Source organism: Allobosea sp. OAE752 (genome assembly GCF_050433265.1).
In the GTDB taxonomy this organism is placed as follows: domain Bacteria; phylum Pseudomonadota; class Alphaproteobacteria; order Rhizobiales; family Beijerinckiaceae; genus Allobosea; species Allobosea spartocytisi.
The window spans coordinates 566,844-678,323 of the sequence record NZ_JBNPXO010000001.1; the positions used below are offsets into that span (position 1 = coordinate 566,844).

Consider the following 111,480-nt stretch of genomic DNA (forward strand, 5'->3'; position numbering starts at 1 on the left):
GCAACGACAGGGCTCGCAGCGCTTCCGTGCCGACCATGAGCCGGCGCCGCGAGGCACGGTCCACCATCAGGCCCGCCGGAATGGACAAAAGGAGGAAAGGCAGGGTCTGCGCCGTCTGCAGCCAGCCGGTCTCGGCCGGCCCGGCCGAGAGCAGCAGCACCGCGGCCAAGGGCGCGGCAGCCAGCGCAATCTGCTCCGAGAACTGGGCGGAGAGATTGGACCAGCCGATGCGGCGGAATGCCATCGGCAGCGGTGCGGTATCGGTCGTTTCCATCGCCCGGTGTCCTCGAAAGCGGTCTTGAGGGCACTAAACGGCGTTGCTGGCGCGGGAGCCACCCGTTTCGTGGGATGAGTCGGCGCTTGCCATGCGCGGGCCGCCCCCCACCTCTGGTTTGCCAGCGCGCCGCGCAACCTCTATTTCAGGTGATCTCACCGAAGGATCACATTGCCTCGTGCCCCGTCCTGTCACGCCGCTCCTCGACACGATCCAAGCCCCGGCCGATTTGCGCAGGCTCGACGACACGCAACTGCGCCAGCTCGCCGATGAGCTCCGGCTGGAAACGATCGACGCCGTCTCCGTCACCGGCGGCCATCTCGGCGCCGGGCTCGGCGTGGTCGAGCTGACGGTGGCGCTGCACCATGTCTTCGACACGCCGCGCGACAGGCTGATCTGGGATGTCGGCCACCAGGCCTATCCGCACAAGATTCTGACCGGGCGGCGCGACCGCATCCGCACGCTGCGCCAGGGCGGCGGCCTCTCGGGCTTCACCAAGCGCGCCGAGAGCGAGTACGACCCCTTCGGCGCCGCGCATTCCTCGACCTCGATCTCGGCTGGCCTCGGCATGGCCGTCGGGCGCGATCTCGCCGGCCGCAAGAACAACGTCATCGCCGTGATCGGCGACGGCGCGATGTCGGCCGGCATGGCCTATGAAGCCATGAACAATGCCGGCGCGCTCGATTCGCGGCTCATCGTCATCCTCAACGACAACGACATGTCGATCGCCCCGCCGGTCGGCGCGATGTCGGCCTATCTGGCGCGGCTGGTTTCAGGCCGGACCTATCGCTCGCTGCGCGAGGTCGCCAAGCAGCTTGCGGAGCGGCTGCCGCGCTTCTTCCACGACAAGGCGAGGCGCACCGAGGAATATGCCCGCGGCTTCTGGACCGGCGGGACGATGTTCGAGGAGCTCGGCTTCTACTATGTCGGTCCGATCGACGGGCATAATCTCGACCATCTGCTGCCGGTGCTGCGCAATGTCCGCGACGCCGGCAACGGGCCGATCCTCGTCCATGTCGTGACCCAGAAGGGCAAGGGCTACGCCCCGGCCGAGGCCACCCCCGACAAATACCACGCCGTCGTCAAGTTCGACCCCGTGACGGGCCTGCAGGCCAAGGCGCCGGCCAATGCGCCGAGCTACACGAACGTCTTCGCCCAGGCCCTGATCAAGCAGGCGCGGGAGGACGAGAAGGTCGTCGCCGTCACCGCCGCCATGCCGTCGGGCACCGGGCTCGACGCCTTCGGCAAGGAATTTCCGGGCCGCACCTTCGATGTCGGCATCGCCGAGCAGCATGCGGTGACCTTCGCGGCCGGCCTGGCAACCGAGGGCTACAAGCCGTTCGTCGCGATCTACTCGACCTTCATGCAGCGCGCCTATGACCAGATCGTGCATGACGTGGCGATCCAGAAGCTGCCGGTGCGCTTCGCGCTCGACCGGGCCGGGCTCGTCGGCGCCGATGGCGCGACCCATGCCGGCTCCTTCGACATCGCCTATCTCGCCTGCCTGCCGGACATGGTGGTGATGGCGGCCGCCGACGAGGCGGAGCTCACCCATATGGTCGCGACCGCCGCCGCCTATGACGAGGGGCCGATCGCCTTCCGCTATCCGCGCGGCGAAGGCGTCGGCGTCGAGATCCCCGATGTCGGCTTGCCCCTCGAAATCGGCAAGGGCCGCATCGTGCGCGAGGGCACGCGGATCGCGCTGCTTTCGCTCGGCACGCGCCTCGGCGAATGTCTCAAGGCCGCCGAACTGCTGGCACAGCGCGGCCTGTCGACCACGGTCGCCGATGCCCGCTTCGCGAAGCCGCTCGACGAGGCGCTGATCCTCAAGCTCGCCCGCGAGCACGAGGTGCTCGTCACGGTCGAGGAAGGCTCGGTCGGCGGCTTCGGCAGCCATGTTCTGCATCTGCTGGCGCAGAACGGCGCGCTCGATGCCGGCCTGAAGATCCGGAGCCTGACTCTGCCGGACGTGTTCCAGGACCATGACAAGCCGGACGCCATGTATGCCGCCGCCGGGCTCGATGCCGCCGGTATCGTCAAGGCCGTCGAGGCTGCTCTGGGCACGCCGAGCGCGGTGAAGCTGGCCTGACGTCCCTGCCATGAAGAGCCGGGCCGACCAGTTGCTCGTCGAGCGCGGCTTCTTCGAGAGCCGGGCCCGTGCGCAGGCCGCGATCGCGGCCGGGCTGGTCACCGCCAATGGCACCCCCGTGCGCAAGGCCTCCGAGATGGTGGCCGCTGATGCGGTGCTGACCGCGCAGGCGCCGCATCCTTACGTCTCGCGCGGCGGGCTGAAACTGGCGGGCGCGCTCGATGCCTTCGGCTTCGATCCACAGGGTCTGGTCTGCCTCGATGTCGGCTCGTCCACCGGCGGCTTCACCGACCTGCTGCTGAAACGCGGTGCACGCCATGTCGTCGCCGTCGATGTCGGGCGTGACCAGCTCCATGCTTCGCTGCGGTCAGACCCGCGCGTCACCAGCTTCGAGGGACAGGATATCCGCACGCTGGCTGTCGAAGCGCTGCCCGAGCGGCCGAGCCTCGCGGCGATCGATGTCAGCTTCATCTCGCTCAAGCTCGTGCTGCCGGCGGTCGCGGCGCTGCTTGCGCCTTCGGCTGGAATCGCGGCGCTGATCAAGCCGCAATTCGAGGCGGGGCGGGCGGCGCTGAAGAAGGGCATCGTCCGGGACGAGGCGATTCAGCTTCAGGTCTGCGACGAGATCGTCGGATTGCTGGGCGAGCTGGGCTTCACCGTTTCTGGGCCGATCCTCTCTCCGATCGAGGGTGGCGACGGCAATCGCGAATTCCTCGTCGGCGCGCAGCGCTGGCATCGGACCGAAAAGTGGAATCCACTTTTCGGAGAGATCTGATGCTGAGACAAAGCGCCTGATCAGCGCGCCAGCAGCGCGTCGATCTCGCCTTGCAGGCTGGCATCGTCGAAGGTCGCGATGTCGATCGTGCCGTTGGCGTTGATGAACTGGGTCGAGCGCGTGATGAGCCTGCGCAAGGCCTCGCTCGCCACCTCGATGATCGTCGGCAATTCGGCAGGGCGCGGCTTCTCGACGAGGAGCGCGGTCACCGTCGCAACGAGGCGAGCCATGGAACGGCAGACCTCCTCGAAGCTCTTGCGCCGCGCCGGGTCAAGCCGGTCATAGGCGACCAGCGCCTCGCCAGCGCAGCGCAGAGCCGATATCTCGAAATGCCCGCGATAGCAGAGGTTTCGCCAGGATTGCAGGTCTTCGATGACGCTGTCGTCGCTCTCCGCCATCTCGATCAGCATCAACGCTTCGCTGTAGCGGTTGAGGAAATCGGTCGAGAGACGGGGGGCGCGGAGCCCGTCCGTCCGATCAGCCGCCTCGCCGGCCTGCAATTGCGTCGCGGAGACGGTCATCCTGAGCCCCAACTCGCCGCGACTATGGTGGGCCAAACCCCAACAAAGTGTTGCTTTGCTCTGCCGCTATCGCGCTAAACAGGCGCCATGTGCGGACGCTATGCGATCACCCTGCCCCCCGAGGCGATGCGCGCGAGCTTCGGCTATCGCGAGCAGCCGAATTTTCCGCCGCGCTACAACATCGCGCCCACGCAGCCCGTGCCGATCGTCAGGCTGCATGACGGGGCGCGGCAGTTCCTGCTGATGCGCTGGGGCTTCATTCCCGGCTGGGTCAAGGACCCCAAGGATTTCCCCCTCGTCATCAATATCCGCATGGAGAGCGCGGCCGAGAAGCCCTCCTTCCGCCACGCACTGACGCGGCGGCGCTGCCTGCTGCCGGCGGACGGCTTCTACGAATGGCGCCGCTCCGGGACGGGGCGGCAGGCGCGCGCCGACGCCTTCCTGTTCCGCCGGCCGGATCGCGGCTTCTTCGCCTTCGCGGCGCTCTGGGAAACCTGGCATTCGCCTGATGGTTCGGAGATCGACACCGTCGCGATGATGACCGGCCCGGCCAACGGCACCATGGCCGCGATCCACCACCGTTGCCCGGTCATCCTCGACCCGGCCGATTACGATGCCTGGCTCGATCCGGGCGCCGCGCCGCAGCAGATCGATCGCCTGCTCAAGCCGCCACCGGACGCTCTGCTGGAGCCGGTCGCGATCGGACCCGCCGTCAACAAGGTGGCGCATGACGGGCCGGAAGTGCAGGCGCCAATGGCGGAGACGGTGCCGGAGCCTCCCGCGGCCGAGCCGGCGAGCCATGCGCGCAAAGCGACCCGGCGTCCCGTCGATGATGGGCAAGGCAGCCTGTTCTAGCGGCGGAATCATGCTCTGATCGTGCAAAAGCACGATGAGGAGAACGCGCAGATGCACGGCCGCCGCCCCACCATGACCTCCCGCCACGGCATGGTCGCCGCCGCACATCCGCTCGCAGCCCAGGCCGGGGCCCGGCTGCTGGCCCAGGGCGGCAACGCCTTCGACGCCGCCGCAGCCACAGCCGCGGCGCTCAATGTCGTCGAACCCTTCATGTCCTGCCTCGCCGGCATGGGCTTCGCAACGTTATGGGTCGCAGCCGAGCAGCGGGTGCGGGTGCTCGATTTCGTGCCGCCGATCCCGGCGAGCTTCCCGGTCGAGCGCTTCAGCAAGCGCTCCGATCTCGAACGCGGCGCCCTCTCGGTCGCCGCGCCCGGCAACCTCGCCGGCTGGTGCGAGCTGGTGAAGACCTATGGCCGCAAATCGCTGCCGGAGATCTTCGCGCCGGCGATCGCGCTCGCCCGGGACGGTTTCGCTCTCGCCGAATTCGGCGCGGCGGAGTTCGAGGAGAACGACCCGCTTCTGAAGACATACCCGGCGCTTTATCCGGCCTGGTCGAAGAACTACCAGCCCGATGGCGCCCTGCATCTCGGCTCGCTGCTGGTCCAATCCGATCTCGCCCGGACGCTGAGCGAGATCGCGGAAAAGGGACCGGATCACTTCTATCGCGGCGCGCTCGGCGAGACGATCGTGGCCCATCTCCAGGCGCTCGGCGGCTCGATGACGATGGCCGACCTCGCGGCAGTGAAGACGGTGTGGCGCGAGCCGCTGGCCGCGAGCTTCAAAGGGCTTTCGGTGCATGTGCCGCCGCCGCCCTGCGAAGGCTTCCAGTTCCTGCTGACGCTGCGCCTGCTCGAAGGTCTCGATCTCGCCTCGCTTCCCAGGGACGGCGCGGACCATCTCGACCTCGTCTATCGCGCGATCCGCCTCGCGGCGGGCGAGCGCATCGCCCACAACAATCCAAGCCCGGAGACGCTCGCCGAGATTCTGTCCGAGGCTTCCGTCGCGCGTTTGCGCCAGCGCCTCACCGACGGCAAGCCGGTGACGGGACCGACCGAGCAATGGACGCCACAGGAGAAGGAGGATCCGGCGCATACCACCTCCTTCTCGATCGCGGATAGCGAGGGCAACCTGATCTGCATCACGCAGAGCCTCGGCAGCCCCTTCGGCAGCGGCGTCGTAGTGCCCGGCACGGGGCTTTGCCTCAACAACTTCCTGTACTGGGCGGATGTGCAGACCGGCAGCCCGAACCGGGCCAAGCCCGGCGATGCGCTGGCCATGTGCATGTCGCCCTCGATCTCGACGCGCGACAGCAAGCCGGTGCTCGCGCTCGGCACGCCCGGCAGCTACGGCATCATGCAGACGCAGGCGCAGGCCATGGTGCAGCATCTCGTCTTCGGGCTGCCGCTGCAGGAGGCGATCGAGGCGCCGCGCGCCCGGCTCTGGGATGGGCGCCTCGTCGAGATCGAGGACCGGATCGCGCCGGAGACCATCGCCGAACTCGTCCGGCGCGGCCATGATGCGAAGGCGTTCGATGTCGGCTGGACGATGCGCTGCGGCGGCATGCAGGCGGTCGCAGTCGATCCGGCGACCGGCGTGTTCACCGGCGCCGCCGATCCACGCCGCGACGGCTACGTCGCGACGCCCTGAATCAGCTCACGATCTCGGCGCGAAACGCCCAGCGGGTCATCCGCCGCTCGACCAGGGCACAGAGCGCGTAGAGCGCCATGCCCATGATGGCGATGGAGAACAGGCCGGCGAAGGTGGTCGGCGCGTCATTGCGCGCGCCGGCGGACAACATCAGGAAGCCGATGCCGCGATTGCCGCCCACCGTCTCCGACAGCACCGAGCCGACGAAGGCGAGCGTCACCGCCACCTTGAGGCTGGCGAAGAGATAGGGCATCGCGCGGGGCACGCCGACCTTGGTCAGGATCTCCCATTGGCTCGCGCCGAGCGAGCGCATCACGTCGCGCATCTCGGGCTCGATGGTGGCAAGCCCCGTGGCGACGTTCACGACGATGGGGAAGAAGGAGATGACGAAGGCGGTGATCACCGCCGGCAAGGCGCCGACGCCGACCCAGATCATCAGGATCGGCACGATCGCGACCTTCGGGATCGCGTTGAAGGCGATCAGTAGCGGGTAGAGCCCGGCATAGATGAAGGGCGATGCGCCAATGGCGAGGCCGAGCAGCAGGCCGAAGCCGATCGCCAGCGCGAAGCCGATGATCGTGGTCCAGAGCGTCTCCAGGCAGAAGCGCAGCAGGATGTCCCAGCGCTGGACCATCGTCTCGAAGATGCGGCTCGGACGCGGGGCCAGGATTTCCGGTACGTCGAAGACGATGCAGGCCAGTTCCCAGAGCAGCAGCAGCCCCGCCATGGCGAGCCAGGGCATGGCGACAAGCAAAAGACGCTTCTGTCTCTCCGTCATGATCTTTGTCCAACCGGAGGCCGCATCACGCATGCTCCATGTGGATGCGCTCGCGCAGTTCGTGGACGATGTCGACGAATTCGATCTCGAAGGTCGTCTCCAGCGTGCGCGGACGCGGCAATTCGATCTTGCGGATCTTGACGATTTTACCGGGGCGCCGGCTCATCACATAGACGGTGTCGGCGAGATAGACCGCCTCGCGCAGATCGTGCGTGACGAGCACCGCGGTGAAGCGGCGCTCCATCCAGAGCTTCTGCATCACGCTCCAGAGCTCTTCGCGGGTGAAGGCGTCGAGCGCGCCGAAAGGCTCGTCGAGCATCAGGATATCCGGCTCGTGGACGAGCGCGCGGCAGAGACTCGAGCGCTGCTGCATGCCGCCGGACAACTGCCAGGGATATTTCTGGCCGAAGCCACCCAGGCCTACCGACGCCAGCAGCGCCTCGACGCGCGCGACGTATTCGGCCTTGTTGGCGCGGAAGCGGCGCTTGTGCGGCTCAACCACCTCCAGCGGCAGCAGGATGTTGTCGAGCGTGGTGCGCCAAGGCATCAGCGTCGGCGCCTGGAAGGCCATGCCGACGCCGCGGATCGGCCCCTTCACCACCTGCCCGTGCACGCGAACCTCGCCGCCGCTCGGCGGCAGCAGGCCGGTGACGAGCTTCATCAGGGTCGACTTGCCGCAGCCGGAAGGGCCGACCACGGCAATGAACTCGCCCTTGGCGATGGACAACGTCGCATCCTCCAGCGCCAGCATGCGCGCGGGGCCGCTGCCATAGGCAAGGCTGACCTGTCGCAGTTCGACGAGGGGCGGTTCCGAACTGTCAAGCATAGGCAGCGTCATCACCGGCAGGCGTGGGGAACCCCTCTCCCGGATGGGAGAGGGGCAGGGGTGAGGGACTGCGGGTCATCGTCGATACGACAAGGAGCGGCTGCGCCTTCTGCGGGAAAGGCAGGCCCTCATCCCTGCCCTTCTCCCACACGGGAGAAGGGTTCCCCGCATTCGTCATTCCGCTCATCGCTCTCTTCGGCACCCTTCATGAATCAAGGCGCAACCATCCGCTCGGCCTTCGGCGGCAGGAACTTGCCCGTGAAGACCTTGTCCGGCTCGGGCGCCGCGGGCAGGCCGAAGGCCTCGGCCACGTCCTTGACCGAGCGGGCGAAGCGCGCCGGGTCGACATCGCCCATGCCGTTCTCCTTCACGTAAGGGGTCAACACGTTCATCTTGAGCGACATGTCGAGGCGCTCGGCCTCAAGCTTCTCGTCGATCAGCGGGTCGCGCTTCTTGGCGGCGGCGATGCCGAGCGCCGGATTGGCGGCAACTTCCTTCCAGGCCTTGGCGGTGGCGCGCAGGAAGCCGGTCACGACCTCCGGCTTCGCGGCCAGCGCCGGCGAGACGATGATGCCGTTGCCGTACACGTCCATCTTGTAGTCGGAGTAGTTGAACGAGACGACATCCTCGGCCTTCACGCCGCGCGCCTTGAGGTCGAGAATCGACGAGAAATAATGACCGGAGATGAAGTCGACCGTGCCCTGCACCAGCGACTGCTCGCGCAGCTGCGGCGTCAGATTGACGTGCTGGACGCTTGCCGCGTCGATGCCGACCTTCTTGGCGAAGGCCGGAAACAAACGGAAGGAGGCGTCGAAGACCGGGGCGCCGAGCTTCTTGCCGGCGAGATCGGCGGGCTTCGTGATCCCGCTCTTCTTCAGCGCGTGCACGCCGAAAGGCGGAAAGTCATAGGCCATGAAGACGCAGAGGATTTCCTTGCCGGCGTTCTTGGCGTTGTATTCGATCAGCGAGTTCACATCGGCGAAGCCGATATCGTAGGCGCCGGTCGCGACGCGCTGGACGGCGCCGGCCGAGCCCTGGCCCGGATCCATGGTCACGTCGAGCCCCTCGGCCTTGTAGTAGCCCTTGTCGAGCGCGACGAGGAAGGGCGAGGTCGGCCCCTGAAAGACCCAGTCGAGCGTGAACTTGACCGGCGTCTGGGCGGTGGCGGGCGCTGCCGAGGCGAGCGCCAGGGCACAGCCGGCAGCGGCTGCGGCCAGCGCGCGGCGGGTCATCCCCCTGCCCTTCGCCGCCGCATTCTTCGAAACCCCACGCACCACGCCGATCATCTGAGCCGACCCCCGATTTTTGATTGTGCTTCAAAGGCTAAAGAGGGGCCCGAAAGCGGTCAATCAGGTGGAAAGGCCGTCCTGCCAGTTTTTTAGGCAGCCGTGCAGGCAGGTGCGTCACTCTCGACCGCAGCTTACTTCGCGGCCAGCATCGCGCCCGGATTGAGCACGCCCCTGGGATCGAGCGTCTGCTTGATCGCGCGCATCAGGTCGAGCTCGACCGGGTCCTTCACTCCCGGCAGCAGGTCGCGCTTCAGCCGGCCGATGCCGTGCTCGGCCGAGATCGAACCGTGCAGCTCCGTGACGATGGCGTGGACCGCCTCGTTCATCTCGCTCCAGCCGGCGAGATAGGCCGCCTTGTCGGCGCCGACCGGCTGGCTGACGTTGAAATGGATGTTGCCGTCGCCGAGATGGCCGAAGGGCACCGGCCGGCAGCCCGGGACCATCGCCTCGACCACCGCGATGGCGCGCTTCAGGAACTCCGGCTGGGCATGGACCGGCACGGAAACGTCGTGCTTGATCGAGCCGCCCTCATAGGTCTGCACCTCCGACATCATCTCGCGCAGCTTCCAGAAATCGGCGCGCTGGGTCAGCGAACCCGCGAGCGCGGCATCGGTGACGATGCCCTTCTCCAGAGCATCGCCGAGGAAGGCCTCGACATGCTCGTCGAGCCCGGCGGCTGACTGGGCCGAGACCTCCATCAGCACATACCAGGGCGACGGCTCCGAGAGCGGATCGCGCGTGCCCGATGCGTGGCGCAGGACGAAATCGAGGCCGATGCGCGGCATCAATTCGAAGGTGGTGAGCGTGCCGCCGGCGCCGGCCTTGGCGGCGTTGAGCAGTTCCAGCGCCGCTTCCGGGTCCGGCACGGCGAGGAAGGCGGTGGCCCGCGCCGCCGGCAGCGGGAAGAGCTTGAGCACGGCCGCCGTGATGATGCCGAGCGTGCCCTCGGCGCCGATGAAGAGGTCCTTCAAATCGTAGCCGGTGTTGTCCTTGCGGAGCTGGCGCAGACCGTTCCAGATGCGACCGTCCGGCAGCACGACTTCCAGGCCCAGGCAGAGCTCGCGGGCATTGCCATAGGCCAGCACGGCGGTGCCGCCGGCATTGGTCGAGAGGTTGCCGCCGATGGTGCAGGAGCCTTCCGAGGCCAGCGAGAGCGGGAAGAGCCGTCCGGCCGCTTCCGCCGCATCCTGCGCCCGCTTCAGCGTGACGCCGGCTTCGACGATCATGGTGTCGCCATCGGTATCGACCGCGCGGACCTTGTCGAGACGCTGCAGCGAGAGGATGATCTCCCTGCCCTCGGCGATCGGGATCTGGCCGCCGACGAGACCCGTATTGCCACCCTGCGGCACCAGCGTCGTGCCGGTCTCGGCTGCGAGCTTCACCAGCTCGGCAACTTCGGTCGTCGAGCCGGGGCGGACGATGCCTTGCGCCTTGCCGCGGAAGAGATCGCGCCATTCCTTGAGATAGGGCACCATGGCGTCGGCATCGGTGACGATGTTCTTCGCGCCGACGATGCCGGCCATGCGATCGAGAATTGCGCTCATCCTGAAGTCCTAGCCCTTCCTGCCGCGCCGGAACACGCCGACGAGCTCGACATGGGCGGAATAGCGGAACTGATCGACCGGCGTCACGCCTTCCAGCGCATATCCGCCCGCAACCAGCGTCGCAGCGTCTCGCGCGAAACTGCCGGCATCGCAGGAGACGTAGATCACGTCCCTGACCTTCGAGGCCGCCAGCCGCTTCGCCTGGGCCTCGGCGCCGGCACGCGGCGGGTCGAGCACGACGACGTCGAAACCGTTGAGCTCATGCTCCAGCAGCGGGCGGCGGAAGAGGTCGCGCGTCTCGGTCGCGATGGCTTTGAGCCCCGGCGTCGCGCCAAAACCTTTCGCCAGCGCCAGCATCGCGGCCTTGTCGCTCTCGACGGCGAGAACCTGCATGCGCTCGGCGATGCGGAAGCTGAAGGGGCCGCAGCCGGCGAAGAGATCGGCGGCGCGCTTGCCCTTGGGCAGAGCCGCCGTGACGAGATTCGCCAGCGTCTCCTCCCCCAGCACCGTCGCCTGCAGGAAGCCGCCGGGCGGCGGGGCGACGAGCGCCTTGCCCATATGCTGCAAGGGCGGACGGCGCTCGACGACGATCTCGCCATGGTTGGAGAGCCGGGCGAGGTCGAGCCGCTCGGCCAGTTGGGTCAAGGCGAGCCTGAGCTTGTCGCCGAGCGGTCCGTGGCCGCGCATATCGACGTCGAGCCCCGCTTCGGAGGCGGTGATCTGGATGTCGAGCGGCTTGTTCGCCCCGCCCATCCGGTTCGCCAACATCTGCGCGGCGGCTGGTGCCCGGTCGAGGCCCGGCGCCAGCACCGGGCAGGCCTCGACGGGAACCAGATCGTGGCTGCGCGCCGCCATGAAGCCGACGACCATCGCCTCGCCCTCGCGGCGGGCGTGGAAGGTGACGCGGCGCCGCCCGGCACCATGGGCGTCGACGAGATCGGCCACGGGCGCCTCGATGCCGGCGCGGCTCAGCGTGGTCACGACCTGCTGGCGCTTCCATTCGCGATAGAGACCGGGTGCCATGTGCTGCGCAGCACAGCCGCCGCAACGGGTAAAGAGCGGGCAGATCGCCGCGATGCGGGATTCGGAGGGCGCGATGATCTCGACGAGCTGGCCGCGATCGCCATCGACCACGGCGCGCACGGTCTCGCCCGGCAGCGCATAGGGAACGAAGATGCTGCCGGCGGGCGCCTGCACGATGCCATCGCCCTTCTGGCCGAGGCGATCGATGGTCAGGACTTCGTTCATCGCAAGGCGAGGCGAAGCATCCGGAGGCGGATTCGATCGGGCGGCGGGCATCGTGACAATCTCCGGCGCAGAGCCGGCCTGCTGATGACGGGAACGAGGCTTTCGCCTATCAGGTCAGGGACGAATTGGGAAATCCTGCCATGACTATCCGCGACGGCGTCATCGAAGCCATCGGCAATACCCCGCTCATCAAGCTCGAGCGCGCCTCGGCGGAAACCGGCTGCGCCATCCTCGGCAAGGCCGAGTTCATGAATCCCGGCCAATCGGTGAAGGACCGCGCCGCGCTCGCGATCATCCGCGACGCCGAGGCGAAGGGGCAGCTGAAGCCGGGCGGCGTCATCGTCGAGGGCACGGCGGGCAATACCGGCATCGGCATCGCGCTGGTCGGCAACGCGCTGGGCTATCGCTCGGTCATCGTCATCCCGGAGACGCAGAGCCAGGAAAAGAAGGACATGCTGCGGCTCGCCGGCGCGACGCTGGTCGAGGTGCCGGCCGCGCCCTACGCCAACCCGAACAATTACGTGAAGGTCTCCGGCCGCCTCGCCGAGGAACTGGCGAAGACCGAGCCCAACGGCGCGATCTGGGCCAACCAGTTCGACAATGTCGCGAACCGGCAGGGCCATCTCGACACCACCGGCCCGGAGATCTGGGAGCAGACGGCAGGCAAGGTCGACGGCTTCATCTGCGCGGTCGGCTCGGGCGGCACGCTCGCCGGCGTCGGCATGGCGCTGAAGGCTCGCAATCCGAAGGTGACGATCGGACTGGCCGATCCGATGGGCGCGGCGCTCTATTCCTATTACACCAGCGGCGTCCTCAAGTCGGAGGGCTCCTCGATCACCGAAGGCATCGGCCAGGGCCGGATCACCGCCAATCTGGTCGATGCACCCGTCGATGCCGCCTTCCAGATCCCCGATGCGGAAGCGGTGCAGATCGTCTTCGACCTGCTGGAGCATGAGGGGCTGTGCCTGGGCGGTTCATCGGGCATCAACGTCGCCGGTGCGATCCGGCTGGCGCAGCAGATGGGGCCGGGCCACACCATCGTGACGGTGCTCTGCGACTACGGCACGCGCTACCAGTCGAAGCTGTTCAACCCGGAGTTCCTGCGTTCGAAGAACCTGCCGGTGCCCGGCTGGCTGGAGCGCGACGGCTCGGCGCTGAAGCAGGTCGTCGCGAAGGTGATGGCCTGAGGCGGCAGCCGCCTCAGGCCCTTCAGCTTCACGCCGCCCGCGGCGTCGCGTCGATCGCGTCGATATCGCCGGCGCGGTCGTATTGCGCCTGGTCGAGCATGCCTTGGCGCTTGGCCACGAGGGTCGGCACCAGCGCCTGGCCGGCGACGTTCACCGCCGTGCGGCCCATGTCGAGGATCGGGTCGATGGCGAGCAGCAGGCCGACACCGGCCAGCGGCAGGCCGAGCGTCGAAAGCGTCAGCGTCAGCATCACCGTCGCGCCGGTGAGGCCGGCGGTCGCGGCCGAGCCGATCACCGAGACGAAGGCGATCAGGACGTATTCCTGGATGCCGAGCGGCACGCCGTAGAACTGCGCGACGAAGATCGCGGAAATCGCAGGGTAGATCGCGGCGCAGCCGTCCATCTTGGTGGTCGCGCCGAGCGGCACGGCAAAGGCGGCGTATTCGCGAGGGACGCCCAGGCTCTTCTCGGTCACGGCCTCGGTCACCGGCAAGGTGCCGATCGAGGAACGCGAGACGAAGCCGAGCTGGATCGCCGGCCAGGCACCCGCGAAAAAGCGCACAGGCGAAAGCCCGTGCAGGACGAGCAAGGTCGGGTAGACGACGAGCAGGACGATGGCGAGGCCGAGGTAGATCGCGAAGGCGTACCAGGAGAGCTGCTCCAGCGTCTGCCAGCCATATTGAGCCACGGCATTGCCGAGCAGGCCGACGGTGCCGATCGGCGTCAGCCGGATCACCCACCACAGGATCTTGCGGACGATCGCCAGGAACGACTCGTTCAGCGCGAGGAAGCTGTTGGCGCGCTCGCCGACCTTCAGCGCAGCGACGCCGACGACGATCGAGATCACCAGCAGTTGCAGCACGTTGAAGCCGAGGCGGGTGGTCGCCCCGCCACCGTCGACCCGCGTCGTCGCCTGCAAGCCGAGCATGTTGGCAGGCACGAGCCCCTTCAGGAAGTCGAGCCAGGAGCCGACCGTGCCCGGCGCCTTGGCGCTGGCGGCGACCACGCCGGCATTGATGCCGGGCTGGATCAGAAGGCCGAGCGCGATGCCGATCAACACCGCGATGAAAGCGGTGACGGCGAACCAGAGCAGAGTCTGCCAGACCAGCGCGGCTGCGTTGGAGAGCTGGCGCAGATTGCTGATCGAGGCGACGATCGCCGTGAAGATCAGCGGCGGCACCAGCGCCTGCAGCAATTGCACGAAGATCGAGCCCGTGGTCGCGAGCGTGGTCGTGAGCCAGTTGGGCTGTCCGGCCGCATCCGGGCCGATGTTGCGCGCGACCCAGCCGAGCGCGAGCCCGACCACCATCGCGGTCAAAACCTGGAAGCCGAAGTTGGAATAGAACGGCTTAGCGCCGGCAGCGGACGAACCGCTCCGGGATGTCGATGTTGTCATGGCAAGAGCTCGTCAATCGCCGCAAATGGCTGAAGATACGCGCCATATATACGATCTGGCGCGATTTTCGCAAAAGCGGAGGCTTCCGTCTTTGGCCGGACCAGCAGCAAAAATACTCTCCGGATTGCCGCAAAAAGAGAAAATGGATCCATTCGCGGCAAGAGCGTCGGCGACGAGCCCCTCCGCCGCGAAGGCCGAAAATTCTTTTGCCGCAAAAATGATTTCCCCGAAGGTCGAAGCGTTCTAGCCTGCCCTAAGGTGATCCCGCGAAAGACGAGGTGATCGCATGACGGCTTCACATGTCAGGTTCGCCGCCAGGACCGCGCCCGAACCCTCACCCTCCGTTGCCCCGGCCGAGCCGGGCCATCCCCATGCGGCCGGCGTCGTCGCCTCCAGTGTCTATGCCCATGGCGTGCGCGTCGCCGATGTCCCCGTCGAGGAGGCCGGCGAGTGGTCGCGCAAGGACGACCACGTCGTCTGGATCGGATTGCTGGAGCCCGACGCCGCCCTGCTCCACTGCGTCCAGCGGCAATTCAATCTGCATCCGCTCGCCGTCGAGGACGCGACCAACGCCCATCAGCGCCCAAAGCTCGAGCAATATGGCGACGCCCTCTTCGTGGTGGCGCGCACCGCGCAGCTGATCGAGGGGCGCATCGCCTTCGGGGAGACGCATATCTTCCTCGGTCGCGGCTACATCGTCAGCGTCCGGCACGGCGCCTCGACCTCGTACACCTCGGTCCGGCAGCACTGGGAAACCTGCCCGACCTCGCTGGCAAAGGGCGAGGACTTCATCCTCTACGCCATCCTCGATTTCATCGTCGACAACTACATGCCGGTGCTCGAGGCCATCCATGACGAGGTCGAGGAGATCGAGGACAAGGTCCTGGCCAAGCCGATGGCGCGCTCGGACATCGAGCGGCTCTACATGCTCAGGCGCGACCTGCTGCGCCTGCGCAATGCGGTGGCGCCGCTGGTCGATGTCTGCCAGCGCCTGATGAACGGCACCGTGCCGCAGGTCCGGCCGACGCTCGCCCCGATGTTCCGCGACGTGACCGACCATGTCCGCACCGTGCAGGAGAAGATCGACAGCCTGCGCGAGGTTTTGGCCTTCGCCTTCGAGGCGAGCCTGCTGGTCGGCCAGAGCCAGGAGAACGCGATCACCAAGCGGCTCGCCTCCTGGGCGGCGATCCTGGCCGTGCCGACCGCGGTCGCCGGCATCTACGGCATGAACTTCAAGAACATGCCGGAGCTGGAATTGCCCTATGGCTATTACGGCGTGCTGGTGGTGATCCTTGCCTCCTGCGCCGTGCTGTACTGGCGCTTCAAGCGCAATGGCTGGCTGTAGCCGGGCAGTCGCTCAGAGCCACTTCTTCCAGCGGAAGAACAGATAGGGCAGCACCGCGAAGAGCACCATCGAGACCAGCGCCAGCGGATAGCCCCACTGCCAGTCGAGTTCCGGCATGGCCTTGAAGTTCATGCCGTAGATCGAAGCGATCAGCGTCGGCGGCATCAGCGCCACCGAGACGACCGAGAACAGCTTGATGATCTTGTTCTGCTCGATCGAGACGAGGCCGAGCGTCGCGTCGAGCATGAACTGGAGCTTGTTCGACAGGAAGGTCGCATGTTCCTCGATGGCCTGCACGTCGCGCACCGCCGAGCGCCATTCGGCGGAGAAGCCGGTCTGGGCCTTCTTCGGGCGCTTGTAGTTGGCCGAGAGGAAGAGCAGGACGCGCTCGACCGACATCATGCTCTCGCGGACATTCGAGATGATGTGCTCGTGCTGGCCGATCCGCTGGATCACCACCTGATAGACGCCCCCCTGCTCGACGTCCTGCGCCCGCCCGGCGAAAATCCGGCGCGAGGCCATGTCGATCTTGTCGCCGACGCCGCGCAGCACCTCGGCCGCGCGGTCGACGATCGCCTCGATCAGTCCGTCGAGCACCGCCTCCGGCTGCTCGCCGCAGCCACCGGGCTTGGTCGCGCGGTTGAGGAAGATGTTGAAGGCGCCGGGCTCGTCATAGCGCACCGTCACCAGCGCCTTCTCGGTGAGGATGAAGGTGACGTCGGCCAGCTTGGGGACGATGGTTTCCGACTGGCAGATCACGCGCGCCGTCATGTAATGCGCGCCGTTCTCGGTATAGATGATCTCGGAGGGCTCGAGATCGTGCATCTCCTCCCGTGTCGGGATCGAGATGCCGAGATGCTCCTCGACGCGCTTGTCCTCCTCGGGCGTCGGGTTGAGCAGGTCGATCCAGACCGTATCGGCTGAGAAGATTTCTGCCGGCCCGAGCGTCGCCGAGCGCAGCTTGTCGCGCGAGTCGGGGCAGATGCCGTGGATCATCAGCATGGGCGCGAATCTCGATGCACGGTCAGAGGGGAAACCGGCAGGAACTCCGATCCGAGGCGGATGTCAAACCGATGACGGTCGGCGGAGCCTTCGGGCCCGCGCCCGAAAACCGGAAACTTAAAAGAGCGTCATTCTCGGGCGAAGCGAAGCGCCGACCCGAGAATCTCTTTTCAGGAAAGGCTCAGGAGCCTCCTTGTCATGAGATGCTCGGGTCAAGCCCGAGCAGGACGGCATGTGACGTTCCTCAGACGCCGCCCTTCACGCCCTGCGGTGGCTTGCTATCGGCCGGGACGAAGAAGTCCGGCATCAGCGGCACTGACGGGTCGACGCGGTAGGGCGTGAAGTCGGTCACCCCCTCGCCGGCCATGAAGCTGTCGTCGATCAGGAAGTTGCCGGAAAACTCGCGCGAGGGCTTCGAGAAGATCATATGCGCGGCGTCGGCCAGGATCTCCGGCGTGCGGCTGGCCTGCACCATCTTGTCGCCGCCGAGCAGATTCTGGACGGCGGCGGTGGCGATCGTCGTGCGCGGCCAGAGCGCGTTGACGGCGATGCCCTGGCGGGCCAGCTCGCCGGCCAGACCCAGCACACACAGGCTCATGCCGTATTTCGCGATCGAATAGGCCAGATGCGGCGCGAACCACTGCGTCTTCATGTCGAGCGGCGGCGAGAGCATCAGGATATGCGGGTTCTCCGCCTTCTCCAGATGGGGAATGGCGTATTTCGAGACCATGAAGGTACCGCGCGTGTTGATCTGATGCATCAGATCGAAGCGCTTCATGTCGGTCATCTGCGTGTTGGTGAGCTGGATCGCGCTGGCATTGTTCACGACGATGTCGATGCCGCCGAAGGTCTCGGCCGTCTTGGCGACCGCCTCGGCGACGCTTTGCTCGTCGCGGACGTCGACCATCAGCGGCAGGCATTTGCCGCCGGCCGCTTCGATCTCGGCGGCCGAGGTGTAGATCGTGCCCGGCAGCTTGGGATGCGGCTCGGCCGTCTTGGCGGCAATGGTGACATTGGCGCCGTCCCGCGCTGCCCTAAGCGCGATGGCGAGCCCGATGCCGCGCGAGCCGCCGGTGATGAAGAGCGTCTTACCCTTGAGCGACATCGCCGCCTCCCTCCTGGTTCGTGATGATGAAGCGGCCGGGCTGCGAGCCGTCCCGGTCCGTAAAGCCATAGGCGCGCGCCAGATCGGCAACGTGCAGCACCTGCCCGGCATGAAGCGCGGCATCGGGGTCGGCGGCCAGCGCCGCGACGGCGCGGCCGGCATAGAGCGGCGTCTCGGTGGTTTGCGCCGCCAGCCCCGCATCGCGAACGCGCTCGGTCAGGACATGGCCGGGCGAGAGGCCGAGCGCGGTGACGCCGAAGGGCTTCAGTTCCTGCGCCATCGCGAAGGTCAGGCGATTCATCGCGGCCTTGGCCAGATCGTAGAAGACATCGCCGAGATAGCCGGCGCCCGTGTCGAAGCTCACCGTGACGATGAGGCCCGAGCGCATCTGCACCATCGCCGGAGCGACCGCCCGCGCCAGCAGGAGCTGGGCATAGACGCCGCTCTCGAAGCTCTCGCCAAGCCTCGCGACCGGCCGGCGCCAGAACGGCGTGCCGTAGCCGGAGCCATCGGGATAGCGCTCGCCGTCATAGCCCTCGTTCCCGCCCCAGACCGCATCGACGACGCAGTCGAGCCGGCCGAAGCGGCGCAGGGCCCAGGACACGAGGCCGTCGACCTCGCGCTCATTGGTGTGGTCGCAGCGATAGGGATGGCCCTTGCCGCCGGCGGCCTCGACCTCGCGGGCCGCGTCCTCGAAGGTCTCGGGGCGCTGGTCGGTATGCGGCCCGGCCTCGCTGGAGCGACCGGTGACGATCACAGTCGCGCCGGCCTCGCCGAGCGCCCTGGCGACGCCACGCCCGAGCCCGCGTGAGGCACCGGCGACGAGGCAGATGCGGCCGGACAGGAATGACTGCGTGACGCTCATGGCTGCCCCGGCCGAATCGGCGCTGGCCATAGCGGGTTCGTCGCTCTATAGCCCCGCTCCCCTCGCAACGGAGCAGAACCATGGACAGCGCGGATGTCGCGGCCTGCTGGGAGGCCAATGCCGAAACCTGGACCCGGCACGCGCGCGCCGGCTACGACCTCTATCGCGACGCATTGAACACGCCGGCCTTCCTGGCGAACCTGCCCGATATTGCCGGCCTGGACGGCCTCGACATCGGCTGCGGCGAAGGCTCGAACACACGCAAGCTGGCCGAGGCCGGCGCGCGCATGACTGCGGTCGACATCGCGCCGACCTTCATTCGCCACGCGCAAGCGGCCGAGATGCAGGCGCCGCTCGGCATCGCCTATCGGGAGGGCGACGGCACCGCCCTGCCCTTCGCCGATGCGAGCTTCGACTTCGCCACGGCGTTCATGTCGATGATGGACATGCCGCGGCAGGACAAGGCGCTGGCGGAAGCCGCGCGCGTGCTGAGACCCGGAGGGTTCCTGCAGTTCTCGATCCTGCATCCGTGCTTTGCCCCGCCCTATCGCAAGGTGCTGCGGGACGAGGCCGGGACCATCCGTGGAATCGAGGTCGGTCGTTATTTCGACGGCGTCGACGGCGAGATCGAAACCTGGCGCTTCGGCGCCGCGCCGGCCGAGGTCAAGGCCAGCGTCGAACCGTTCCGCGTGCCGCGCTTCCACCGCACGCTGAGCGAATGGGTCGCGATGATCGTCTCGGCCGGGCTGACGATCGAGCATATGGCCGAGCCGCGCGTCGATGCCGAGACGGCGCAGGCCCAGCCCTACCTCGCCGATACGCATATCGCACCGCTGTTCCTGCATATCCGCGTCCGCAAGAGCGCGGTTGCCTGAGCAGGGCGCGGCCGCCGTCACGCCGCGAAGACCGCGGCCGCGTCGGCGATGGCGCCGGCGCCCTCCGTCACGGTGAGTTCCAGCGCCGGGGCCTCCGTCGCGATGTATTCGGCATAGAACCGGGCGGTGGCGAGGTCGCCGGTGCCTTCGGCTTCCGAGCGGGTGGCGAGTGCCTTCTTGGCCAGCCCCGTGCCGCCCTGCGCCAGCGCGAAGAGCTTGAGATAGGGCGTGGCGCCCGCAAGTGCGTCGGCCTGGTTCGTGCCGAGCGTCGCCAGCATCCACTGCGTCGCACGTTCGAGCGCATCGACGGCGGCGCCGAGGCGGGCAGCGGCATGGCCGAAGCCCGGATTGTTGGCGCGCTCGACCTCTCCGACGATGCCGCGCATCTCGGCGATCAGCGCCTTGACCGCCTCGCCGCCGGACAGCGGCAATTTACGGGTGACGAGGTCGATGGCCTGGATGCCGTTGGTGCCCTCATAGATCGCGGCGATGCGCGCATCGCGCAGATGTTGGGCCGCGCCGGTCTCCTCGACGAAGCCCATGCCGCCATGGACCTGCACGCCGGTCGAGGCGACGTCGATGCCGATATCGGTGGCATAGGCCTTGGCGATGGGGGTGAGGATGGCGGCGCGCTCGGCCGCGGCCTTGCGCTTGCCCTCGTCGGTCTCGCGATGCGAACGGTCGAGCGCTTCCGCAACCTGATAGGAGATGGCGCGCGCTCCTTGCGTCTTGGCGCGCATGTCCATCAGCATGCGCCGGACGTCCGGGTGGACGATGATCGGGCTCATCGGGGCGCCCTTCGGCGCATCGAGCGCCGCGCCCTGCTTGCGCTCATGGGCGAAGGCGAGCGCCTGCTGATAGGCGCGCTCGGCGATGGCGACGCCCTGCAAGGCGACGTTGAGGCGGGCGTTGTTCATCATCGTGAACATGCAGGCGAGGCCGCGATTCTCCTCACCGATCAGCCAGCCGATCGCGCCGCCCTTGTCGCCGAAGGCCATGGAGCAGGTGGGTGAGGCATGGATGCCGAGCTTGTGCTCGATGCCGGAGCAGCGCAGGTCGTTATGCGCGCCGAGAGAGCCATCGGCATTGACCAGATATTTCGGCACGAGGAAGAGCGATATGCCACGCGTGCCGGGAGGGGCATCGGGCAGGCGCGCCAGCACGAGATGGACGATGTTCTCCGTCAGGTCGTGCTCGCCATAGGTGATGAAGATCTTCTGGCCGGTGATGCGATAGGTGCCGTCCGGCTGGCGCTCGGCCTTGCTGCGCAGCGCATTGAGGTCGGAGCCCGCCTGCGGCTCGGTCAAGTTCATCGTGCCCATCCACTCGCCCGCGACGAGCTTGGCGAGATAGGTCTCCTTGAGATGGTCGGAGCCATGGGCGTAGAGCGCCTCGATCGCGCCGACGGTCAGCAGCGGGCCGAGCGCGAAGGCGAAGGCGGCCGAGTTCCACATCTCAATGCAGGCCGATTGCAGCAGCGTCGGCAGGCCCTGCCCGCCATAGGCTTCCGGCGCCGGCAGCGAATTCCAGCCGGCCTCGGCCCAGGCCTTGTAGGCCTCCTTCCAGCCCGGCGGCGTGGTGACGGCGCCGTCCTTCAGCTTCGAGCCATTGAGATCGCCGACCCGGTTCAGCGGCGCGATGACGTCGGTTGCGAATTTGGCGGCCTCGTCGAGCACGGCTTCCGCGACGCCGCCTTCGAGCTCCGGCGCCAGCCCGTCCGCAATCAGCCGGTCGAGGCCGGCAACATGGCGCATGGTCGCCAGCATGTCCGAAACCGGGGCGCGATAAGTCATGATCGTCTCCCTTCGGCCGCGTTTCCGCCCGCTGGGGCAGCCGGGCCTGAATTTGCCGTTGCCGCGATGGTAGCGAGGAACTATCGCCTATGCCACGCGCAGACGAGCGCGACCTTCGTCCCGTGCCGCGCCCGGTAATTAGTTTATATATAAACCATCTTCGGTCAATCGCCTCGTGGATCAATCTCCTTCCCTCTCCCGTATGACGAAGCGTCTCGCGGCCGATGCCGCCGGCATCGCCGAGGCGGCTGCGATCCTGCGCGCAGGCGGCCTCGTCGCGTTGCCGACGGAGACGGTCTACGGGCTGGCGGCCGACGCGACCGCGGGCACGGCCGTCGCCGGCATCTATGCGGCCAAGGAGCGGCCGAGCTTCAACCCGCTGATCTCGCATCTGCCCGATCTCGCCGGCGCGCGGCGGCAGGGCCTGTTCGACGCGAATGCGCTGGCGCTGGCGCAAGCCTTCTGGCCGGGGCCGCTGACGCTGGTGGTGCCGGCGTCGCCGGGCTGCACGGTCAGCGATCTGGCGCGGGCCGGGCTTGCCACCGTGGCGCTGCGCGTGCCGGCCCACCCCGTCGCACATGCCGTGCTCGAAGCCGCAGGGCGGCCGATCGCGGCGCCTTCGGCCAACCGTTCCGGCCGGATCAGCGCGACCAGCACCGCCCATGTGCTGGCCGATCTCGACGGGCGGATCGACGCCGTGCTCGATGCCGGCCCGACCGAGGTCGGAGTCGAATCGACCATCGTCGCCTGTCTTGACGGGGCGCCGCGCCTGCTCCGTCCTGGCGGTGTTCCCCGCGCCGCGCTTGAAGGCGTGATCGGCCGCCCGCTCGTGCAGGCGGGTGAGGCCGGGCAGGCGCCGATCGCGCCGGGCATGCTTACCTCGCATTACGCGCCGGCCGCACGGGTCCGGCTCGATGCCGATGCGCCGCGAGAGGGCGAGGCCTGGCTCGGCTTCGGCCCGGAGACGCACAGCCATCCGCATGCGCTCAATCTGAGCCCGACCGGCGATCTGCGCGAGGCGGCGAGCCACCTGTTCGGTTATCTGCGCCGGCTCGACGAGATGGGCCGGAAGACGATCGCCGTCGCCCGCATCCCCGAGCAAGGCCTGGGCGAGGCGATCAACGACAGGCTGCGGCGAGCGGCCGCGCCGCGCTGAGAACGCATCTGCAATTCACAGCCCTCATCCTGAGGAGCCGCGTCAGCGGCGTCTCGAAGGATGTTCCAGTGGTTTCTGCGCCCGTGAAGCATCCTTCGAGACGCCGCTCCTACGGAACGGCTCCTCAGGATGAGGGCTCGACCGTTTCGCACATCGCCATTCGTTCGGATTTGGACGGCATAACCTTGCATCCATGCAAGATTTCGGCTTGCGTGTCGGCGGGAGGAAAAGTCGCCGATGTCTTCCAAGCTCGCCTGGGACGATTTCCGCCTGGTCAAGGCCATCACCGACCATGGCGGGCTGACGGGTGCGGCGGGAGCGCTCGCGGTCAACCATTCCACCGTGTTCCGCCGCCTCGGGCAGATCGAGGAGATGGTCGGCATGCCGCTCTTCGAGCGGCGCAAGACCGGCTATGTCGCCACCGTCGCCGGCGCGGAGATGGCGGCGCTGGCCGGGCGGATGGAAGAGGACGTGACGGCTTTTTCCCGGCGACTCGCCGGCCGCGACGTGGCGCCCTCCGGCGAGATCAGGATCACCACCACCGATACGCTGCATCTCAACCTGCTGCTGCCGATCTTCGCCGGTTTCCGGCGGGCGCATCCGGCGATCCGGCTCGATGTCGTCATCGGCAACCAGGCTCTCAACCTGTCCAAGCGCGACGCCGACGTCGCCATCCGCGCCAGCGACACGCCGGGCGAGACGCTGGTCGGCCGGCGCATCGCCACCCTCGCCTGGGCGATCTATGGCCGCAGCGAGGACGGCATCACGGCGCAGGAGAAGGCCGACCCGGCCCGGCTCTACCTGCGCGACTGGGTCGCTCTCGGGGACCAGCTTTCGCATGTGAAGGCGGCGCGCTTCGTGCGCGAGCACGTCGCGCCGGAGCGGATCGCGCTGAAGAGCTCGGCCGTGCTCGGCATCACCGAGGCCGTCGAGCAGGGGCTCGGCATCGGCCCCCTGCCCTGCTTCATCGCGGACCGGCGGCCGGGGCTCACGCGGCTGCTGCCGCCCAATCCCGATTTCGCGACGGGCCTGTGGGTGCTGACCCATCCCGACATCCGCCACGTCCCGCGCGTGCGCGCCTTCATGGATTACTGCAGCAATGAGCTCATGCGGCATCGGATGCTGATCGAGGGGGCGGAGTAAAGACTGCGTTGCCCGCTCGGGTGTGGCGCTCTACATTCGCAGCGTTCGCGCGACTGGCGCTACGAGATGGATCACCATCGGGAAACGCGAACGCATGAGCCGCGCGCCTGGGCCTCACCTTCCCGACGGAGCCGAGCCCATGCAGATTGTGATGCTTCTCTACCCGCGCCTGACGCAGCTCGACCTGACCGGGCCTTTCGAAGTCCTGTCCCGCTTCCGCGAGTGCAAGATCGACCTGGTCTGGAAGACGACGGAACCGGTCCGGGACGCCAGCGGGCTGACGATCCTGCCAAGCTGCGATTTCCGGAACTGTCCGCAGGCCGATATCCTCTTCGTTCCCGGAGGGCCAGGCCAAAGCGCGCTGATGGAGGACGAGGAGGTGCTCTCCTTCCTGCAGGAGCAGGCCGGCAGCGCGCGCTACATCACCTCCGTCTGTACCGGCTCGCTGGTGCTCGGCGCGGCGGGGCTTCTCAAGGGGTATCGCGCCACCTGCCACTGGCTCTCCCTGTCGCAGTTGAGCCTGCTCGGAGCCGAGCCCGTCGCCGAACGGGTCGTCCATGACCGCAACCGCATCACCGGCGCGGGCGTCACCTCGGGAATCGACTTCGCATTGTCCCTCGCCGCTCACCTCTTCGGCGAGGAGCGGGCGCGGAAAGTGCAGCTGCAGATGGAATACGACCCGCAGCCTCCCTTCAGCGGCGGCTCCCCCGCCTCGGCGCCAGCCGATCTGATCGCGGCCGTCCGTGCCGACACGGCCGCGTTCCAGGAAGCGCGCGAAGCCCTGGCGCGCCGCGCCGGAGCGAAGCTCGGCTGAATCTCAGCCGACCTCCACGACGACGCGCCCCTTGACCTTGCCCTCGACGATCGCCTTGCCGGTCTCGATGACGGCGTCGAGCGGGATCGTCGTCGTCATGACGGCGAGTTTTTCGCGGTCGAGATCGGTCGCGAGGCGCTGCCAGGCCTCGAGGCGACGCGGCTTCGGGCACATCACCGAATCGACGCCCAACAGCGCGACGCCGCGCAGGATGAAAGGCGCGACCGTCATCGGCAGGTCCATGCCCTGCGCAAGGCCGCAGGCGGCAACCGCGCCGCCATATTTCGTCATGGCGAGCAGGTTCGCCAGCGTATGCGAGCCGACCGCATCGACGCCCGCCGCCCAACGCTCCTTGCCGAGCGGGCGACCGGGCTGGGAGAGTTCGTTGCGGTCGATGATCTCGGCGGCGCCAAGGCCCTTGAGATAATCGGCCTCCTCGGCGCGGCCGGTCGAGGCGATGACGTGCCAGCCGACCTTGGCGAGCAGCGCGATCGCGACCGAACCGACGCCGCCTGCGGCGCCGGTGACGACGAGGGGACCGTCCGCGGGTTTCAGCCCATGCTTCTCCAGCGCCAGCACGCAAAGCATCGCGGTGTAGCCGGCGGTGCCGATGGCCATGGCCTCGGCCGGGGTCAGCCCCGCCGGCAGCGGCACCAGCCAGTCGCCCTTCACACGGCTCTTCTGGGCGTAAGCGCCAAGGTGGGTCTCACCGGTGCCCCAGCCGTTCAGGACGACGAGATCGCCGGGCTTGAAGCCGGGATGATCGGAGGCCTCGACGCGGCCGGCGAAATCGATCCCCGGGATCATCGGCCAGCGGCGCACCACCGGTGCCTTGCCGGTGATGGCGAGGCCGTCCTTGTAGTTCACGGTCGAATGCGTGACGCGGACGGTGACGTCGCCCTCCATCAGATCGCTTTCGGCTAAATCCGTGAAGGCGAGGTTGGGCGCGGTTTCCCCCTTGGTCGCCACCAGGGCCTTGAACGTCGTCATCCCCATCTCCCGAACGCTGACATGCGAAAGCCGACAAGGTTGCAGCGGCGGTCCGCCATCGCAACCCCGTCGGCCGTGCGCGGGATCGTCTTCCGGATCAGGCGGGCTGCGCCTGCGGTCGCTCGACCGGTCGTTCGACGATCGGCAGGTTGATCAGCGCCGAGGCGACGCCGAGCGCGACCGAGAGCCACCAGACGAACTGATAGTTGCCCATCGCTTCATAAAGCACGCCGCCGAGCCAGACCCCGAGAAACCCGCCGACCTGATGCGAGAAGAAGGCGAAGCCGTAGAGCATCGCCATGTATTTCGTGCCGAACATCAGCATGACCAGCGAGGAGGTCGGCGGCACGGTCGAGAGCCAGAACAGGCCGATGACGACGCCGAAGGTCAGCGCCGTCAGCGGGCTCGGCGGGATCAGGATGAAGGCGGCGATCGCCACCGCCCGGCCCAGATAGATCCAGGCGAGGAGATGGCGCTTCGGCATCCGCGTCGAGAGCCAGCCGGAGGAGAGCGAGCCAACCGCATTGGCGAGGCCGATGACCGCGAGCGTCCAGCCGCCGACCCAGGCCGGCAGGCCGGTATCCCGGAGATAGGCGGGCATGTGGACGGTGATGAAGGCGAGCTGGAAGCCGCAGGTGAAGAAGCCGAGCACGAGCAGGACGTAGCTGCGGTGCCTGAACGCCTCGGTCAGCGCCTGGACCACCGTCTGATTCGGCAGGTTGGCGGTGGTGCTGCCGGAGCCGCCGAGCTTGCGCGTGGCCAGGATGATCGAGATCGGCAGCACCGGCAGCAGGGTCACGGCGAAGACCATCAGCGCCTGCTGCCAGCCCAGCGTATCGATGAGGATGTTGCCGATCGGCGGGAACAGGAACTGGCCGAAGGAGCCCGCCGCCGTGCCGGCGCCGAAGGCCATCGGCCGCCACTGCTCCGGCAGGAGCTTGCCGAAGGCGGCGAGGACAAGGTTGAAGGAGCAAGCCGACAGGCCGAAGCCGATCAGCACGCCGGCGCCGAGATGGAGCTGCAGCGGCGTCGTCGCATGGGCCATGACGACGAGGCCGGCGGCATAGAGCACCGCGCCGACGCAGAGCACGCGCACCGTGCCGTAGCGGTCGGCGATGGCGCCCGCGAAGGGAGCGCCGAGGCCCCAGAGCAGGTTCTGGATCGCCAGGGCCAGGCCGAAGATGTCGCGGCCCCAATGGAACTGCAGCGTCATCGGGATCTGGAACAGGCCGGCACTGGCGCGCGGCCCGAAGGTGATCAGCGCGATCAGGCAGCCGGCCGCGACGATGACCTCCGGAGCGTAGCTGCGTGCCGGTTTGGAGCTTGCCGGAGTGGAGCTCATGAATGTCCCCGAAGCCTCGAATGTGTGACTACACGATAGCGGCTCGCCCCGGGGGCAACCAGCGCGTTTTCGTGAAACGAGGCATCACGGACCGATATGGCCGGCGGCCGCGCCGGAGCAGCTTTCGATCAGAAAGGACCGCCGGAGTCGTCATTGCGAATTGCTTTGCGGAGCCTGTACCGGGGGGCGCCGAAGGCAAGCCCCGGGTGCTCGCACGGCAATGACGCTCCAGCCCGGCCAAAAAACACCCTCCGGCGTTAACTGCCGCTCAACCTTACCGAGGCGATAACGGATTCCAACGAAGACGCGGCTCCGGCCGGCGGTCTTTCGTTCCGTATCGTCGGGACGGGTGCGTCGTTTTGAGTCATTTGCGTCTTCACAGGCGGAAGCGAGGCGGGCGGGCGCCGGGGCTCAGATGGGCCGCGGTGACGGCTGCGCCCTGGGCGCTGTCGGTCGGACTGCTGGTCTCCTTCACCGCCTCGGCCGGACAGAATTTCGGACCGACCGGCCTGCCCTCCAGCGCGATCCCACGCATCGATCCCGGCCCCGCCTCCGCATTGGCGGAAGGCCCCTCGATGCTGGTGGCGGAAAGCGCCTTCCGGCTGCCGGGACTTGCCCTGTCCTCGGCCATCGTGCAGGCCAGCCTCTCCTTCGAGGATCCGGAGCGGCGCATCGTCGTCGATCCGCGCCAGCCGCGCGAGGACATGAAGCGCACGGCAGCGAGCTTCCCGGAGGTCGACCGCACGGCCAAGGGCGACATGCTGCCGAGCCTGCGGCCCGGCCTGTCCCAGCACCCCTCCGTCGAGCTCGAGCGCGTCGTCTTCGGCGACACCCAGCCCAGGCTGATCTCGGGCGGCTTCTCGCTCGATGCGATGCGCGCAGCGGGAGAGGTCGAGGGTCCACCGAGCGGTTTCGAGCCCTACGCGATCGACGAAGGCCTGACCGACCCGGCCCTGTCCGATTCCTCGCCGGTCTCGCTGAAGCCCAAGATCACTTCGGCGCGCCAGGCCGAGCTCTATCTCGAAAGCATCGACGGCTCCTCGCCTGCGGTGCCCTCGCCCAGCCAGCGCAGCTCGTCGACGCCCCGCTCGGCGATCGCCATGGCGGAGCTGACGCCCCCTGCCCTGCCCGCGCATGGCGCGCAGCAGCCGGAGGCGCGGATTGCGCTCGCCTCCGCGCCGGCGACCCGAGACCTGCGCCTCGCGACGCCGGGCGAGCGGCAGAGCTATGCCGGGCTGATCGTGCCGGAGAACATGGCGCGCGAGCAGCGCTGCCTGGCCGAGGCGGTCTATTTCGAGGCTCGTTCGGAATCGCCGGAGGGGCAGGCCGCGGTCGCGCAGGTCGTGCTCAACCGGGTGAAGAGCGGGCTCTATCCGAACAGCGTCTGCGGCACCGTCTACCAGAACAGCAACCGCTACCTCTCCTGCCAGTTCACCTTCACCTGCGAAGGCAAGTCGCTGCGCATCACCGAGCCGGGCCCGTGGCGCGATGCGGTGCGGATCGCGCGCGAGGTCTATGAGGGCACGACCTATCTCGCCGAGGTCGGCGCCTCGACGCATTACCATGCGCGCTATGTCAGCCCCTACTGGGCGAAGCGGCTGAAGAAGATGGACACCATCGGCCAGCACGTCTTCTACCAGCTCCGGCCGGGCCAGACCTGAGCGCTGGTAAGCAAGCGATTCCATCGACCTGAACAGCGGTGGGAGGAAGGTCGCCAACGCCCGCGACGTGGTTAATTTTACCTTGTTTTAGCGTTTACCTTGCGTTCATCACGCCAAATTGGCTTCCTGATCCCAACGAACGGCGCTCAGACGCCGGAACCGACAGGTCAGGTCCATCATGGCGCGCTCGCTCTCATCCCGGTTGCTCCTCGCCACCTCGGCAGTCACGACCGTTCTTCTCCTCGGTGCAGGCGCGGCGCAGGCCGGCGGGTGCCACGGCTCCGCCTGCTACAACCTCGTCAGCACGCCGCCGGTCTACGGCACCGTCGACGAAACCTATCAGGTCCAGCCGCCACAGGTGCAGCGCCACGTCGTCCCGGCCGAATACGAGACCGTCACCGACACGGTGATGATCGCGCCGGCCCGCCAGATTCCGCGTCACCGCGCCGCGGTCTACGACACCGTCACCGAGAAGGTGCTGATCTCGCCCGCCACGCGCCGCTGGGAAGTGACCCGCGACGCCTGGGGCAGGACCGTCGGCTGCTGGGTCGATGTGCCCGCGCAATACGGCTACCAGAGCCGCCGCGTCGAGGTTTCTCCGGCGACCGTCGAATACGAGACGGTTCCCGCCGTCTACACGCAGCGTCAGCGCAGGGTGATGGTGCGTCCCACTCAGGTCGTGCGGGAGGAGATCCCCGCCGTCTACGAGACGCGGCAGCGCCAGGTCCTGGTCAGCCCCGGCTCGCAGTACTGGTCCCGCGCCCGTTACTGAGCGCGGTATCGCAGCATCTGCTTGTCCGAAAACCGGATTCCAGTTTTCGGGCCGATGCATCAGAGAGTTTCACGCAGACCCTTTATCCACGGAAACGACCACTTCAACCCCGGCCTCGGCCGGGGTTTTTTCTTGGGTGGATTACGCCCCCGATCCAACGTCATTCCGGACAAGCCGCGCCAGCGGCGCCGATCCGGAATCCATCACAAAGCACAATGCCCGATGATGGATTCCGGGTCTGCGCTTCGCTTGCCCGGAATGACAATGATGGGATGGTGCGGAGCCGCAGCCGCTCAGACGTAGCGGTCGCCGAGCAGGAAGACGCAGACGCCGACGACGAAGGCGAGGAAGCGGGCGGGCATGCCGACCAGCGTGCCAGGCGAGCGGCCCGCAGCATAGCCGAACACCAGTTCGACGAAGCCGAGGCCGAGCAGCACGATGGCGAAGGGTGGGAGGGCCCCGTCCCGCGCGACGAGGCCGGCCTTCACGGCATAGGCGACAATGGCGCCGAGAAGGGCGCCCAGCGCGACGAAGAGAAGCTCGTTTCGCGAAAGGCGCATCGCTTCGCTCAGCGGCGGCGGAAATTCTGGCGCGGCGGGCCGCCCGGCCCGGGACCAGCCGTCTTCTGGCGGAAGTTGATGCGGCCACGATCGAGATCGTAGGGCGACATCTCGACGATGACGCGGTCGCCCGCGATGGTGCGGATGCGGTTCTTCTTCATCTTGCCGGCCGCATAGGCCAGGATCACATGGTCGTTGTCGAGCTTGACCCGGTAGTTGCCGTCGGGAAGCACCTCGACCACGGTGCCATCGAATTCAAGCAGTTCTTCTTTCGCCATCTGTCGTCCTTCGTGAGCCCTGTGGCGCAAAGGCGGGCCATCGTCCCGTTAGGATAACGAATGAGCCCGCCCTGTTCTGGCCGATCGCGCGTCAGCGCGCGCGCCGCCGGGCGCCGTCGGTGCGTGGTTGCTGTGTTCTTTGCTGCAAGAACGCGACGCCGCCAAGCCCTTCTTTCGCGGAAGTCGCTTCTTTTCGTTGCTGCATCTGCTCAGGACGCTGCTGCCGCTCGCCCGTGCGCGGACGATGCTCCTGCCGCTGCTCCGGACGATCCTGGCGCTCCTGCCGCGGCGCGCCGCCGGCATGGTTGCGATGACCGCCCTGGTCGGAGCGCTTGCCGTCCGCCCGCTTGGCCTGTCCCTGCGGCCTGCCCTGGCCTTGCGGGCGGGCCTGCTGCTGGCTGCGGCCGCCGCGATTCTGCGCCGGCTTCTTAGGCGTGCGACCGTCCCAATACGGCACCTCGCCGATCGGCGTCGGCTTGACGCCGGTCAGCTTCTCGATGGCCGCGAAATCGCCGCGCTCTTCCGGTGTACAGAAGGCAATCGCAACGCCGGAAGCGCCAGCGCGTGCCGTGCGGCCGATACGGTGGACATAGCTCTCAGGCACGTTCGGCAGGTCGTAGTTCACGACATGGCTGACGCCGTCGACATCGATGCCGCGTGCGGCGATGTCGGTGGCGACGAGGATGCGCAAGCTACCGTTGCGGAAGGCGCCGAGGGCGCGCTCGCGCTGGCCCTGGCTCTTGTTGCCGTGGATCGCCGCCGCCTCGATACCCGACTGCTCGAGCTGGCGCACAACCTTGTCGGCGCCATGCTTGGTGCGGGTGAAGACGATGGCGCGCTCCATCTCCGGCACGGACAGCGTCTTCGCCAGCAGCGCAGGCTTGTCGCCGGGCTCGGTGAAGATGACGCGCTGGTCGATCTTCTCGGCGGTCGTCGCGACCGGCGTCACCGCGACCTCGACCGGGTCGGTGAGGTAGGCGGAGGCGATGTCGCGGATCGGCTTCGGCATGGTCGCCGAGAAGAGCAGCGTCTGGCGCTCCTTCGGGATCAGCGTCGCGATGCGGCGCAGGGCATGGATGAAGCCGAGGTCGAGCATCTGGTCGGCCTCGTCGAGGACGAGGAACTCGATCTCGCGCAGCGAGACGGCGCGCTGGTCGACGAGGTCGAGCAGACGGCCGGGCGTGGCGACGAGGATGTCGATCTTGTCACCGAGCGCGCGGATCTGCTTGCCGACCGGAACGCCGCCGAAGATCACGGTCGAACGCAGCGTGGTGAACTGCGCATAGGTGCGGATCGAGGCTTCGATCTGGGCGGCAAGCTCACGCGTCGGCGAGAGGATCAGCACGCGCACCGCACGCTGCGGCATCTGGCGCGGCTTGCCGAGCAGCCGGTGCAGCATCGGAAGCGAGAAGGCAGCGGTCTTTCCGGTGCCGGTCTGGGCGGCGCCGAGCAGGTCGCGGCCCTTCAAAATGTGGGGGATCGCCTGCGCCTGGATCGGCGTGGGCGTTTCATAGCTCTCGGCCGCGAGCGCCTTGAGAAGCGGCTCGGCGAGGCCGAGATCAGCGAATTTAGTCAAGAAAAAGCTTTCTGGACGCCGTGATGACGGGGGGCGCATGTGGTTTCGGCTGCGCCGTCGGCCCGTATCCGGCCTGGATATCAGAGAATCGGTCCCACCGGCGAACCGCTAGCCACAGCGCCGGCAGGTTTATTGTGGACCGGGCGGGCGAACGCCCACCCGGTCGATTCGGTTATTACTCGGCGACGAGGTTGCCGGCCGAGGTCTTGCCCGTCTTGCGATCGGCGACCATCTCGAAGGAGACGACCTGGCCTTCGCGCAGCTCGCGCAGGCCGGCACGCTCGACGGCGGAGATGTGGACGAAAACGTCCTGGCCGCCGTTCTCAGGGGTGATGAAGCCGTAGCCCTTGGTGGCGTTGAACCACTTCACGGTGCCCTTGTTCATAGTGTTAGTCCTTACGTTCAGATCCGCGTCTATCGGTATGACACGACGGACGCGCGGACGCCTCGCCATGGCCTTGTAGCGATGTGTGGTGGATCTGATTCGTAACCGCCACCGGACAAGCCGCCAAGCGGAGGAGTGGCCAGAACCCGGCCGCATCTCGTCTTACATCGGTGGCGATAGCACGAAATGCAAGGCAGGTCCAGCAAGGCGCCCGCGGGCATCGCGGAACACGCGGCGAAAGCCGGTGTTGGACAGGCAAAGGGAGGCTAGGTCATGCCGATCACGCTGAAGGGCTCATGCCGCTGCGGGGCGGTTCACTACTCGGTCGAGAGCCATGCGCCCGTCCCGTATCAACTCTGCTACTGCTCGATTTGCCGCAAGACGGCAGGCGGAGGCGGCTTCGCCATCAACCTGTCGGCCGAGGCCGCGACGCTGAAGGTCGAGGGCCAAGACAGCGTCGGCAGCTTCAGCGCCGAAATTCGCGACGACGACGGCACCTGCGAACGATCGCAAGCGCGGCGCCACTTCTGCAAGTCCTGCGGGACGGCGCTGTGGCTGTTCGATCCACGCTGGCCGGATCTGCTGCATCCCTTCGCCTCGGCGATCGACAGCCATCTGCCACGCGCTCCCGAGAAGACCCATATCATGCTGCGCTTCAAGGCCGGCTGGGTCGACCCGGATATCGCGGAGAACGACCTGAGCTTCGAAGGCTATCCGGAGGAATCGATCGAGGAGTGGCACCGCAGGCATGGCCTTTGGGTCGAGTGAAGGCCGATGGCGAACGGCTACCGCGCGAGCTGCGTGACGAGGCCCCGCAAAGGGCCGAGATGCGGTATCGCGCGATAACGCCCGTGCCCGACGGGCTCCTCGGCATGCTCCAGCACCCAGGTCAGCTCATGCGGAACATGCACCGCCCATGAGCCGGCCTCCAGCGCCGGCAGGATGTCCGACTTCAGCGAGTTGCCGACCATCATCGCCCGCCCTGCCCCGTCGCCATGGCGCGCGAAGATGCGTTCATAGGTGGCGGCTTTCTTGTCACTGACGATCTCGACCGCGTGAAAGAAATCGCCGAGGCCGGACTGGGCGAGCTTGCGCTCCTGGTCGAAGAGATCGCCCTTGGTGATCAGCACCAGCCGGTAGTCGCCCGACAGCGCTTCGAGCGTTTCCCGGACATGCGGCAGCGTCTCGACCGGATGCGCCGCCATCTCGCGCCCGGCGGCGAGGATCTCGCCGATCACGGCGGCCGGAACCTGACCCCTGGTGATCTCGATCGCCGTCTCGACCATCGAGAGCACGAAGCCCTTGATGCCGAAGCCGTAGAAGCCAAGGTTGCGCTTCTCGGCCTCGAGCAGACGGCCGGAAATCTCGGCCGCCTCGCCATGCTCGCCGAGCAGAGCGACGAAGCGCTCCTCCGTCATGCGGAAGAACTGCTCGTTCTGCCAGAGCGTGTCGTCGGCATCGAAGCCGATGGTGGTCAGATCGCCCATGGGATGCTCCTTCGCGAGGCATCATGCCCCACCTGCGGGGCGCATCAATCCCGCGCCCGGAACTCCGTCGCGAAATAGGCCAGCGCCAGCAGCGGCATCGCCGCGCCGAGCGCGCCCGCGAGCGGCCAGCCACCATGCGCGAAGGCCCAGCCCCCGAGCGCCGAGCCGAGCGCGCCGCCCATGAAGAAGCTCGCGATGAAAAGACCGTTCAGGCGGCTGCGCTGTTCCTGCCCGAGCGCGAAGATGGCGCGCTGCCCGAGCACCAGGCCCGTCGTCACGCCATAATCGAGCAGGATCGCGGCGATGGTCAGCAAGGCCAGGGCCACCGTCGAGCCCGGCTCGGCGAGGAAGGTCAAGGCGAAGGACCCTGCCGCGAGGATCAGGGCGAAGGCCGTCGCCGGGCGCGTCCAACCCGCATCGGCGAGGCGCCCGGCGATCGGCGAGGCGATCGTGCCCGCGACGCCCGCCAATGCGAACAGCGCGACGCCGCGCTGGGTCAGGCCGAACTGCGGACCGGTGAGATAAAGCGGCGTCACCGTCCAGAACAGGCTGAAGGCGGCAAACATGCAGGCCTGATAGCCGGCGCGGCGGCGCAGCACCGGCGTGCTCATCACCAGCGCGCCCATGGACGCGATCAGCTCGCCATAGCCCAGCCGCGTATGGGGTCGGCGCTGCGGCAGGCGAAACCACAGGAAGGCCGCCAGAGCCAACATCGCCACGGCCGAGAGGACGAAGACTGCATGCCAGGAAGCGGCGTCCGCGACGAGGCTCGCAACCGGCCGCGCCAGCATGATGCCGAACAGCAGGCCGCTCACGACATTGCCGACGACCCGGCCGCGAATCTGCTCGGGCGCCATATGGGCCGCAAGCGGTACGAGGACCTGCGCGGCGACGCAGGTCATGCCGATCAAGAGCGAAGCGGCGAGGAAGACGGCCGCGCTGGCGGCCAGGGCGGCCATGCCGAGCGAAACGGCCGCCAGGGCGACGAGGGTGACGATCAGCAACCGGTTCTCGACGAGGTCCCCGAGCGGGACCAGGAAGACCAGCCCCAACCCATACCCGATCTGCGTCAGGGTGACGATCAGGCCAGTCAGCTCCGCCGACATGCCGAGCGTTGCGCCGATGGGTCCAGCCAGGGGCTGCGCATAATAGAGATTGGCGACGATCAGGCCGCAGGCCGCGGCCAGGACAATGGTCAGCCCCGCCCCGATGGTCGGAGCGTCGGAAGTCGTCTCGTTCATGGTGATGGACCGACAGGCCCGGACAACCGGGCGGAGGACCGTACTATGGCACTCCGCCCATCATGCTGCGACGCAGCAAATTGCATGGCGCCCGTGCAGGGGCGCCATGCCCGGCAGTTGCGATCCGGCTCAGCCGTCTTTCGGCTTGATCGCGCCCAGCGCCGCCTGCGCCGCCGCAAGCCGCGCGATCGGCACGCGGAAGGGCGAGCAAGAGACGTAGTCGAGGCCGACGCTCTCGCAGAAGCCGATCGAGGCCGGGTCGCCGCCATGCTCGCCGCAGATGCCGAGCTTGATGTCGCTGCGGGTCTTGCGGCCGCGCTCGGCGGCGAGCTTGACCAGTTCGCCGACGCCATCCTGGTCGATGGTGACGAAGGGATCGGCCTCGAGCAGGCCCTTGGCGGTGTAGGAGCCGAGGAAGGAGGAGGCGTCGTCGCGGCTGATGCCGAGCGTCGTCTGCGTCAGGTCGTTGGTGCCGAAGGAGAAGAACTCGGCGCTTTCGGCGATCTCGGCGGCGCGCAGCGCGGCGCGCGGCAATTCGATCATCGTACCGACCTGATAGTCGATCTTCGTGCCGCTCTCTTCGATCACGGCCTTGGCCATCGCATCGATGCGACCCTTGACCAGATCGAGCTCCGGCTTGCCCATGACGAGCGGCACCATCACTTCCGGGATCACCGGCTTGCCGGTCTCCTTGGCCGCGATGACAGCGGCCTCGAAGATGGCGCGGGCCTGCATCTCGGCGATCTCGGGGAAGGCGACGGCCAGCCGGCAGCCGCGGAAGCCGAGCATCGGGTTGAACTCGTGCAGCTCGGCGGCGCGCTGGCGCAATGCGTCCGGGGTGACGCCGAGTGCCGCCGCAACTTCACCGATCTCCTTGTCGCCCTGCGGCAGGAACTCGTGCAGCGGCGGGTCGAGCAGGCGGATCGTCACCGGTAGGCCGCTCATGATGGTGAAGAGCTGGACGAAGTCCTGGCGCTGCACCGGCAGGAGCTTGGCGAGCGCGGCGCGGCGGCCCTTGTCGTCCTGGGCGAGGATCATCTCGCGGACGGCCTGGATGCGGTCCCCTTCGAAGAACATGTGCTCGGTGCGACAGAGCCCTATGCCCTCGGCGCCGAACTCGCGGGCGGTCCTGGCGTCGTCTGGGGTCTCGGCATTGGCGCGGACCTTGAGACGGCGGACCTTGTCGGCCCAGCCCATCAGCGTCGCGAACTCGCCGGACAGCTCCGGCTTCTGCATCTTGATCTCGCCGAGCAGGACCTGGCCGTTGCCGCCGTCGATGGTAACGAAATCGCCGGCCTTCAGCGTGGTCGGACCGACGGTGAGCGTGCCCTTGGCATAGTCGATGCGGATCTGGCCGGCGCCGGAGACGCAGGGCTTGCCCATGCCGCGCGCCACGACCGCCGCATGCGAGGTCATGCCGCCGCGCGAGGTCAGGATGCCTTCGGCGGCATGCATGCCATGAATGTCCTCCGGCGAGGTCTCGACGCGCACGAGAATGACCTTGCGGCCGGCCTTCTTGGCGGCCTCGGCATCGTCGGAATTGAAGACGATCTCGCCGGCGGCAGCGCCGGGCGAGGCCGGCAGGCCGGTGGTCAGCACGCGGCGCTCGGCCTTGGGATCGATCGTCGGGTGCAGGAGCTGGTCGAGCGCGCCGGGCTCGACGCGGCCGACGGCCTCCTCCTGTGTGATCAGGCCTTCGGTCGCAAGCTCGACCGCAATGCGGAGCGCCGCCTTGGCGGTGCGCTTGCCGGACCGGGTCTGCAGCATCCAGAGCTTGCCCTCCTGGATGGTGAACTCCATGTCCTGCATGTCGCGGTAATGCTTCTCGAGGATGCCGTAGATGCGGCAGAGCTCGGCATAGGCCTCGGGCATCTCCCGTTCCATCGAGGGCTTGTCGGAGCCCGCCTCGATGCGCGCCTTCTCGGTGATGTCCTGCGGCGTGCGGATGCCGGCAACGACGTCCTCGCCCTGGGCGTTGATCAGGAACTCGCCATAGAGCGCGTTCTCGCCGGTCGAGGGATTGCGGGTGAAGGCGACGCCGGTCGCGGAGGTGTCGCCCATATTGCCGAACACCATCGACTGGACATTGACCGCCGTGCCCCAGCTCGCGGGAATGCTGTTCAACTCGCGATACTTGATGGCGCGGGCGTTCATCCAGGAGGAGAACACGGCGCCGACCGCGCCCCAGAGCTGCTTCTCGGGGTCCTGCGGGAAGTCCGAGCCGAGCTCCTTCTTGACGAGCTCCTTGTACTTGCCGACCAGCACCTTCCAGTCGGCCGCCGAGAGGTCGGTATCGAGATGGAGGCCCTTGCGCTCCTTGTAGTCTTCCAGCGCCTCCTCGAAGAGGCCGTGGTCGATGTCGAGCACGACGTTGGAATACATCGTGATGAAGCGGCGATAGCTGTCCCAGGCGAAGCGCTCGTCGCCCGAGGCCTTGGCGACGGCCTCAACCGTCTCGTCGTTGAGGCCGAGATTGAGGACGGTGTCCATCATGCCCGGCATCGAGGCCCGCGCACCGGAGCGGACGGAGACGAGGAGCGGATTGGCGGGGTCGCCGAAAGTCTTGCCGGTGAGCTTGGCCATGCCGGCCAGCGCGGCCTTGACCTGCCCGTCGAGCTCGGCCGGGAAGCTCTTGCCGTTGTCGTAATAGGCCGTGCAGACCTCGGTGGTAATGGTGAAGCCGGGCGGAACGGGCAGACCCAGATTGCTCATCTCGGCGAGGTTCGCGCCCTTGCCGCCGAGCAGGTTCTTCATTCCCGCCTCACCCTCGGCCTTGCCGTCGCCGAAGGTATAGACCCACTTCCCACCTGCCATCACTTCAACCTCTTCGTTTGCAGCCGGACGCAGCAACGCCACGGCGATGCGAAAGTTTCGTGCGCGTGCCATCGATGCCCCATAGGCAGGGACGGCGGGATGGGGCGGTCATGCCCAAAAGCGGCTGAACAATCAATGAGCAGGTGCAACAAAACGCCCGCAGGCGCGGAAGCACCGACGCTTCATTTCGCGCGTCCGCCGCGGGCGGCCCGGGGCCAGCGCAGCGGCCAGGCGACGATGCGCTCGGTCACCTCGTCCTCCGTCACCTCGTCCTCATTGGCGAAGACCCGGCCACGCACCGAGATCCCGGCCGCCACGACCGTCTCGGGGTCGCCCGAGACGAGCGGATGCCACCAGGGCAGATCCCTGCCCTCCGCAATGAGGCGATAGGCGCAGGTCGGCGGCAGCCAGGGCAGCGTGCGCACATCCTCCGGCGTCAGGGTGACACAATCGGGGACTTCGCGAGAGCGGTTCGGATAGTCGCGGCAGCGGCAGGTGCCCGCGTCGAACAGGCGGCAGCCGATATCAGTGGCGAAGAGGCGGCCACTATCCTCGTCCTCGAGCTTGACGAGGCAGCAGCGCCCGCAGCCGTCGCAGAGCGACTCCCACTGCTCGCGGTTCATCTCCTCGAGCGGCGTGGTCAGCCAGAACGGCTCGTTTGTCGCGGGCTTCGGCTCCATGGCAGGCTTATGCGCCGATGCGCCGGAAGATGGAAGGGCGGCGCATCGGCGCGCGTCCTTGTCCCAATCCGGGACAGGCCGGCTGGCCTGCTTCCTGCTGTTAAAAAAAGAATTCCGCGCATGCTGCCCTTACCGCCGCGCGGGGCGTGATTATGTGTCTATGACCGGGCACCCTCCTGTTGCCAAGGCGGCGACCGCGGGGCAGGACTGTGTCGGGGGCCATTCGGGAAGCCTGGAACGGCCATGGAGTTCAGGAAGGCAGGCTGGAGGACGCGGCTGAAGCGCTATGCGCTCGCCGTCGATTCATGGCTCGATGCCGGCCTGTGGGGCGCGGGCCGCCGCGTCGGCGAGATCTACGAGCGCATCCGCAGCCAGGCCGACCGCCTGACCGTGACCGGCCCCAGGCGCCTTGCGGCCGAATTCGCCAGCGAGGGGCTGAACATCGGCATCGTCGGCGCGCTCTTCGTCCTGATACTGGCTTTGCCCGCCTTCCGCATCGGCAATGAGGAGGCTTTGAAGAGCCAGGTGCTCGCCGTCACCTTCCTCGACCGCTATGGCAATGCGATCGGCCATCGCGGCGCCCGGCACGACGACTCGCTCAAGCTGGAGGAGATGCCGGACCATCTGCTGAAGGCCGTGATCGCGACCGAGGACCGGCGCTTCTACGACCATTTCGGCATCGACATCATCGGCACCTTCCGGGCGCTGACCGTGAATGCGCGCGCCTCCGGCGTGGTGCAGGGCGGCTCGTCGCTGACGCAGCAGCTCGCCAAGAACCTGTTCCTCTCCAACGAGCGCTCGCTCGACCGCAAGATCAAGGAGGCCTTCCTGGCGCTCTGGCTCGAGGCCCGGCTGAGCAAGAGCGAGATCCTCAAGCTCTATCTCGACCGCGCCTATATGGGCGGCGGCACCTTTGGCGTGGCGGCGGCGGCGGAATACTATTTCGGCAAATCGGTGAAGGACGTCTCGCTGGCGGAAGCCGCCATGCTGGCCGGCCTGTTCAAGGCGCCGACGAAATACGCGCCGCATGTCAACCTGCCCGCCGCCCGCGCACGGGCCAATGACGTGCTCAACGCCATGGTCGATGCCGGCTTCATGACCGCCGGCCAGGTTGACAGCGCCAAGCGCAATCCGGCGACGCCGGTCGACCGCAAGCGCGAATCCAGCCCCGACTACTATCTCGACTGGGCCTTCGACCAGGTGAAGGAGCTGGCCGAGGAGGGCAAGCTCGGCTCCGACCGGGTGCTTACCGTCAAGACGCCGCATGATTCCGCGATCCAGCAACGGGCCGACGAGGCGGTCGAGGCGATCCTGCGCCAGCACGGCCCGACCTATCGCGTGAAGCAGGCCGCGACCGTCGTCATGGACCCGGACGGAGCGGTGCGCGCCATCGTCGGCGGGCGTGACTACGGCGCAAGCCAGTTCAACCGCGCCACGGCGAGCCAGCGCCAGCCCGGCTCCTCCTTCAAGCCCTATGTCTATGCGACGGCGCTCTCGGCCGGGCTCTATCGGCCGAACACCATCGTCACCGACCGGCCTGTCTGCATCGGCAACTGGTGCCCGAAGAATTACGGCGGCTCGTTCTCGGGGTCGATGCCGCTCTATGTGGCGCTGGCGAAGTCGATCAACTCGATCCCGGTGCAGATGTCGATCGCGATCGGCCGTGCCACCGGCGAGACGCATGAGGCGCGCGCCGCCGCCATCGGCCGCAAGAAGATCGTGGCGATGGGCCATGCGATGGGGCTGACGACGCCGCTCACCGACACGGTCTCGCTGCCGATCGGCGCGGCGGAGGTGACGGTGATCGACCAGGCCGCCGGCTACGCCGTCTTCGCCAATGGCGGCAAGCGGGCCAAGCCCTATGCGGCGCTCGACATCCATAACTCGCAGGGCGAGCTGATCTACAATCACGGCCGCGACGAGCCCGAGCCGCAGCAGGTCCTGACGACCCAGGTCGTGCAGGACATGAACTTCATGCTCTCCAAGGTGCCGACCGAGGGCACCGGCCGTCGCGCCGCGCTCGACGGCGTGGTGACGGCCGGCAAGAGCGGCACGACCAACGGCTACAAGGACGCCTGGTATGTCGGCTATTCCGGCAACCTCGTCGAGGCCGTCTGGTTCGGCAACGACGATTCCTCCGAGACCGCGAACCTGACCGGCGGCGCGCTGCCGGCCATGACCTTCAAGGAGATCATGCAGTTCGCCCATCAGGGGCTGGAGCTGAAGCCGATTCCGGGCGTCCCCGTCGACCCCAAGGCCGTTACGGTGGCGAAGGCGAACGGCACGACGCCGGACCCGCTCGGCGCGGGCATGCCGGGCGCCGGCCATATGCCGCGGCAATCCTTCGAGGTCCTGTCCGCCGTCGGGGCGCTGTTCAAGACGGTCGAGCCTTCGCGCAGCGCCAGCCGCCCGGTCCAGGTCGGCATCCGCGAGGTCTCGGGGCTGGAGACGCGGCTGCGCTGACAGTTGGGCGCTGCCTCGGCACGAGATGCGCGTCGCCACGCATCAGTTGATGATTTCGCCTCGTTCGTTCGAGCGCAGTGCCGTCAGTCGTTCTCTCCACATCTGGAGCGCTTCGGGCGTCAATCTGGTCCAATGCGTGATTTCGCCGGTGACCTTGAGCGGTGCGCTGCTGCGATACGACCGAGTGGGGTTGCCGGGGAATTTCTTGTCGGTCACATTCGGGTCGTTCTCGAATGTCCCGGTCGGCTCTACGACATAAACACGCGGGACTGCATCGCCTTCGGCAAGTTCCGCCGCGATTTCGGCGGCATGCCCGGCGCCGTCCACAAGGGCCGTGAAGTAGATGTGGTTCATCACCACCTCAGGACAATAGTTCGACCGGTATCCTGCGATGAGGAAATCACCCACGCGCAGATCCGCGATCGTGCCGTGAAAAAACGGCCCCTCGTCCAGCGCCTCGGTCATCGTCATCGTCCTTATCCTGCGAGCCTGTTTTAGTCCGTGAGCCGAGGGTGCCAACCTCCGCTAACCCACCGTCGAAAGCGGATATTCCGCTTGACGATGAATAGGGCTCGCGACAGTGTCCCAGGGCATGTTCAGGAACCAGAACCTTTGTGATCGACGCCGACGCCGCTTCCCCCAAGCGGCGGCTCTTCGGGCTGCGCGTCGATCAGCGTTCTTCCGCGTGGTGACGGCCTCATCGTAGGTCCCACCCGCCGAAGCGGCCTCGGCCCGCCTTCCTGAACCCCCGCAGCCCTCGGCTCCGGGGGTTTTCTTTTGCCCGAACTCCAGAAGGACACCACCATGAGCATTCGCGTCGGCATTGTCGGGATCAGCGGTTTCGGCGGCGGCGAGGCGCTGCGCCTGATCGCCAGCCACCCGTCTTTCGAGCTGGTCTACGCCGCAGGCGAAAGCAGTGCCGGCAGCCGTTTGGTGGACCGCTTCCCCGGTGTGCCATCCAAGCTGGCCGAGCTGGTGATCGAGAAGTGGGACCCGGCGACGCTGCCGAAGCTCGATCTGCTGTTCGCGTCATTGCCCACGGGCACCTCGGCCGAGGCCCTGGCGCGCGTCTCCCAGGACGTGAAGATCGTCGATATCGGCGGCGACCACCGCTACCTCGAGGGTTGGGCGTATGGCCTGGCAGACGTCTGGCCGGCTGAGATCAAGGGGCAGACCCGCATTGCCAACCCCGGCTGCTTCCCGGCTGCGACGCTGGCCGCGCTGGCGCCGCTGCTGGCCGACAAGCTGATCGAGCCGGGTAACATCGTGGTCGACGTCAAGACGGGCATTTCCGGGGCGGGCCGCGGTGGCGACAGCAAGTTCGGCTACGCCGAGAGCAATGAGAACCTGATCCCCTATGGGCTGCTCAAGCATGTCCATATGCCTGAGATCGCCAGGACGATCGAGCGGTTGAGCGGCGGCAGCGCGGCCGGGCTGGTGTTCACGCCGCATCTGGTGCCGATGACCCGCGGCCTCCTCGCCACCATCTACTGCCGCGGCCGCGCCACCACGGAGCAGTGCCTGGACGCGGCCCGGCGCTTCTACGCCGGGCGGGCTTTCGTCCGCGTGACCGAGAAGCCGCCGCAGACCAAATGGGCTACGGGCTCGAACCTCGCATTCGTCAGCTATGCGGCCGATCCAGAGCGCAACCTGGTGATCGCGATGGGCGCGGTCGACAATCTCGGCAAGGGAGCGGCCGGCCAGGCGGTGCAGAATGCGAACCTGATCTGCGGCCTGCCGGAAACCGCGGGGTTGGACGGCGTGCCCGTTTGGCCATGATGAGCGCGGGTCTCCACGCAGTGTTTCAATCCGCTTTGTGGGTTCGCCAGGGGCGCGCAACCCGATATTCAAACCGAGACACCGCCGGCGGTTGACGGCCCGGAGCGTCGGGGTTCAACTCCGGCGGGCTGCGATGCGGCACAGGCGCGGAAGGCAAGCGTGCGAATCCTCGATCTCGCCACTATTCTCGGGCTGGGCGCCGGTCTCGGGCTGGTCTCGGCCCATTGGGCGGTCGCCGGCCGGCCGGTGGTGGGCAAGGTCGAGGTCGGCTCCTGGATGGCCTGGCCCGGCAGCGGCAGCCGCGACGTCGATCCCTATATGCGGGCCTATCTGGCGCGCGGCGTCCATCTGCCCATCGGCGCCGGCGAGGGGCTCGAGCTGATCGCCGAGCGCAGCGATGACGGCGCGCCGCTCGAAGGGCGCTGCCGTTATCGCATCAGCGGCACCATCCCGACATCGCGGGGCTGGACGCTGGGCGTCACGGATGGTGCCGGCCGCCCCTTCCACCTGCCGCTCGAACGGGTGAGCTTCACGGATTCGGAAATCGTGCGCGGAGAGGATGGCGGGCTGTCGATCACGGCCGCGGCGGCGGCCCAGGCCGGCAACTGGCTGCCGCTGCCGGCGGGCGGACGCTTCCAGCTCCGATTGCGGCTCTACGATACGCCGGTGTCGAGCCAGACCGGGGAGACGCGGGCGGCGAACCTGCCCCGGATCACGCGCATCGACTGCCGATGAGCGCGCTCGACCCCACAGCCGCGCCGCTTCCGGACGAGGCCCGGCCCGGGAAGGCTCCCCGGCCCGCCCCGGCGCCCCGGAGCTGGCCCGACCGGCTGCGCTCCGCAGCCATGCGCCTGGCCCTGACGACGCTCGCGGGGCTCATACTCGCAGCCATCGTGCACATCGTCACGATTCTCCTGATCCCGGTCCTGTCGCAGCGCGATGCGGCGCATGCCTATCGCAATCTCGGCAGCGAGGGCCATGCCGAGATCGTCCCGCCGGCCGGCAATGCCTCAGGACTGCCGCCCTTGCAGGAGGCCGACCCGAATGCGGTGACCGCCGTCTGCGGCTACGATCTCTCGGCCGGGCCGATGCGGGTCGTCGCCCATATCGGGACGCTGCCGCTCGGACTCACCCTGCACCGCCAGGGCGGCGGCGTGATCTACGCCATCACCGACCGGGCCGCGATCCGAGGCGTGCTGGAATTCCTGGTGATGACGGAGGCGCAATATGACGAGCGCGTCGCCAATGACGAGGAGGGCGAGACGAGCCGCGAACTGCGCGTGGTCTCCGACACCGCACAGGGGCTCATCGTCGCGCGCGTGCTCGCCAAGCGCCCCTCCGACCGGGCGGATGCCGAAGCGCTCGCCACCGGCATCCAGTGCGGCATGGCGAACTGACGGTGCGCCGCCCGCCACTCAGCCCTTGTAGACCACGGGGCGTTTCGTGCCTTCGCCGAAGGCGTCGTTGAGCGGCATCCTGCAGAGCGGGCCGGCCTCGGCCTCCAGCGCCATGATGGCGCGTTCGGCGCGGATGGCCTCGCGGGAGGGCATCTCGACCACGAGATTGGCCAGCGCGTAACGATAGCTCCTCAGGCGGAAATCGAGGCGCTCGCAGACCCAGAAGACCAGCCCCTCGTTCTCGACGACGCGCGCCAGGGCCGGGTCCTGCTTCTCGGGTGCGACATCGGGGGAGGATTCGACCGTGCGCATCCGCACCCGGTCCATACTCACCACCCGCATCGCATTGGCGCGGAACGGGCCGATCAGCAGGCGATCGGCATTCACATCCTCGCTCATGCGGTTGTAGCGCGAACTCTGCGAGGCGAAGGAGGTCGATGTCAGCCCGCGAAAATAGTCGGAGACGTCGTTCGACTGCGCCGCAACCGGCAGGATGCGGGTATGGGCGAGGTTCGACACCTCCCCCTGGAAGATGCTGTGCGGGCTGGCGGGCATGACGAAGCGCCAGGCGCGGTCGCGCATCTGCTCCTCGTCATCGGTCAGGCGGAAAGGCGAGGCCGCCTCGCCCCGGACCGCCGCCGCAAGGAACCCCGCCTCGGGCGCCAGGAGCTGCGACCAGACGGTCGGGCGCGGCCGGCCGAGATCGCCGGTCGTCGCGGTGCAGGCCGAGGCCAGCAGCGCGAGCAGCGCGGCGAAAGCCGTCTTGCCGCCGCGCGGCCGGCGGCGTGTCGTCGCGTCTGCTGAATCCGTCACGCCGGCTGCCTGGCCTTCCTGCGGCCGACGGCCTTGCCCGTCGCCGGGCGGCTGCCGCGCGGCAAGGCGTTGCGTGGGCCGGGCTCGGCAGGGCGCTCGAAGCGCACGCCGGTGAAGAACAGGATTTCGGCGCTCGTCTGCGGGAAGGCGCAGCTCCGCGCCTGCCAGCGCCGCCAGAGCGCGAAGGGGATGACGTCGGCCATGTGCGCCTCCTTGTCCAGCGCCTGCTTACGATCGCGAAAGCCACGGACGACGCAGAGGCCGCTCCCGTGTCACAGCTCTCAAGACCATCAGGCCCGGACATGGTTAACGTGGCCTTAAGCCATCGGGGATAATCTGCGATCCGACATCGGATTTGCTGCCTCATGACCACCTCCCCCGCCAAGGAACTCGCCGATCTCGCTCGCCTCGCGCGCGAAGGCGGGCTCGATCTCAGCCAGGTCTCGCTGCGTGTCAGAGCCGACCTGCTGCTCTCGGTGCCGCGCCCTCCGCAGGACGACCTCGCGGCCTTTTCCGAGATGGCGACGGCCCTGATTCCCGGCATCGACGAGGCGACGGCGCTGATCCTCGCGCGCAAGCTCTCCGGCTGGCGACACACACCCGCGTCGGTCCTGCTGGCCTTGCGCGAGCGCGGCGGCACGATCCTCGCCGAGATGCTGCGGCACGGCCTGCCGCTCGCTCCCGCCGAGATCGAAGAGCTGGCGGAGACGGGCGATGACGAGATGCTGTCGGCCCTGAGCGCGCGCCGCGACCTCACCGCCGCCGCGACGCTGATGCTGGTCGAGCGGGACTCCGACGCGCTTGACCTCGCTCTGATCGCCAATACCGAAGCCCCCCTGCCCCGCGCCGCCGCCGACATCCTGATCGCGCGCGCCCGCAGCCGCCCGGCCTATCGATCGGGATTGCTCGGCCGGCCGGACCTCTCGAATATCGAGCTCGCCCCGCTTTTCCTGCGCGCCGGCGCGGAGCGGCGGCTCAGCATCCTCGATTCCCTGGCCGCGCATGAGGCGCTGCATCCCGGCGAGCGGCTCCCGCCGCTTCCGGCCGCGGTCCTCGCCGACTGGCTCGCGCTTGCCAGCGAGGACCGGACGCGAGCCTTCAGCGCCATCGCCCGGCATTTCGGCGGCGGCCCGGCGCTCGCCGAGGCGATGGATCGCGACGCGACACGCGAACTCGCGGCGCTGGCCCTGATCGCCAGCGGCACCACCGTCGAGGAGGCGACGCGCTTCCTGATCCGGCTCGGAGACGAGGCCGCGCATTCGGTCGAGCGCATCTTCGCGCTCGTCGCCCTGATGCGTTCGATCAGGCCGGTCATCGCCCGGCGCCTCGTCCAGCAGATCGCCGGGCTCGCGCCGGCGGCTCCGCAGCGCCGGGGCCAGCATCAGCCGGCGATGGACCCGAGCGGCACCCCCTCGCGCGCCGGAACGGGCACCGCCCGGCCGGAAGGCCAGCCCGCCATGTCCGAGGTGCTGGGGCGGATCGGCCCGCAGCGGGAGCGCGGCTAGAGCATTTCCGCAGCTCCCCGAATCGCGGGAATGCTCCATCTCTTTGTTTTATCGCATTTTCTTCACGCGAACCGGTGTCCACTTCGCTCGAAAATGCGCTAGTCGCTCACCAGCTCCAGGCGCGGATCGCCCGCCCGGTTCTCGATCTCGACGAGCCAGAGGTCACCGTCGAAGCGCAATTCGCGCGTGACACGATCTTCGACCGTCAGCGGATCGGCGTCGAGCAGGAGCTGGAAGCGACGGACACCGTCGTCGCTGGCGAACGTCTGCGGCGCCGGGCCGTAGAGCACGGCGGTGCCGTCGAGGCGGTCGAGCTTGACGAAGATCGCGCCGGCCTCGGCCGCGCCGCGACGCCGCAGCACGGCGATGAGCCCGTCATGCGCCGCCTGCCGCAGCCAGGCAGAAACCCAGAACTCGCTGGTCAGGCGCGCCATGGGCTGGCGAAGCCGGGCGTCAATTGGAAGCCGTTCGGCGCGGCGCGGCCGCCGAACGCGTGGCGGCGCCGCGGATCTCCGCCGGCGGGCGCATATCCGCGCCGTTGATCAGATCGGCGATGGGATCGCGCGGAGCGGGAGCCGCAGCAGCGCGCGGCGCGGGAGCTGCCGCCGGGGCGGGAGCCGGAGCCGGCGTGCGCGCGACATTGGTGACGGCCGCAGGCGGCCGGGGCGCGGCCTCACGCACGGCCGGCTGTGCCTGGGACAGGTCGCTGGGGCGCGACGGCGGCAGGGCCGGGCCCAGCAGCGAAGGAATGTCGGTCGGAGGCGCCGCAGCGGGAGCCGGCGCGGGTTCGGCACGCCGGGCGGCGGGACGCGCCTCCTCGACCGGGCGCGGCGCCGACAGGATCGGATGGGGATGGCGCGCCGTCTGGAACATCAGCGCATTGGCGACGATGGCGAGCGAGACGATGCCGAAAACGAGGAGGATCAGGGCGCGGCCCGGCCGCCGGCTCGCCGTCCGGATGAGGCGGGCGAACCACGGGGATGATTTCCGGCGCGCCGGCTGCGCGCGCCGGACCGGAGCGGACAAGGAGGCGCCGGGGCGGGCGCGGGCGGCCATGGTTGCGGACATCGGTTCGGCTCGTTTTCAGGCAGTCAGGCGAAGCGGTTCTTTGGTGTCGATGCCACGGCGCGGCGCCCTGGCGAAGGTCACGATCTTGGCCGGCGGCTCGACCGTCTCGGCGCCGCCGACCGGCAGGCGCACCGAAACGCGCGTGCCCACGCCGGGAGCGCTCTCGATGCTCAGCCGCCCGCCATGCAGGCCGACGAGTCCGCGCACCACGGAAAGCCCGAGGCCGGTGCCTTCATGCGAGCGGTCATAGGAGCCCTTGGCCTGGAAGAAGGGATCACCCAATCGCGGCAGATCGGCGGCACAGATGCCGATGCCCGTGTCGGAGACGGAGAGGTCGATCACATCCCCGTCGCGAATAACGGCCAGGGTGACGCGGCCGCCCGCAGGGGTGAACTTGACCGCGTTGGAGAGGAGGTTGAGGACGACCTGCTTGAGCGCGCGCCTGTCACCCTCGACCTGCGGCAGCGCAGGGCCCAGAACATGCTCGAGCGCGATACCGCCGGTTTCGGCGCGCAGCGCCATCAGCGCACAGCAATCCTGCGCCAGCACCCCGAGGTCGAGCGGCTCACGCTCGATCGACATGGCGCCGCTCTCGATTTTCGAGATGTCGAGCAGTGTGTTGACGACATCGAGCAGATGGTTGCCCGAGGCATGGACGATCCGCGCATATTCGGCGCGCTTGCCAGCATCGAGGCGCCCCGTCTCGTCCATGCTGAGCATCTCGGAGAAACCGATGATGGCGTTGAGCGGCGTGCGCAATTCATGGCTGACCGTCGCCAGGAAGCGGCCCTTGATGTCGTTGGCCTTGAGGGCCTCGGCATGGCCGCGCTCACGCTCCTCGTCCAGCACCCGGCGCGCGGTGACGTCGCGCATCACGCAGACGACGGTCGCGCCCTTGCCGGCTTGAGACCCCGCGACCCGATAAGCCTGCATTTCGAGCCAGCGCGAGACCGGCACCCGCCCCGCCCCGCCATCCTCCCGCGGCACGAACAGGGTGCGGAAGCAGGCGCTGACGCCGGCATCGCCATGGGCGGCATCGCTCAGCGCCTTGAGGAACAGCGGACGGTCGGCGATGTGGACACGCTCGAACAGGCCACGGCCCATCAATTCGCGCGGCTCGGCTCCCGCGAGCTGGCGCGCCGCGGCATTGGCGAAGACGACGGCACCGTCCACGTCATGCCAGGTCACGAGATCGCCGACATGGTCGAGCAGCGCCCGGGCGCGCTCGTCGGACGCCTTGTATTCGCGCAATTCCGTATCGCGCCGACGCAGCATGATCGCGGTGACGACGAGCGCCTGCACCAGTGCCCCGATGACGAGAAGCGGCATCGCCTGCTGCGTCCAGGCCGCAGGAGCGGCGAAGGCGCCGAGCTGGTCGGCGACGACCATGGCCAGCAGCGCGGTCACCGCCACCATCCCGGCGCGAAACACGTATTTCCGGCCGCCAAGGCTGGCGGCCTCCACCGGCAGGATGGCGAGCCCGGCGAGGAGCGGCGAGCGCGCGCCGCCGGTCGCGGCCGCGAGCGTCACGATGAACAGGGACAGCGCCGCCGCCGAGACGGCATGGGCGATGTCGAGCCGCCCGCTGCGGGAGAGGATGAAGACGGCCAGGAGCGGCAGCGCCGCCGCCACGACGATCGCGGCCTCGAAGGTGCCAAGCGTTCCGCGCCAGGCGAGATAGGCAGGCGCAAGACCAAGGGCACCGGCGCCGACGAGCAGCCGCGACAGGATGAAGCGCTCGTGGCGCCCCCTCTCGCAGGTGTCCGACCGCGCCGATGCATGCACCAGTGCTGCCGCCTGTGTCCTGAGTGCTGCCATCACCATCCGAAACGCAACGCCTAACTCGTGCGGACCGACATGCCCGCTTGCCGCTATCTCGCCATGGCGGGTTTAAGCGGGGCTTAAGGCGATCGTCCGACAAGACGCCCCACAGGCGGCCAATTTCAAATTTATATAAATTCGTCAGATAGTTACGCTTGTTTCGGCGGCTTTCTCATGCGGCATGAAGGTTCAAAGCAGGGTGAACGGAACCTGAAGATCGCCATCCGCATTCGACTCGCATTTGAGCGTTTGGAATGACGCGATTTTTCCGGATCCCCGTCTAGGGTCAGCGTCGCGGTCGCAAGAACCGCAACGGAGATCGAGATGGCTTACTTCCTGCGCAAGGTCGCGATCATCGGCCTGATCGCGATCAACTCCCCGGTCCATGGCGGCAAGCCGGCCGAGGTGGAGCTGCCCCAGGCCGTGCGGCAGGTCGTGAGCGCGGTCCAGGCCGAGCCGCGCGTGGCGGCCGGCAGCCTCACCGCGGCCCGCGAGGCGGCCCAGATCCTCGCGGGTCTCGATCCGGAGACGCGTGGGCGTATCATCAGCGCCGCCGCATCGGCTGCAACCGGTCGCTCCGCCCCGCGTTGAATGCTTGACGAAAGCCCGCAAGGCGCGGGAAGAGAGCGCGCCGGCTCCGGATGGATCGGAGGTCGGCAAGGCAGGACATGACCACCACTCTCGACGAGATCGTCGCCAATTTCGAGCTGCTCGACGAATGGGACGACCGCTACCGCTACCTGATCGAGCTCGGCAAGAGCCTCGAGCCGCTGCCCGAGGACGCGCATAACGACGCCAACAAGGTGCGCGGCTGCGCCAGCCAGGTCTGGCTCGACCTGCGTCGCGAAGGCGGGCCCGGCCCGCAGACGCGCCTGTTCTTCCGCGGCGACAGCGACGCCCATATCGTGCGCGGTCTCGTCGCGCTGGCGCTCGCCATCTTCTCGGGCCGGAAGGCGGAGGAGATCCTCGCGACCGACGCCTTCGCGACCTACGAGAAGCTCGGCCTCGCCGCGCATCTCACGCCGCAGCGCTCCAACGGCGTGCGCGCCATGATCGAGCGCATCAAGAGCGACGCCCGCGCCACGGCGATGTGAAACGCCTCAGCGCCCGGCCGCGGGCGGGATGCCCGGCCGCGCGTCCGGCGCCTGCCAGGCGGAGAGACCGGACGGCTTGCCGCCGCGATCCATGCCGTAATGCGAGGCCAGCGTCGCAAGCGCGACGCGCAGCACGACCTTGGCCGAGCGTGCCGGCCAGTGCCGTTCGCGCTCGACCAGATCGAGCCCCTTCAGGAAGCCGCAGACGTCGATGGCGAGGCCGGACAGCGCCGGCCCCAGCCGCTCGCAGGCATGCCGGACGCGCTGGCGGGCCGCGATGGCCACATCGGACGCGCCGGCGGGATCGCGCGGGCCGGGGCTACGTTCATCCGGGGTCAGCGCCGCATCCCAGTTCATGGTCGTGCGCGGCAGCATCTGCGCGCGCGTGAAATCGGCCCGGAAGCGCTCGCCGGCGGCGAATTCCTCGTCGCTGATCTGCGGCTTGCCGTCCTTGCCGGGGCGTCGCCTGAGCCAGAGCAAGGGGCTTTCGCGCTCGTCGATCCGGACCTCCGGCGCCTGCGCTGCGTCGGATGGCGGGGCGGCCGGAACGCCTTGCCCGGAAGGCGCCCCCTTCAGCGTAAGGCGGGCACCCCTGCCCTCGCCCGCCCAGGCGATGAGCCCCTCGGCCACGAGCGCCGCCGCCGCTTCCGCCGCGACATAGCCTGCGCCAAGGCTCGCGCCGTTCCGCTCGCGATAGAGCGCGATCCGGCCGCAGCCGAGCGGAGAGACGATGCCATAGGCATTCGGCTCGCGCAGATGGCGCAGGAGCCGCTCGCGATCACGCCGGTCGATCTCGTTCGTCATCACAGAATCTCCCTCGGATGGGCCGACAGGCTGGCACTGGCGGCAAGGAGGGCCGCTTCGAGTGCGTTCAGGCCGAATTCCGTCCCCGGATCGTCGCGGCTGTCCTCCACCAAGGCGCAGGCATGGCGCACGGTGGTGCGGTCCCGCCCGAAGCAGGCGCCGACGCGGGTGAGGCTCAGCCCGAAGGCGACATGGGCCAGATACATCGCCCGCTGGCGCGCCCGGGCAACCGGCCGCCGGCCGCGATTGAAGGCCCTGAGCTTCCCGGGAGCGATCTTCGCCGCAGCCGCGACGGTGGCCTCGGCCAGTCTGGCGCCGGCAGCCTCCTGCAAGATCATGTCAGGGCCGGCCTTGATATTGTTCATGCTATGTTCCCATTCTGCGATTGCGCGAGTGATGGCGCGAGATCTGGGGAATAGGATTATATTCTTATATCCGCCTTGGCAAGCCTGCGCGCTCGGTTATCCCCGCGAACGGCGGCAAGAAGCGACCAGCAAGAAACGACCGGCACGAAACGATCGGCATGAAAAAAAGCCGCCGGAAATCCGGCGGCTTCTGTCGATGAAATTCTGCTTCGTCCCGCGTCTCAGCGACGCTTGCGACGCTGCTGGCCCAGGCCCATCTTCTTCGCGAGCTGCGAGCGAGCCTCGGCGTAGTTCGGAGCGACCATCGGGTAGTCGGGCGGCAGGCCCCACTTCTCGCGATACTGCTCCGGCGACATGTTGTACTGCGTGCGCAGATGGCGCTTCAGCGACTTGAATTTCTTGCCGTCCTCGAGGCAGACTAGGAAATCTGCAGTAATCGACTTCTTGACCGGGATCGCCGGCTTCGGCGCCTCGACCGGAAGCACCGGAGCCACACCGCCGATGACGCGGCTGAGCGCCGAATGGACTTCGCTGATCAGCGCCGGCAAGTCGGACGCAGGAACTGAATTGTTGGAGACATAGGCAGAAACGATGTCTGCCGTCAGTTCGATGAAGTCCGCTCCCTCGTGATCGGCCATAGCTATGTCGCTCCTTATCGTTCTTAACGTGGACTTTGGCGATCGCCCGTCTTTGAAAGCCCCACCTGGTGGCCATCCTTGCCAATAGTGGCGGGCACTACCGGAAACAGAATCATCGACCCGATCGATCGAGATCAGCCTGTAATGGATACTGCCTATTCACGCAAGAGAACAATTCAATCGAACAGGAATATCTTGATCCAATATTCGGCAGCGCAAATGACTGCGATTTCCAATGCACGCAAAGGTATACCTACCGACAAGAAGTGCGTCTTGTCACCGTAGCAGCGGGGCTCTACCTCTCGGGCGCCCGTCATGGAGAACCGCTCATGCGTCCTGCCCCCGGCCTTCGAGATCAGAGCGGCGTATCGCGCCGATCCCGCCGCCTGCCGGCGCCGCCCAAAGCGGAGATCAGGACGAAGGAAAGCACCGTCCACGGCGTGCTGTTACGCGATGATTACGACTGGCTGCGAGCCCCGAACTGGAAGGACGTACTGCGCAATCCCGAAGCGCTGCCCGCCGATATCCGCGACTATCTCGAAGCAGAGAATGTCTATTGCAAGGCATTGATGGCCTCGACCCGCGACCTGCAGCGCGAACTCGTCAAGGAAATGCGCGGCCGGATCAAGGAAGACGATTCCAGCGTTCCGCAGCGGGACGGCGCCTGGCTCTACTATTCACGCTATCGCAAGGGAGCCGAGCATCCATTGATCTGCCGCCGCCCGCGGGAAGGTCACGGCAAGGACAAGGGCAAAGACAAAGGCAAGAGCCGCGAGCAGATCATGCTCGACGCCGATGCCCTGGCCGAAGGCAAGGACTTCTTCGACCTCGGCGACGCCGTCCATAGTCCCGACCATCGGCTGCTTGCCTGGAGCGCGGACGAGGCCGGCTCGGAACTGCATGGGATCCGCGTCCGCGATCTCGAAACGGGTGAGGATCTGGCCGACCAGGTCAACGACGCCACGGGCGACATCGTCTGGGCGAGCGATTCCCGTTCGTTCTTCTACGTCGCCGTTGATGCCGATCACCGCCCGTCGCGGGTGCTGCGGCATCGTCTGGGCACGGCGGCCGAGACGGATGAGCTGCTGCATGACGAGAGCGATGCCGGCATGTTCGTCGACATCGACAAGACCCAGTCCGGCCGCTTCCTGCTGATCTCGATCAGCGATCACGAAACCTCGGAGATCCGTTTGCTCGATCTCGCTTCACCCGAAGCGAAGCTCAGCCTTGTCGCCGCGCGCCTGCCCGGCCGGCAATACAGCGTCGAGCACCATGGCGACGACTTCGTGATCCTGACCAATGCCGAGGGAGCGGAAGACTTCAAGATCGTGACGGCCCCGCTCGCCAACCCCGATCCGGCAGGGTGGCGCGATCTCGTTCCCCATCGGCAGGGCCGGCTCATCCTCGACCATGTCTGCCTCAAGGGCAGGCTGATCCGGCTGGAGCGCGAGGAAGGGCTGCCGCGCATCGTGATCCGCGACTTCGCAGATGGTGCCGAGAGCAGCATTGCCTTCGACGAGGAGGCCTATGGGCTCGGCATGGATGCCGGCTACGAGTTCGACACGAATACGCTGCGTTTCATCTATGCCTCGATGGCGCGGCCTGCCGAAACCTATGACTACGATCTCGCAACCGGCGAGCGGACCCTGCTGAAGCGGCAGGAGGTGCCCTCGGGCCACAACCCGGCCGACTACAAGGTGCGGCGCATCTTCGCGACGGCCGAGGATGGCGAGCGGGTGCCGATCTCGATCCTGCACCGTGCCGATCTGAAGCTCGACGGCAATGCGCCCTGCCTGCTCTACGGCTACGGCTCCTACGGCTCGGCGATGTCCGCCTCGTTCCGGACGCGGCCGCTCAGCCTGGTCGATCGCGGCTTCGTCTATGCCATCGCCCATATCCGCGGCGGCACGGACAAGGGCTGGCGCTGGTATCTCGACGGCAAGCGCGAGAAGAAGCGCAATACGTTCACCGACTTCATCGCCGCGGGGGAAGCGCTGGCGGAGGCCGGCTTCACCCGTCGCGGGCGCATCGTCGCCGAGGGCGGCAGCGCCGGCGGCATGCTGATGGGCGCGGTCGCCAACATGGCGCCGGCGCTTTTCGCCGGCATCGTCGCGGAAGTGCCCTTCGTCGACGTGCTCAACACCATCCTCGACGACAGCCTGCCGCTGACGCCGCCGGAATGGCCGGAATGGGGCGATCCGATCCGGGACGTCAAAGCCTTCGAGACGATCCGCAGCTACTCGCCCTATGACAATGTCAGCGCGCAGGATTATCCGCCGATCCTGGCGATGGGCGGCCTCACCGATCCGCGCGTGACCTATTGGGAGCCGGCGAAATGGGTGGCGCGGCTGCGCGCGACCATGACCGGCGGCGGGCCGATCCTGCTCCACACCAATATGGAGGCGGGGCATGGCGGCGCGGCCGGGCGCTTCGATTCGCTGAAGGAAACGGCGCTGGCCTATGCCTTCGCCATCAAGGCCGTCGGCGAAGGCTGGCCCGAGAACCTCCCGCGTCATGCTCGGGCTTGACCCGGGCATCTCGCGCTCGATGAGGCGAAGGAGCCGCCATGTCATGAGATTCTCGGGTCAAGCCCGAGAATGACGGCGGCGCTCGCGGATGCTCAAACGCCGAGCCGGCTCTTCTCGCTGGCGAGGTAGACCTTGAGTTCGTCCATCGAGGCGAAGCTGTATTCACCGTCGGGCGTGCGCGCGCGGATCGAACCGTCGGCATAGATGGTGAAGTGGGCTTCGCCGACCTGATAGGCGCCGACGACACCCTCTTCGGAGGCGGCAGGTTCGGGCGCTGCCGGCTCGGACGAGACAGCGGGAGAGCTTTCGCCCGCAGGCACCTCTTCATCGGCCGGCTTCGATGGCGCTTCCGCGACCTCTTCGGAGGGCACAGGCGCTTCCGGAGCCGCATCCATCCCGACGGGCTCGGGAGAAAGCTTCGCCGGCTGCTCGGCTTCATTCGCAGGCGACACACCGAAAGCATGGGGCCCGGTACGCGGCGGCCAGACCGGTGCGACCGGCATGGGCTTTTGAGTCTCTTCAACCTCGGCCGAAGGCCGCTCCGTGTCGAAACGGGGCTCCTGGCGCTTGGCGCCGGGCTTCATCCAGGTTTCGGCTTCCGCGAAGGGGTCGTCCAGCGCGAAGGACGGCTCGACACGCCCGGCCGGCCGGCGCAGGTCGCCGAGTTCGGTGGTCAGGCTTTCCCGCAGCATCGCGAACTCGTCACGCGCGCTGTCTTCCTCATCGGCGGGAGCCTGATCCGTGACGGCGGCGACGGGATGCTCGGGCGGAAGCTCGTCGATCTCCGCCTTCTCGACCGCCGCCTCGGCCTGCTCGTCGCTGTGCGCCAGGGCCTCGTCCTCGCTCAGCGGCTGGATATGGGCCGCAACGATCTCGGCCGGCTCGTGGCTCTCATCCTCGACGGCGATGGGATGCTCCGCCTCGCTCGGCTCGATATCCGCCGCAACCTTCGCGAACATGTCCGGCACGGAATCATCGCGCTCCGGCGCCGGCACCTCATCCTGCTCTTCCTCTCCCTCTTCCTCTTTCGGCGCGGCAGCAAGATGGTCGGCGACCAGCGTGCCGAACAGGTCCCGCTCCACCGCTCCGGTGGTCGATGGGCTGGCTTCCGACGTCTCCGCGACGACGGCGGCCGCGGCGGCCGCAGCACCCGCACCCAGCACGGCGGGCACGATCGGGGACGAGGCGGGCGGCACATTCGCCGGCGCCATGGGCAAGACGGCCGGAAAAGCGGCCTCCGCAGGAGCCGTAACGGAGACGCGGGCCTCGGCCGCTTCCGCCAGCTCCGTCCTGATGGCCTTGAGCTGTTTCAGGACCCAGGCCAGCGCCAGCAGGATAAGGCCTGCCGTCATGGCGATCGAGCCGATGATGACCTGGGTGAAGCCCCGCTCCAGCACCAGATAGGGCCAGCCATCATAGACGGCATAGGCACCGCCGCCGAAGAGCCCGAGGCTGAGGAGAGTAAAAATCGCGATCAATTCGGCTTCCTTGACGCAGGGCCTGCCCGGCTCATGGACGGGCGGGAACATGCCAATATCTAACGTACTGAATAAGAGAGAGTTTCCAATCGACCTGGCTTAAGGAGAGGAATCTGGCCCCATTGTGGCCGCCTGTCGAGAGGACATGGGTTTTTCGCAGGTTTGGCGGTTGTCGAGCCGCGCGCGGCGGCTTAACTAACGCGTGGAGCGGCAGGGTTGTCATGGCCCCGCCTCCGAATGGCAAGCCATTCTGATTCAAGCGATTTCACAGCCCAAGGAGAGGCCCAATGACCTTTACCCTTCCCGATCTCCCCTATGCTCATGACGCACTTCAGCCCTTCATGTCGAAGGAGACGCTGGAGTATCACCACGACAAGCACCACCTCGCCTATGTCAACAACGGCAACAACGCGATCAAGGGTACGGAATTCGAGGGCAAGTCGCTCGAGGAGATCGTCAAGGGCTCCTACGGCAAGAATGCCGCGGTCTTCAACAATGCCGGCCAGCACTACAACCACCTCCATTTCTGGAAGTGGATGAAGCCGAATGGCGGCGGCAAGATCCCGGGCGCGCTGGAGAAGGCGATCGTCGACTCCTTCGGCTCGGTCGACAAGTTCAAGGAAGACTTCATCGCCGCCGGCATCGGCCAGTTCGGCTCGGGCTGGGCCTGGCTCGAGGTCAAGGGCGGCAAGCTCGCCATCAGCAAGACCCCGAACGGCGAGAACCCGCTGGTCCATGGCGGCACGCCGATCCTCGGCGTCGACGTGTGGGAGCACTCCTACTACATCGATTACCGCAACCGGCGTCCCGACTATCTCAAGGCCTTCCTCGAAAGCCTGGTGAACTGGGAATACGTCGCCGAGCTCCATGGCGCAGCCGCCAAGGGCTGATCCCGGCGATCAGGAACCGGAAAAGCAAACGGGGCCTCGCGGCCCCGTTTTTGTTTGCCGCTCCGCGACCGCTTCAGGCGGCGACGTTGCGCAGGAACTGGTCCACGGTCGAATCGAGCCTCTGGGCCTGCGTCGCCACCTCGCCGGCCGCGCCGCGGACCTGCTCGGCCGAACGGCCGGTCTCCTCGACGCTGTCGGCGAGCACGCTCAGGTCGCTCGAGACGGACAGGGCCGAGGAGCTCGCCATGGCGACGCCGCTGGCGATCTCGCCGGTCGCGAGCGCCTGCTGCTCGATCGAGGCCGCGACCGAGTTGGCGAAGGTTTCGATGGCGTTCATCCGCTCGGCGATGTTCTGGATCGCGCCGACGACCTGCCCTGTCGCTCCCTGAATCGCGGCGACCTGGGAGACGATGCGGTCGGTTGCATCGGCGGTCTGGGCCGCGAGCGACTTGACCTCGGAGGCCACCACCGCGAAGCCGCGCCCGGCCTCGCCGGCCCGCGCCGCCTCGATGGTTGCATTGAGCGCGAGCAGGTTGGTCTGGGCGGCGATGTCGCGAATGAGATTGACCACTTCGCCGATGGCGCGCGCCGTCTCGTCCAGCGCCTCGACCGAGCCGGCGGTGTTGCGCGAGGCCGAGGCCGCCTCGACGATCTCGGTGCGGACGCGCCGGACCTGGAACTCGACTTCGCGGATCGCGGCGCCCATTTCCTCGGCCGCCTGCGCGGCGCTCTCGACGTTTCCAGAGGCACCATGCGCGTTGTCGGCAGCGCGCGCGGCACGCTCGGAGGATTCGGCGGCGACGCGCGCCAGCCCGTCGGAGGCCTCCTGCATGCGATCGGCGTTGCTCTTGAAGGCTTCGAGCGCGAGGCCGACCTCGCTGCGGAACATCGCGATCGCACCGTCGACGTTCTGCTGCCGAGCCCTTCGCTCGGTCTCGGAGAGAGTCTGCTTCTCTTCCAGCGCCGCGCGCTCAGCCAGCCTGATCTTCAGCACGCCGAGGGCGCGCGCGATCGCGCCGATCTCGTCGCCACGATCCTGAGCGTCGATCGGCGTGTCGAGATCGCCGTCCGAGATGCTGACGATGGCATTGGTCATGCCACGCAGCGGGCGCATCGTGCGCGACAGCGAGAACCAGAGCAGCGGCCCGAGCACGATCAGGACGGCGAGCCCCAGGCCGATGATGACGAACTGCTCCCAGGTCGCGCGTGCGACCAGCCTGGTCTTGTCGAAGCGCACCGCGACATAGCCGATCTGCCTATCGACCACGCGCACGGGCTGGATCTTGGTGACGCTGACATCGTCCTCGATCTCGACCGAAGGAACCGACAGAAGCTTGCGCCAGGGCTCCTCTCCGACCGCACTGGTCAGCCAGCGCGGCGTCAGGGACAGGCGCGCCTCCTCGGTCCGTCCGGCGGAAGCGAGCGAGACTAGATCGTCGGCGACGATGGCGGCATCGAAATCAGGGTCGCGCCGCAGCGATTCGAGGATGTAGCCCAGGGTGAGGTTGTCGCGCGACAGGATCAGCGACGGCGCCGCATTGGCGACCATCAGCGTCAGCGCGGTCGCCTTCTGGTCAAGATCGGAGCGGGTGCGGCTGTCATTGTAGCGCGCCACAGCCATGACCACGAAGATGATCGCCACGGCCACGATGACCACGGCCGCGAGCGCGATCTGCCGGCTCAGCGAGCCGAAGCCCTTCATCCCACCCTGCGCCTGCGTTTCCTCAGCCGCCTCGGCCGCCCGCGTCAACCCCGTCATCGAGCGACTGCCCTTTAAAACCCGGCGCGATCCATCGACGGACGGCGCCCCCATCCACCGCGAGGACACTGACCTAAGCCGGTAAACAAATCGCTTGCGGCGGCGGCCGGCAGCCGGCCCTAGAGCATCGGCTTTTCCCGAAAACCGCGGTCCAGTTTTCGGGCCGATGCTCTAAGCGGCAAGCTCCCGGAAACGCCGCATGGGCATGCCCTCCGGCGGCCGGAAGGCGGCGAGCGCCGCGTGCTCGACCGGCCGCGGCGCCACGACCGGGTCGAGCCGCGCCAACTCGTCATCGACGAAGCCGGGATGGCACATCACCAGATGCGCAGGCCCCGGCGCGATCAGGAAGCGGCGCAGATCGGCCGCGAAATCGCGCGCCGGATCGAAAGGCGCGACGCCGGAGAAGCCGCGATTGACACGCAGCTCCCGGCGCAGCGCGGCCGCGCGGAAGCCGGTCGCGAGCCCGGCGATCACCAGCGCCTTGCCCACCGCGACGCCACGCTCGCGAATCGCCGAAATCCTGTCGGCCGGATCGCGCACATAGACAGACCCCGCCGGATAGCGCCGCGCCAGCGCATCGAGTACCGCGCGCCGCACACCGGGCAGGACATGGACATGCTGATGCCCGTCGACGAAATCGGGCGGGCGCCCCATCGCATCCTCGAAGGCATCGAGCTGGCGCCCGAACTCGGCCGCGATCTCGCGCCGGACGGCCGGCGAGATCGCCGCGGCCTGCGCCACGACGCCCAGCGCCTGGAATTCTCCGCCCGGCGCCAGCCGCGGCATCGTGCCGAGCGGGGCGGCGCAAGTCAGGTTGACATGCAGGCCGAGATCGGCGGCTTCCGCAAAAGCGCCGAGTTCCGGCGCCAATCTGCGCCAGTGTGGCCGGTTGGTCATCGCGCCGGTGGCGGAGAGCCTGCCACGGCCGAGGAGCTCCAGGATCGAACGGCTGACGCCTTCGGTCATGGCGAAATCATCGGCGCAGAGAACAAAGCCGTTCGCCATCGCTGCTGGTGTTCCTCCTTCGGCCGCAAGGCGCCGTCGGATGCGGGCTTGTCGGCCGGCAAGCTTTACGGTTCTGTGCGTCGCGCGTCACCCCGTCGACAGACGCGTCATGAAAGGTCGTTCGTGTCGGACATCGCGTCCCCGCCGCTTCAGCGCACGCCCCGGGTCTCCCGCTGGCCGGAGCTTTCCATCGTCGTGCCCGTCCACAACGAGGCCGACAATCTGCGCCCGCTCGTCGAGCGGCTGCGGGCCGTGCTGACGGAGGCGGTCGCCTCCTGGGAAATCGTCTTCGTCGACGATGGCAGCCAGGACGCGACATTGGCGACCATCCGCGAGCTCTACTCTACCGATCCGCGGATCAACGCCGTCTCCTTCAGCCGCAATTTCGGCAAGGAGATCGCCATCGCCGCCGGGCTCGACCATGCCTATGGCGATGCGGTCGTCATCATGGATGCCGATCTGCAGCACCCTCCCGAGGTCATTCCCGCCTTTCTGGAGAAGTGGCGCGAGGGCTATCTCAACGTCTACGGCCAGCGCGTCGACCGCGAGAGCGAGACCCGGCTGAAGCGCAATTTCGCCAAGGCCTTCTACCGCATCTTCTCGCAGTTCGGCGAAACCGACCTGCCGGAAGGCGCCGGCGATTTCCGCCTGCTCGACCGCAAGGCGGTCGATGCGCTGCGAGCTCTGCCGGAACGGGCGCGCTTCTCCAAGGGGCTCTATGCCTGGGTCGGCTTCCGCTCCGTCGGCGTGCCTTTCCAGGTCGCCGAGCGCGAGCATGGGCAGTCGAAGTTCCGCTATCGCAAGCTGTTCTCCTTCGCCTTCGACGGGCTCTCCTCCTTCTCGACCGTGCCGCTCAAGATCGCGACCTGGTCGGGCGCCATCATCGCCTGCATCGCGACGCTGTCGGCGCTCTATTTCATGCTGCGCACGCTGATCTACGGCACGGACCTTCCCGGCTTCCCGTCGCTGATTGTCTCGATCATGTTCTTCTCGGGCATCCAGCTCGTCTCGCTCGGCATGATCGGCGAATATGTCGGCCGCATCTTCGCCGAGGTGAAGCGCCGGCCGCTCTACCTCATCGGCGAGCGCGTCGGTTTCGAGGCGCGCACCGTCGACCACCCGCGCGGCGACGCCCTGCCGCCGCTGATCCGCTAGGATTTTCATGCTCCGGAACATCCTGTCGGTCGGCGGCTATACGCTGATCTCGCGCCTGACTGGCTTCGCGCGCGACATCATGCTCGCGGCCGTGCTCGGTGCCGGCGCCACCATGGACGCCTTCTCGGTGGCGCTGCGCCTCCCGAATCATTTCCGCGCCATCTTCGGCGAGGGCGCCTTCAACCAAGCCTATGTGCCGGCCTATGCCCATGTCGCGGAGAAGCAGGGGCAGAAGGCGGCGAATCTCTTCGCCGACCGGCTCTTCACCGTGCTGTTCCTGATTCAGGTCGTGCTGCTGGCGCTGGCCCTGCCATTGATGCCCTGGCTGGTCACGCTGCTGGCACCCGGCTTCAAGGAAGACCCGGCCACCTTCGCGCTCGCCGTCGCGCTGACGCGGATCACCTTCCCCTATCTGCTCTTCGTGACGATGGTCACCTTCCTCGGCGCGACGCTGAACGCGGTCGACCGCTTCTCGGCCTTCGCCGCCGCGCCGATCCTGCTCAATATCGGCGTGATGGCGGCGCTCGCCGTGCCCTTCCTGTTTCCGGGCGCGGCCTATGCCGCCGCCTGGGGCGTCGCGATCTCCGGGCTGGCGCAATGGGTGCTGCTCTATGTGGCGGCCAAGCGCGCGGGCGTCTCCAGCAAGCTGGTCAGGCCGCATATGGATCTCGGCGTCCGGCGCTTTCTGAAGGCCTTCGGGCCGGCGGTGATCGGCTCGGCCGGCGTGCAGATCGCGATCTTCGCCGATACGATCATCGCCTCCTTGCTGCCGCGCGGCGCCTATTCGGCCCTTTACTACGCCGAGCGGCTCTACCAGCTCCCGCTCGGGCTGATCGCCATCGCGGTCGGCACGGTCGCATTGTCGGCGATGAGCCGGCAGGTCGCGCGCGGGGACGAGGCCGGCGCCAACCGCTCGCAGAACCGCGCCGTCGCGATCTCGCTCCTCGCCAGCGCTCCTTTCGTCGCCGCCTTCATCGCGATTCCGGACCTGATCGTGGCGGGGCTGTTCCAGCGCGGCGCCTTCGATGCCGAAGCGAGCCGGGCGGCCGGCACCGTGCTCTTCGCCTATTCGCTCGGCCTGCCGGCGATCGTGATGATCCGCACGCAGGTCTCGGCCTTCCAGGCGCGCGGCGACACCAGGACGCCGATGCTGGTCGCGCTCGCGGCCATCGCCTGCAATCTCACGCTCAAGCTGTTCCTGTGGCGCGACTGGGGGGCTCCGGGCCTCGCCCTCGCCACCGCCGCCGGCGCCTGGGTCAATCTGCTGACGCTGTTCGTGCTGGCGCGGCGGCGCGGCTGGACCGAGCCGGACCGGCGCCTGCCGGGCTTTGTCGCGATCGTCGGCATGGCCACGATCGCCGCCGGCCTTCTGGCCTGGTGGTTCGCCTCTCCGGCCCAGGCATGGACAGCGTCCCTGCCGCAGCCGCTGCTGATGGCGGTGCTGCTGCTGTCCACAGCCGCGGGCCTGCTCTATGTCGCCATCGCCGGCATCGGGCTGAAGATGACGGGGCTGCTCAGGTTGTTGCGCTGAATTCTCAGCCGAGGAAGCGCCCTGCCCCGCCGAGCAGTGCAGCGGCCTCCTCGACCATCCGCTCGACGATCTCGCCGGCTGACGGCACATCGGCGATCAGCCCCGCCGCCTCGCCGAAGATCACGGCGGCCTTGTCGGGGTCTCCGGCCATGAAGGCCTCGCGATAGGCCGTCGCCTCCGTCGCGATCGCGGCCTTCAGCTCGTGATCGCGCCCGGCCCATTGCGCGATGAAGGCATTGTCCGCGACGCGGATGTCGAAGGGCTTCGGCCAGTCGAGCTGGCGGGCGATGTCGGGCAATGAGGAGCGCACCGTCCCATCGCCGGTGGCGGCGACGGCGGCGGCATGGTGGCGCTCATGCACCAGCGCCTCGCGACTAGCCCAGAAGCGGGTGCCGACGAGCACGCCGTCCGCACCCAGCATCAGCGCGGCGGCGAGCCCGCGCCCATCGGCGATGCCGCCCGCGGCGAGAAGCAGCGTCTGCGGGCTCTCGCGGGCGATGAGATCGGCCGCTTCGGGCACGAAGGGCAAGGTTGCGCGGCGTGCGCCATGGCCGCCGGCCTCGGCGCCTTGCGCGACGATGATCGCGGCACCGGCCTCCAGACCCTGCCGGACATGCTGCAATGACTGGCACTGGCAGATCAGCGGCACGCCCGCCGCCGCGATTTCGGCGGCGAAGGGGCGCGGATCGCCGAAGGACAGCATCAGGACGGCGGGTTCATGCGCCAGCGCCTGCGTCAACAGCTCCGGCCGCTTCGCCATTGACCAGGTGATGAAACCGCAGCCGGTCCGGGTATTGCCGGCCGCCGTGAATTGCTGATCGAGCCACGTAGCATCGCCGTAGCCGCCGCCGATCAGGCCAAGCCCGCCCGCTCGCGTCACGGCGGCCGCGAGCGCCCCGCCACCCGCCAGCGCCATCGGCGCCGACAGGATCGGGTGAGCGATGCCGAGCCGCTCGGTCAGCCGCGTGGCGAGGCGCGCCATGGCCAGTTCCTATGGGCCTCAGGCGGCCTTCGCCTTGCTGTGCGCGAAGTCCATGTAGAGCTCGCGCGCCTTGCGGAAGAGCGGGCCGGGCTGGAGCACGCGATCGTCGATGCGGATCACCGGCATGCATTTCGAGTAGTTGCCGGAGATGAAGATCTCGTCGGCCGTCTCGAAATCCTCGTAGCGCAGGCTGCACTCCTCGACCGGCACGCCGTTCTCGCGCAGCAGCCTGATGACGCGCTGGCGGGTAATGCCGTTCAGGAAGGTGCCGTTCGGGACCGGCGTCTTCACCACGCCGTCCTTGGCGAGGAAGATGTTGGAGGTCGCCGTCTCCGCGACATGGCCGAGCATGTCGAGCACCAGCGCGTTGTCGAAGCCGGCGGCCTTGGCGGCCTTCAGGATGCGGGCGTTATTGGGATACAGGCAGCCGGCCTTGGAATCGGTCGGGGCAGTCTCGAAGGTCGGACGGCGATAGATGCCCTTGGTGACGGAGAAGCCATTCGTCGGCTGCGGCATCGCCGCCTCGAACAGGCAGAGCGCGAACTGGGTCGAATCCGGATCGGGCATGATGGTCGAGGGGCCATCGGCCTCGGCCCAGTACATCGGCTTGACGTAGAGCGCCGTGCCGGGAGCGAATTTCTTCGCGCCCTCATACATCTTCTCGACGATGAAATCCGGGGTCACGGTGGGCTCGAGGCCGAGCGCCACGGCGGAGCGGTTCACGCGCGCGGCGTGCAGGTCGATGTCGGGGGCGACGCCGTCGAAATAGCGGCCGCCGTCGAAGACGGAGGAGGACTGCCAGAGCGCATGGCTGCGCGGGCCGACGAGGCCGGGGTTGCCCTCATGCCAGGCTCCGTCGAACCAGGTCCAGGTCTGAGAATACCATGCCATGACGGCGCTCCGTTTCAGTCGTTTTTGCTAAGCCGCACCGTCCTCCCGCCGCCACGCGCCGTCAACAGCCAGCCGGACATGGCGCGATGACGGGATGTGATGGAAGCCATCGGGCGGGGTGATGGGTCAGGTCTTGGTTTGCCGCATTGTCTTCACGCGAACCGGTGTCCACTTCGCTCGAAAATGCTCTAGAAGCCGAAGAACCGCGCCGCCGAGATCATCGCCATGCCGGTGAGCAGCGCGACGAGTTCGTTGCGGGTCACGAACATCGCGCCGATGGCGGCGAGCAGCGCCACGGCCGCGGCGAGGCCGAGCCGCTCGATCAAAGGCAGCACGGTCGCGACCACGATCGAGCCGGGCAGCGCGGCAAGGCCGCGCCGGACATGCGGCGTCAGCGGCACGAAGCTCATCAGCACCACCCCTGCCAGCCGGCAGAGATAGGTCGCCACCGCCATGGCGCCGATGGCGATGAAGGCGCCCCAGGGGCCGGGATCAGACAGCGTCATCGCGGAACGCCCCCGTGACGGCGCCAGCGAGGGAGCCGGCGATGATGAAGGCGTAGCCGTCGACGAGCTTTGCCGTCAGCAAGGCGACGATACCGGCAACGACCCAGGGAACGGCCCCGCGCCGGCCGCGCCAGAGCGGCACGATCATCGCCGCGAAGAAGATCGGCATGACGAGGTCGATGCCGTAACGGCGCGGATCGGAGACCAGGGCGCCCAGCATGTGGCCGGGAACCGTGGCGAGAACCCAGACGACCCAGAGCCCGAGGCCCGCGCCGACCACGACGCCGAGATCACGCCCGCCCTCGGCCTGATAGCGCGTGCCGATCAGCCAGTTCGCATCGGTGAAGAAGAACAGGTGGAAGGCGTTCAGCCCCTTGGGATAGCGCGCGAACCAGGGCTGCAGCGAGGCCCCCTGCAGGATCGACCGGGCATTGACCGTGGCGGTGACCACCGCCAGCCCGACGATGGCGCCCCAGCTCCATTCCGGCCGCCACAGCTCCATCGCCACGAGCTGCGAGACGCCGCCATAGACCAGGGCGCTCATCAGCAGCGTCTCGACGAGGCTCATGCCCTTGGCCGAGGCGGCGGCGCCGAAGGCCACGGCGAAGACGACGATGCCCGGCAGCAGCACGGAAACCTTGCGCAGGCCGAGCAGCATGCCCTGTGCCGTGAAGGGAGCAACATTGCCCGCCAATGGCGGTTCGGTATCGTGTGACTGCATGGTCTTTCCAAAGGCCGAAGGCGCCGTCGGGTCAACGCATGCCGGCTGCACCTGTGCATGTGCCCCATGCAAGGCGGAGGCCGATGGGGCAGGACGCGGTCCGGATATCGGCCCGCGCGCGTGGTGACGGGATAAGCCGCATGCCATAGTCCGGCCATGCATTGGCTCCGTTCGATCGAGGCGACCGCGCCCACCTACCCGGCCGTCTGGCTGGTGGCGACGCCGCAGCGGCCGCGCAACCTGACAGAACGCTCGACACTCCGGCGCGAGACGGCACGGGCCATCCTGGCGCGGCAGCTCGGCCGCCCTGCGGCCGAAATCGCCATCGCTCATGATTCCGCCGGCCGGCCGCTGCTGGCGACGGCGCGGGAGACCGACCTGCAGATCTCGCTTGCGACACGGGCGGACGTCGTCGCCATCGCGCTCGCGCAGGCACCCGTCGGGGTTGATGTGGAACGGGTCGATCCGGCCGGCGTCATTCCGCGCGAGGCCCTGCACCGCGATGAATGGCGGATGCTGGAGGAGAGCGAACCTTCGCTGCGCGCCCTCGCCTTCGCCCGGCTCTGGGCGGCGAAGGAGGCCTATGTGAAGGCGCTCGGAACCGGATTCGTCCGGCCGCCCGAAAGCTTCGCGATCTTACTCATCTCGCCCGAACGCTTCCGTGTCCACGATCCGTTGCGAGGCATGGCGGACGGCGCGCTCGTCACCATCGAAAACGGCGGCCAGGAGATCCTGGCCGCCGCGGCGATCGTTCTGGATGGCGCCTGAAGCTCAGCCCGGCTGGTCGGCAGGCTTGCGCTTGAGAAGGTAGCCGACGGCGCAGACGAAGGCTGCGCCCACGACCGCCGCTCCGTAGAAGACCGTCTTGTTCGTCGCCAACCCGACCGGATGCGTGTCGGAAACCGGAACGGTCTGGACCCAGCTCGGAATGGCGGTCTGGAGCCATTGCAGCACGGCGATGTCGCTGACCAGCATCTCGCCGGCGATCCAGCCGAGCAGGCCGGCGCCGAACCAGACCAGGATCGGGAAGCGTTCGAGGACCTTCGACAGCACGTTCGCGCCGAAGATGATCAGCGGGATGGTCAGCAGCAGGCCGAAGATGAAGAGCTCGAAATGGCCGCGCGCCGCCGCCGCGATGGCGAGCACGTTGTCGAGGCTCATCACCGCATCGGCGATGGCGATGGTGCGCACCGCCTTCCAGAGATTGTCGCTGGCCGCGATGTCGCTGTGCGCCTCTTCCTCGCCCTTGGCGAGCTTGATCGCGATCCAGAACAGCAGCAGCCCGCCGACGACCTTCAGGAAGGGGATGTTGAGCAGATAGGACACCACCACCGCGAAGAGGATGCGCAGGCCCACGGCGGCGCCGGCGCCGAGCAGGATGCCCAGCTTGCGCTGCTTCTCCGGCAGCGAGCGCACCGCCATCGCAATGACGATGGCGTTGTCGCCGGAGAGCAGGAGGTCGATCCAGATGATCTGGAGCAGCGACACCCAGAAGGTCGAAGATGAGAAATCCATGTGTCGGTCAGTCCTTCAAGCCGTTCCAGCAGAAGCGCGCAGCGGCACAGCAGCCGGAATTGCATCAAAACAAAGGGTTAGTGGGCCGGGTCCGGCCGGCGCGATTTGATGAGGTAGCCAAGTCCGAGCACGACCAGCGCGCCGAGGATGGCGACGGGGTATTCGAGCTGGTGCAGCAGTTCCGCGCCGAAGCGGGTCGCCAGCCAGGGGTCGCTGTCGAGCATCTCGCCCGCCACCCAGCCGAGCAGGCCCGCGCCGGCCCAGACCAGGATCGGGAAGCGGGTCAAGAGATTAGTGATCAGCGAGGCGCCGACCACGATCAGCGGGATCGAGATGACGAGGCCGACGATCAGCAGCGGCATGGAATCGCGCGCCACGCCGGCAATGGCGAGGACATTGTCGAGGCTCATGACGATGTCGGCGATCGCGACCGTCTGCACGGCTTTCCAGAGCTTGCTGCTGGCGGCGATGGAATCCTCGTCCTGCCCCTCATCCTCGACGAGAAGCTTCACCGCGATCCAGATCAGCAAACCGGCGCCGACGATGCGCAGGAAGGGCATGCTCAGCAGGGACGCGATGACCACCGTGAAGGCGATCCGCAGCACCACGGCCACCGCCGCGCCGAGCGCGATGCCCTTGGTGCGCTGCTCCGGCGCGAGCGCCCGGCAGGCCAGCGCGATCACGACGGCATTGTCACCCGAGAGGATGACATTGAGCAGGATGATCTCGAAGAGCTTGCCCCAGAGCAGGGGATCGCCCAGCGAAAACGACGTCAGATCCATGGTCGCGCGACTTTCCTCGTCTGCCCCGGCCGATTCCGGCTTCGTTTGCCCAATCGGCGCGGCCAGGGCCGCGCCGCCCTTTTCCTCGCTCAGCCGAGCGCCTGCTCGACCGCCTTGCCGGCAGCTTCGGTACCGAGCGAGCCGCCGAGATCACGTGTCCGCGTCCGCGCGTCGCCGAGCGCCCGCTCGATCGCCGCCTCGATGCCCTTGGCGGCCTCGTGCTCGCCGAGATGATCGAGCATCATCGCGCCGGACCAGATCATCCCGACCGGGTTGGCGATGCCTTGCCCCGCAATGTCGGGCGCCGAGCCGTGGACCGGCTCGAACAGCGAGGGGTGATCGCCGGTCGGGTTGATGTTGCCCGATGGCGCGATGCCGATGGTGCCGGTGCAGGCCGGGCCGAGATCGGAAAGGATGTCGCCGAAGAGGTTGGAGGCGACGACGACGTCGAAGCGGTCCGGGTTCAGCACGAAATGCGCGGTCAGGATGTCGATATGGTACTGGTCGACGGCGACGCCCGGATAGTTCTTGGCCATCTCCTTCACCCGCTCGTCCCAGTAGGGCATGGTGATCGAGATGCCGTTGGACTTGGTGGCCGAGGTCAGCTTCTTCCGGGGGCGACGCTGGGCAAGCTCGAAAGCGTATTTCAGCACGCGGTCGACGCCGACACGGCTCATCACCGTCTCCTGGATGACGATCTCGCGCTCGGTGCCGGCATACATGCGCCCGCCGACCGAGGAATACTCGCCCTCAGTGTTCTCGCGTACGACGAAGAAGTCGATGTCGCCGGGCTTGCGGCCCACGAGTGGGCCCGGAACGCCCGGCATCAGGCGGACGGGGCGCAGATTGACGTATTGGTCGAACTCGCGCCGGAACAGCAGCAGCGAGCCCCAGAGCGAGACGTGGTCCGGCACCTGCTGGGGCATGCCGACCGCGCCGAAATAGATCGCGTCGTGGCCGCCGATCCTGTCCTTCCAGTCGTCCGGCAGCATCTTTCCGTGCTTGGCGTAGTAGTCGCAGGAGGAGAAATCGAACTCGTCGAGGCGCAGATCGAAGCCGAACTTCTTCGACGCCGCCTCCAGCACGCGCAGCCCCTCGGGCATGACCTCCTTGCCGATGCCGTCGCCGGGGATGACGGCGATACGATAGACGCGATTGGTCCCGGTCATGCTGCTTCTCCGAAGAAGGCCTGGAACTCCGCGGCGACGAGGTCGGGGACCTCCTCCGCGAGATAGTGGCCGCCCGGCAGGGCATGGCCGCGCACATCCTGCGCACGCTCGCGCCACAAGGCGAGAGGGTCGAAGCATTTGCCGATGATGCCGTTGGCGCCCCAGAGCGCGAGCAGCGGCTGGGCCAGCTTGCGGCCGCCATCCTCGTCGTCATGGCGGATGTCGATGGTCGCGGCGGCGCGATAATCCTCGCAGGAGCCATGGATCGTCGCGGGATCGGCGAAGCAACGCAGGTAATGGGCGAGCGCTTCCGGCGCGAAGGGCGTCATCCCGGCCGAGCCGGAACCGCATTTCTTGCGCCAATAGGCTTCCGGATCCGCGCCGATCATCCGTTCCGGGAAGGGCGCGGGCTGGATCAGGAAGAACCAGTGCCAATAGGCACGGGCGAAAGCGTCGGTGGTGTTGGCGTACATCTCCCGCGTCGGCGCGATGTCGAGCGTGGCGAGGCGGATGACGCGCTCGGCATGGTCGAGCGCCAGGCGATGGGTGACGCGGGCGCCGCGATCATGCGCGCCGACGAAGAAGCGCTCATGACCCAGCGCCGTCATCACCTCGGCCATATCCTGCGCCATGGCGCGCTTGGAATAGGGCGCGTGCCCGGCGTCGGTCGGCGGCTTCTCGCTGTCGCCATAGCCACGCAGGTCGGCGCAGACGAGGGTGAAACGGTCCTTCAGCCGTGCCGCGACCTTGTGCCAGAGCGCATGGGTCTGCGGGTAGCCATGCAACAGCAGGAGTGGCGGCCCCTCGCCGCCGGTGCGCACGCGGATTCGCGCGCCCGACGTCGCGACGTCGAGCAGGCGGAAGCCGGGGAACAAATTGTCCGTGACGGGGCGTTCGGTCAGAGTCATCAGTCAGCGAAATTGCAACAATCCGGTGCCGATACTCCGAATGCGCAGGGTTTTCTGCCGCTGATTATTACATAATCGTGGTCAATGGTCAGAGACTGTTGGCCCCGACGTCATTCTCGGGCGCCGCGGAGCGGGGACCCGAGAATCTCCTGCCGAAGAGAGCAGGTGAGCCTCATCCTGCGCGAGATGCTCGGGTCAAGCCCGAGCATGACGTGCGTTGGATGGCGGGCATTAGCCCCTGAGCGTCGCCCCGTAGCGCTTGGCCATCTCGGCGACGATCTTGCTGCCGACGGCCTCGATTTCCGCCTCGGTCAGCGTCTTCTCGACCGGCTGGAGCGTCACCGCCAGCGCGACCGACTTCTTGCCGGTCTCGACGCCCTGCCCCTCATAGAGATCGAAGACGCCGACATTGGCGATCAGCGCGCGGTCGGCGCCCTGCGCCGTCTTCATCATGTCGCCGGCCGCCACCGCCTTGTCGACGATGAAGGCGAAATCGCGCGTCACCGGCTGGAAATCCGAGAGCGCGAGCTTCGGCTTGACCTTGGTCGGCTTGTATTTCGGCAGCGGCAGCGCATCGAGATGGATCTCGAAGGCGACGAGCGGTCCCTTGGCGTCGAGCGCCTTGAGGATCTTCGGATGCACCTCGCCGAAGGCGCCGATGACGCCCTTCGGGCCGAACTGGAGGGTCGCCGAACGGCCGGGATGGGCCCAGCCGGGACCGCCCGCGACGATCTGCAAGCCGCCGGTCGGCACGCCGAGAGCGGAGAGCAGGCCGAGCGCATCGGCCTTGACGTCGAAAGCGTCGACGGCCTTGGCGCCGCCGCCCCAGTGGCGGCCGACACCGTCAAGCTTGGCCGTACCGCGGCGCAGGCCGGCGGCGGCGATGAGCTGGCCTTCCGGTTCGTCGCTGAGGAAGATCTGGCCGACCTCGAACAGAGCGACATCCGGGAAGCCGCGATCGGCATTGTTCTGCGCGGCGCGGATCAGACCCGGCAGCAGCGAGGGGCGCATGTCGGAGAGATCGGCCGCGATCGGGTTGGCGAGCGCGAGCTTGCGCGAGCCGCCGCCGAAGAGCTTCGCCTGATCATGCGAGATGAAGGACCAGGTCACGGCCTCGACGAGGCCGCGCGCGGCCAGCGTGCGCTTGGCGGTGCGGGTGCGCTTCTGCAGCACGGTCAGGACGGGCTTGACGACCTCGCCCTTGATGCGCGGCAGCGGCGTCGAGATGACGCGGTCGAGCCCGGCGATGCGCACGATCTCCTCGACGAGATCGGCCTTGCCGCCGACATCGGCGCGCCAGGAGGGGGCTGCGACCTTGACTCGCTCGCCCGCCCCCGAGACGTGGAAGCCGAGCGAGGTGAGCGCCAGCTTCATCTCGACCTGCGGCAATTCGAGCCCGGTCAGGCGCTTCACCTCCGACCAGGGGAAATCGATCGCGGCCGGGCTTTCCGGCAGTTCGCCGACGAATTCCATCTCGGAGGCCTCGCCACCGCAGAGCTCGATCACCAGCGCCGTCGCGAGGTCGAGGCCGGGCCGGGTGAAGTCCGGATCGACGCCGCGCTCGAAGCGATAGCGCGCATCCGAATTGATGCCGAGCGCGCGACCGGAGCGGGCGATGTTGAGCGGATCCCAGAGCGCGCTTTCGATCAGCACGTCGGTGGTCGCCTCGCTTGAGCCCGAAGCCTCGCCGCCCATGATGCCGGCGAGCGATTCGACGCCGTGCTCATCGGCGATGACGACCTGCTCTTCGGTGAGCGTATAGGTCTTGCCGTCGAGAGCGAGGATGGTCTCGCCTGCCTTGGCGCGGCGGACGGTGAGGTTGCCCCTGACCTTGGCCGCGTCGAAGACGTGCAAAGGCCGGTTGCGGTCGAGCGTCATGAAATTGGTGATGTCGACCAGCGCGTTGATGGGCCTGAGGCCGACCGCACGCAGACGCGCCTGCAGCCAGTCCGGCGAGGGGCCGTTCTTCACGCCCCGCACGAGGCGTAGCGCGAAGGCCGGGCAGAGCTTTTTGTCTTCCTCGGCGAAATCGAGCGTGACCTTGACCGGGCACGGGAACGAGCCGCGCACCGGCGAGATGGCCTGCGTCTTCAGCTTGCCGAGGCCGGCAGCGGCGAGGTCGCGGGCGATGCCGGCGACACCCAGCGCATCCGCCCGGTTCGGCGTCACCGCGATCTCGATCACGGCGTCGTCGAGCCCGGCATAGACGGCATAGGGCTGGCCGACCGGCGCATCGGCCGGCAGTTCGATGATGCCGTCATGGTCCTCGGAGAGTTCCAGCTCGGCTTCCGAAACCAGCATGCCGTTCGACTCGACGCCGCGGATGACGCCCTTGCCGAGCGTGATCTTCTTGCCCGGAATGTAGCTGCCCGGCGGCGAGAACACGCCCTTCATGCCGGTGCGGGCGTTCGGCGCGCCGCAGACAACCTGCACGGGCTCGCCCGTGCCGGTGTCGACCATGCAGACGCGCAAGCGGTCGGCGTTCGGGTGCTGCTTCGCCTCGATGACATAGGCGATGGTGAAGGCCGAGAGCGCGGCGGCGCGATCCTCGATCGCCTCGACCTCCAGGCCGATGCGGGTCAGGGCATCAGTGATCTCCGCAACGGAGGCGTCGGTGTCGAGATGCTCTTTGAGCCAGGAGATCGTGAACTTCATCGTCTTATCGGATCAGCTTTGCCGGATCAGTCGGAAATCTTCGCGCGCGCCGCCGAGAGCGCCGGCGCGGTGTCGTTGAGCTCGTTGGTGCCGTCGGTGCGGATCTTCATGGCGTTGCCACGCCAGCTCACCTCGCCGCCGACGAAGGCATAGGCCCAGATGCCGGGAAAGGCGATGTCGCGCACCAGCATGGCGAAGGGCGAGCGCCAGTTCAGGAACCAGCCGACACCGGCCGACAGAACGATATCGCCGAGATACCAGAGTACCAGCACGGCGAGCGGCCCGAGCCAGACCGGCAGGCCGTAGCCGAGGCAGGCGAAGGCAGCCAGCAGGACCGGCAGCAGCGGAGCCGAGAGGATCTCGATCGCGAAGAAGGGCAGGAAAGTGACGCGTCGCAGGCGGGCCCAGCGGAACTGGCGCTGCACCGCATCGGCGATGCGGCGCGGGCCGAGCGGCTGCTCGAAGGGCTGGCCGACGAGATGGACATGCTTGCCGGCGCTGCGTACGAGCTTGGTGGCGGCGGCATCCTCGGCGATCTCGGCGCCCAGCGCGGCGATGCCGCCGCGCGCGTCGAGGAAGGGCTTGTTCCAGAGCATCGACTTGCCCTGCGCGAAGCCCAGCCCCAGCGCCTCGCCGACATATTGCCAGCGCGCCTGGAAGGCGTTGAGGAAGGCGCATTCGACCTCGGCCCCGAAGCTCTGCGGCCGCGAGCCTGCCGGCGTCGAGCAGACGAGGCCGGTTTCGGGCCGCCAGGCGGCCAGCATGCGCTGGATGTAGTCCTTCGGCATCAGCACGTTGGAATCGGCGAGGATGACCCATTCGGTCATCGCCGCCTCCCAGCCGCGCACGCAGTTGTTGAGCTTGGGATTGGCGCTGACGACGACGTCGCCGACGATCAGCCTGACCTTGTCGGCGCCGTAGCGTGCGATCATCTCCTCGATCAGCGGAACGATCGGGTCGTCGCCATCGGCGACGCAGAAGATGGTGCTGTAGCTGGGGTAGTCGAGCTCAAGCCCGGAGACGGCCGTCTCGCGGCTGAAGGCCTCGATGCCGCGCACCGGCCTGACGATGGTGACCGGCGGCAGGTCCGCGAGCACGGCCGAGCGCTGCAGCGGCCGGCGCAGCCGCCAGAGCGCGATGGCCTGGCCCGCCAGGTTCACCGCGACCAGCAGCACGGCCAGTCCAGCCGCCCAGCCCGCAGCCGTCATCGCGCCCTCCCCTGCCCGGCCCGCATCGTCATGAGGAGAGGCCGCCCGTCAGCGTCGGCAGGTCGAGCGGGCGGAAGCCGTAATGCGCGAGCCAGCGCACATCCGCCTCGAAGAAGGGGCGTAGATCGGGCATGCCGTATTTCAGCATGGCGATGCGGTCGATCCCCATGCCCCAGGCGAAGCCCTGATAAACGTCCGGATCGAGCCCGCAATTCTTCAGCACGTTCGGATGGACCATGCCGCAGCCGAGGATCTCCAGCCAGTCGTCGCCCTCGCCGAAGCGGATCTCGCCGCCCTTGCGCGAGCACTGGATGTCGACCTCCATCGAAGGCTCGGTGAAGGGGAAGAAGGATGGGCGGAAGCGCATCTTGACGTCGTCGATCTCGAAGAACGCCTTGCAGAACTCCTCGAGCACCCATTTCAGGTGGCCGAGATTGGCCTTCTTGTCGATGACGAGCCCCTCGACCTGATGGAACATCGGGGTGTGGGTCTGGTCGGAATCGTTGCGATAGGTGCGGCCCGGGCAGATCACGCGGATCGGCGGCTCCTGCGCCAGCATGGTGCGCACCTGCACCGGCGAGGTGTGGGTGCGCAAAAGCTTGCGCTCGCCATTCGCATCCGGCGCGAAGAAGAAGGTGTCGTGCATCTCCCGGGCGGGATGGCCGACCGGGAAGTTCAGCTTGGTGAAGTTGAGATCGTCGGTCTCGACATCCGGCCCCTCGGCGATGGCGAAGCCCATATCGCCGAAGATCGCGGTGATCTCGTCGATGACCTGGCTGATCGGGTGGATGCGGCCTCGCGCCTCCGGGCCGTCCTGGACCGGCAGCGAGACGTCGACCCGCTCTGAGCTGAGCCGCGCATCCAGCGCCGCCTCGCCGAGTGCTTCCTTGCGCGTCGCAATCGCGCCCTGGACACGATCGCGCAGGCCGTTGATCAGCGGGCCCTTCTCCTTGCGCTCCTCCGGCGTCATCGCGCCCAGCGTCTTGAGCAGCGCCGAGATCGAGCCCGACTTGCCGAGCGCCGCGATACGCAGCTCCTCGATAGCCGCCTCGTCGGCGGCAGAATCGATCGCGCCGAGGAGGTCGCGTTCCAGAGTGGCGATATCGGTCATGAACGGGTCGCAACGTGTTGAAGGCGTGGGGACGGCGCGTTCTTAGATTATCGAGCCAGAAAGTGAAACGCTTTTCGGGATAGCGGATGACGGAGAAATGAAACGCCAAACAGTGATTATCTTCGCGATTCGCGAAACATTCCCGTACCGGATTTCTCGGGTAAGCGGTTTCGCTTCCCGGTCCGAAACATGCCGACCCAGGACAATGCCATGCCCGACAGCACCGCCCAGAAGGAATCCCCCTCCTACCGGCTCGCGGCCCTCGATCCCGATTTTCTCCTCGGCGATTCGATGCGCGGCGCCCGCTTCATGCTGGAATACCAGAAGGCGGAAGATCTGCTGCGGGCGCGCGGCATCGTCTCGACCATCGTCGTCTTCGGCTCAGCACGCGTGCGAGAGGGCAATCGCTGGTACGAGGCGGCGCGCGAGTTCGCCCGCATCGCCTCCGAGCGCGGCGGGGCGCTGGCGCCCAAGGATGCCGGCCGCAACCACGTCATCGCCACCGGCGGCGGCCCCGGCATCATGGAAGCGGCCAATCGCGGCGCGACCGAAGCCGGCGCCCTCTCGATCGGCTTCAACATTACCCTGCCGCATGAGCAGGAGCCCAACGCCTGGTCGACGCCGGATTTGACCTTCCGCTTCCACTATTTCGCGATGCGCAAGATGCATCTGGCGATGCGGGCCGCCGCGCTGGTGGTGTTTCCCGGCGGATTCGGCACGCTCGACGAATTGTTCGAGATCATGACGCTGGTGCAGACGGGAAAGATGGGGCGGGTGCCGATCGTGCTGTTCGACTCGGCGTATTGGAAGGGGCTGCTCAACCTCGACACGATGGCGCAGGCCGGGTTCATCCGCCCGGAGGACCTGAAGCTGTTCGCCTATGCCGACACGCCGGAAGCGGCATATCAGTGCATCGTCGACGGCGCCGGCGATGGCTGGGCCTCGCCGGGAAATGGCAGCGTGCAGACGTAACGGGAGCCGTCATGCTCGGGCTTGACCCGAGCATCTCTCGCCGGAGAGGCCGCTCCGATGCCGCGCCTCTTCCCATCGGAGATTCTCGGGCCTCATCGCCGTCACCAAAGAAAAAGGCCGGCGTTTCCGCCGGCCTTCTCCAAATCAGATCGGTCCGAACCGCTCAGGCGGCCTGGGCCTGCGCGCCCAGCGCGCCCTTGACGGTCTCGACCACGGCGGTGAAGGAGGCCGCGTCGTCGATCGCCATGGCGGAAAGGGTCTTGCGGTCGAGCTCGATGCCGGCCTTGATCAGGCCACCGATGAAGACCGAATAGGTCAGGCCGTGCTCACGCACCGCAGCGTTGAGACGCTGGATCCAGAGCGCGCGGAAGGAGCGCTTCTTGTTCTTGCGGTCGCGATAGGCGAACTGCATCGAGCGATCGACGGCCGCCTTGGCGGCGCGGATCGTGTTCTTGCGGCGGCCATAGAAGCCCTTGGCGGCCTTGAATGTCTTCTTGTGCTTGGCGTGGGACGTTACGCCCCGTTTCACGCGAGCCATGTCATGATCTCCGGACTATCAGGTGGCGTCAGCCGTTGGGGAGGAAGTACTTCTTCACGTTGGCCGCATCACCCTCGAACAGGGTGGTGGTGCCGCGGTGATTGCGGATCTGCTTGTTGGTCCGCTTGATCATCCCGTGACGCTTGCCGGCCTGGGCGTAGAGCACCTTGCCGGTACCGGTGATCTTGAACCGCTTTTTGGCGGCCGATTTGGTCTTCATCTTGGGCATTTCAGCTCCTATCGGTCATAAGGCCAGCGCGCCTTGCGGCGGCTTTGCCAATGTCTTGCTTTCAGGAAGCAAAGCACGATCGCCACGGCAGCCCTTATCAGCCGGGCGATCGAAGGCCGCGCGTATCGCAGAAAAGAAGCCGGCTGGCAAGCGAAAAGCCGGCTTCTGGGGAAAACCGCGGGCAAAGCCCCGCCGAAACAGCGCGTGACACACCCGGAGCGGCCCGCCGCGATTTCACCAGAGAACCTTACGGAAATCAGCTTCACACCTCCGTCGCAAAACTGGCAGATTGGCCCGCGGCCCTCGCCCAACCCGGAGATCCACCGTGAAACGCATCCTGCTCAGCCTGGCTGCAGGCCTGGCCCTGACGGCCGCGGCCGCCACCCCTTCCCTCGCCCAGTCGACGCTCGAGAAGATCAAGGCGCGCGGCAACATCATCTGCGGCACCAGCGAGGGCGTGCCGGGCTTCTCGCTGCAGGACAAGAACGGAATCTGGGTCGGCTTCGACACCGATGTCTGCCGCGCGCTCGCGGCCGCGATCTTCAACGACCCGAACAAGGCGAGCTATCTCTCGCTGTCGAGCAAGAACCGCCTCGTCGCGCTGCAGGCCGGCGAGATCGACGTGCTTGCCCGCACCACGACCTGGTCGCTCGGCCGCGACATCGGCCAGGGAGTCAGCTTCACCACGGTCAACTATTACGACGGCCAGGGCTTCATCGTCCGAAAGAAGCTCGGCGTGAGCACCGTCAAGGATCTCAACGGCGCCTCGGTCTGCGTCGCGCAGGGCACGACCACGGAGCTGAACCTCGCCGATTACGGCCGCACCCACGGCATCAAGTTCGAGACCGTGGCGTTCGGCACGCTGGAAGACACGGTCCAGGCCTATGAGGCCGGCCGCTGCGACGCCTACACCACCGATCTCTCGGCGCTTGCCGGCACGCGCGGCAGGCTGAAGGACCCCGACGAGCATGTGCTGCTGCAGGAGGTCATCTCCAAGGAGCCGCTCGGTCCCTGGGTGCGCAAGAACGACCCCGCCTGGTTCGATCTCGTGCGCTGGACCGTGATCGCCACGATCAATGCCGAGGAGCTGGGCGTGACGCAGGCCAATGTCGAGGAACTGGCCAAGACCTCGCAGAACCCGGAAGTGCGCCGCATGCTCGGCGCCGAGGGCAAGTTCGGCGAAAGTCTCGGCCTGACCAATGATTGGGTCGTGCGCATCGTCAAGGCGGTCGGCAATTACGGCGAGAGCTTCGACCGGCATTTCGGCCCCAAGAGCAGCAACCCGCTGCCGCGCGGCGTCAACAAGCTGTGGACGCAGGGCGGCCTGCAATACGGCCCGCCGATCCGCTGAGCAGCGAGCGCGCGAAAGCGGCGGCCGGATCGCCTCCACGGGTCCTGTCGGACGCGGAAGGGTGATCCGGCTCTTGCTTCGATCGCGTTTTCTTCACGCGGGCCGGTGTCCGCTTCGTCCGAAAATGCCCGGGCGCGGCGAAGCCGGTTCCGCTCCCCCCGGCTGATGCGGTAAGATGGCGGCCGAGGTCCGGCGACAGCCCATGATCGACACGGCCGCGGTATCGAGCCGCCGCCCATGCTTCCGAAGGACAGGCCGGGCCGCTTCAGGGAGTAGCCCGATGACAACCTACATCATGCTGGCGAATTGGACCGACCAGGGCGCGCGCAACCTCACAGCGTCGCCGAGCCGGCTCGATGCGGCCAAACAGGCGCTCGCCGAGATGGGCGGCGCGTTCAAGGCATTCTTCATGACCATGGGTCGATACGACATGGTCATCGTCTGCGAGGCGCCGGATGACGCCGTGCAGGCTCGCTTCTGCCTGCAGCTCGCCATGCTGGGCAATATCCGAACCGAGACGCTCAAGGCGTTTCCGGAAGGAGCCTATCGCGAGATCATCCGCTCGGTGAGCTGACGCAAAAACCCTGGGGGCGCCCCAGAACGAAAAAGCGCGCCCGAAGGCGCGCTCTTTCCGGAAACCGGTTGAGCTCGCGCTTATCGCGGCGCGAGCACCATGACCATCTGGCGGCCTTCGAGCTGCCAGTCGCTCTCGACCTTGGCGATTTCGACGAGATCGGCCTTGACGCGCTCCAGCACCTTCACGCCGAGGTCCTGATGCGCCATCTCACGGCCGCGGAAGCGCAGGGTGACCTTCACCTTGTCGCCTTCCTCGAAGAAGCCGTGCATGGCCTTCATCTTCACGTCGTAATCGTGCTTGTCGATGCCGGGCCGGAGCTTGATCTCCTTGATCTCGATGGTGCGCTGCTTCTTGCGCGCCTCCGCGGCCTTCTTCTGCTCCAGGAAGCGGAAGCGACCGTAGTCGAGGATCTTGCAGACGGGCGGAACGGAGTTCGGGGCGATCTCGACCAGGTCGAGACCGGCATCCTCGGCGAGCTTCAGCGCATCGAAAAACGAGACCACGCCGCGATTGGCGCCGGTATCGTCGATGAGTTGGACTTCGCGAACTCCGCGGATGTCGCGGTTCGAGCGGGGACCTTCCTTGGTCGGGGTCGGGGCAGCGCGGTACGGACGACGAATGGGGTATTCTCCTGTATTTGGCGCGGCTCGCGCCGTTGATTCAGACACATTGCATAAAGACGCGCGTTGTCAATGCATGACGAAGCTGCGTCAGGCATCTCCTGCCGCAGAAGTCGGTCAGCGCCCCAGCAACGCGCAATAGACGTCGAGGGTTTCCGCGACCATCGCCTCCAGCGAGAAATGCCGCTCGACATGGACGCGGGCGCGGCGCGCCAGAGCCTCCCGCGCCGACGGGCGCAGATCGAGCGCCTCGCGCAAGCCAGCCGCCAGAGCGGCGGCATCGCCCGGCGGGACATGCCAGCCGGTGCGCTCGGCCGGCGTGACCTGCGGCGGGGCGAGCACCGTCTCGGGCACGGCGCCGAGATCGGAGACGACGACGGGCGTGCCCATCGCCTGCGCCTCGACCGCGACGCGGCCAAAGGCTTCCGGATCGGTCGAGGGCACCGCGACGACCGCGGCCGAAAGCATCGCCGCCGGCATGTCGCTGCAATGGCCGACACGTTTCACGCGGCCTTCCAGCCCGGCCTTGGCGATCAGGCCGTCGAGCTCCTTGACGTAGCTGTCGCGACCCTGGGCATCGCCGGCGAGGATGAAGGCGGTATCGGTATCGCCGCCGTCGCGCATGATGCGGGCGGCTTCGATCAAAACGCGCTGGCCCTTCCAGCCGGTCAAGCGGCCGGGCAGCAGCACGATGCGCTGATGCGGCTCGACGCCCCAGGCCTTGCGCAGGGCCTGCACCCTGTCGGCGCTGACGGCGGCGGGCGCGAAGGCCGAGAAATTCGTGCCGCGATTGACGACCCGCACCTTGTCGCGCGCCACCGGGTGCTTGTCCAGGATCAGCCCGGCCGTATAGGCGGAGTTCGCGATGACGACATCGCCGCGCGCCATCACCGAATTGTAGAGCGTCTTCACCGTGGAACGGCTGTTATAGGAGCCGTGATAGGTGGTGACGAAGGGCAGCTTCAGGATCTTCGCGGTGGCGAGCGCGACCCAGGCCGGCGCCCGCGAGCGGGCATGGATGAGCTCGACCTCCTCCTCACGACAAAGCTCGACGAGCTTGCGCACATTGAGCGCCATCGCGACCGGGTTCTTCGACGCCGCCGGGAAAGGCAGCCAGACGCCGCCCTTGGCCTGAAGCTCGGCGACGAGGCGCCCGCCCTCGGTCGCGACCAGCGCGCGGGCACCGACATCGGTCAGACCCTTGGCGATGTCGACGGCGGTACGCTCGGCCCCGCCGGCTTCGAGTTCCGGAATGATCTGCAGGATCGTGCGCCCGGCGAGCGGATGGGTCTCGGTCGAAGGCAGCGAAAGATGGGCACCCGGCTTGAAGGACATGCGCTCTTGATCTGGACTTTCATTCGTGCGGGCGAATATGCCCCTATCGGACGGTCGCCGCACCCATAATCGCCGCGGCACCGCGATTCGTCACAGGAGATTTGCCTTGGAGCGCCAGCCCCCGCAATGGCTCGAGGTCGGTAAAGGCTCAAGCCGTCGCCTCGCCTTCCTCCCGCAAGAGGGCGAAGGGGCACCGGTCGTCTGGCTCGGCGGCTTCCGCTCCGACATGCGCGCGACCAAGGCTGAGGCGCTCGCCGACTGGGCTCGCACAAACGGCCGGGCCTGCCTGCGCTTCGACTATGGCGGGCATGGCGAAAGCGACGGCGATTTCGGCGACTTCACCCTGTCGGACTGGCTCGGCGACGCCCTCGCCATGATCGAAAGCCAGTGTCGGCAGCGGCCGATCCTCGTCGGCTCCTCGATGGGCGGCTGGATCGCGCTGCTCGCGGCCCGCCGGTTGCTCGGCACGGCGCTCCAGCCCGCAGGTCTGGTGCTGATCGCTCCGGCCGTCGATTTCTCCGAGGAACTGATGTGGGCGCAGATGCCCGATTCGATCCGCCGGACGATCCTCGACGAGGGCGTCTGGCTGCGTCCGTCCGAGTATTCACCCGAACCGACGCCGATCACCCGGGCCCTGATCGAGGATGGCCGCCGGCATCTCATGTTCGGCGGCGAGATCAAGGCCGGTTGCCCGGTCCATATCCTGCAGGGAATGCGCGACCCGGACGTGCCCTGGCGGCAGGCGCTCAAGCTGGTGGAACATCTGAGCGGCGACCCGGTGGTGCTGACGCTGGTCAAGGACGGCGATCACCGCCTCTCGTCACCCGCCGACATCGCCCGGTTGCAGGCAGCGGTCGCCGGGGTGGCGACCGCCTCCTGAATTCAGCCAGCCGGCGTCAGTGGACGCTGACCATCTTGAGGTCATGCTCCCAGGCATTGGCCGTGGCGGCCTCGCGCGTATCGGTCACGAGGATCGGTGCCCCGTCGGCCGACAGTAGCGTATAGAGCTTGAGGCCGGACTCGATCTTCGGGGCCTGCGGGAAGATCCGCATCAGCTCGTCCGAAGTCATCGGCTTGACGTAGGCGACCTCACCTGTTCCGAGTGCCGCGAATTCAGCGGGGGTCAGCGGGTTGCTCTGGATCAAAATCCTGTCCTGTTTCATCGCGCCCTCCTTCAGAGCAGTGCGAATGCGGTTTCGATACTGCGCCTTCAATTATGAACAGATGCGTAAACCGCTGACGCACCCTTCAAAATCGGACGAACCCTCGTCCTCTACTCGCGGCTCACGATATCGATACGCCTGACGAGCCTCTCTGGTTCCGGTCTGGCCAGATCAATCGCGAGCAGACCGTTCGACAAATCCGCGCCGAGCACATGCATGCCATCAGCCAGCAGGAAGCTGCGCTGGAACTGGCGCGCCGCGATGCCACGGTGCAGGAACTGCCGGTTCTTGTCGTCGCCCTGGCGGCCACGGATCGTGAGCTGGTTTTCCTCCAGCGTGATCTCAAGCTGCTCGCGCGCGAAGCCGGCGACCGCCAGCGTGATGCGCAGGCGATCCGGCTCCTCCTCCGTCCGGGGCAACCGCTCGATGTTATAGGGCGGATATCCCTCGCTGGCGCCTTTGGCGACGCGATCCAGCGCGCGCTCGATATCATCGAAACCGAGCAGGAACGGATGGGACAGACTAGGCGTACGCGTCATACAGAAGCCCTCGAAAGGCGCCTCATCAATCATCGGAACCCGCCACTGGCAGCATCCCGCGGGCGAAAGGCGAACCCTTCCGCTTGGGCTAGATATGGCGAAGAGCCGCCGCGGCTTCAAGGGGAGCCGGCGAAGCACAAGGCAGCGGCCAATACGCCTCTTGCCTTACCCGGCGCATGCGCTTTTATCGGCGAGCGCCATCGCGGCGCGCGGCTTCGCATCGCGAATGACAACCTGACACAAACTCAGGGTGAAATGCAGCGAGCCGCGACATCGGCATCAATTCTGCAGGGACTTTGTCAGGCAAAAGAGGACGACCGACATGCCATTCGTAACGACCAGGGACAATGTCGAGATCTTCTACAAGGACTGGGGGCCGAAGGACGCCCAGCCGATCATGTTCCACCATGGCTGGCCGCTGAGCAGCGACGACTGGGACGCGCAGATGCTGTTCTTCCTGGCGAAGGGCTATCGCGTCGTCGCCAGCGACCGGCGCGGCCATGGCCGCTCGGCCCAAATCTGGGACGGCCATGACATGGATCATTACGCCGCCGACGCCTCGGCCGTCGTCGAGCATCTCGACCTGAGAAACTCCGTCCATATCGGCCACTCGACCGGCGGCGGGCAGGTCGCCCGCTATGTCGCGAAGTTCGGCGAGCCGCAGGGCCGGGTCGCCAAGGCGGTGCTGGTCAGCGCCGTGCCGCCTCTCATGGTCAAGACCGAGAAGAACCCGGGCGGCCTGCCGATCGAGGTCTTCGACGGCTTCCGCAAGGCGCTCGCCGACAACCGCGCGCAGTTCTTCCTCGATGTCCCGACCGGGCCGTTCTACGGCTACAACCGGCCGGGCGCGAAGGTCGACGAGGGCGTGATCAGGAATTGGTGGCGCCAGGGCATGATGGGCAGCGCCAAGGCCCATTACGACGGCATCAAGGCCTTCTCGGAGACCGACCAGAGCGGGGATCTGAAGGCGATCGGCGTGCCGACTCTCGTGCTGCATGGCGACGATGATCAGATCGTGCCGATCGGCGCCTCGGCGCATGAATCGATCAAGCTGCTGAAAAACGGCACGCTCAAGGTCTATCCGGGCTATCCGCACGGCATGCTCACCACCCATGCCGAGGTGCTGAATGCCGATCTGCTCGCCTTCGTGCAGAGCTGAGCTCGCTTAAGCGGCTCCGTTCCCGCGCCGGCCGTTCGACAGCGGGCGCGGGAACTCAAGCCGATCTCAGAGCACGTCCCGGACGCGCCTGAGCGTCGATTCCATATGCTTGCCGATCGCCTCCGAGAGCGCGTCCGCGTCGCGCTTCAACAGGGCCGCCATCATCTCCTCGTGCTCGGCGACGGCGCCGGCCCATTTCTCCGGCCCCTCATTGCCGATAAAGCGCAGCCGCTTGATCCGCGACTGCAGCGTGCCGTGCATCTCGACCAGCACCTGATTGCCGGAGGCCGCAACCATGGCCGTATGGATCGCCTGGTTGAGCTTGAAATATTCGAGCCGTTCACGCGTCGCGTAGAGCTCCAGCATGCGCCTGTGCAAGGCGTGGATCGCCTCGATGGTCGCATCCGGGGCCTGCTCGCAGGCGATGCGGCCGCCGAGCTGCTCCAGCGCCTTCAGCACCTCGAGCACCTGATAGAGATCCTGCGCCGAGAATTTGCGGACCACGGCGCCCTTGGCCGGCAGGATCTCGACGAGCCCCTCGCTGGCGAGCGTCTTGATCGCCTCGCGCAAGGGGGTGCGCGAGACGCCGAGCTGCGCGCCGACCTGCCCCTCATTGATGCGCTGGCCGGGCTCGAGCCGGCCCTCGATGATCATGTCGCGGAGGCGCTCCAGCACCTCGTCGTGCAGCGTGCGGCGGGTGATGCGGGGATAATCGCTCGCTGCATCGCTCATCGTGTCGCCATCGTTTCCAAACTATCGGCGTTTACGCCATGGGCGCCCTGCCCTGTCAAACCGCTCCCGGCCAGATCATCGGCGAAGAGCGCATCCTGGCGACGGCGCGTCGCGAGCAAGGTCGAATCCGGCGCGATCTCGACATCGCCAAGACGGATCGCCTCGCCGGCCTTCACATCGCGCAGCAGCCTGCGGTCGGCGACGAGATAGAACGGGGCGGGACGATCCTCGGCCAGCGCTGCGGCCGGACGGATTTCCGCACCGACGCCGGCAATGCTGTGATGATGGCCGCCCATGGCCAGGACCGTGCCGGCCGACAGGTCGCGCTCGGCGACGGCGACGAGGTCCTGCCGGGGCCGGTAGTCGTCGCCATAGCCCGAGCGGCCGAGCCCGGCGGTATCGAGAATGCTGGTCGCAACCTCGACGCCCAGCAGATGGCGCGGCAGGTACAGCATCGCCGTCCTGCCATCGCGGGAGAGGACATGGCCCTTGCCGGCCAGCATCTCCCAGGTTTCGGCGTTCTGGCAGCCCACGACGACGAAGACGCCGCCGGCGAAGCTCGCCTCCTCCGCCAGACGCAGATGATGGAACACGTCGATCCGGCGCGCGCCTCTGAGCAGGCCGCCTTGGGCCCGTGCCGTGAACAGATCGGCGATCTCGGGAATGCGCGCCGGCGGCGCGTGGAAGCCGGCGCGGTCGGCCACGAGGTCGGTCGCGTTGGCGACGAGCGTCATCTCGCAGAGATCGGGCACGGCGCGCAGCGGAAAGGCGCCGCCGAGGATGCGCGCACGCTCGGCCGCAACGGCCGAGACCGAGCGCGAACCCGGCAGCCAATGCGTGGAAAGCTCCGGCAGCTGCTTCGTCACGCCGTTGCAGGTGACGTTGCCGGACGCCGGATCGAAGACGAAGTCGTACTCGCTCGACTTGCCGGCGGCGACGATCTCAAGACCGAGGACCTCCGCCCAGGTGACGAGGGCGATCAGCAGGCTCGGCTGGTCGCCATCGACCGGCGTGACCAGCACGCCCTTGTCCTGCGCAAGCCGCGCGAGGCCGGGGCCGACCACGCTGTCGGCCTCCTTCGAGACGAGAGCGACGTGGCGGCGGGCTTCGATCGCCATCAGTGCATGGCGCGTCGCGCCCTCGGGCGAGCCTGTCGCCTCCACCAGCAAGGCGAAAGGCAGTTCGATCACCGTCTCCAGCCGCCCCACCGCGACGCAGCGCCCAGCCTCCCAGGCCGCGCGCGCCTCGGCCGCCGTTTCGCAGAGGGCGACCTCGGAGGCGGCATAGCCTGCCGCCACAAAGGCCCGACCGGCCGCCTCGGCCGTCATATCCACTGCGATGCGGGCCTCGATCAGGCGCGTGCGCCGCGCCTGCGCCAGATAGCTGCGCCCGAAGCCGCCGCTGCCGACCAGGCAGGTCGCGACCGGCTGCCGGATGCCGGCGTAATGGGCGTGGAAATTCATCGTCTCGCTCTCCCTATCGGCGGCGCGCTCCCGGTGTTCGGGCGCCGCTTCGTTCATTCTCATGTGCTGCTATTATACTGCATACAGCATACTTGAGGAGTCGGGCGAGCTGTGTTAGCGAATTCGGCAACGAACGACATCAAGAGGGAACGCGCAGCCGGATCAGGGCGAATTGCCCTTGCGAATCGACGCGCGCCCCGCAGGAGGATCAGCGGTGGACAGCTCCGAGAACGGCAAGAAGCCGGTCATCGCGGTGGCGATGGGCGATCCTTCGGGCATCAGCCCCGAATTGCTGGCGCGCCTGCTGCGCGAGCCCGACCTGCGCGACGCGGCCCGTTACGTCATCTTCGGTGACAAGCGCCTGCTCGATCTCGGCGCCGCCGATGCCGGGCTCGACCCCGATGTGCAGATCGCCGCCTCGGAAGACGCCCTGCCCGCGAAGGCCGACAAGCCGGTCTTCATCGACCTCGCCAATCACGACCCCGCCGATCTTCAGCGCGGCAAGGCGACGCTTGCGGGCGGCAAGGCGGCGACCGAGAATTTCCGCCGGGCGCTACGCTTCGCCGCCTCCGGCAAGGCCGACGCCGTGTTCTTCACGCCGTTCAACAAGGCAGCCATGCGCTTCGCCTATCCCGGCTATGACGACGAGATCCGCTTCGTGCGCGACGCCATCGGCTTCGAGGGGCCCGCGAGCGAGTTCAACGTCCTCGACACGCTGTGGAATGCGCGCGTCACCTCGCATATTCCGCTCTCGGCGGTGGCCGAGAACATCACGCAGGAGCGCATCCTGCGGGCGCTGGCGCTGGCGGATGCCAATCTGCGGGCAGCCGGCTTCGACCCGCCGCGCATCGCGGTGGCCGGCATCAACCCCCATGCCGGCGACGGCGGCAATTTCGGCCGCGACGAGATCGAGACGATCGAGCCGGCGGTCAAGGCGGCCAAGGCCAAGGGCTTTACGGTCGAAGGGCCGTTCCCGTCGGACACCGTCTTCCTGCGCGCGAAGAACGGCGATTTCGACGCGGTGCTGACGATGTATCACGACCAGGGCCAGATCGCGATGAAGCTGATGGGCTTCGACCGCGGCGTCACCCTGATCGGCGGCTTCCCCTTCCCGATCTGTACCCCGGCCCATGGCACGGCCTATGAGATCGCCGGCAAGGGCATCGCCAATCTCGGCGCCTCGCGCGCCGCCCTGTCGCTGGCCATCAAGATGGCCAAGGACGGAAAGGAGCCCGGCCGCGCAGCGGCCTGAACCGGTTTCTCAATACCCAAGCGGCCGCAAGAGCCGCGCATAACCAGACATCCCAGGGAGACGAAACAGATGAAGCAATTCGCACTCACCGCGGCGCTCACCGCCGCCTTCGCGCTCGGCGGGGGCGCCACGGCGCAGGCCTGGCAGCCGACCGGCCCGATCGAGTTCGTCGTGACCTCCGGCCCCGGCGGCGGAACCGACAATTTCGCGCGCGTCATCCAGTCGATCATCAGCAAGCACAAGCTGGTCGAGCAGTCGATCGTGGTGGTCAACAAGGGCGGCGGCTCCGGCGCCGAGGGCTATCTCCAGGGCAAGGCCGGCAAGGGCGACGCCCACAAGGTGATCTTCGGCACCAACAACGCCTATCTGCTGCCCTATGTCGCCAAGCTCGCCTTCAGCAAGTCGGACCTGACCCCGGTCGCGGCGCTGGCGCTCGACGAGTTCCTGCTCTGGGTCAACGGCAGCGCGCCCTATAACGATGCCAAGAGCTATATCGACGCGGTCAAGGCCAAGCCCGGCTTCAAGATGGCGGGCAGCCAGTCGAAGGATACCGACCAGACGCTGACCGTCATGATCCAGGAAGCGACCGGCGCCAAATGGATCTACGTGCCGTTCCAGGGCGGCAGCGCGGCGGCCACGCAGCTCGCCGGCGGCCATGTCGATTCCAACACCAACAACCCCAATGAGAATGTCGGCCAGTGGAAGGCCGGGCAGGTCAAGCCGCTCTGCGTGTTCTCGCCGGTGCGCCTCGCCAAGAGCGACCCCGTCTTTGGCGGCAAGGGCTGGGGCGACATCCCGACCTGCAAGGAATCCGGCATTCCGATCGAGAGCTTCCAGATGCCGCGCACCGTCTGGCTGCCGGCCGGCGTGCCTGCGGACGCCGTGAAATTCTACGAGGGCGTGCTGGAGAAGGTCAGTCAGACCCCGGAATGGCAGGAATTCGTGACCCGCACCGCGCAGACGGCGCGCTTCATGAAGGGCCAGGAGCTCGCCGATTTCGTCGCCAAGGACGAGGCCGCGAACAAGAAGGTGTTCGAGGCCGAGGGCTGGGTGGTGAAATAAGGCTGCCGCGGCAGCCTCACCGTCATCCCGGCCGCAGCGAAGCGTCGCGCCGGGATCCATCGCAGCGTTCGACGCCCTTCGATGGATCCCGGGTCAAGCCCGGGATGACGCCTGATCGAAACCTGCCTGATCCGAGAAGGGAAATCCCATGGTCACCCGCCTCTGGGCCGAGACCGTCGTCGCGCTTTTCACGCTCGCCTATGGGCTGACGATCGTCTGGGGCGCGCTCGAATTCGGCATCGGCTGGGACACTTCCGGCCCCGAGGCCGGCGCCTTTCCGTTCTATACCGGCATGCTGGTTGCGCTCGGCAGCCTCGCCACCCTCGCCCTGACCTGGGGCAAGCGGCTCTCGGGACGAGACATGCTGGCCGAGGTCGTGCTCGACGGCGAGCGCATCCACCGCGTCGCGAGCTTCTTCCTGCCCATCCTCGGCTTCGTGATCCTGTGCGCGACGCTCGGCATGTATGTCGCGACCGTCGTCTATCTCGTCTTCACGATGCGCTTCCAGGGCGGCTTCGGCTGGCTGCGCACGCTGACCGTCGCCATCGGCTCGGCCGTGTTCTTCTACCTGGCGCTCGAACGCTTCTTCCACATTCCGCTGATGAAGGGCCCGCTAGAGGCCGCGCTCGGGCTTTGACCCGGACCGAAACCCGGAAGGGAGCTCCGGCTCATGGATAACGTCGCCTCGCTGATGCACGGCTTCTCCGTCGCGATCAGCTTCCACCACATCGCCCTGATGATCGCCGGCGTGCTGCTCGGCATCCTGGTCGGCGTGCTGCCCGGGCTGGGCGCGCCCAACGGCGTCTCCCTGATGCTACCCCTGACCTTCTCGATGGACCCGGTCTCGGCGATCATCCTGCTGACCTCGCTCTACTGGGGAGCGCTGTTCGGCGGCTCGACCACCTCGATCCTGTTCAACATTCCGGGCGAGCCCTCTTCCGTGGCCACGACCTTCGACGGCCATCCGATGGCCAAGCAGGGCAAGGCGACCGAGGCACTTTCCCTCGCCTTTCTCTCCGCCGGCTTCGGCGCGCTGGCCGGCGTGATCCTGATCACGGTGCTGTCGAGCTGGGTCGCCGGTTTTGCGCTGCGCTTCTCCTCGCCGGAATTCTTCGCGGTCTATTTCATCACCTTCGCCAGCTTCATCGGCCTCGGTGGCGCCTCCCCCTTCAAGACGATCGTGGCGATGTGCGTCGGCTTCTCGCTGGCCTCGATCGGCATGGACACCGTCTCGGGCAGCGTGCGCCTGACCTTTGGCTTCGACGTGCTGCTGGCCGGGGTGAGCTTCCTCATCGCGGTGATCGGGCTGTTCGGCGTCGGCGAATTGCTGCTGACGATGGAGGACGGGCTGAGCTTCCGCGGCATCGCCGCGAAGGTGCGACTCGGCGACGTGCTGCGCACGGCGGCAAAGCTGCCGCGCTACTGGCTGGCCTTGCTGCGCTCGGCCGCCATCGGCATCTGGATGGGCATCACGCCGGGCGGACCGACCGCCGCCTCGTTCCTGAGCTATGCGATGGCCAAGCGCTCCTCGCGCAACCCGGAGAAGTTCGGCAAGGGCGAGCCGGAGGGCGTGATCTCGCCCGAGACGGCCGACCACGCGGCCGGCTCGGCCGCGATGCTGCCGATGCTGGCGCTCGGCATTCCCGGCTCGGCGACGGCGGCGGTGATGATGGGCGGGCTGATGATCTGGGGCCTCAACCCCGGCCCGACGCTCTTCACCGACCGGCCGGACTTCGTCTGGGGGCTGATCGCCTCAATGTATCTCGGCAACATCGTCGCGGTCATCACCGTGCTGGCGACGGTGCCGCTCTTCGCCTCGATCCTGCGCATCCCGTTCTCGATCATCGGGCCGCTGATCATCGTGGTGTGCTTCATCGGCGCCTATACGGTCGCCGGCAAGCCCTTCGACCTGTGGATCGCGCTTGCCTTCGGCATCGTCGGATACGCCTTCAAGAAGCTCGACTACCCGATCGCGCCGATGATCCTGGCCATGGTGATCGGCGACAAGGCCGAGGACGCCTTCCGCCAGTCGATGATCTTCAGCCAGGGCTCGCTCTCGATCTTCTGGTCGAACGCGCTGGTCTCGACGCTGATGGGGATCGGCCTCATGCTGCTGTTCATGCCGCTGATCGGCGCCACCATCCGGCGCATGCGCGGCCAGGCGGTGTCACGCACCGCATAGGCCTCCCCTCCCGGCGGAGGCCCCGGCGGGAAGCCCTGGCCATCCGCTGAGCCGTTCCGTTCCAAGACCCGGGAACGGACGATCGAGCCGGCGCGCGAACGCTGCTGCCGGCATGGGACAGAGCTCGTCAGAAAGGCCTCATCGTTCGGGACGAGCCGCTCCGAAGCCGAATCCGGCGCTCACGGCCGATTCGCAGTGAACCGGCCGGGACGTCTCGTCACCGACGGCGCAACCTATCGATTGTCCTGAAGAAGATGGTACAGCCACCCCGGCTTGAACGGGGGACCTCTAGATCCACAATCTAGCGCTCTAACCAACTGAGCTATGGCTGCCCATGACTGTTCGACCCGGCGCCGCAGCGGGGTCTCCAGCGGCGCGGAACCTAGTGCCGACGCCGCGCTTTTGCAACCGCGTAATTCAACTTCGCCAACGAAAAACCGACGCTGCAGCCGGCTGCCGGCGCGGCAGGCCAGTCAGAGCCGCCATCCGCGCCTTCAGTCCTTGCGCAAAGCCGCGTTGGCGATGCGCGCAAGCTCCTTCAGGTGCTCGGCATAGGATTCGTAGCTGCGGCGGACCGCCTTCGCCTGAAGCGTGATCGCCTCGGAAGCGCTTTCGGTGCGCGCCATCTTCTCGGCGTCGCCCAGCGTCGCCTTCAGCTCGGCGCAGGCGTGGTCGAGCACCTTCGCCTGCAGCGCGCCGAAGGCCCGGGCCATGGTGAGAGCCTGGCTCATCACGGTCTCGGCCGTGACCGCGGCGAATTCCGGCGGGCGCGGCAGCGGCAGCGAATCGAGCGAGACGGGCTTCACAGGCGCCTTGGCAGAGGCAGAGGGTGCCTGCGGCGCGGCGGCGGCCGGCACAGGCTTGAGCGGCACCTCCACCTTCGCAGCCGGCTTCGGCTGCTCGACAGGCTTGGCGGCGACGGGCTTGAGCTGGGCCGGCTTGAACGGGGCAGGCTTGGCCTCGACAGCTTTCGGTACCGGCGCGGCAGCCATCGGCTTCTTCGGCGCGACGACCTTCGTCACGGGCTTCTCGATCCGCAGCTTGGCCGAAGCCACCTTCCTGGGCGACTTGCCGGGCGCCTTCGCCGGCGCCGGCTTGGCGGCGGTTGCCGGAGTGGCGATCACAGCTTTTGCCGCCGGGGCGGAAGGAACAGCCTTCACGGCCACTGGCGCCGGCTGTATCGGCGCAGGCGCCGCCGCAACCGGAGAAACGGGCTTGGCCGCCAGGGCTGCCGGCGCGGGCTTCGAGGCGACCGGAGGAACAGGCTTGGCCGGCGGTACCGGAGAGGGCGTTACGGCGACCGGAGGAACCGGCTTTGCAGCCACGGCTACCGGCACGGGCTGCGGGGCAGCGGGTGCGGGCGGCGCGGCTTTCGCCTCGGCCGGTGCCGAGGACAAGGCTTTGACGGAAGGCAGGCTGACCGGAGCTCTGGCGGTGGTCCGGGTCGGAGGCGGCTTGGCCATCACGGCTCTCCTTCAACGGCTGGCAGGCAGAAGCCGGGCACCCTGCCCGGCCGGTCGCTCGTCGGAGCCGCCGCCGAAACGGCAGCCTTCAAAAGGGCTCAGCGGCCCTTGGTGGCCTTGCTGACGCTTTCGGCCGCCTTGGTGGCGACGTCCTGGGCGGCGGCGCCCATTTCCTTGAGCTGGCTCTGGAGGGTCGCCATCTGCGCCTTCAGGAAATCGGACTGGTGCTGCATCACCTCGGTCAGATCCTTCGACTTCACCAACTTCTGGGCGAGTTCGAAAGCCGCCGCGACGTTGTTCTCGGCGTAGGAGATCGCCTTGCGCGTCGCTTCCTGGGTGTTGACGCGGGCGTTTTCGGCCGAGCCATGCGCGCTATCCACAGCCTTCTGCGCGGCGCCGATGAAGCCGTCGAAAGCCTTGCGCGCCTGCTCTACGCTGCGTTCCGCGAAGTCGCGCATCTCTGCCGGTATCTCGTAGGGAAGCTTGCCGTCCATGGGGATCCTCCTGTTACAACCGAACCTCTAATTCATTGTGCACTGCAATATCATTGTTGCCGTGCGATGACAACGACGCGACAGCAGCTGCGCCCGGCTACGTTAACGCTGTTTGGAAGAGAAGCGGGAGAGCAATCTTTGGTTCCATGGATTCGCCGACGTTTGGAAGCTATTAAAGATTTGTTAGCCATAAAGAGTCGGATCGAACGAGCGGACCAGGATGAGCGAAGCCGGACAGGACTGGGCGCGATGGGGCGTGGCGGCGGGTGAAGACCCCGCGCTCACGGCCTTTGCCGCCGGCGGCGCGCTGATCCTGTGGGATGCCGCGGCCGAACGGCCGGGCTTCATCAATCCCGCGGGACAAGCCCTGCTCGGTGCCACCCCTTCGGCGGTGTCGCTGCCGGCACCGACGCGCCAGCGTCTTTTCCTGCTCGCGGGCGGCCTCGCCTCGACCGCTGGCATCCGGCTGGAGCGGCTGCGATTGACCGCCAGCTTCGCGGCTTTTCCCGTCACCTGCGGCTGCAAACTGCTGACATTGGCCGATGCCGGCACCGTGCTCGCCATCGCCATTCCGGCCTCCGAACTGCGCCGGCTCGGCGTGGCCGTGCCGCCTCCGGTGGATGCGCCTCCCGCTTCCTCTCCTTCCCTGGTTTCTGCACCTGCGGCCATTGCGCCCTCCGCCGAGCCCGCCCCCGCGCGTCCGGCCACGGTTCGCTTCCTCTGGCAGAGCGACGCGGATGGGCGGCTGACCAAGCTGTCCGGGGACATTGCAGCCCTGACCGGCGCAGCCGCCGCCGCGCAGCTGGTCGGCCAACGCTGGGACGATCTGGCCGGCAGCCATTTCATAGACCGCAGCGGCGGGTTGCGGGAACGCCTCGCCACGCAGGCGACCTGGAGCGGCCATACCGTCCTGTGGCGGAGCGAGACGCCGGGCGAGGCCGTGCCGGTCGAGCTTTCCGGCGTGCCCGTGCTCGGCGCCAACAGACAGTTCGCCGGGTTCCGCGGCTTCGGCATCGCCCGATTGAACGCGCCGGAGCCGTTCCCGGTGAGCGAAGAGCCGGTAGCGCAGGACGATGCCGTCGAGGTCGGTCCGGCCCCCATGGACCAAGCGGCCACGATCGGGACACCGACGGTGCGGGACGAGGTGTCCCCCGAAGAGGCATCGTCTATCGCCGACACCGACGCGGTCACGACCGGCGAAATGGCTTCTCATCCGGAGCCCGCCTCCGATGACAAGCCGGCACGGGAAGAGCCCTCATCGGCACGGCATCACGAGGCCGGTTCCACCGACGCCCCGCCGCCCGTCTCGCAGCAGCCGGAGCCCGCCCAGCCGGATATCGCCGCGGAAGAGCCAAAGGTCCAACCCGCTGACCGCCGCGACGCGCCCGAGGAGCCGGCATCGCCCGTCGTCGCGCCGGCCGCCAACATCGTGCCTTTGCGCAACGGACAGCACGCGGCGATCCGGCCTGTCCTCGAGCCGTCCAAGGCCCATCTCAGCTCGGCCGAGCGCAATGCCTTCCGCGAGATCGCCAAGGCGCTCGGCGCACGGCTCGCCGACGATGAGACCAACGATGCACCGCGCCTGCCGCCGGTCGCGCCGCTGCGGGTGAAGGAGGCCGAAGCGGAAGCGCCCGCTCCTGCCGCCCCCCTGGCGCCCGAGCCGGCGATCGCCCCCGCACGCCAGCGCAACTCTCACGCCGAGGTGCTCGACCGGCTGCCGGTGGCCGTGCTGGTCAATCGCGGCGAAGACGCGCTCTATGCCAACCGCACCTTGCTCGACCTGCTGGACTACGCCGATCTCGCCGACCTGAAGGCCGGCGGCGTCAGCCGTCTGATCAAGGAGGCCTCGCGCAGCGGCGGCGGGGCAATGACCCTGATCGACCGGACCGGCCATCTCGTCAGCGTCGATGCCGTGCTCTCCAGCGTGAACTGGCTCGACGCGCCGGCAACGTTGATGGCCTTCCGCCACCCCGACAGCGGCGGCGGCGAAGCGCCGGTGATGACGCCGGAGGAGGCCGAGGAAGCCGAGCTCGCGGCCGAATTCGCCGCCGAGGAAGCCGAATCGGCCGCGCGCGTCGAGGCGCTCAGGCTCGATGCCGAGGCGCGCGACGGCCGCATCGCCGAGCTCACCGCCATGCTCGACACCGCAACCGACGGCGTGGTCACGGTCGACGATCGCGGTCGCATCCTCTCCCTCAACAAGGCGGCCGAGGCGCTGTTCGGCTACGACCAGCGCGAGGTGACGGGCGAGCTGTTCACGCTGCTGTTCTCGGCCGAGAGCCATGCGCCGGCGCTCGACTATCTTGAAGGGCTGAAAGGCGGCGGCGTCGCCTCGGTGCTCAACGATGGGCGCGAGGTGGTCGGCCGGGTGCGGCAGGGCGGCAAGATCCCGCTCTTCATGACCATGGGCCAGATCGCGCATGGCGCCGAGCCGCGCTTCTGCGCCGTGCTGCGCGACATCACCGCCTGGAAGAAGACCGAGGGCGAGCTCGTCGATGCGCGCAAGGCGGCGGAGATGGCGAGCGCGCAGAAATCCGATGTGCTCGCCAAGATCAGCCATGAGATCAGGACGCCGCTCAATGCCATCATCGGCTTCGCCGAGGTGATGGCCGAGGAGCGCTTCGGGCCGATCGCCAATGAGCGCTACAAGGAATATCTGCGCGACATCCACCAGTCGGGCGGCTACGTCATCAGCCTGGTCAACGACCTGCTCGACCTCGCCAAGATCGAGGCCGGCAAGCTCGATCTCGACTTCGTCAGCGTCAACCTGAACGAGATCGCGCTCTCGACCGTAGCCCTGCTCCAGCCGGAAGCGCAGCGCGGGCGTGTGGTGCTGCGCTCGGGCCTCTCGCCGAAGCTGCCGCCGGTCGTCGCCGACGAGCGCTCGATCCGCCAGATCGCGATCAACCTGCTCTCCAACGCGGTGAAGTTCACCGATGCCGGCGGGCAGGTCATCATCTCGACGGCGCTCGGCGACCAGGGCGAAGCGATCCTGCGGGTGCGCGACACCGGCATCGGCATGGACGACGACGAGTTGAAGCTCGCGCTTGAGCCCTTCCGTCAGGTGCCGACGACGCGCCGCGCCGGCGGCACGGGGCTCGGCCTGCCGCTGACCAAGGCGCTGGTCGAGGCCAACCGCGCTGCGATGTCGATCACCAGCGTCAAGAAGGAAGGCACGCTGGTCGAGATCACCTTCCCGCCGCAGCGCGTGCTGGCGAGCTGAGCGGCCCGGCAGGCCGAAAATCGCCTGCTCGCCACATTTTTACCGCATTCGACCGGGCTTTAGCGCGAACTGCCGCAGCGGCAGTCTTGCCACGTCGCGAGCAGCTTTCCCCGAGTCACGACCGATGCGTTTCTCCGGCCTGCGTGGCACGGCGCTCAACCCGTATTTCCTGGGTGCCGTGGCGATCATCCTGCTCTGCTCGGCGGGGCTGGGGACCAATGTCCTGTCCGGCTATTACCGGACCTTCCACAACAGCGAACTCGGCCTCGCCCGGCTGATCGCCTTCCGCGCGGTGCTCGATGCGGCAAACCGCGTGTCGGTCGAACGCCGGCCGACCAATGCCGCGCTCGGCCGGATCACCGTCGGCGACGGCGCGCGGGCGGGCGGCTTCGCGCTCGCTCGTCAGGCGACTGACGCGGCCCTTGCCGGGCTCGCCTCCTCTCCGGCGTTCTCAGCTTCGGTCGCGGACTTGCAGGACCAGCTTCGTCGAACCCGTGCCGAGGTCGATGCGCTTCTCAACCGGCCTCAGCCGGAACGCGCCCCTGCGGCCGTCGAACGGGCGATCCAGGGCATGTTCGCCACCTACGACCTGACGCAGCCCCTCCTGGACACGGCGATGACCGCGCTGCTGAAGGACGATTCGAATCTGGTCGGCAGGGCCATGACGGCGCGCATGATCGGCGAGCTGCGCGACTATGCCGGCCGGCTCGGGTCCTACATCGTGATCGTGATCGCCCAGGGTCGCCCGATGACGCCCGAACAACGCGCCGCCTTCGAGGCGACCCGGGGGCGCGTCTGGCAGCTCTGGGAGAACATCCAGCAGCAGATCGTCACCAGCGGCACGGAGCAGGTGGTGCGGGCCAGCCAGGACACCGCCCATGCCTTCATCCGGGACGGTTTGCTGCTGATCGATTCGACGCGGGCGCAGCTCGATGCCGGCCAAGCGGACCTCACCACGGCAAGCTTCACGCGCATGATCGTGCCCAGCTTCAAGCCGATCGAAGAGCTGCGCGAAGCCTATCTCGCGATGACGATCCGCGAGCTGGAGGCGCGCCGCGACGTTGCCGAAGAAGCTCTTGTCTACGCCTCGGCCGCGACCGGGCTGGCCCTGACGGTCGAGCTGCTGCTCCTGCTCGCCGGACAGCACCTGTTCTTCCGCCCCCTGCTGCTGGCTCGCCAAGAGGTCATCCGTCTCGCCGAAGGACGGCTGGAGCCGGCCGTCGCCGGACCCGGGCTGCGCGGCGAGATGCGCGGACTGTTCGATGCCCTCGTCACCCTTCGCGCCAAGCTGATCGAGCGCGACCGGCTGGACGAGGAGCGCGCGCGGCTCGAACAGCAGCTCAGGCGACAGGCCGATACCGACGGGCTGACCGACGTCCTCAACCGCGGCGCGCTCGAAAGGCTGGTCCCGCAACTGGCGAGCGCGGCGGCTCCGGTCGCGCTGATCCTGCTCGATCTCGATCATTTCAAGGGCGTCAACGACCGCTACGGGCACGCCGCCGGCGACGCCGTGCTGCGCAGCACGGCGCAACGCCTGCGTGGCGCGCTGCGCGAGGAGGACGTGCTGGCCCGCTTCGGCGGCGAGGAATTCGCGATCATCGTCACCGGACAATCGCCCGAAACGATCGCCTCTGTCGCCGAGCGGCTGCGACAGATCGTGGCCAGCGAGCCGTTCGTCTTGCCGGACGGGGGCCTGATCGCCCTGACCGCCAGCCTCGGCACCGCGATGACGGCGGCCCGCCCGGCCATCTGGCTCGACCTCCTGCGGGCCGCGGACATGGCGCTCTATGCGGCCAAGCAGCGGGGGCGGAACCGCGTCATCGCCAGCGGCGACGACGCCTGACGAAACGGCCCGGTCAGAGCAAGGTCCCGCTCAGGATCAGCGCCGCCACGCCGAAATAGATGACGAGGCCGGTGACGTCGACCAGCGTCGCCACCAGCGGCGCCGAGGCGCTGGCCGGGTCGAAGCCGGCCCGCTTCAGCAGGAAGGGCAGCATCGAGCCCATCATCGAGCCGAAGGTGACGATGCCGATCAGCGCGCCGCCGACCGTCGCCGCGATCAGCATCCAATGCGGCCCGTAATCGTAGAAGCCGAGCCATTGCCAAAGCGCGATGCGGACGATGCCGATCGCGCCGAGGATCGAGCCCAGCACGAGGCCCGAGGGCAACTCCCGCAGGATGACCCGCCACCAGTCCTTCAGCGTGATCTCGCGCAGCGCCAGCGCCCGGATGATCAGCGAGGTCGCCTGCGAGCCGGAATTGCCGCCCGAGCTCATGATCAGCGGGATGAACAGCGTCAGCACGATCGCCTTCTCCAGCTCCGTCTGGAAGAACTGCATGGCCGAGGCGGTCAGCATCTCGCCGAGCAGCAGGATCGAGAGCCAGCCGGCTCGCTTGCGGATCATCGCGAGGAAGCCGATCTCGTTATAGGGCTCGTCGAGCGCCTCCATGCCGCCGAGCTTCTGCACGTCCTCCGTCGTCTCCGCGATCATCGCGTCGATGACGTCGTCGAAGGTGACGATGCCGATGATGCGGTCTTCGGCATCGACGACGGGGACCGAGAGCAGGTCGTATTTCGTGATCAGCCGCGCGACATCCTCGCGATCGACCTCAGGCGCCACCGTGATGGGCTTGTGCGCCGGCACGACCGACTCGACGGGCGCTGCAGGGTCGCCGCTGATCAGCCGGCGCAGCGAGACGGCGCGGACGAGCTTCTTCGTCGCCGGATCGAGCACGTAGATCGCATAGACGGTCTCGCGCGAGCGCTCGACGCGGCGGATGTAGTCGAGCGTCTGCTGCACCGTCCAGGTCGACGGCACGCTGACGAATTCCGTCGTCATGATCGAGCCGGCGCTGTGCTCGGGATAGGCCAGCAGCTTGCCGAGATCGGTGCGGGTCTGGCGGTCGAGGCGCGCGCTCAGGCGCTGCCGGGTCTCGTCGTCGAAGTCCTGGAAGACGTCGGCGGCGCGGTCGGCCGACATGGCCGTGAGGAAGGCCCCGGCACGGTCCTCCGGCAGCAATGCCAGCGCCTCGGCGGCGTCGGCCAGCTCCGGCTGGTCGAGCACCTCCACGGCGCGCTCGAACGGCAATTCCTGCAGGATATGCGCGATGGTCGCGCTGTCCTGCTCGTTGAGCGTCTCGACGATGTCGGCGACATGCTCTTCCGCCAGAGTCCTGGCGACGACGACCGACAGCAGGTCGGGGGCGAGTTCGATCTCGTTCATGGCTCTTATTCCTGGCGATCGGCCGTCGGCACCGATCGCAAGGCTGAGCCGGGGACCCGGATCAGCCGCGCGAGGCGGCAGCAGACGGCTTCGACTGTCGACTGGGACTGTCGTCGGGCATCGGGTCTGGTTGTCCTGTGAGTGCCGGCTGCGGGAGCCGGCGACGGCTGGCCACATGCACCCGCAACGCCTCGTCGTCAAACGTTTTTTTGGCGATGCAGCATCGATCTCGGGCCTTGGTCGGGAGGGGGGCGGCGACTATGGTGGCCGGGACGGAATCGGCGGCCAGCCGCCGCTGCCGCCGCACTCTTCTCCGACGCCGGACCCCATGCGATGACCCTGACGATCTATGGCTGCTACCGCTCGCGCGCGACGCGCGTCATCTGGCTCGCCAACGAGCTCGGACTGCCGTTCCGGCACGTGCCGGTCATCCAGGCCTATCGCCTCGCCGACCCGCAGGCACCCGGCGTGCCGCTGCACACACGCAGCCCCGACTTCCTGAAGGTCAATCCGAACGGGCATATCCCCAGCATCGACGATGACGGCTTCAAGCTGCACGAATCGCTGGCGATCAACCTCTACCTCGCCCGCAAGCATGGCGGGCCGCTGGCGCCGAAGGACGCGCAGGAGGAAGGGCTCGCCGTCATGTGGGCGCTCTGGGCGGCGACCGAATGCGAGACGCATGCGCTCAGCCTGCAGCAGCACCTCGCCGCTTTCCCGCCCGAGAAGCGCAAACCTGAGGTGGTCGAAGCGGCGCTCGCGACGCTGGCCGCCCCCTTCGCAGTGCTCGACCGCACGCTGGTCGAGGGCAAGGGCCATGTCATGGGCGGGCGGTTCACCGTCGCCGACATCAACGTCGCCGAGGTCATCCGCTATGCGAGGCCCGCCACGCAGCTCTTCGACGCCCATCCGAACGTGAAGGCCTGGCTCGAGGCCTGCCAGGCGCGGCCGGCTTTCCAGGCGATGTGGCAGGCGCGCGACGCCGAAGCCGCCTGAACAAAGGCCCGAACACAGGAAACGGGTGGAGCGGACGGCGGCATCCGCCTAGACCAAGCCACCTTTGACGGAAGCGCACCGTCATTCCGGGCTTGACCCGGAATCCATCGTCGAGCGCTGCGTTCTACGATGGATTCCGGATCGGCGCCGCTATGCGGCCTGTCCGGAATGACGGCGGATTTCCGGCGAGGCCAGGCGCCGTGCCCAGTTCCTCCTAACCACAGGCCTCCCATGTCCGCCCCATCCAAGCAGCCCGTCATGGATCTCGGCGACTGGCTGCTGCTGATCCTGCTCTCGCTGCTCTGGGGCGGGTCGTTCTTCTTCGGGAAGATCGCCGTCTCGGAATGGCCACCGCTGGCGGTGGTGCTCGCGCGGGTCGGGCTGGCGGCGGCCACATTGCTGCTGGTCGTCAGGCTGTCGGGACTGTCGATGCGCGTCGGCGGGCGGATGTGGCTCGCCTTCTTCGGCATGGGGCTGCTCAACAATCTGATTCCATTCGGGCTGATCTTCTGGGGCCAGACCCAGATCGCAAGTGGGCTGGCCTCGATCCTCAACGCCACGACCCCGCTCTTCGGCGTCGTCGTCGCCCATGTCTTCGGGCAGGACGAGAAGGCGAGTGGCCTGAAGATCGCCGGGGTCGCGGCCGGCATCGTCGGCGTCGCGATCCTGATGGGCCCCGATGCGGTTGGCGGCGTCTCGGGAGCGCTGCTGCCCCAGCTCGCCTGCCTTGCCGCCGCGCTCTCCTATGGTTTCGCCGGTTTGTACGGCCGGCGCTTTCGCGAGCTGCCGCCGCTGGTCACGGCAACCGGACAGGTCAGCGCCACCACCGTGATGACCATTCCGCTGGTGATCGCCTTCGACCCGCCCTGGCTGCTGCCCGCTCCCAGCACCTCCGTTGTATTCTCGCTCGTCGGGCTCGCGATCCTCTCGACGGCGCTCGCCTACGTCATCTTCTTCCGGGTCATGCGCCGCGCCGGCGGCACCAATGTCATGCTGGTGACGTTCCTCGTCCCGGTCAGCGCCATTCTGCTCGGCGCGACCTTTCTCGGCGAAGCCCTGCTGCCGCGGCATTTCCTGGGAATGGCGGCCATCGCCGCCGGGCTTGCGCTGATCGACGGCAGGCTGTTCCGGACGAGGCGCACGCGCCCGGCCTGAGACCAAAGGCTTTATTGCCAAAAAATTATGAATTGTTCTAGAGTCGACTTGTCGGCTGGAGACTATATTGGCCCGCCCTACTGACTGAGATATCGCGACAAGCGATACGGGGAACAGGGGACGACCATGGATGTACGGCAACTGCGGTGCTTCATCGCGGTGGCGGAAGAGTTGCATTTCGGTCGCGCGGCCGAGCGTCTCGGCGTGGCTCCCCCGGCCCTTTCCCGCCAGATCAGCGCGCTCGAGGACGAGCTCGGCGTCAACCTCCTGACCCGCACCACCCGGCAGGTCGCGCTCACCCGCGCCGGGCTGATCATGCTCGAAGAGGCCAAGGGCATCCTCGTCAAGATGGAGCAGGCCTCGCGCGCGGTGCGGGAAGCCTCGCTGGCGTCGGGCAAGGTGCTGCGCGTAGGCGCGATCGACGCGGCGTCGTCGAGCTTCCTGCCGGAGGCGCTGATGACCTTCCGCAAGCGTTTCCCCGGCACCGAGATCAAGTTCGTCGAGGCGATGACCGCCGCGCTGGTGCAGATGCTGGAGGCCGGCAAGCTCGACCTCGCCCTGGTGCGCCCGCCGCGCAAGCCGACCGACTGCGCCTTCGAGATCCTGCGGGTCGAGCGCCCGATCGTGGTGCTCGGCGAAGACCATCCGCTCGCGGCGCGTGACCACCTGACCATGCACGACCTCGTGGGCGAGCCCTTCGTCGTGCCCTCGAAGCGCATCCGGCCTTATGCCTACGATCTCGTGATGGCCTATTTCGAGAGCGTCGGCGCCGTTCCCAACGTCACCATCGAGGCAACCGAGAAGCCGGCGATGATGTCGGCCGTCGCAGCCGGGCTCGGCATGGCGCTCGCGCCCGACTGGGTCTCGCGGCTGACCTTTCCGGGCGTGACACTGCGGCGGCTGCGCGGCGCGATGCTCGACCCGCCGCCGCCCGGCGCGCTGGTCGGCGTCGCCTGGCGGCCGCAGCAGAAGCTGCCGTCCCGGGACGATTTTCTCGCGATCCTGCGCGAGAGCGTGACGCTGATCGAGGAGCGCCACGTCCTGCCTCACGCAACCCCGCCGAAGCCGCAAAAGCGGCCGGCCCGGATCCAATAAGCCAGCCGGAGGAGCCTCATGAGTTTGAACCAGATAGAACGGGCGCAAGGATTGCGCGTGCGCTCGACGCAGGATCTCGCCGGCGGCCTGTTCATGATCCTGCTCGCGCTGATCGCCTTCGTCTTCGCCTGGGAGCTGCCGGCCGGAACGCTGCGCCAGCTCGGCCCCGGCATGCTGCCGAAAGCCTTCGCGGTGATCTGCGGCGCCCTTGGGCTCATGCTCGTGCTGTCGTCGCTGCGCTACAATGGCGAGCAGCTGAGCGGCTGGTCCTGGAAGGGCATTTTCTACGCCCTCGGCGGGGCCTGCCTGTTCGCTCTGACGATCCGCGGCTTCGAGATCGGGCCGATCCAGATCCCGGCGCTGGGGCTGCTCGTCTCGGGACCGCTCCTCGTCTTCTTCGCAGGCCTCGCCGCGGATGACCGCAGGCTCAAGGAATTGCTGATCTTCGCCGTGGCGATGTCGGCAGCCTGCATCCTGATGTTCAAATACGCGCTGAGCCTGCCGATCCCGCTCGCGCCCTGGCTTCTGGGTGTTTGAGCGATGATGGAGACATTTTCCCACCTCTCGCTCGGCTTCGGCGTCGCACTGACGATGCAGAACATCGCGCTGTGCTTCGTGGGCTGCCTTGTCGGCACCCTGATCGGCGTGCTGCCCGGCGTCGGCCCGATCGCGACGATCTCGATCCTGCTCCCCATCACCTTCGGCCTCGATCCGACCGGCGCGTTGATCATGCTCGCCGGCATCTATTACGGCGCCCAATATGGCGGCTCGACCACCGCGATCCTGGTCAACATCCCGGGTGAGGCCACCGCCGTGGTGACCACGCTCGACGGTCACCAGATGGCCAAGCAGGGCCGCGCCGGCATCGCGCTCGGCACCGCCGCCATCGGCTCCTTTGTCGCCGGCTGCGTCGCCACGGTCGCCATCGCCGCGCTCGGCGCGCCGCTGACCAAGATGGCGCTGCTGTTCGGCCCGGCCGAATATTTCTCGCTGATGGTGATGGGCCTGTGCTTCGCGGTCGTGCTGGCGCGCGGCTCCATCCTCAAGGCCTTCTGCATGATCATGCTCGGGCTTCTGCTCTCGACGGTCGGGACAGATCTCGAGACCGGCCAGGAACGGCTGAGCTTCGGCATCCCGGCCCTGTCCGACGGCATCGACTTCTCGGTGCTGGCGATGGGCGTGTTCGGTTTCGCCGAGGTGCTGCGCAACCTCGAGAACCCCGAGGCGCGCGACGTCGTCAAGGCCAAGATCGGCCGGCTCCTGCCCGGCTGGAGCGACATCAAGCAGTCGGTGGCGCCGGTGCTGCGCGGCACCGCGATCGGCGGCGTTCTCGGCATCCTGCCCGGCAACGGCGCGGTGCTCGGCCCCTTCGCCAGCTATACGATGGAGAAGAAGCTCGCGAAGGATCCCTCGCGTTTCGGCAAGGGCGCGATCGAGGGCGTGGCGGGGCCGGAATCGGCCAACAATGCCGGCGCGCAGACCGCCTTCATCCCGCTGCTGACGCTCGGCATCCCGCCGAATGCGGTGATGGCGCTGATGGTTGGCGCGATGACGATCCACGGCATCATCCCCGGCCCGCAGGTGATGACCCGCAACCCGGAGCTGTTCTGGGGCATGATCGCCTCGATGTGGATCGGCAACCTGATGCTGCTCGTCATCAACCTGCCGCTGGTCGGCATGTGGGTGAAGCTGCTGCAGGTGCCCTACCGGCTGATGTTCCCGGCGATCCTGATCTTCTGCTGCATCGGCATCTATTCGGTGAACAACCAGCCGATGGACGTCGCCTTCACCGCGATGTTCGGCCTGTTCGGCTATCTGCTGATCAAGCTCGGCTTCGAGCCCGCGCCGATGCTGCTCGGCTTCGTGCTCGGCAAGCTGATGGAAGAGAAGCTCAGGCAGGCGCTGATCATCTCCCGCGGCTCGTTCGTGACCTTCGTGGAGCGTCCGATCTCCGCCGGGCTGCTCGTCGTCGCCGTGCTCGTGCTCGTCGTCGCGTTGCTGCCCTCGATCTCGAAGAAGCGCGACGAAGTCTTCACCGAATGACGGGGTTGCCGCCCCGGCGGCACCCCTCCACTCTCATCGTCAATAATCTCAGGGAGGAATGCCAATGAAGAAGCTCGTTCTCGGCCTTGCCGCCACCGCGGCGCTGGCCTTCGCCGGCGGCGCGCAGGCGCAGGGCTATCCGACGAAGCCCGTCACGATGATCGTGCCCTTCGCGGCCGGCGGCCCCACCGACATCATCGCGCGCATCGTCGCCGACAACATGTCGAAGACGCTCGGCCAGCAGATCGTCATCGAGAACGTCGCCGGCGCCGGCGGCACGACCGGCATCGCCCGCGCCCTCACGGCGACGCCGGACGGCTACACCATCGCGATGGGACATCTGGGCACCTTCTCGGCGGCGCCCGCCACCTATCCCGGCCTGAAATACGACCCGATCAACGGCATGCAGACGATCGGGCTTGCCGGCGGCACGCCGATCCTGATCGTGGCGCGCAAGAATTTCGAGCCGAAGGACCTCAACGGGTTCGTCAGCTATGTGAAGGCCAACGCCGACAAGGTGAACGAGGCCCATGCCGGCCTCGGCTCGGTCTCCTGGACGACCTGCACCCTGCTCAAGGGCGTTCTCGGCACGCCGAAGATCAATGCCGTCGCCTATCGCGGCACCGGCCCGGCGCTCAACGACCTCGTCTCCGGCCAGGTCGACTTCATGTGCGACCAGATCGTCTCGGTCGCCGAGCAGGTGCGCGCCAACTCGATCAAGGCCTATGCCGTCGCCTCGGCGCAGCGCTCGCCGGCGCTGCCGGACGTCCCGACCACCAAGGAAGCCGGCCTGCCCGAGTACCAGATCGAGGCCTGGAACGGCATCGCCGGGCCGAAGGGCCTGCCGAAGGAGGCCGTCGACAAGCTGGTCGACGCGCTGAACAAGGCGCTCAACGACGAGGGCACCAAGAAGCGCCTGCTCGATCTCGGCACCGTCCTGCCGACCGCCGAGGAGCGCACGCCGGCCGGCTTCGCCGCCCTGATCAAGCGCGACGCCGACAAGCTGACCCCGGCGCTTTCGGCTGCCCCCAAGCAGTAATCCCCCACTCTTTTGGGTTGCGTGACGGCGGGCCTTCGGGCCCGCCTTTTTTCGTTCGAGCGTGCGCTTTCGCCCTCCCCCGGCCGCCGCGTTACCCCGGCAAGACACTGAGATAAAACGGCTTCCCGGAGCCTGTTTCAGACCGTTAACATCTCGTGACCGGGCCCGAGCGGAACTGGCGCTCTTCCTGCAAGTTCTTGCTCCACGAAGTTCGCTTCGACGCGAAGTTCACTTCGATAAGGAGAAGAACCATGATCAAGAAGCTTGCTTTCGTAGCGGCGCTCGCCCTCGTTCCGGCGACCGCCTTCGCCCAAACCCAGCAGCCCTCCGGCGGTGCCGTCGGCGGCGCGACCAGCGGCGCGGCGGCCGGTGCCGTGGGCGGCGCGGTGGTCGGCGGCCCGGTCGGTGCCGTGGTCGGCGGTGTCGGCGGCGCCGTGGTCGGCGCCATCGTCGGCGATGCGGCGACCCCGCGCTTCCGCACCTATGTCGTCGAGCAGCGCGTGCCGTCCTACACCTATGCCGAGCCGGTCGCGGTCGGCACCGTCCTGCCGGAACAGGGCGTGGTCTATCGCCCCCTGCCGGCGGAATACGGCCCGCAGGCGTCGGGCTACGCGTACACCGTGGTGAACGACCGCGCGGTCATCGTCGAGCCGCAAACCCGCCGCGTGGTACAGATCATCCAGTAACGACCGACATCGGCCGAAGGCACTGCCAGCGAAACCCGCCAGCCTTCGGCCACGGCCCGCCCCGAAACCGGGGCGGGCTTTTTTTTTATTTTTCGCAAGACGCCGGATCCATCGGGAACAGGAAGGCGGCAGCGCAGTTTCCCCGGGGCAAGGGGGCGCAATCGACGTCGGAGGACGATTATGATCAAGCGTATCCTGATTGCGGCTGCTTTCGCGGCCGTCCCTGTCGTGGCGTTCGCGCAAACAACCGGGCCGATCATCCGCGATCCCACGGGCGGTTCGACGCGCGACCCTGCCCTGGCAGAACCCATGTTCGGCACCTTCGCCCCGGCTCCGATGCACGAGGCCGCCGGCGGGACGATGATCAGCGATGAGGCGGCCTTCCGGAACTACGTGATGGCGCAGCACGTGCGGTCCTATCACTATCGCCAGCCGGTCGAGGTCGGCACGATGCTGCCGGCGCGAGGCGTGACCTTCCACGCCGTGCCGACGGAATATGGCGCGCATGGCTATCGCTACACGGTGGTGAACGACCAGGCCGTCATCGTCGAGCCGCGCACGAGGCGCGTCGTCGAAGTGATCGAATAGCCCTTTCGGCTGCTCGGAGGGGCTCGTGCCGGCAAAACGGCGCGGGCCCATTTTTCGGCCTGGTTCAGCGCGTGCCGAACATCCGGTCGCCGGCATCGCCCAGGCCGGGCACGATATAGCCGTGATCGTTGAGCTTCTCGTCGATGGCGGCGGTCCAGATGCGGACATCCGGATGGGCGCCACGCAGATGTGCGATGCCTTCCGGCGCGGCGAGCAGGCAGACGAAGCGCAGATCCTTCGCGCCGCGCTCCTTCAGGCGTTCCATCGCCGCCACGGCGGAGTTGGCCGTCGCCAGCATCGGGTCCATCACCACGATCATGCGGTCGGCGATGTCGGACGGCGCCTTGAAGTAATACTCCACCGCCTGCAGCGTATCCGGGTCGCGATAGAGGCCGATATGAGCGACGCGGGCCGCCGGGACGAGCTCGAGCATGCCGTCGAGAAAGCCGACGCCGGCGCGCAGGATCGGGGCGAAGACCAGCTTCTTGCCGGCGATGACCGGCTGCATCGATGTCTGCAGCGGCGTCTCGATCTCGATCAGCTCGGTCGGCAGGTCGCGCGTCACCTCATAGCAGAGCAGCATGCCGATCTCGTTGAGGAGCTGGCGGAAGCTCTTGGTCGAGCGGTCCTTCTCGCGCATCAGCGTCAGCTTGTGCTGGACCAGCGGATGGTCGACGACGGTGACACCGTCCTGGCTCAAGGTCATCGATTCCCCTTCCCTGTTCTCGGTGCCCCGAGCATCTTCGTCACGCCGTCATTCCGGGCGAAGCGAAGCGCAGACCCGGAATCCATCGTAGAGCGCCGAGCCCGGTGATGGATTCTGGATCGGCGCCGCTATCGCGGCTTGTCCGGAATGACGAGGCGGATAGCATAGATCCGCTCAGAATACCGTGCCGTCGCTGATGATGGCGAGGGGCGGGCCGCCATCCACACGCTTTTCGCGCGCGATGCGCCGGCCGGCGGCCCAGCTGCCGCCTTCCAGCACCTTGGCGAGCGGCAACTCCTCGCGCGAGCGGCCGAGACGCTTGCGGACGATCGAGCCGACCTCATCCAGCAGCGCGACGGTCAGCGCACGCCATTCCACCACGAGGACCGAGGAGACCTCATGGGGCTTTGCCCGGTCGGCCTCGTCCTTGAGCGCGATCACGCCGAGATCGAGGAAGAGTCCGCCATTACGGTATTCCGGCAGGCCGGTGAGATCGTCGATGTCGACGACGGCGATGCCGGCCCACTCCAACGGCTCGATCAGCGAATAGGTCAGCCATTGCGAGAGCTTGTGGAAGGGAACGAGCCCTTCCGTGACCTCACCCGTGGCGATCAGCGGATGGCGCCAGGTGTCGCCGAGCGCCACGCCGGCGAGCGTCAGGCGCGACGGCCAGATTCCGCCGAAGGTCGCCAGCACCTCGCCCAGCATGTGGCCGGCCCGGACGGTTCCCGTATCGGCAGCCGTCGAGAAGCGGTCGAACAGCTCACCGGGGCGTGACAGGCCCTGCCGCTCCAGTTCCTCGCCGAGGCGATTAAGCAGGGCGGCGCGCCCCTCGAGCGCCATCAGCGGGTTGGCCGGCCCCGCCTGGAAACCCTGTGCCAAAGAGGCCTCGTCGAGATGTCTCAACGCCTCCGCATCGGCGCGCAGGGGATCGACCGGGTTGCTGGAGAACAGGCCCGCCGCGAACATGTCGAGCGAGGCGAGCGCCAGCCCTTCGGAGCGACCGATCTCGCGGCCCGTCGCAGCGTCGCGATAGCGCCAGTCCGGCCCGGCGCCGGCGTCGAGCAGCACGCTGACCACGGCGAGGTCATAAGCAGCGCGGCCACGCGCGGCAGGGTCCGGAAAGTGCGCGGCGGCGTCGAGCCGCTGCCAGCGGTCGTCCCCCGCCAGGACGAAATGGCGCCAGCGCGCATGGAAGGGGATGTCCAGCGTCGGGTAATTCGCGCGGATGGTGTCGAGGACATAATCGGCGCAGGCCTCCAGCCGCTCGGGATGCACGCTGAAATGCAGGAGCCGCCCGGCAAGGCCGAGCTCCAGCATCTCCTGCGCGCGGGCGCGGACGGCCGCAGGCTTCAACAGGGCGCGGAACGCCTCGGGATTGGAACTCGGCATGGAGCTGCGGCTTTCGTCGCTGAGAATTTGCGTCGCTTGGAATAGGCTCGCTCAGAACTTGTCGAGCTCGCGGCCGACCGTGGCCTTGAGCGCGTTGTCGCCCGGTGCGCCCTCGGGCGAGTAATAGCCCGCCGCCTTCTTGGCCTCGATCTCGACCGAGGCGTCGAGCGGAATCAGCTCCGGGGGAATCGCGACGCGCTCGCCGATCACGATGCCGCTCTCGACCATGGCGTCGTATTTCATGTTCGACATCGACATCAACCGGTCGATATGGGTCACGCCGAGCCAGTGCAGCACATCCGGCATCAACTGCTGGAAGCGGGCATCCTGCACGCCCGCGACGCATTCGGTGCGCTCGAAATAGGTCGCGGCGGAATCGCCGCCTTCCTGACGCTTGCGGGCGTTATAGACGAGGAACTTGGTCACCTCGCCGAGCGCCCGGCCCTCCTTGCGGTTGTAGACGATCAGGCCGACGCCGCCGCTCTGCGCCTCCTTCACGCATTCCTCGATGCCATGGGTGAGATAGGGCCGGCAGGTGCAGATGTCGGAGCCAAAGACGTCCGAGCCGTTGCATTCGTCATGGACGCGGCAGGCGATGCGGCTCTTCGGATCGGCGAGCGCGGAAACCTCGCCCATGACATAGGCCGTGATCGAGCCGATCGGCGGCAGGAAGACCTTGAGGTCCGGCCGCGTCACCAGTTCGGGATACATGCCGCCGGTCTGCTCGAAGAGCGTGCGGCGCAGTTCGTTTTCCGTCGTTCCGAAGCGCTCGGCGATGCCCGGCAGATACCAGACCGGATCGACCGCGATCTTGGTGACGGAGATGTCGCCGGTGGGGTGCAGGATGTGCCCGTCCGCCGCGAGGCGATGCGCGCCCATCGCCGCCAGGATCTCGGGCAGGTTGAGCCGCGCCTTGGTGATCGCGATCGAGGGGCGGATGTCGATGCCCTCGCCGATCAGCTTGCCGAAATCCTGCGCCACCGTATGGCCGAAGGGGTCGAGCGAGACGATCTTCTTGGGATCGGCCCATTGCGGCTGCGGCGCGATCTCCGCCGTCGGATGGGTGTTGGTCAGGTCCGGGCGCTGCGAAGGATTCATCGCTCGGGCCGAGATGGCGAGCGCGCGATAGACCGAATAGGAGCCGCCATGGGCGCCGATGACGTTGCGGTCGGCCGGGTTGGTGGTCGAGGCGATGACCGGGCCGCGCTCGGCCGCCGTCGGTGCGCCCCATCGGATCGGGAAGCGCAGGGCGGCGCTGCCGGGTTCGGGATGGGAGGTCAGCCTGATATGGCCGGTGCGGTTCGGCGCGTTCATCGCGGTCGTACCCCGAAGGTCTTGCCCTTAAACAGGAAAGGCCCCGTGACGGCATGTCCGGGGCCCTCTGGATTTCAACGAGTCTGAACCAGCGCAGGCGCGCCGTCAATCAGCTTAGAAAACAGCGAGATAGCGCAGAAGCGAGATGATGCCGATCACGATGACGATGATCTGCACGACGTTCTTGATCTGCCCGTCGAGCGGCAGCATGCGCACGAGATAGAGCACGAGACCGATGACGAGAACGGTGATCAGAAGCGAAATCAGAATGGACATATCGAAGCCCTTTATCTCGGCCGGTCGCCGGCCCCCCGAGCCCCACCGCGACGTCTTCGCGGCAAGTCAGCCCCGATGACAGAACGTCGCAGGGTGGGAATAGGTTCCGGAGGGGGGATTTTAGGGGCGAAAAGGGGCGGTGGGTTCCAAATGAACGCGGGAACCGCAAACAGAAACCCCTCTCCCGGATGGGAGAGGGGTAGGGGTGAGGGAAGGACGGAAAACCCGCTCCGCGCAACAGTAACCGCAGCAGCGGAGAGCGCAGAGTAAGGGTGATCGCCGGCAGGCCCTCACCCCTGCCCCTCTCCCATCCGGGAGAGGGGTTCCCCGCGCCCCTCCTTTATCCCGCGATGCGATCGAAATCCGCGACCGCGCGCGTCGCCTGGCGAAGCTGGTTGAGCAGCTTCAGGCGGTTGGCGCGCTGGGCCGGATCGGGATCGTTGACCGTGACCTTGTCGAAGAAGGCATCGACCGCCGGACGCAATTCGGCGAGCGCGGCCATGGCGCCCTCGTAATCCTCGGCGGCGACCGCAGCCTCGGCCTTCGGCGTCGCCTGCGCCAGCGCGACGGCGAGCGCCTTCTCCTCGATCAGGCCGGCATCGGCGATGAGCTGAAGATCGGCGGCGCCGGTGAAAGCGCCCTCCCCGTCCTTCTTCTCCTCGGCCTTGAGGATGTTGGCGGCGCGCTTGTAGCCCGCGAGCAGGTTCTTGCCGTCCTCGGTGTCGAGGAAGCGGCCGAGTGCGGCGACACGCAGGGTGATGAGGAGGAGGTCGTCGTTGGCCGAAGCGCCCTCGCCTAGCACAGCATCGACGAGATCATGCCGCGCGCCCTGATCGCGAAGCATGACCTTCAGGCGGTCGTGGAAGAAGGAGAGGAGGTCGGCAGCGATTTTGTCTGGATCGCCATAGCTTGAGAAAGCTCTGGCTCTCCGGTTTTCCAGAGGACTCAAACGATCTTCTTCGCGCAACGCATCATATGTACCACGAGCTTTATCGATTGCCGCTTGTGCCGAAACCGTATCACGGTACTGCATTCCATCGGCGATAATGATCTGTTGGATGGCGCAGGGCTCGATTAAGCCCAACCGCACCCCATTCTCAACCACTAGCCGGATCACACCCAGCGCCGCACGGCGCAGCGCATAGGGGTCCTTGCTGCCGGTCGGCTTCTCGTCGATGGCCCAGAAGCCGACGAGCGTGTCAAGCTTGTCGGCCAGCGCCACAGCCACCGAAACCGGATCGCTCGGCACCCGATCGGAGGGCCCGAGCGGCTTGTAATGCTCCTCGACCGCCGCAGCGACGGAGGCGTCCTCGCCCTGCAGCTCGGCATATTTCCGGCCCATCAGGCCCTGCAATTCCGGGAACTCGCCGACCATCTCGGTCGGGAGGTCGGCCTTGGCGAGCTTGGCGGCGCGCTCGGCCTTTTCGGGATCGGCGCCGACGATCGGGGCCAGTTCCCTGGCCAGCGCGGCAATGCGCTGGACGCGCTCGCCTTGCGTGCCGAGCTTGGCGTGGAAGACGACGCCGAGCTTGTCGAGCTTGGCCATGCGCTGGTCGAGCGGTTTTGCGAGATCGAGGCCGAGCTTCTTCGCACTCTCCGCGAAGGTATCGAGATCGGGCAGCGAACCGCGGTCGGTCTGCCAGAAATAGGCGGCGTCGGAGAGGCGTGCTCGCACGACGCGGCCATTGCCGGCGGTGATCGCCACCCCGCCATCGCTGGCGGCGAGGTTCGAGACCAGGATGAAGCGGTTGGCGAGGT

106 protein-coding genes, 1 tRNA gene and 1 riboswitch (2 of these 108 running past the window's edge) are annotated in these 111,480 nt (G+C 67.5%); of the genes, 45 read left to right on the forward strand and 62 right to left on the reverse strand.

Going from position 1 to position 111,480, the window contains the following annotated elements; translation table 11 throughout:
* Positions 1–274, reverse strand: partial view of an MFS transporter gene (locus tag GGC47_RS02625; RefSeq protein WP_142020218.1) — the beginning only. Its footprint begins 956 nt before the window's first position; only the first 274 of its 1,230 coding nucleotides appear in the window; it begins with the start codon at positions 272–274; its stop codon lies off the left edge, out of view.
* 178 nt (positions 275–452) lie between these two features.
* On the opposite strand from GGC47_RS02625, the gene dxs reads away from it, so the two are divergent.
* Both dxs and GGC47_RS02635 read left to right on the forward strand, forming a co-directional pair.
* Entirely contained in the window at positions 453–2,363 is a 1,911-nt protein-coding gene (gene dxs / locus GGC47_RS02630; RefSeq protein ID WP_185747782.1) for a 1-deoxy-D-xylulose-5-phosphate synthase, read from the forward strand.
* A 10-nt stretch (positions 2,364–2,373) separates the two neighbouring features.
* Positions 2,374–3,138, forward strand: coding sequence for a TlyA family RNA methyltransferase (locus GGC47_RS02635; protein ID WP_142020216.1), 765 nt, complete (start codon positions 2,374–2,376; stop codon positions 3,136–3,138).
* 20 nt (positions 3,139–3,158) lie between these two features.
* Here GGC47_RS02635 and GGC47_RS02640 read toward each other — a convergent pair whose 3' ends face one another.
* Positions 3,159–3,659 carry a hypothetical protein gene (locus GGC47_RS02640; protein WP_142020215.1) on the reverse strand — a complete coding sequence of 167 codons (501 nt, stop codon included), beginning with the start codon at positions 3,657–3,659 and terminating at the stop codon, positions 3,159–3,161.
* A gap of 87 nt (positions 3,660–3,746) precedes the next feature.
* Between GGC47_RS02640 and GGC47_RS02645 the strand changes: the two genes are divergently transcribed.
* Entirely contained in the window at positions 3,747–4,514 is a 768-nt protein-coding gene (locus tag GGC47_RS02645) for an SOS response-associated peptidase (RefSeq protein ID WP_142020214.1), read from the forward strand.
* Positions 4,515–4,565: 51 nt separating this feature from the next.
* Positions 4,566–6,161 (forward strand): gamma-glutamyltransferase family protein, encoded by a 1,596-nt coding sequence (locus tag GGC47_RS02650; RefSeq protein WP_142020213.1) that lies wholly within the window; start codon positions 4,566–4,568, stop codon positions 6,159–6,161.
* 1 nt (position 6,162) lies between these two features.
* Here GGC47_RS02650 and GGC47_RS02655 read toward each other — a convergent pair whose 3' ends face one another.
* The 5 genes from GGC47_RS02655 to GGC47_RS02675 all read right to left on the reverse strand — a co-directional run bounded on the left by GGC47_RS02655 (position 6,163) and on the right by GGC47_RS02675 (position 11,846).
* Positions 6,163–6,939: an ABC transporter permease gene (locus GGC47_RS02655; RefSeq protein WP_038362391.1), complete on the reverse strand. Its 777-nt coding sequence runs from the start codon at positions 6,937–6,939 to the stop codon at positions 6,163–6,165.
* A 25-nt stretch (positions 6,940–6,964) separates the two neighbouring features.
* Positions 6,965–7,765, reverse strand: a complete 801-nt coding sequence (locus tag GGC47_RS02660) for an ABC transporter ATP-binding protein (RefSeq protein WP_133562120.1) — start codon at positions 7,763–7,765, stop codon at positions 6,965–6,967.
* A gap of 212 nt (positions 7,766–7,977) precedes the next feature.
* On the reverse strand, positions 7,978–8,997 hold the full coding sequence (locus GGC47_RS02665) for an ABC transporter substrate-binding protein (protein WP_112763522.1): 1,020 nt from the start codon (positions 8,995–8,997) through the stop codon (positions 7,978–7,980).
* 188 nt (positions 8,998–9,185) lie between these two features.
* Positions 9,186–10,598: an FAD-binding oxidoreductase gene (locus tag GGC47_RS02670; protein WP_142020212.1), complete on the reverse strand. Its 1,413-nt coding sequence runs from the start codon at positions 10,596–10,598 to the stop codon at positions 9,186–9,188.
* Between the two features lie 9 nt (positions 10,599–10,607).
* Positions 10,608–11,846, reverse strand: coding sequence for a class I SAM-dependent RNA methyltransferase (locus tag GGC47_RS02675; protein WP_142020211.1), 1,239 nt, complete (start codon positions 11,844–11,846; stop codon positions 10,608–10,610).
* Positions 11,847–11,986: 140 nt separating this feature from the next.
* Here GGC47_RS02675 and GGC47_RS02680 point away from each other — a divergent pair, with 140 nt between their 5' ends.
* Positions 11,987–13,033, forward strand: a complete 1,047-nt coding sequence (locus GGC47_RS02680; RefSeq protein WP_142020210.1) for a cysteine synthase A — start codon at positions 11,987–11,989, stop codon at positions 13,031–13,033.
* A 28-nt stretch (positions 13,034–13,061) separates the two neighbouring features.
* On the opposite strand, the gene GGC47_RS02685 is transcribed toward GGC47_RS02680, so the two are convergent.
* Positions 13,062–14,429: a dicarboxylate/amino acid:cation symporter gene (locus tag GGC47_RS02685; RefSeq protein WP_142020209.1), complete on the reverse strand. Its 1,368-nt coding sequence runs from the start codon at positions 14,427–14,429 to the stop codon at positions 13,062–13,064.
* Positions 14,430–14,454: 25 nt separating this feature from the next.
* On the opposite strand from GGC47_RS02685, the gene GGC47_RS02690 reads away from it, so the two are divergent.
* The gene (locus GGC47_RS02690; RefSeq protein ID WP_142020208.1) at positions 14,455–14,676 is read left to right on the forward strand and encodes a hypothetical protein; all 222 of its coding nucleotides are present in this window, start codon (positions 14,455–14,457) and stop codon (positions 14,674–14,676) included.
* A 39-nt stretch (positions 14,677–14,715) separates the two neighbouring features.
* Complete coding sequence (gene corA / locus GGC47_RS02695) at positions 14,716–15,774, forward strand: magnesium/cobalt transporter CorA (protein WP_142020207.1); 1,059 nt, start codon at positions 14,716–14,718, stop codon at positions 15,772–15,774.
* Positions 15,775–15,786: 12 nt separating this feature from the next.
* On the opposite strand, the gene GGC47_RS02700 is transcribed toward corA, so the two are convergent.
* From GGC47_RS02700 to GGC47_RS02710, 3 genes are all read right to left on the reverse strand, one after another.
* Complete coding sequence (locus tag GGC47_RS02700; RefSeq protein WP_038361150.1) at positions 15,787–16,776, reverse strand: magnesium transporter CorA family protein; 990 nt, start codon at positions 16,774–16,776, stop codon at positions 15,787–15,789.
* Between the two features lie 244 nt (positions 16,777–17,020).
* A complete protein-coding gene (locus GGC47_RS02705; protein WP_142020206.1) occupies positions 17,021–17,881 on the reverse strand; it encodes an SDR family oxidoreductase in 861 nt (286 codons plus the stop codon).
* Positions 17,865–18,776, reverse strand: coding sequence for an SDR family NAD(P)-dependent oxidoreductase (locus GGC47_RS02710; RefSeq protein ID WP_370953879.1), 912 nt, complete (start codon positions 18,774–18,776; stop codon positions 17,865–17,867). The genes GGC47_RS02705 and GGC47_RS02710 overlap by 17 nt, the downstream gene beginning before the upstream one ends.
* 50 nt (positions 18,777–18,826) lie before the next feature.
* Between GGC47_RS02710 and GGC47_RS02715 the strand changes: the two genes are divergently transcribed.
* Complete coding sequence (locus tag GGC47_RS02715) at positions 18,827–19,621, forward strand: class I SAM-dependent methyltransferase (protein ID WP_142020205.1); 795 nt, start codon at positions 18,827–18,829, stop codon at positions 19,619–19,621.
* Between the two features lie 17 nt (positions 19,622–19,638).
* Here GGC47_RS02715 and GGC47_RS02720 read toward each other — a convergent pair whose 3' ends face one another.
* Positions 19,639–21,414, reverse strand: a complete 1,776-nt coding sequence (locus tag GGC47_RS02720; RefSeq protein ID WP_142020204.1) for an acyl-CoA dehydrogenase — start codon at positions 21,412–21,414, stop codon at positions 19,639–19,641.
* 202 nt (positions 21,415–21,616) lie between these two features.
* Here GGC47_RS02720 and GGC47_RS02725 point away from each other — a divergent pair, with 202 nt between their 5' ends.
* The 3 genes from GGC47_RS02725 to GGC47_RS02735 all read left to right on the forward strand — a co-directional run bounded on the left by GGC47_RS02725 (position 21,617) and on the right by GGC47_RS02735 (position 24,527).
* Positions 21,617–22,570, forward strand: a complete 954-nt coding sequence (locus GGC47_RS02725) for an L-threonylcarbamoyladenylate synthase (protein WP_142020203.1) — start codon at positions 21,617–21,619, stop codon at positions 22,568–22,570.
* Positions 22,571–22,807: 237 nt separating this feature from the next.
* The gene (locus GGC47_RS02730) at positions 22,808–23,713 is read left to right on the forward strand and encodes a LysR family transcriptional regulator (protein WP_038361141.1); all 906 of its coding nucleotides are present in this window, start codon (positions 22,808–22,810) and stop codon (positions 23,711–23,713) included.
* Positions 23,714–23,752: 39 nt separating this feature from the next.
* A riboswitch (ZMP/ZTP riboswitch) is annotated at positions 23,753–23,833 on the forward strand.
* A gap of 19 nt (positions 23,834–23,852) precedes the next feature.
* Entirely contained in the window at positions 23,853–24,527 is a 675-nt protein-coding gene (locus GGC47_RS02735) for a DJ-1/PfpI family protein (RefSeq protein WP_133562139.1), read from the forward strand.
* Positions 24,528–24,530: 3 nt separating this feature from the next.
* Here the strand turns inward: GGC47_RS02735 and acuI are convergent, their stop codons facing one another.
* Entirely contained in the window at positions 24,531–25,517 is a 987-nt protein-coding gene (gene acuI / locus GGC47_RS02740) for an acrylyl-CoA reductase (NADPH) (protein WP_429066798.1), read from the reverse strand.
* Between the two features lie 97 nt (positions 25,518–25,614).
* Positions 25,615–26,859, reverse strand: a complete 1,245-nt coding sequence (locus GGC47_RS02745; protein ID WP_038361136.1) for an MFS transporter — start codon at positions 26,857–26,859, stop codon at positions 25,615–25,617.
* Positions 26,860–27,284: 425 nt separating this feature from the next.
* On the opposite strand from GGC47_RS02745, the gene GGC47_RS02750 reads away from it, so the two are divergent.
* Complete coding sequence (locus GGC47_RS02750; protein WP_038361135.1) at positions 27,285–28,520, forward strand: cell wall hydrolase; 1,236 nt, start codon at positions 27,285–27,287, stop codon at positions 28,518–28,520.
* A gap of 178 nt (positions 28,521–28,698) precedes the next feature.
* Entirely contained in the window at positions 28,699–29,292 is a 594-nt protein-coding gene (locus tag GGC47_RS02755; protein ID WP_113253371.1) for a hypothetical protein, read from the forward strand.
* Positions 29,293–29,585: 293 nt separating this feature from the next.
* On the opposite strand, the gene GGC47_RS02760 is transcribed toward GGC47_RS02755, so the two are convergent.
* The 4 genes from GGC47_RS02760 to GGC47_RS02775 form a co-directional block, all read right to left on the reverse strand.
* Positions 29,586–29,852 (reverse strand): hypothetical protein, encoded by a 267-nt coding sequence (locus GGC47_RS02760; RefSeq protein WP_113253370.1) that lies wholly within the window; start codon positions 29,850–29,852, stop codon positions 29,586–29,588.
* An 8-nt stretch (positions 29,853–29,860) separates the two neighbouring features.
* A complete protein-coding gene (gene infA, locus GGC47_RS02765; RefSeq protein ID WP_038361133.1) occupies positions 29,861–30,130 on the reverse strand; it encodes a translation initiation factor IF-1 in 270 nt (89 codons plus the stop codon).
* A gap of 91 nt (positions 30,131–30,221) precedes the next feature.
* Positions 30,222–31,706 carry a DEAD/DEAH box helicase gene (locus GGC47_RS02770; RefSeq protein ID WP_038361130.1) on the reverse strand — a complete coding sequence of 495 codons (1,485 nt, stop codon included), beginning with the start codon at positions 31,704–31,706 and terminating at the stop codon, positions 30,222–30,224.
* Between the two features lie 175 nt (positions 31,707–31,881).
* Positions 31,882–32,091, reverse strand: coding sequence for a cold-shock protein (locus tag GGC47_RS02775; RefSeq protein ID WP_038361128.1), 210 nt, complete (start codon positions 32,089–32,091; stop codon positions 31,882–31,884).
* 273 nt (positions 32,092–32,364) lie between these two features.
* On the opposite strand from GGC47_RS02775, the gene GGC47_RS02780 reads away from it, so the two are divergent.
* Positions 32,365–32,859: a GFA family protein gene (locus GGC47_RS02780; RefSeq protein ID WP_142020200.1), complete on the forward strand. Its 495-nt coding sequence runs from the start codon at positions 32,365–32,367 to the stop codon at positions 32,857–32,859.
* Between the two features lie 17 nt (positions 32,860–32,876).
* Here GGC47_RS02780 and GGC47_RS02785 read toward each other — a convergent pair whose 3' ends face one another.
* The 4 genes from GGC47_RS02785 to GGC47_RS02800 form a co-directional block, all read right to left on the reverse strand.
* Complete coding sequence (locus tag GGC47_RS02785; RefSeq protein WP_113253368.1) at positions 32,877–33,578, reverse strand: HAD family hydrolase; 702 nt, start codon at positions 33,576–33,578, stop codon at positions 32,877–32,879.
* A gap of 44 nt (positions 33,579–33,622) precedes the next feature.
* Positions 33,623–34,819 carry an MFS transporter gene (locus GGC47_RS02790; RefSeq protein WP_142020198.1) on the reverse strand — a complete coding sequence of 399 codons (1,197 nt, stop codon included), beginning with the start codon at positions 34,817–34,819 and terminating at the stop codon, positions 33,623–33,625.
* Between the two features lie 129 nt (positions 34,820–34,948).
* Positions 34,949–37,633, reverse strand: a complete 2,685-nt coding sequence (gene ppdK, locus GGC47_RS02795) for a pyruvate, phosphate dikinase (protein ID WP_142020197.1) — start codon at positions 37,631–37,633, stop codon at positions 34,949–34,951.
* A gap of 182 nt (positions 37,634–37,815) precedes the next feature.
* Positions 37,816–38,313 carry a YcgN family cysteine cluster protein gene (locus tag GGC47_RS02800; protein ID WP_142020196.1) on the reverse strand — a complete coding sequence of 166 codons (498 nt, stop codon included), beginning with the start codon at positions 38,311–38,313 and terminating at the stop codon, positions 37,816–37,818.
* Positions 38,314–38,556: 243 nt separating this feature from the next.
* Here GGC47_RS02800 and GGC47_RS02805 point away from each other — a divergent pair, with 243 nt between their 5' ends.
* On the forward strand, positions 38,557–40,776 hold the full coding sequence (locus GGC47_RS02805; RefSeq protein ID WP_142020195.1) for a transglycosylase domain-containing protein: 2,220 nt from the start codon (positions 38,557–38,559) through the stop codon (positions 40,774–40,776).
* A gap of 42 nt (positions 40,777–40,818) precedes the next feature.
* Here GGC47_RS02805 and arr read toward each other — a convergent pair whose 3' ends face one another.
* The gene (gene arr / locus GGC47_RS02810; RefSeq protein ID WP_210245552.1) at positions 40,819–41,247 is read right to left on the reverse strand and encodes an NAD(+)--rifampin ADP-ribosyltransferase; all 429 of its coding nucleotides are present in this window, start codon (positions 41,245–41,247) and stop codon (positions 40,819–40,821) included.
* A gap of 333 nt (positions 41,248–41,580) precedes the next feature.
* Here arr and argC point away from each other — a divergent pair, with 333 nt between their 5' ends.
* The 3 genes from argC to GGC47_RS02825 all read left to right on the forward strand — a co-directional run bounded on the left by argC (position 41,581) and on the right by GGC47_RS02825 (position 43,952).
* A complete protein-coding gene (argC, locus tag GGC47_RS02815; protein ID WP_142020194.1) occupies positions 41,581–42,555 on the forward strand; it encodes an N-acetyl-gamma-glutamyl-phosphate reductase in 975 nt (324 codons plus the stop codon).
* Positions 42,556–42,714: 159 nt separating this feature from the next.
* Entirely contained in the window at positions 42,715–43,290 is a 576-nt protein-coding gene (locus GGC47_RS02820; RefSeq protein ID WP_142020193.1) for a DUF1214 domain-containing protein, read from the forward strand.
* A complete protein-coding gene (locus GGC47_RS02825) occupies positions 43,287–43,952 on the forward strand; it encodes a DUF1254 domain-containing protein (protein WP_142020192.1) in 666 nt (221 codons plus the stop codon). Before GGC47_RS02820 ends, GGC47_RS02825 begins: the two co-directional genes overlap by 4 nt.
* A gap of 18 nt (positions 43,953–43,970) precedes the next feature.
* Here the strand turns inward: GGC47_RS02825 and GGC47_RS02830 are convergent, their stop codons facing one another.
* Both GGC47_RS02830 and GGC47_RS02835 read right to left on the reverse strand, forming a co-directional pair.
* Positions 43,971–44,765 (reverse strand): hypothetical protein, encoded by a 795-nt coding sequence (locus GGC47_RS02830; RefSeq protein ID WP_142020191.1) that lies wholly within the window; start codon positions 44,763–44,765, stop codon positions 43,971–43,973.
* Positions 44,762–44,968 (reverse strand): hypothetical protein, encoded by a 207-nt coding sequence (locus tag GGC47_RS02835; RefSeq protein WP_038361109.1) that lies wholly within the window; start codon positions 44,966–44,968, stop codon positions 44,762–44,764. Before GGC47_RS02835 ends, GGC47_RS02830 begins: the two co-directional genes overlap by 4 nt.
* Positions 44,969–45,130: 162 nt before the next feature.
* On the opposite strand from GGC47_RS02835, the gene GGC47_RS02840 reads away from it, so the two are divergent.
* Positions 45,131–46,270, forward strand: a complete 1,140-nt coding sequence (locus tag GGC47_RS02840; RefSeq protein WP_142020190.1) for a DUF2336 domain-containing protein — start codon at positions 45,131–45,133, stop codon at positions 46,268–46,270.
* A gap of 98 nt (positions 46,271–46,368) precedes the next feature.
* On the opposite strand, the gene GGC47_RS02845 is transcribed toward GGC47_RS02840, so the two are convergent.
* From GGC47_RS02845 to GGC47_RS02855, 3 genes are read right to left on the reverse strand one after another with little or no spacing between them, the layout of a single operon-like run.
* Entirely contained in the window at positions 46,369–46,704 is a 336-nt protein-coding gene (locus tag GGC47_RS02845; RefSeq protein ID WP_142020189.1) for a DUF1491 family protein, read from the reverse strand.
* A gap of 19 nt (positions 46,705–46,723) precedes the next feature.
* Positions 46,724–47,338 (reverse strand): hypothetical protein, encoded by a 615-nt coding sequence (locus tag GGC47_RS02850; RefSeq protein WP_038361103.1) that lies wholly within the window; start codon positions 47,336–47,338, stop codon positions 46,724–46,726.
* Between the two features lie 15 nt (positions 47,339–47,353).
* Complete coding sequence (locus tag GGC47_RS02855; RefSeq protein WP_185747780.1) at positions 47,354–49,156, reverse strand: sensor histidine kinase; 1,803 nt, start codon at positions 49,154–49,156, stop codon at positions 47,354–47,356.
* A gap of 327 nt (positions 49,157–49,483) precedes the next feature.
* Between GGC47_RS02855 and GGC47_RS02860 the strand changes: the two genes are divergently transcribed.
* Positions 49,484–49,750 carry a hypothetical protein gene (locus tag GGC47_RS02860; protein ID WP_112763304.1) on the forward strand — a complete coding sequence of 89 codons (267 nt, stop codon included), beginning with the start codon at positions 49,484–49,486 and terminating at the stop codon, positions 49,748–49,750.
* Between the two features lie 77 nt (positions 49,751–49,827).
* A complete protein-coding gene (locus GGC47_RS02865; RefSeq protein ID WP_142020187.1) occupies positions 49,828–50,253 on the forward strand; it encodes a SufE family protein in 426 nt (141 codons plus the stop codon).
* A 6-nt stretch (positions 50,254–50,259) separates the two neighbouring features.
* On the opposite strand, the gene GGC47_RS02870 is transcribed toward GGC47_RS02865, so the two are convergent.
* From GGC47_RS02870 to GGC47_RS02880, 3 genes are all read right to left on the reverse strand, one after another.
* Positions 50,260–51,057, reverse strand: a complete 798-nt coding sequence (locus tag GGC47_RS02870) for a DUF6456 domain-containing protein (RefSeq protein ID WP_142020186.1) — start codon at positions 51,055–51,057, stop codon at positions 50,260–50,262.
* Positions 51,057–51,422, reverse strand: a complete 366-nt coding sequence (locus tag GGC47_RS02875) for a helix-turn-helix domain-containing protein (RefSeq protein ID WP_081925283.1) — start codon at positions 51,420–51,422, stop codon at positions 51,057–51,059. The genes GGC47_RS02870 and GGC47_RS02875 overlap by 1 nt, the downstream gene beginning before the upstream one ends.
* Before the next feature lie 221 nt (positions 51,423–51,643).
* Positions 51,644–52,060 (reverse strand): Ros/MucR family transcriptional regulator, encoded by a 417-nt coding sequence (locus tag GGC47_RS02880; protein WP_038361095.1) that lies wholly within the window; start codon positions 52,058–52,060, stop codon positions 51,644–51,646.
* A 329-nt stretch (positions 52,061–52,389) separates the two neighbouring features.
* Here GGC47_RS02880 and GGC47_RS02885 point away from each other — a divergent pair, with 329 nt between their 5' ends.
* Positions 52,390–54,588 (forward strand): S9 family peptidase, encoded by a 2,199-nt coding sequence (locus tag GGC47_RS02885; RefSeq protein ID WP_142020185.1) that lies wholly within the window; start codon positions 52,390–52,392, stop codon positions 54,586–54,588.
* 92 nt (positions 54,589–54,680) lie between these two features.
* On the opposite strand, the gene GGC47_RS02890 is transcribed toward GGC47_RS02885, so the two are convergent.
* A complete protein-coding gene (locus GGC47_RS02890) occupies positions 54,681–56,117 on the reverse strand; it encodes a hypothetical protein (RefSeq protein ID WP_429066814.1) in 1,437 nt (478 codons plus the stop codon).
* A gap of 236 nt (positions 56,118–56,353) precedes the next feature.
* On the opposite strand from GGC47_RS02890, the gene GGC47_RS02895 reads away from it, so the two are divergent.
* Positions 56,354–56,956, forward strand: coding sequence for a superoxide dismutase (locus GGC47_RS02895; protein WP_112763299.1), 603 nt, complete (start codon positions 56,354–56,356; stop codon positions 56,954–56,956).
* Between the two features lie 73 nt (positions 56,957–57,029).
* Here the strand turns inward: GGC47_RS02895 and GGC47_RS02900 are convergent, their stop codons facing one another.
* Together GGC47_RS02900 and GGC47_RS02905 are read right to left on the reverse strand one after the other, a co-directional pair.
* The gene (locus GGC47_RS02900; RefSeq protein WP_185747779.1) at positions 57,030–58,715 is read right to left on the reverse strand and encodes a methyl-accepting chemotaxis protein; all 1,686 of its coding nucleotides are present in this window, start codon (positions 58,713–58,715) and stop codon (positions 57,030–57,032) included.
* Positions 58,716–58,886: 171 nt separating this feature from the next.
* Positions 58,887–59,720 (reverse strand): ChbG/HpnK family deacetylase, encoded by an 834-nt coding sequence (locus tag GGC47_RS02905; RefSeq protein WP_142020183.1) that lies wholly within the window; start codon positions 59,718–59,720, stop codon positions 58,887–58,889.
* Between the two features lie 123 nt (positions 59,721–59,843).
* On the opposite strand from GGC47_RS02905, the gene GGC47_RS02910 reads away from it, so the two are divergent.
* A complete protein-coding gene (locus tag GGC47_RS02910) occupies positions 59,844–60,875 on the forward strand; it encodes a glycosyltransferase family 2 protein (RefSeq protein ID WP_370956349.1) in 1,032 nt (343 codons plus the stop codon).
* A 7-nt stretch (positions 60,876–60,882) separates the two neighbouring features.
* Positions 60,883–62,406, forward strand: a complete 1,524-nt coding sequence (gene murJ / locus GGC47_RS02915) for a murein biosynthesis integral membrane protein MurJ (RefSeq protein WP_370956350.1) — start codon at positions 60,883–60,885, stop codon at positions 62,404–62,406.
* Between the two features lie 4 nt (positions 62,407–62,410).
* Here the strand turns inward: murJ and GGC47_RS02920 are convergent, their stop codons facing one another.
* The 4 genes from GGC47_RS02920 to GGC47_RS02935 all read right to left on the reverse strand — a co-directional run bounded on the left by GGC47_RS02920 (position 62,411) and on the right by GGC47_RS02935 (position 65,506).
* Positions 62,411–63,388: an NAD(P)H-dependent flavin oxidoreductase gene (locus tag GGC47_RS02920; protein ID WP_142020181.1), complete on the reverse strand. Its 978-nt coding sequence runs from the start codon at positions 63,386–63,388 to the stop codon at positions 62,411–62,413.
* Positions 63,389–63,406: 18 nt separating this feature from the next.
* Complete coding sequence (locus GGC47_RS02925) at positions 63,407–64,279, reverse strand: branched-chain amino acid aminotransferase (protein WP_038361085.1); 873 nt, start codon at positions 64,277–64,279, stop codon at positions 63,407–63,409.
* 188 nt (positions 64,280–64,467) lie between these two features.
* On the reverse strand, positions 64,468–64,785 hold the full coding sequence (locus GGC47_RS02930) for an AzlD family protein (RefSeq protein WP_142020180.1): 318 nt from the start codon (positions 64,783–64,785) through the stop codon (positions 64,468–64,470).
* Positions 64,772–65,506: an AzlC family ABC transporter permease gene (locus tag GGC47_RS02935; RefSeq protein ID WP_142020179.1), complete on the reverse strand. Its 735-nt coding sequence runs from the start codon at positions 65,504–65,506 to the stop codon at positions 64,772–64,774. Before GGC47_RS02935 ends, GGC47_RS02930 begins: the two co-directional genes overlap by 14 nt.
* Positions 65,507–65,662: 156 nt before the next feature.
* Between GGC47_RS02935 and GGC47_RS02940 the strand changes: the two genes are divergently transcribed.
* Positions 65,663–66,274, forward strand: coding sequence for a 4'-phosphopantetheinyl transferase family protein (locus GGC47_RS02940; protein ID WP_142020178.1), 612 nt, complete (start codon positions 65,663–65,665; stop codon positions 66,272–66,274).
* Between the two features lie 3 nt (positions 66,275–66,277).
* Here GGC47_RS02940 and GGC47_RS02945 read toward each other — a convergent pair whose 3' ends face one another.
* The 7 genes from GGC47_RS02945 to pheS all read right to left on the reverse strand — a co-directional run bounded on the left by GGC47_RS02945 (position 66,278) and on the right by pheS (position 74,854).
* The gene (locus tag GGC47_RS02945; protein ID WP_038361080.1) at positions 66,278–67,021 is read right to left on the reverse strand and encodes a TerC family protein; all 744 of its coding nucleotides are present in this window, start codon (positions 67,019–67,021) and stop codon (positions 66,278–66,280) included.
* 77 nt (positions 67,022–67,098) lie between these two features.
* Complete coding sequence (locus GGC47_RS02950; protein WP_142020177.1) at positions 67,099–67,803, reverse strand: TerC family protein; 705 nt, start codon at positions 67,801–67,803, stop codon at positions 67,099–67,101.
* 89 nt (positions 67,804–67,892) lie between these two features.
* Complete coding sequence (locus tag GGC47_RS02955; protein ID WP_112763289.1) at positions 67,893–68,972, reverse strand: tartrate dehydrogenase; 1,080 nt, start codon at positions 68,970–68,972, stop codon at positions 67,893–67,895.
* Positions 68,969–69,880: an alpha/beta fold hydrolase gene (locus GGC47_RS02960; RefSeq protein WP_142020176.1), complete on the reverse strand. Its 912-nt coding sequence runs from the start codon at positions 69,878–69,880 to the stop codon at positions 68,969–68,971. The genes GGC47_RS02955 and GGC47_RS02960 overlap by 4 nt, the downstream gene beginning before the upstream one ends.
* 231 nt (positions 69,881–70,111) lie before the next feature.
* Positions 70,112–72,535, reverse strand: a complete 2,424-nt coding sequence (gene pheT / locus GGC47_RS02965) for a phenylalanine--tRNA ligase subunit beta (RefSeq protein ID WP_142020175.1) — start codon at positions 72,533–72,535, stop codon at positions 70,112–70,114.
* Positions 72,536–72,561: 26 nt separating this feature from the next.
* Positions 72,562–73,743 carry a ceramide glucosyltransferase gene (locus GGC47_RS02970; protein ID WP_142020174.1) on the reverse strand — a complete coding sequence of 394 codons (1,182 nt, stop codon included), beginning with the start codon at positions 73,741–73,743 and terminating at the stop codon, positions 72,562–72,564.
* Between the two features lie 28 nt (positions 73,744–73,771).
* The gene (gene pheS, locus GGC47_RS02975) at positions 73,772–74,854 is read right to left on the reverse strand and encodes a phenylalanine--tRNA ligase subunit alpha (protein WP_113253344.1); all 1,083 of its coding nucleotides are present in this window, start codon (positions 74,852–74,854) and stop codon (positions 73,772–73,774) included.
* Between the two features lie 210 nt (positions 74,855–75,064).
* On the opposite strand from pheS, the gene GGC47_RS02980 reads away from it, so the two are divergent.
* Positions 75,065–75,826 (forward strand): LOG family protein, encoded by a 762-nt coding sequence (locus GGC47_RS02980; RefSeq protein WP_208112863.1) that lies wholly within the window; start codon positions 75,065–75,067, stop codon positions 75,824–75,826.
* Between the two features lie 163 nt (positions 75,827–75,989).
* Here the strand turns inward: GGC47_RS02980 and rplT are convergent, their stop codons facing one another.
* Positions 75,990–76,364: a 50S ribosomal protein L20 gene (gene rplT, locus GGC47_RS02985; RefSeq protein WP_038361064.1), complete on the reverse strand. Its 375-nt coding sequence runs from the start codon at positions 76,362–76,364 to the stop codon at positions 75,990–75,992.
* 28 nt (positions 76,365–76,392) lie between these two features.
* Entirely contained in the window at positions 76,393–76,593 is a 201-nt protein-coding gene (gene rpmI / locus GGC47_RS02990; RefSeq protein ID WP_038361062.1) for a 50S ribosomal protein L35, read from the reverse strand.
* Positions 76,594–76,918: 325 nt separating this feature from the next.
* On the opposite strand from rpmI, the gene GGC47_RS02995 reads away from it, so the two are divergent.
* On the forward strand, positions 76,919–77,944 hold the full coding sequence (locus GGC47_RS02995; protein WP_142020173.1) for an amino acid ABC transporter substrate-binding protein: 1,026 nt from the start codon (positions 76,919–76,921) through the stop codon (positions 77,942–77,944).
* A gap of 280 nt (positions 77,945–78,224) precedes the next feature.
* The gene (locus GGC47_RS03000; protein ID WP_038361058.1) at positions 78,225–78,518 is read left to right on the forward strand and encodes a GYD domain-containing protein; all 294 of its coding nucleotides are present in this window, start codon (positions 78,225–78,227) and stop codon (positions 78,516–78,518) included.
* Between the two features lie 80 nt (positions 78,519–78,598).
* On the opposite strand, the gene infC is transcribed toward GGC47_RS03000, so the two are convergent.
* Both infC and GGC47_RS03010 read right to left on the reverse strand, forming a co-directional pair.
* Positions 78,599–79,141, reverse strand: coding sequence for a translation initiation factor IF-3 (infC, locus tag GGC47_RS03005; RefSeq protein ID WP_038362350.1), 543 nt, complete (start codon positions 79,139–79,141; stop codon positions 78,599–78,601).
* A 117-nt stretch (positions 79,142–79,258) separates the two neighbouring features.
* Complete coding sequence (locus GGC47_RS03010; protein ID WP_142020172.1) at positions 79,259–80,476, reverse strand: glycosyltransferase family 4 protein; 1,218 nt, start codon at positions 80,474–80,476, stop codon at positions 79,259–79,261.
* Between the two features lie 106 nt (positions 80,477–80,582).
* Between GGC47_RS03010 and GGC47_RS03015 the strand changes: the two genes are divergently transcribed.
* Entirely contained in the window at positions 80,583–81,356 is a 774-nt protein-coding gene (locus tag GGC47_RS03015) for an alpha/beta hydrolase (protein ID WP_370956357.1), read from the forward strand.
* Positions 81,357–81,372: 16 nt separating this feature from the next.
* Here GGC47_RS03015 and GGC47_RS03020 read toward each other — a convergent pair whose 3' ends face one another.
* Positions 81,373–81,639, reverse strand: a complete 267-nt coding sequence (locus tag GGC47_RS03020) for a BQ00720 family protein (RefSeq protein ID WP_038361053.1) — start codon at positions 81,637–81,639, stop codon at positions 81,373–81,375.
* A gap of 110 nt (positions 81,640–81,749) precedes the next feature.
* Positions 81,750–82,211: an Hsp20 family protein gene (locus tag GGC47_RS03025; RefSeq protein ID WP_248311131.1), complete on the reverse strand. Its 462-nt coding sequence runs from the start codon at positions 82,209–82,211 to the stop codon at positions 81,750–81,752.
* 289 nt (positions 82,212–82,500) lie between these two features.
* Here GGC47_RS03025 and GGC47_RS03030 point away from each other — a divergent pair, with 289 nt between their 5' ends.
* Positions 82,501–83,337: an alpha/beta fold hydrolase gene (locus GGC47_RS03030; protein WP_142020171.1), complete on the forward strand. Its 837-nt coding sequence runs from the start codon at positions 82,501–82,503 to the stop codon at positions 83,335–83,337.
* Between the two features lie 66 nt (positions 83,338–83,403).
* Here GGC47_RS03030 and GGC47_RS03035 read toward each other — a convergent pair whose 3' ends face one another.
* Positions 83,404–84,069 carry a GntR family transcriptional regulator gene (locus GGC47_RS03035; protein WP_038361048.1) on the reverse strand — a complete coding sequence of 222 codons (666 nt, stop codon included), beginning with the start codon at positions 84,067–84,069 and terminating at the stop codon, positions 83,404–83,406.
* Positions 84,066–85,589 carry a flagellar biosynthesis protein FlgA gene (locus GGC47_RS03040; RefSeq protein WP_370956358.1) on the reverse strand — a complete coding sequence of 508 codons (1,524 nt, stop codon included), beginning with the start codon at positions 85,587–85,589 and terminating at the stop codon, positions 84,066–84,068. Before GGC47_RS03040 ends, GGC47_RS03035 begins: the two co-directional genes overlap by 4 nt.
* A 202-nt stretch (positions 85,590–85,791) precedes the next feature.
* On the opposite strand from GGC47_RS03040, the gene GGC47_RS03045 reads away from it, so the two are divergent.
* The 4 genes from GGC47_RS03045 (at position 85,792) to GGC47_RS03060 (ending at position 90,028) form a co-directional block, all read left to right on the forward strand.
* Entirely contained in the window at positions 85,792–86,784 is a 993-nt protein-coding gene (locus tag GGC47_RS03045; RefSeq protein ID WP_112763517.1) for a 4-hydroxythreonine-4-phosphate dehydrogenase PdxA, read from the forward strand.
* A gap of 69 nt (positions 86,785–86,853) precedes the next feature.
* Positions 86,854–87,846: a Bug family tripartite tricarboxylate transporter substrate binding protein gene (locus tag GGC47_RS03050; RefSeq protein WP_142020170.1), complete on the forward strand. Its 993-nt coding sequence runs from the start codon at positions 86,854–86,856 to the stop codon at positions 87,844–87,846.
* 148 nt (positions 87,847–87,994) lie between these two features.
* On the forward strand, positions 87,995–88,483 hold the full coding sequence (locus tag GGC47_RS03055; protein WP_113253335.1) for a tripartite tricarboxylate transporter TctB family protein: 489 nt from the start codon (positions 87,995–87,997) through the stop codon (positions 88,481–88,483).
* 33 nt (positions 88,484–88,516) lie between these two features.
* A complete protein-coding gene (locus GGC47_RS03060) occupies positions 88,517–90,028 on the forward strand; it encodes a tripartite tricarboxylate transporter permease (RefSeq protein WP_038361036.1) in 1,512 nt (503 codons plus the stop codon).
* Between the two features lie 255 nt (positions 90,029–90,283).
* Here the strand turns inward: GGC47_RS03060 and GGC47_RS03065 are convergent.
* The 3 genes from GGC47_RS03065 to GGC47_RS03075 form a co-directional block, all read right to left on the reverse strand.
* Positions 90,284–90,360, reverse strand: a tRNA-His gene (locus GGC47_RS03065).
* A gap of 162 nt (positions 90,361–90,522) precedes the next feature.
* A complete protein-coding gene (locus GGC47_RS03070; protein WP_142020169.1) occupies positions 90,523–91,491 on the reverse strand; it encodes a phasin family protein in 969 nt (322 codons plus the stop codon).
* A 98-nt stretch (positions 91,492–91,589) separates the two neighbouring features.
* Complete coding sequence (locus GGC47_RS03075; protein ID WP_038361033.1) at positions 91,590–91,985, reverse strand: phasin; 396 nt, start codon at positions 91,983–91,985, stop codon at positions 91,590–91,592.
* Between the two features lie 220 nt (positions 91,986–92,205).
* Here GGC47_RS03075 and GGC47_RS03080 point away from each other — a divergent pair, with 220 nt between their 5' ends.
* Positions 92,206–95,208: a PAS domain-containing sensor histidine kinase gene (locus GGC47_RS03080; protein ID WP_370956359.1), complete on the forward strand. Its 3,003-nt coding sequence runs from the start codon at positions 92,206–92,208 to the stop codon at positions 95,206–95,208.
* A 124-nt stretch (positions 95,209–95,332) separates the two neighbouring features.
* On the forward strand, positions 95,333–97,051 hold the full coding sequence (locus GGC47_RS03085) for a GGDEF domain-containing protein (RefSeq protein ID WP_429066837.1): 1,719 nt from the start codon (positions 95,333–95,335) through the stop codon (positions 97,049–97,051).
* Between the two features lie 13 nt (positions 97,052–97,064).
* Here GGC47_RS03085 and mgtE read toward each other — a convergent pair whose 3' ends face one another.
* Positions 97,065–98,432 (reverse strand): magnesium transporter, encoded by a 1,368-nt coding sequence (mgtE, locus tag GGC47_RS03090; RefSeq protein ID WP_112763275.1) that lies wholly within the window; start codon positions 98,430–98,432, stop codon positions 97,065–97,067.
* 333 nt (positions 98,433–98,765) lie between these two features.
* Between mgtE and GGC47_RS03095 the strand changes: the two genes are divergently transcribed.
* From GGC47_RS03095 to GGC47_RS03130, 8 genes are all read left to right on the forward strand, one after another.
* A complete protein-coding gene (locus tag GGC47_RS03095; RefSeq protein WP_112763274.1) occupies positions 98,766–99,428 on the forward strand; it encodes a glutathione S-transferase family protein in 663 nt (220 codons plus the stop codon).
* A gap of 231 nt (positions 99,429–99,659) precedes the next feature.
* Positions 99,660–100,583 (forward strand): DMT family transporter, encoded by a 924-nt coding sequence (locus GGC47_RS03100; RefSeq protein WP_429066841.1) that lies wholly within the window; start codon positions 99,660–99,662, stop codon positions 100,581–100,583.
* Between the two features lie 126 nt (positions 100,584–100,709).
* Positions 100,710–101,678: a LysR family transcriptional regulator gene (locus GGC47_RS03105; protein WP_051987702.1), complete on the forward strand. Its 969-nt coding sequence runs from the start codon at positions 100,710–100,712 to the stop codon at positions 101,676–101,678.
* An 18-nt stretch (positions 101,679–101,696) separates the two neighbouring features.
* Entirely contained in the window at positions 101,697–102,215 is a 519-nt protein-coding gene (locus tag GGC47_RS03110) for a tripartite tricarboxylate transporter TctB family protein (RefSeq protein WP_038361020.1), read from the forward strand.
* A 3-nt stretch (positions 102,216–102,218) separates the two neighbouring features.
* Positions 102,219–103,721: a tripartite tricarboxylate transporter permease gene (locus GGC47_RS03115; RefSeq protein WP_113253330.1), complete on the forward strand. Its 1,503-nt coding sequence runs from the start codon at positions 102,219–102,221 to the stop codon at positions 103,719–103,721.
* A 64-nt stretch (positions 103,722–103,785) separates the two neighbouring features.
* Positions 103,786–104,760 carry a tripartite tricarboxylate transporter substrate-binding protein gene (locus GGC47_RS03120; RefSeq protein WP_429066843.1) on the forward strand — a complete coding sequence of 325 codons (975 nt, stop codon included), beginning with the start codon at positions 103,786–103,788 and terminating at the stop codon, positions 104,758–104,760.
* 251 nt (positions 104,761–105,011) lie between these two features.
* A complete protein-coding gene (locus tag GGC47_RS03125) occupies positions 105,012–105,446 on the forward strand; it encodes a DUF1236 domain-containing protein (protein WP_038361013.1) in 435 nt (144 codons plus the stop codon).
* Positions 105,447–105,626: 180 nt separating this feature from the next.
* Positions 105,627–106,034, forward strand: a complete 408-nt coding sequence (locus tag GGC47_RS03130; protein ID WP_038361010.1) for a DUF1236 domain-containing protein — start codon at positions 105,627–105,629, stop codon at positions 106,032–106,034.
* 64 nt (positions 106,035–106,098) lie between these two features.
* Here GGC47_RS03130 and upp read toward each other — a convergent pair whose 3' ends face one another.
* The 5 genes from upp to glyS all read right to left on the reverse strand — a co-directional run.
* Positions 106,099–106,740: a uracil phosphoribosyltransferase gene (upp, locus tag GGC47_RS03135; protein ID WP_038361008.1), complete on the reverse strand. Its 642-nt coding sequence runs from the start codon at positions 106,738–106,740 to the stop codon at positions 106,099–106,101.
* Between the two features lie 174 nt (positions 106,741–106,914).
* Positions 106,915–108,132 carry a URC4/urg3 family protein gene (locus tag GGC47_RS03140; protein ID WP_142020166.1) on the reverse strand — a complete coding sequence of 406 codons (1,218 nt, stop codon included), beginning with the start codon at positions 108,130–108,132 and terminating at the stop codon, positions 106,915–106,917.
* Between the two features lie 51 nt (positions 108,133–108,183).
* Positions 108,184–109,446 (reverse strand): GTP cyclohydrolase II, encoded by a 1,263-nt coding sequence (locus GGC47_RS03145; RefSeq protein ID WP_113253328.1) that lies wholly within the window; start codon positions 109,444–109,446, stop codon positions 108,184–108,186.
* 114 nt (positions 109,447–109,560) lie between these two features.
* The gene (locus GGC47_RS03150) at positions 109,561–109,722 is read right to left on the reverse strand and encodes a Thivi_2564 family membrane protein (protein ID WP_091855869.1); all 162 of its coding nucleotides are present in this window, start codon (positions 109,720–109,722) and stop codon (positions 109,561–109,563) included.
* Positions 109,723–110,062: 340 nt separating this feature from the next.
* Positions 110,063–111,480, reverse strand: partial view of a glycine--tRNA ligase subunit beta gene (glyS, locus tag GGC47_RS03155; protein WP_142020165.1) — the 3' portion only. Its footprint extends 895 nt past the window's final position; only the last 1,418 of its 2,313 coding nucleotides appear in the window; its start codon lies beyond the right edge, outside the window — the gene reads right to left on this strand; the stop codon is at positions 110,063–110,065.

Coding starts and splice junctions, on each gene's coding strand:
- GGC47_RS02895 (WP_112763299.1), top strand. CDS start 56,354: ATGACCTTTACCCTTCCCGATCTCCCCTATGCTCATGACGCACTTCAG.
- GGC47_RS02865 (WP_142020187.1), top strand. CDS start 49,828: ATGACCACCACTCTCGACGAGATCGTCGCCAATTTCGAGCTGCTCGAC.
- GGC47_RS02950 (WP_142020177.1), bottom strand. CDS start 67,803: ATGGATCTGACGTCGTTTTCGCTGGGCGATCCCCTGCTCTGGGGCAAG.
- GGC47_RS02705 (WP_142020206.1), bottom strand. CDS start 17,881: ATGTCGCTCAAGGGTAAGACGCTCTTCATCACCGGCGGCTCGCGCGGC.
- GGC47_RS02925 (WP_038361085.1), bottom strand. CDS start 64,279: ATGGCATGGTATTCTCAGACCTGGACCTGGTTCGACGGAGCCTGGCAT.
- GGC47_RS02685 (WP_142020209.1), bottom strand. CDS start 14,429: ATGACAACATCGACATCCCGGAGCGGTTCGTCCGCTGCCGGCGCTAAG.
- GGC47_RS03145 (WP_113253328.1), bottom strand. CDS start 109,446: ATGAACGCGCCGAACCGCACCGGCCATATCAGGCTGACCTCCCATCCC.
- GGC47_RS02790 (WP_142020198.1), bottom strand. CDS start 34,819: ATGAACGAGACGACTTCCGACGCTCCGACCATCGGGGCGGGGCTGACC.
- mgtE (WP_112763275.1), bottom strand. CDS start 98,432: ATGAACGAGATCGAACTCGCCCCCGACCTGCTGTCGGTCGTCGTCGCC.
- GGC47_RS02720 (WP_142020204.1), bottom strand. CDS start 21,414: ATGACTTATCGCGCCCCGGTTTCGGACATGCTGGCGACCATGCGCCAT.
- GGC47_RS02880 (WP_038361095.1), bottom strand. CDS start 52,060: ATGGCCGATCACGAGGGAGCGGACTTCATCGAACTGACGGCAGACATC.
- GGC47_RS03010 (WP_142020172.1), bottom strand. CDS start 80,476: ATGTCCTTCAAGCCGGGTGCCCATCTTTCGCTGCCTTCGACCGAGACC.
- GGC47_RS02875 (WP_081925283.1), bottom strand. CDS start 51,422: ATGAACAATATCAAGGCCGGCCCTGACATGATCTTGCAGGAGGCTGCC.
- GGC47_RS02800 (WP_142020196.1), bottom strand. CDS start 38,313: ATGGAGCCGAAGCCCGCGACAAACGAGCCGTTCTGGCTGACCACGCCG.
- GGC47_RS02780 (WP_142020200.1), top strand. CDS start 32,365: ATGCCGATCACGCTGAAGGGCTCATGCCGCTGCGGGGCGGTTCACTAC.
- upp (WP_038361008.1), bottom strand. CDS start 106,740: ATGACCTTGAGCCAGGACGGTGTCACCGTCGTCGACCATCCGCTGGTC.
- GGC47_RS02850 (WP_038361103.1), bottom strand. CDS start 47,338: ATGTCCGCAACCATGGCCGCCCGCGCCCGCCCCGGCGCCTCCTTGTCC.
- pheT (WP_142020175.1), bottom strand. CDS start 72,535: ATGAAGTTCACGATCTCCTGGCTCAAAGAGCATCTCGACACCGACGCC.
- GGC47_RS02655 (WP_038362391.1), bottom strand. CDS start 6,939: ATGACGGAGAGACAGAAGCGTCTTTTGCTTGTCGCCATGCCCTGGCTC.
- GGC47_RS02860 (WP_112763304.1), top strand. CDS start 49,484: ATGGCTTACTTCCTGCGCAAGGTCGCGATCATCGGCCTGATCGCGATC.
- GGC47_RS02845 (WP_142020189.1), bottom strand. CDS start 46,704: ATGGCGCGCCTGACCAGCGAGTTCTGGGTTTCTGCCTGGCTGCGGCAG.
- GGC47_RS02645 (WP_142020214.1), top strand. CDS start 3,747: ATGTGCGGACGCTATGCGATCACCCTGCCCCCCGAGGCGATGCGCGCG.
- GGC47_RS02635 (WP_142020216.1), top strand. CDS start 2,374: ATGAAGAGCCGGGCCGACCAGTTGCTCGTCGAGCGCGGCTTCTTCGAG.
- rplT (WP_038361064.1), bottom strand. CDS start 76,364: ATGGCTCGCGTGAAACGGGGCGTAACGTCCCACGCCAAGCACAAGAAG.
- murJ (WP_370956350.1), top strand. CDS start 60,883: ATGCTCCGGAACATCCTGTCGGTCGGCGGCTATACGCTGATCTCGCGC.
- GGC47_RS02700 (WP_038361150.1), bottom strand. CDS start 16,776: ATGCTGATGATCCACGGCATCTGCCCCGACTCGCGCGACAAGCTGCGC.
- GGC47_RS02870 (WP_142020186.1), bottom strand. CDS start 51,057: ATGACGAACGAGATCGACCGGCGTGATCGCGAGCGGCTCCTGCGCCAT.
- GGC47_RS02760 (WP_113253370.1), bottom strand. CDS start 29,852: ATGCGCCTTTCGCGAAACGAGCTTCTCTTCGTCGCGCTGGGCGCCCTT.
- GGC47_RS02680 (WP_142020210.1), top strand. CDS start 11,987: ATGACTATCCGCGACGGCGTCATCGAAGCCATCGGCAATACCCCGCTC.
- GGC47_RS02650 (WP_142020213.1), top strand. CDS start 4,566: ATGCACGGCCGCCGCCCCACCATGACCTCCCGCCACGGCATGGTCGCC.
- GGC47_RS02825 (WP_142020192.1), top strand. CDS start 43,287: ATGAGCGCGCTCGACCCCACAGCCGCGCCGCTTCCGGACGAGGCCCGG.
- GGC47_RS02675 (WP_142020211.1), bottom strand. CDS start 11,846: ATGAACGAAGTCCTGACCATCGATCGCCTCGGCCAGAAGGGCGATGGC.
- GGC47_RS03130 (WP_038361010.1), top strand. CDS start 105,627: ATGATCAAGCGTATCCTGATTGCGGCTGCTTTCGCGGCCGTCCCTGTC.
- GGC47_RS03115 (WP_113253330.1), top strand. CDS start 102,219: ATGATGGAGACATTTTCCCACCTCTCGCTCGGCTTCGGCGTCGCACTG.
- GGC47_RS03040 (WP_370956358.1), bottom strand. CDS start 85,589: ATGAACGAAGCGGCGCCCGAACACCGGGAGCGCGCCGCCGATAGGGAG.
- GGC47_RS02775 (WP_038361128.1), bottom strand. CDS start 32,091: ATGAACAAGGGCACCGTGAAGTGGTTCAACGCCACCAAGGGCTACGGC.
- GGC47_RS02885 (WP_142020185.1), top strand. CDS start 52,390: ATGCGTCCTGCCCCCGGCCTTCGAGATCAGAGCGGCGTATCGCGCCGA.
- GGC47_RS03045 (WP_112763517.1), top strand. CDS start 85,792: ATGGGCGATCCTTCGGGCATCAGCCCCGAATTGCTGGCGCGCCTGCTG.
- GGC47_RS03025 (WP_248311131.1), bottom strand. CDS start 82,211: ATGATTGATGAGGCGCCTTTCGAGGGCTTCTGTATGACGCGTACGCCT.
- GGC47_RS02855 (WP_185747780.1), bottom strand. CDS start 49,156: ATGGCAGCACTCAGGACACAGGCGGCAGCACTGGTGCATGCATCGGCG.
- acuI (WP_429066798.1), bottom strand. CDS start 25,517: ATGACGACGTTCAAGGCCCTGGTGGCGACCAAGGGGGAAACCGCGCCC.
- GGC47_RS02725 (WP_142020203.1), top strand. CDS start 21,617: ATGACGAAGCGTCTCGCGGCCGATGCCGCCGGCATCGCCGAGGCGGCT.
- GGC47_RS03120 (WP_429066843.1), top strand. CDS start 103,786: ATGAAGAAGCTCGTTCTCGGCCTTGCCGCCACCGCGGCGCTGGCCTTC.
- GGC47_RS02670 (WP_142020212.1), bottom strand. CDS start 10,598: ATGAGCGCAATTCTCGATCGCATGGCCGGCATCGTCGGCGCGAAGAAC.
- GGC47_RS03150 (WP_091855869.1), bottom strand. CDS start 109,722: ATGTCCATTCTGATTTCGCTTCTGATCACCGTTCTCGTCATCGGTCTC.
- ppdK (WP_142020197.1), bottom strand. CDS start 37,633: ATGGCAGGTGGGAAGTGGGTCTATACCTTCGGCGACGGCAAGGCCGAG.
- GGC47_RS02890 (WP_429066814.1), bottom strand. CDS start 56,117: ATGTTCCCGCCCGTCCATGAGCCGGGCAGGCCCTGCGTCAAGGAAGCC.
- GGC47_RS03070 (WP_142020169.1), bottom strand. CDS start 91,491: ATGGCCAAGCCGCCTCCGACCCGGACCACCGCCAGAGCTCCGGTCAGC.
- GGC47_RS02730 (WP_038361141.1), top strand. CDS start 22,808: ATGTCTTCCAAGCTCGCCTGGGACGATTTCCGCCTGGTCAAGGCCATC.
- GGC47_RS03050 (WP_142020170.1), top strand. CDS start 86,854: ATGAAGCAATTCGCACTCACCGCGGCGCTCACCGCCGCCTTCGCGCTC.
- GGC47_RS02970 (WP_142020174.1), bottom strand. CDS start 73,743: ATGACGGCTGCGGGCTGGGCGGCTGGACTGGCCGTGCTGCTGGTCGCG.
- GGC47_RS03085 (WP_429066837.1), top strand. CDS start 95,333: ATGCGTTTCTCCGGCCTGCGTGGCACGGCGCTCAACCCGTATTTCCTG.
- GGC47_RS03125 (WP_038361013.1), top strand. CDS start 105,012: ATGATCAAGAAGCTTGCTTTCGTAGCGGCGCTCGCCCTCGTTCCGGCG.
- GGC47_RS03095 (WP_112763274.1), top strand. CDS start 98,766: ATGACCCTGACGATCTATGGCTGCTACCGCTCGCGCGCGACGCGCGTC.
- GGC47_RS03105 (WP_051987702.1), top strand. CDS start 100,710: ATGGATGTACGGCAACTGCGGTGCTTCATCGCGGTGGCGGAAGAGTTG.
- GGC47_RS03110 (WP_038361020.1), top strand. CDS start 101,697: ATGAGTTTGAACCAGATAGAACGGGCGCAAGGATTGCGCGTGCGCTCG.
- GGC47_RS02920 (WP_142020181.1), bottom strand. CDS start 63,388: ATGGCGCGCCTCGCCACGCGGCTGACCGAGCGGCTCGGCATCGCTCAC.
- pheS (WP_113253344.1), bottom strand. CDS start 74,854: ATGACCGATATCGCCACTCTGGAACGCGACCTCCTCGGCGCGATCGAT.
- GGC47_RS02980 (WP_208112863.1), top strand. CDS start 75,065: ATGCCCGACAGCACCGCCCAGAAGGAATCCCCCTCCTACCGGCTCGCG.
- GGC47_RS02640 (WP_142020215.1), bottom strand. CDS start 3,659: ATGACCGTCTCCGCGACGCAATTGCAGGCCGGCGAGGCGGCTGATCGG.
- GGC47_RS03140 (WP_142020166.1), bottom strand. CDS start 108,132: ATGCCGAGTTCCAATCCCGAGGCGTTCCGCGCCCTGTTGAAGCCTGCG.
- argC (WP_142020194.1), top strand. CDS start 41,581: ATGAGCATTCGCGTCGGCATTGTCGGGATCAGCGGTTTCGGCGGCGGC.
- GGC47_RS02690 (WP_142020208.1), top strand. CDS start 14,455: ATGGCTGAAGATACGCGCCATATATACGATCTGGCGCGATTTTCGCAA.
- GGC47_RS02840 (WP_142020190.1), top strand. CDS start 45,131: ATGACCACCTCCCCCGCCAAGGAACTCGCCGATCTCGCTCGCCTCGCG.
- GGC47_RS02755 (WP_113253371.1), top strand. CDS start 28,699: ATGGCGCGCTCGCTCTCATCCCGGTTGCTCCTCGCCACCTCGGCAGTC.
- GGC47_RS03020 (WP_038361053.1), bottom strand. CDS start 81,639: ATGAAACAGGACAGGATTTTGATCCAGAGCAACCCGCTGACCCCCGCT.
- GGC47_RS02805 (WP_142020195.1), top strand. CDS start 38,557: ATGGAGTTCAGGAAGGCAGGCTGGAGGACGCGGCTGAAGCGCTATGCG.
- GGC47_RS02945 (WP_038361080.1), bottom strand. CDS start 67,021: ATGGATTTCTCATCTTCGACCTTCTGGGTGTCGCTGCTCCAGATCATC.
- GGC47_RS03060 (WP_038361036.1), top strand. CDS start 88,517: ATGGATAACGTCGCCTCGCTGATGCACGGCTTCTCCGTCGCGATCAGC.
- GGC47_RS02715 (WP_142020205.1), top strand. CDS start 18,827: ATGGACAGCGCGGATGTCGCGGCCTGCTGGGAGGCCAATGCCGAAACC.
- GGC47_RS02710 (WP_370953879.1), bottom strand. CDS start 18,776: ATGGCCAGCGCCGATTCGGCCGGGGCAGCCATGAGCGTCACGCAGTCA.
- GGC47_RS03055 (WP_113253335.1), top strand. CDS start 87,995: ATGGTCACCCGCCTCTGGGCCGAGACCGTCGTCGCGCTTTTCACGCTC.
- GGC47_RS02905 (WP_142020183.1), bottom strand. CDS start 59,720: ATGGCGAACGGCTTTGTTCTCTGCGCCGATGATTTCGCCATGACCGAA.
- GGC47_RS03080 (WP_370956359.1), top strand. CDS start 92,206: ATGAGCGAAGCCGGACAGGACTGGGCGCGATGGGGCGTGGCGGCGGGT.
- GGC47_RS02735 (WP_133562139.1), top strand. CDS start 23,853: ATGCAGATTGTGATGCTTCTCTACCCGCGCCTGACGCAGCTCGACCTG.
- rpmI (WP_038361062.1), bottom strand. CDS start 76,593: ATGCCCAAGATGAAGACCAAATCGGCCGCCAAAAAGCGGTTCAAGATC.
- GGC47_RS03100 (WP_429066841.1), top strand. CDS start 99,660: ATGTCCGCCCCATCCAAGCAGCCCGTCATGGATCTCGGCGACTGGCTG.
- corA (WP_142020207.1), top strand. CDS start 14,716: ATGACGGCTTCACATGTCAGGTTCGCCGCCAGGACCGCGCCCGAACCC.
- GGC47_RS02745 (WP_038361136.1), bottom strand. CDS start 26,859: ATGAGCTCCACTCCGGCAAGCTCCAAACCGGCACGCAGCTACGCTCCG.
- GGC47_RS03000 (WP_038361058.1), top strand. CDS start 78,225: ATGACAACCTACATCATGCTGGCGAATTGGACCGACCAGGGCGCGCGC.
- infA (WP_038361133.1), bottom strand. CDS start 30,130: ATGGCGAAAGAAGAACTGCTTGAATTCGATGGCACCGTGGTCGAGGTG.
- GGC47_RS02785 (WP_113253368.1), bottom strand. CDS start 33,578: ATGGGCGATCTGACCACCATCGGCTTCGATGCCGACGACACGCTCTGG.
- GGC47_RS02935 (WP_142020179.1), bottom strand. CDS start 65,506: ATGCAGTCACACGATACCGAACCGCCATTGGCGGGCAATGTTGCTCCC.
- arr (WP_210245552.1), bottom strand. CDS start 41,247: ATGACGATGACCGAGGCGCTGGACGAGGGGCCGTTTTTTCACGGCACG.
- GGC47_RS02835 (WP_038361109.1), bottom strand. CDS start 44,968: ATGGCCGACGTCATCCCCTTCGCGCTCTGGCGGCGCTGGCAGGCGCGG.
- GGC47_RS02930 (WP_142020180.1), bottom strand. CDS start 64,785: ATGACGCTGTCTGATCCCGGCCCCTGGGGCGCCTTCATCGCCATCGGC.
- GGC47_RS03035 (WP_038361048.1), bottom strand. CDS start 84,069: ATGAGCGATGCAGCGAGCGATTATCCCCGCATCACCCGCCGCACGCTG.
- GGC47_RS03075 (WP_038361033.1), bottom strand. CDS start 91,985: ATGGACGGCAAGCTTCCCTACGAGATACCGGCAGAGATGCGCGACTTC.
- GGC47_RS02960 (WP_142020176.1), bottom strand. CDS start 69,880: ATGACTCTGACCGAACGCCCCGTCACGGACAATTTGTTCCCCGGCTTC.
- GGC47_RS02940 (WP_142020178.1), top strand. CDS start 65,663: ATGCATTGGCTCCGTTCGATCGAGGCGACCGCGCCCACCTACCCGGCC.
- GGC47_RS02900 (WP_185747779.1), bottom strand. CDS start 58,715: ATGACGGGGTTGACGCGGGCGGCCGAGGCGGCTGAGGAAACGCAGGCG.
- GGC47_RS02660 (WP_133562120.1), bottom strand. CDS start 7,765: ATGCTTGACAGTTCGGAACCGCCCCTCGTCGAACTGCGACAGGTCAGC.
- GGC47_RS02955 (WP_112763289.1), bottom strand. CDS start 68,972: ATGACCGGGACCAATCGCGTCTATCGTATCGCCGTCATCCCCGGCGAC.
- GGC47_RS02665 (WP_112763522.1), bottom strand. CDS start 8,997: ATGACCCGCCGCGCGCTGGCCGCAGCCGCTGCCGGCTGTGCCCTGGCG.
- GGC47_RS03030 (WP_142020171.1), top strand. CDS start 82,501: ATGCCATTCGTAACGACCAGGGACAATGTCGAGATCTTCTACAAGGAC.